This window comes from Microbacterium sp. NPDC090281 (genome assembly GCF_044769635.1).
Lineage (GTDB): Bacteria > Actinomycetota > Actinomycetes > Actinomycetales > Microbacteriaceae > Microbacterium.
In genome coordinates this window covers 110,622-225,964 of sequence record NZ_JBIVYH010000001.1, presented here as the reverse complement: position 1 = coordinate 225,964, position 115,343 = coordinate 110,622, and the positions used below count along the sequence as shown (strand labels likewise).

Genomic DNA, 115,343 nt, shown 5'->3' with positions numbered 1-115,343 from the left:
CGAACGCCAGGGCGAGGATCGTCACGAGGACCCAGATGGTCATGGCGATCGCGTTGAGTGCGATCCCCCATGCCGCCTGCGTGCGCGCACGCGGTTCGCCTCGCAGCGACACGATCCCGAGGATGAGTCCGACGGCGGGCGCGAAGAATGTCCAGCCGGCGAACAGGGAGCAGATCCCGAGAACGAGGCTGGCGGTGCCCTTCGCGGTCGATGTCGCAGGATCGGACGGCGCGGCTGTAGCTGATGCGGAGACGGTGGTTGACATGCCATCCACGCTATGACGGGGCCCCGTCGACCGGCATCCGTCTGGAGTACCGAGGTCGTACGTCCAGCGGATGATTGCGTACTCGAAGGGGAGCAGTTACCCGCAAGGGGTGCTGGTAACTTTCGGATACCTTTACCGGATGACCACCCTCAGTAGTTGCGCCGTCGGCACGCCTCACGATGTCTACGACGCACAGTGCCCGTGCCGTGGCATCCTCGATCTGCTCGCCGACAAGTGGAGCGCGCTGATCCTCGGAGCGCTCGAAGGCGGACCGATGCGATTCGGAGAACTCAAGAGGAAGCTCGAGGGCATCAGCCCGAAGGTGCTGACGTCGTGCCTGCGACGGCTCGAAGACCGCGACCTCGTCTCCCGCGAGATCTTCGCCGAGGTGCCGGCGCGCGTGGAGTACTCGCTGACCGGGCTCGGCGCCGATGCTGCGAAGCCCCTGCAGAGCCTTCGCGAGTGGGTCGAGTCGAACATCCAGCGCTTCCCCGGCATCTGACCTTCGCTCGCAGTCCTCACCGCAGGCGCCGACGGCCGACCCTGATAACGTCGAAGAGCAGCCGCGTTCCGGGCAGGTCGAGCACTTCCGCTCCCGCCGGGACAGAACTGTTCCTCGCTCGGATGCGGCCGCGCCGATACATGACTGAAGAGTATGAGGACAATACGTGACGAGTAGAGAACGAGTAGCGATCATCGGCGCCGGCCCCTCGGGCATGGCGCAACTGCGGGCTTTCGAGTCCGCGGCCCGCGCGGGGGCGGAGATCCCCGAACTGGTCTGCTTCGAGAAGCAGGCCGACTGGGGCGGACAGTGGAACTTCACCTGGCGCACGGGCCTCGACGAGTTCGGTGAACCGGTGCACTCCAGCATGTACCGCAACCTCTGGTCGAACGGTCCGAAGGAGGCGCTGGAGTTCGCCGACTACAGCTTCGACGAGCACTTCGGTCGCCCCATCTCGTCCTACCCGCCGCGCCCGGTGCTCTGGGACTACATCGCCGGCCGCCTGGAGAAGAGCGATGTGCGCGAGCTCATCCGTTTCCAGACCGTGGTGCGCTGGATCGAGTTCGACAGCGAGCGGGAGGTCTTCACGCTCACCAGCGAAGACCTGCCCACCGGCGAGTCGACGGTGGAGGAGTTCGACCGCGTGATCATCGCCAGTGGTCACTTCTCCTTCCCGAACGCGCCGGACTTCCCCGGTATCGAGACGTTCCCCGGTTACATCAGCCACGCCCACGACTTCCGAGGCGCTGAGGCCTTCGAAGACAAAGACGTGCTCGTGATCGGCGCGAGCTACTCGGCCGAAGACATCGGGAGCCAGGCGTTCAAGATGGGCGCCCGCTCGGTGACCGCGAGCTTCCGGTCGGCGCCGATGGGCTACGACTGGCCCGATGGCATCGAGGAGCGGGCGGTCGTCGAGCGCTTCGAAGGCAGCACCGCCTTCTTCGCCGATGGCACCTCGAAGCACGTCGACGCCGTGATCCTGTGCACCGGATACCTGCACAAGTACCCGTTCCTTCCCGACGATCTGGCCCTGTCATCGCCGAACAACGTGTACCCCGACGGTCTGTACCGGGGAGTGGTGTGGCAGGGGAATCCGCGTCTGACGTACCTCGGTGCGCAGGACCAGTGGTTCACCTTCAACATGTTCGACGCGCAGGCCTGGTACGTGCGCGATCTGATCCTCGGCCGCCTCGCGCTGCCCGACGAGCAGGAGCGCGCGGCATCCATCGCCCAGTGGCGCACGCGCTTCGGGCAGATCGACTCGGCTTCGGCGGAGATCCGCTTCCAGGCCGATTACATTCGCGACCTGCTCGAACTCACCGACTACCCGGAGTTCGACATCGACCGAGTCGTCGAGATCTTCCTCGCGTGGAAGCGCGACAAGAAGGACGACATCATGGGCTATCGCGACCGCATCTACGAGTCGGTCATGACGGGCACCATCGCGGTCGTGCACCACACGCCGTGGCTCGAAGAGCTCGACGACTCGCTCGAGCGCTACCTCGACGTGGATCCTGATGCCACCGAGGCGGCGCGGATCATCACCGAGCTCCCGCGCGACGACGACCGTGAGGCGCTCGCTACCGCTTGAGTAACGAGTGCATCGACGACGTCCCTCCGCCCGTCTCGGGTGCGAGGGGCGTCGTCGTCAGGCGGCGTGCGCGGCTTCGGTTCCGCGACGCCTGCCTACCCAGACGACGCCGGCAGCGACGGCGATGATCGCGATCGCGATGCCGATGATGTACCCGGAGACGCCGAGGTAGCCGCCCGGTACGGTGTGGGGATTCAGGAACGGATACGGGTACCAGTAGGGCTGCCCGGTCGCTGGCGCGATGATGAGATTCGCGCGGATCAGCGTGTAGACGGCCCAGACCAGCGGGAAGACTGCTGCGATGGCGATCGTGCTCCAGCCCAGCGCCCGGCGGCGCGGAGCGAGCAGCACGTCGAGGAGCAGGAACAGTGGGATCACGACGTGCAGCACCTCGTTCGACCACGGCACGGTCACGCCCTGGGGCAGCACCTCGCCGCGTAGCAGCGTGTTGTAGACGATGCCGGTGACGATCATGTAGGTGCTGACGCATACCAGCAACACGGCGAGCCAGCGCGGCTCAGGGGCGGTGGTGCTGCGGTGACGCAGCGCCCAGATCGCGGCGATGACGAGGGCGATCGCGGCGAAGAGATTCGACTCGATCGTGAAGAAACTGAGGAAGTTCGCAGCGACCGTGGGGATGTGACCGCCCCACTCCGTCGGCGAGTCGAGGGCGTTCTGAATCGAACGCGTCAGCTGGGCGGCGATGGCCGCGAACGCCAGCAGGGCTGCGGCGATGCGCAGATAGGGCCACCAGGTCGTCATTTCGCCTCCGGTCGCAACTGTAGTGGCAGGTTTCCATAGACCGCGGGACCGATATATCGATATCGTCGGACCGTTCACGCAGCACGCGCATGGCGGAGGGGCAGATGAGCGAGAGCGGAAACAGCGGTACGGCCGGCACGACCGGCGTGAAGAAGGCCCGGTTCCGACGAGCCGGCCTCAGCATCCAGTCCAAGCTGCTCATCATGCTGCTGGGGGTGAGCCTCGTATCGTCCGTGATCGTCGGAGCGATCGGCTTCGTCAACGGGCGGCAGTCGCTCCACGACTCGGCCGTCGACCAGCTGATCACCATCCGCTCGATGCGCGCGGCCGAGATCACGACGGCGATCGAGAGCGTGCGCCGCGACGCCTCGCTCAACAGCCGCAACCTCAGCGCACAGAGCATGTCGACGGCCGTCAACGCGGGTTTCGCCGACCTCGCCGATCTGGAGCTGGACGAGAATCAGCGCGCCGAGCTCGAGGGCTACTACCAAGACGTGTTCATCCCCGAGCTCGAAGGGCGCTCGGGTGAGGAGTACGGCGACACCGCGTTCATCCCCGAGTCCGCTGCCGGGCAGTACGTGCAGCTGCAGTACGTCCTCGGCAACAAGGACTTCGACGCCGACTACGACGCGCAGCTGGACTTGAACGACAGCGGCGACGGCACCGCCTACTCGACCGCGACCGAGCGCTACGGCGACTACTTCACCCGTCTGGTCAAAGAGGCGGGCTACGAAGACGCGCTGCTGCTCAACACCGACGGCGACGTCACGTTCTCGGCCTACAAGGGTGTGGAACTCGGGACGAACATCCTCACCGGGCCCTATCGCGACTCGGCTCTCTCGAAGGCCTACGCCGAGGCGATCGCGACGAACTCCGTCAACACCGTCGTGCTCACCGACTTCGACCGCTGGATCCCCTCCCTCAACGTGCCCGCGATGTGGGTCGTATCGCCGGTGGGGAACGACAACGGCATCACCGGCGCGATGGCTTTCCAGATCTCGATCGACACGATCAACGATGTGATGACCGGGAACGAGGGGTGGAAGGCGCAGGGCCTCGGCGATACCGGCGAGGTGTATCTGGTCGGCCGCGACGACCTCATGCGCAGCACCGCGCGTCGGCTCGTGGAAGACCCCGACGACTACGTGAAGCGCCTCATCAGCGGTGGCATGGCGCCGACGATCGTCGACCGCATCGCCGCGATCAAGGGCACCGTGCTGCTGCAGCCGGTCGACACCAAGGCCGTGCAGGAGGCGCAGGCGGGTCGGAGCGGCACAGTCGTCGGACGCGACTTCATCGGCGGCGACAGTGTCACGGCCTATGCGCCGTTGGAGATCGAAGGGCTCGACTGGGTCGTGATCGCGCGCATCGACACGGCCGAGGCGTTCGAGCCGGTCAACGTCTTCACCCGCAACGTGCTGCTGTCGCTGCTCGGCATCCTGCTCGGAGTCTCGTTGCTCTCGCTGTTGCTCGCGCAAGTGTTCACGCGTCCGATCCATCGTCTCGTCGGAGCCGTGCACCGCGTTGCGGAGGGGGATCTCGACGTGCAGGTGCCGCAGAGTTCGCGCGACGAGTTCGGCGACCTCGGTAGCGCCTTCAACGACATGGCCTCGAGTCTGCGGATCAAGCAAGACCTGATCGAAGAGCAGCAGAAGGAGAACGAGAAGCTGCTGCACACCCTCATGCCGGAGAGCGTGGCGACGAAGTACAAGCAGGGCGACGAGGCGATCACCGAGGCGCACGAGAACGTGTCGGTCGTGTTCGCGGAACTCGTCGGGTTCGACGACCTCGCCCGCGGTGTGAGCGCAGAAGAGGAGATCGGCCTGCTGAACACCCTGATGCGCGGGTTCGACGAGGCAGCTGAGAAGGCCGGAGTCGAAAAGGTGCGCACGCTCCGCGGCGGGTACCTGGCCTCGTCGGGCCTCATCGTGCCGCGGGTCGACAACATCCGGCGCACCGTGGAGTTCGCGCGGAGCCTGCTCGGAGTGCTCGAGCGCTTCAATGCGCAGAACGGCACCCAGATCGGGTTGCGTGCCGGCGTCGACACCGGCACGGTCACGAGCGGTCTCGTCGCGCGGACGAGCCTCGCCTACGACCTCTGGGGTGATGCCGTGAGCCTCGCCTACCGGGTGCGTTCGGTCACCGGCGAGCCGGGTATCTATGTGAGCCAGACCGTGCGCGATCGCACGCAGGAGATCGTCACCTACGTCGAGGCGGGGACGGTGGAGACGCAGGGCAGGACCGAGACCGTGTGGAAGGTGGTCTGATCATGGGCGACGTCTTCACGGGCGGCTGGGTCTGGTGGATCGTCGGCCTCGCGGTCGGCGTGCCCGTGGTTCTCGTCGTCCTCACCGAGCTCATCGGTGCGCTGACGCGGCGGGGCAACCCGGTCGCGAAGCCGCTGAGGATGCTGCGCAACTGGGTCATCCCGGTCGGCGCGCTGTTCGCATTGCTGGTGTTCGCGATCCAGTCGCCGGCGGATCAGGTGTGGACGCGGGTCGTGGCGACCGTGTTCGGGTTCCTCATCATCCTGCTCGTGCTGTCGGCGTTCAACGTGGCCCTCTTCGCCAACGCGAAGCCGGGGTCGTGGCGTGAGCGGATCCCGTCGATCTTCGTGGAGATCGGGCGGCTGGTCCTCGTGGGCGTCGGCCTCGCGCTGCTCTTCTCCTGGGTGTGGGACGCCGACGTGGGCGGACTGTTCACGGCGCTCGGGGTCGGATCGATCGTGATCGGCCTCGCCCTGCAGAACGCGGTGGGTGGGGTGATCTCGGGTCTGCTGCTGCTGTTCGAGCAGCCCTTCAAGATCGGAGACTGGCTCGATGCCGCGGGCGTGAAGGGCCGGGTCGTCGAGGTGAACTGGCGAGCCGTGCACATCGACACGGGCTCCGGCATCCAGATCGTGCCGAACTCGTCGCTCTCCGGAGCCTCGTTCACGAATCTGAGCGAGCCGGAGGGGCCGTACTACTCGGAGACGGCCGTGAAGTTCTCGACCGACGATCCTCCGCACGAGGTGATCGCACTCCTGATCGAAGTGGCCGACTCCCTGCCGATGCGATTGCAGCGTGAGCGGGCGACGGTCGAGTACTCGGGTGCGGGTGCCTACTCCGTGTCGATTCCGGTGGCAGGCCCGGCCGATGCCTCGCGCGCGCTGTCGATGTACCTCTCCTGGCTCTGGTACGCGGCGCGGCGGCGCAGTTTCGCACTCGACGGCGACTCCACCGACCCGCTCGCCGAGCCGCAGCGGCTGGTCGAGGCGATGCATGAGATCAGTCCGACGCTGCACCTGCGGGAGGAGGACTTCGACGAGGTGCTCGCCGCCGCAAGGCTCGAGCGCTACGGCGTCGGCGAGATCGTGATGCCCAGCGGGGTCGTGCCCGACGAGGTCCGCGTCGTGTTGTCGGGGCGGGCGGCACTCGCCCTCGAAGTCGACGGCGGCCGTGTCGAGTTCGCCGCTGCCGAGAAGGGCGACCTCATCGGGCAGACCGCTCTCACCCGTGAACGCACGCAGGCGGTGACGGTCGCGGGCGAGATCCTCACCGTCGTCGTACTGCCCCTCGCGACGATCGACGCGCTGATCCGCACACGGCCGCGTCTCGCCGTGGAGATCGGGGAGTCGCTTGAGCTCAAACGCACGCTCGCCGCCACGCGGTTGGCTGAGCTGGGCATCGCGCGCGGGGTGATCACCGGGCGCTGAGCGGTTGCACCTGGCTTTGCGGGTGAACAGGGGTGAGCCGCGGTCAGCGATCCCTGAAGTAGTCCAGGGCGCGACCCGAGCTGATGGAAGCCAGCGCCATCATCGCCCCAGTCCAGGCCGCCATGCCACCGCCGACAAGGAGCAACTCGGCGTACTGAATCGACGAGAAGCGCACGGAAAGGGCCATCTCAACGGCGAGGATCGAGGCCAACACCACAGCGGAGGCCATAGTCATCCAGGAGAGGGTTTCCATCGATAGATGAACTGCTTGATCTCGTGGACGGATGCCGACGAGTCGGGATGCAGCGAGCTCCAGTCTTCGTGTGCGGACAGCAGCGAAGCCCAGTGCGGCCGCGGCGCACAGAAGACCAAGCGGGAGGAAGGCGGTCGCGCGGTCCCGGTAGCGCTCCTCGCCGGAGAATGATGCCCCCAAGGTCGTGTTGAGTTGGCTGATGGTAGGGACACCCTCGTCTGTGGAGGCCTGATCGAGGACCGATGCGCTGATGATGGAGCGCGCTTGTTCCGATTCCGGCCAGATCGATACCCAGCATTCGTCGAAGGTGTCGGCTGCCGGGACGGTCTGGATGGTGGCGTACCCGAGGAGCGCTCGACGGCCGTCATCGGGGTAGTCGAACACACCGGTGACGAGGGCCCGGCCGTTCGCGGTCGGAAGATCATCCCCTGCGGTGATGCCCAACGCCGATGCGACCTGTTCAGACACGAAGACCCCGTTAGGGCTCGTGGCACGGTCGAGAACAACAGGCACGAAACCGGGAGTCGCGTCGAAAGTCGGCAGATCCACCCCTGGGGTCATCGCAGGTCGTAGCGGGTTGCTGGACTGGCGGATGGCACCAGCACTTTCCACGTTCGGAAGCGCCCCCATGCTTTCGCACCGCAGACCATCGATGTTTCCCGTGCTTTCGACGACCAGGACTGACGCGCCCGCCGATTGCCACCGCTCCGCGTCCTGAATGATGCCGTTCGTGACGGCCGAGTTCCACAGCAGCGCAGCCATCGCGAGCAGTACCCAGAGCACGCCGAAGAGGCCGCCACGCGTGGTCCCTGATCGAAGGTTCCGGGAGGCCTCGGAGCGCAGGGACGCGAGGGTGATGGTTCCGGTCTTCATGCTCGATAGTCGGTCAAGTCGATGAGGTGCGAGCATGAGTCACGTGTGTCCGGGTCGTGTGTGGCCACGACGACGATGCAGCCTCGTCCGCTGAGTCTTGAAAGGGACTCGTTCACTGCCGAGGACGTGCGCATGTCGAGCTGCGCTGTGGGCTCGTCGACGAGGAGCAGCGCCGGGTCCGCGGCGACGGCGCGCGCCAGCATCAGACGCTGTGCTTCGCCACCGGAGAGCTGACGGAATGCTTCACCTTCGATGCGAGCGAGTCCGAACTCTCCGAGGAGTTCTCGAGCCTGTGCTTCCGCTTCCGGCCGGCTGCATCCGCGCGCCAGCAAGGGCAACACGACATGATCGAGCGCAGTTCGCCGAGCGACCCCATGCGGGTTCTGGAAGACCCAGTTCACCGTGATGTTCGTCGAACGCACTATTCGCCCCATGCGCGGTGCCACATCCCCGGCAATGATCCCCAGGAGAGTGCTCTTGCCAGAACCGGAGGGGCCGACGATGGCATAGCTGTTACCGCGGGACAACGTCGTCGTGAGGCCGGTGAACAGCAAACGCTCTGCACTGTATCCGTGCCCCACGTTCTCGAGGGTCAGGGGCATTGCCGGCGATGATCCGGAAGGAGCGAGACGATCTCCGGTTCCGGGTCCGAGAAGTCGATGAGGGTGTATCCCCGTTCGCTGCTGACAATCGCGCCTCGGTATACCGTGGTCGCGTCGCTCACGCAGGCAGTGTCGTCTCCGACGCCGAACAGCGCTGAGGGCGGAACCTGGGCGACACGGATCGGTTCTGCCAGTTGCACGGACCCGGACAGAACAACTTTCTCCGGGTCTGTGAGGTAGTCGCGGAACGTCGGGGTCGCGGCGATCTTCGGCCACGCAGCAGCATCGACTGCGCCGTCTTCGTCCAGGTTCGCGACGATCCCATCGATGAGGAGCGTACGAGCTGCCGACGGAACCGCCGTCGGCAACGTTCCCACTCGGAGTGAGGCGATCGCTGGCGGGAGTTCGGCCAGCGTGGCTCCCGGCTCGACCGAGCTCCCGACGGAGATCGGGCATGTCACGATCTCGGCGGGCGAGGAGGGCATCCAGACGATCGAGGCAGGGTCGATGGCGTCCACACGCGGCGCGTCTGCGACCAGACCGCGACGAAGAGCGTTGAAGAACGCGATGGTGCGCGTTCCGACAACCCCGTCCACCGCTCCGGTGTATCCGAGTGCGGCGAAGGCCTGTTGGAGTTCGCTGACATCAGCGCCACGGTCATCCATCACGAGGGTCCGCGCAAGTGGCTGCGCGGTCGCAAGGTCGAGAAGAGGAACGCGGTCCAGGATGAAGGTCGCCCCGCCTGACATGATCGCACCTCCCGGGGTGCAGGTGCTTCCGGTCAACAGCCCTGCTCCACGCGCTACCAGACCGGGGGAATCCTGCAGTTTGACGGCGAGGTCCGCGGTGCGCGCGTCATCGAAATCCTGGTAGGCGACATCGACATTCTCGATTGCGCTCGGCGTTGCGAGCTCTGTCGGGAGTGTCGTCCGACCGAGCATCCAACCTGTTGCAGCGAGAGCCGTTGCGAGCAGCAGAGCGGCAACCGACAGAAGTACTGTTCGCTGCCGCCATTCTGAGAAGACCGATGCCGCCATCATTCACCGGACGGGGCTGATGCGTCTTCGAGGATGCCTAGCGGGTCCTGAGCGCAGGTGCGCACCGCGGTCGAGTTCCAGTCGAGTCCTGTGTACGCATCGAGGTCGCGCTTGTACTGGGGAGGCGTATAGCTCGCCCCCACCACATCATTCCGTTTCAGGCACTCCACCACGATGGTCGCTTCATCCTTCTGGTCAGGGTTCCGTCGAATCTGTTCATACAGAAGCGCGACGGAGCCGACAGTGCGCTGTTCGCACCTCGGCACGGCATCTTCGGAGATCTGCGTCTCGTTGGCGTTGCCGTTCTCGTCGACCGCGAAACCGCCGCTGGGGTAGATCTCGACGGTGAGCCCCAGGTCTTCCAAGCACTGCTTGAAGTCGCCTCGCAGCTGCGTGTACTCGGCGTCGGTGATGACGCCGTCAGCGAGGATCTCTCGCTGCACTTCTGTCGTGGTGGTCGAGGAGTACACGTTCGCGAACAGGTCTGACCAGGGGCCCTCGAACGCCGGGATGTCTCCGACCGTGTTCTCAGAGAGACGCGTCTGAGTCGTCGGCGGGCGGGGCGAATCGCTTGTCGCGGCGCAACCGACGACGATACTCGAGAGTGCGAGCACGGAAAGCGCCCACGGCACCCTCGTCGCCTTCATCGCTCACACCGGTCGGAAGACGTAGCTGTAGGCCTGAACACTCGCATAGTTCATGGCCTGCCACGACGTCTGGCCAGTGAGCACGTACGGAGCGAAGATGAGCTGATTGTTCACCTTTACGTAGCTGGCCAATTTCTTGGTACTGCACACTGACTTGCTGTTGACGGCCCGCGACTCGGAGTAGTACCCGCAGTAGCCGTCGGCTGCCTGTGCTGCGGGGGCGAGGGCGAGCGAGGCGCCGGTGAGCCCGGCCGCGACGGCCACTGCGGTCAGGCCGCGGCTGATCTTTGATTTCAAGGTGGTACTCCAGGGCGTCGGTAGCTGTCTGATAGTCCGAGCGGACGAAATCCAAACGGTATAGACGGCGACACGAGATGTATGTCGGCCGTTTGGGGGACAGCCCTTTCGCGTCGGAGCGCCTTACCGCCGAGTCATCAGGCGTGGCGCCGGAATGCTCGGTGAGAGCGGGGTTCCGGTCCTCCGTGATATGCCGGAATTGCCTGTCGCGGGCCCGCCGAGTCCCTCACGGCTACGCCCTCCGGGCGCTGGGCGGGGTCAGCTTCGTCGCCGCCACCGCAGACGCGTGATGAGCACGCCCAGCAGGCACAGCGCTCCGCCAAGGAACATCAGCGGCGTCGGCACTTCGCCGAGGATCGCCCAGGACATCAGGATCGCGATCGCCGGCACGACGTACGTGGTCGCTGAGGTCTGCCCCGCGGTGCTGCGCTGCAAGACGTAGGCCCAGGTCGTGAAGGCGATCGCCGTGGGGAAGATGCCGAGATAGACGACCCACAGCGTCGCATCCAGCGGTGCCGTCTGGAGTGAGCCGATGAGGTTGCCGATCCAGGGCAGCAGCGCGATGGTGCCGACACCCGCACCGAGCCAGGTGAGAGTGGTCGGGTCGACGCCCGAGGTGAGCAGCCGCTTCTGCACGAGCGTGCACCCTGCGTACATGACGGCAGCGAGGAGGGCGAGCAGGAGGCCCGTGATGTCGGGGCCGGCGCTGGTGGAGGAATTCATGCCGATCAGCACGACGCCGAGGAAGGCGATGGGCGCCCCGATGACGAGCGGCTTCGGGAACCCTTCGCGCAGGAACAGTCCGCTGAAGACGACGACCATGAGGGGCGCGAGGTTGACCACCATCGCGGCGGTTCCCGCATCGAGCGTGAGCTCTGCACTGTTGAGAGCGAGGTTGTAGACGCAGAACCAGCCGATGCCCCACACGGCGATGAGCAGCCAGTGGCGACGGGCCGGAATGCGGATGCCGTGCCGTACCGCGATGATGGTCAGCACGACGGTGCCGACGGCCATCCGCAGCAGCGCAAGAGCACCGGGGTCGTAGTGCGGGCCCGCGCCGCGGATGCCGATGAAGGCCGAGGCCCACAGCACCACGGTGACGAGGGCTGCGACGAGGACGAGCGCGCCCTGCTTCTTCGGCGCACCGGTATCGGTGCTGATCCCGGGGTCGCCGGACGCGGCTGTTGACATCCTCCGATCCTCGCAGGGGCGTCCGACATCGGGCGAGCCGTCGGAGTGCCATCCGCCGTTGCATTTCGGACGATCCGAGACGATGGCCCATGGGCGGTGGTTCACGAGATCTTCCCGACCGGTTCACGTTTCTCTTCCGAGTGGAGAAAAAGTTCCTTTCGATCCCATTCCTCATCCGTGGAGATGGTTGCTTCATATGAAGACTGAAACTCACACTTCACAGGGAAAGCCCAGCGTCAAGTAGGCCATTCGGGGGACAGACAAGACTCACAGCCGACGGATAGAGTCCCGAGCGAGTACCGCCGCAAGCCCACGGTCGAAGCGTGACGGTCCTGTTTCGAGGTCGTGGTTTGCGTGCATTCTGACGTGCGTGTGCGCGCACGCGCCATGACTCGTTCCGGGGCGCCGTCGTCGCAACGCCGGGATATCCACGCGGTTCGATCCCTGTCGTGTCCCCTGGAGAAGAGTCCTGCGATGAAGACCAGATCTCACCGTCGGCGCCTGCGTTTCGCGCCGGCTCGGCGACTCCCGTTCGCATTCGCGGCGATGTTGATGACGACCGTCGTCGCGGTCGGGCTCTTCCAGCCGCTCGAAGCGTCGGCAGCGACCGCTGCGGCGACCGCGCGCACGCAGGTGTCGGCACCGGCGGGGCTCTTCACCCCCTCGACGGACGCCGCAGGTGTGGTTACGCAGTTCACCGACGGGGGGCCGGCCGTCCAAGCGGCTGCGAGGCAGGCACTGCTCAAGGGCGGGCAGAGCGTCGAGAGCTTCATCACCACGGGGCAGCACGAGGCGATCGCGCAGGATTACCGCCTCATCGCGCTGCGCCTGAGCCTCGCGGGTGGACGCGCCGTCCGGCAGCAGGCGGAGGCCGTGCTCACGGCGAACAACCCTGACCAGCTTCGCGCGTTCGTCACCGAGGGATGGAAGGACGCCTGGGAGGTCGACGACCGCTCGGCGGCGTACGTGCTCGCAGACACCGGCACGCCGACGGTGCAGCGCGAGGCGAACAAGGCTCTGGACTCGGATGACTCGAGTGCGGTGTCGCAGTTCCTGCTGATCGGTCAGCACGACGCCAAGATCATCGATGACCGGGCGGCGGCCTATGTGCTCGCTTCTACGGGCTCGCCGAGTGTGATCGCGGCGGCGGAGGCAGCGCTCGACGCGACCCTTCCGGACGGTTCCGAAGACACGCAGGCCGTCGCCGACTTCCTGCGCTACGGGCAGTTCGTCGCCGGCGCGCGCGACGCCGAGGCAGCGACCATCGCTCAGCTGACGAACCAGGTGATCGCGGCGAACATGGTCGCCCAGGAGGAGCGTCGCAACGCCGACAACGCTTCCGCGCAGGCGGTCCTCGCAGCCAAGCTCGCGAAGGAAGCCACGCAGCGGGCCGCTCAGCAGGCTGCTGCCGCGCAGGGTAATGCCGAACAGGCCAGCGCCGCCGCGACCCGGGCGGCCGGGCTCGCCCGTCAGGCGGCCGACGCGGCCGATCTCGCCGTGCAGGCGGCAGCCGCAGCGCACCAGGCGATGAACGCCTCGATGAGTGCGGCCGGAACGGCTGCCTCCGCGGCAGCGCGAGCGAACCGTGCGGCTGCGAGTGCCGATGGTGCGGCGGCGAATGCTGCGGGCCAGGAAGGCATGGCGGCTGCGGCGCGGGCAGAGGCCGAGAAGGCGCGCGACGCCGCAGACAAGGCGGCGAAGGCCAAGCGTGCAGCGGCCGAGGCGGAGACGGCGACGAATGCGGCGAACCGCGCGGCACAGGCTGCGGGCGCCGCGGCCGGCTACTCGGGCGAGGCGGCCGGATATGCGATGGAAGCCTCTCAGGCGTCGGGAGTGTCATCGGCCGCTGCCGCGCAGGCGCGGGCTGCTGCGGCGAAGGCGAACGCGGCCAAGAACCGCGCGGCATCCGCCACGGCGCGGACGGATCGTCTTGCCGCCGAGACCTCGGCTGTCGCTCAACAGGCCCGTGATGCGGCCGGGCGTGCAGCCGACAACGCCAACGCCGCGGCGATCGAGGCAGACACGGCCGCGGCTCAGGCCGGTGTCGCGCAGGGGGCTGCTGCTCGAGCGACCGCTTCTTCGGGGAAGGCGGCTGCCGCCGCTGAGGCCGCCACGAAAGACGTCGAGCTCGCGAAAACCATCTTCACCCTGGCGCGGAAGGCCGATGCGGAGCGTTTGGCTGCAGAAGAGGAATTCGGGCTGGCGCAGGCGGAGATCGCCGCAGCAGAAGAAGCCGAGGAGAAGGAGCTCAAGGACGATGCCAAGAAGGAGGGCGCGGCCGCTGTCGCGGAGAGCAGCGCCTTCCTGAAGAAGATCACCGCTCCGGATGCGAACCTGCAGGAGCTGCTGCCGGAAGCGCGCTCGGCCATGCTCGCCCTGATCACGTCGGGAACCCCGTGGATCGCCGCGGCGGCGGAGCAGGCTGTCGTCGGGAATGACGAGGCGGTCGTCGAGTTCTTCAAGAACGGGTACGGCGTCGCTCTCGAGCAGGACCAGTGGGACGAGGCCAAGGCCCTGCTGTACGAGGGCGACAACACGATGCTGCAGAGCGAGGCGTATGACGTCCTCGAGAACGGCGAGGAATATGTCGCCGCGTTCCTCAAAGAGCGACTTCCTGAGATCCGTGATCTCGAGAACCGTCAGGTCGCATTCGTGCTGGCCGCGGAGGGTGGCCCCGCCATGCAGCGCGCGGCGAACCTCGCGCTCGACGCGGATGATCCTGCGGTTCTTGCGAAGTTCATAGCCGAGGGGCAGTACGACGCACTGGAGGTCGACCAGCGTGCGGCTGCGTTCGCGCTCAGCACGACCGGCGGCCCCGAGGTGCAGGCGGCTGCGAACATCGCCCTCGAAGGCTCCAAGGCCGCGCTGAAGAGATTCCTCGAGCAGGGGCAGTACGAGGCCGCCAAGCGTGACAACGACACCGCCGCCCACGTGGCGCAGATGCAGAGCATGCTGCATCTGGCCGACCAGCAGGCCTCGGCCGCACGGGAGGCTGCTGCGCTCGCGGAGAAGGCGGCGGCGACGGCTCGACAGGCCGCGGCTGAGGCGCAGGCGAGCGCCGACCTGGCACGGAAGTACGCGCAGGAGGCGCAGGCTTGGGCGGCGCAGGCTGCCACGTCGGCCAACCAGGCGACCGCTTCGGAGAACGAGGCGCGTCAGTCGTCGCAGCGGGCGCATCAGGCGCTGACGGCCGCGACCGCCGACGCGAAGAAGGCCAACGGGTTCGCGGCGCAGGCGACGTCGTCGGCGCAGTCGGCAAGCGCGGCGGCGTCGCGGGCCAACGATGCCGCGAGCCGTGCAGCCACCTCCGCGACGAATGCGGGGCTCGACGCGGAAGCTGCGGTGAAGGCCGCGACGGAGGCGCGCGATATCGCGGCGTCGAAGCAGCGCGCTGAAGACGGCGCGAAGAACTTCCCGCCGCCTGCGGGCAAGGAGGGCGAGCTCACTCAGGCGCAGATCGATGCCGCGTACGCGCTCGGTGGAGACGCAGAGGTGCAGCGGCTGAAGGACGCCCACGCGTTGACACAGCCTGATGCCCTGCTGAACTTCATCATCCAGGAGGGCGGCAAGGTTCTCCTCGACCTCATCGGTGTGACGGACATCATGGACTGCGTCACCAAGGGCGACATCGGTGCGTGCTTCATGACGCTTATCGGGTTCGCGCCATGGGGCAAGCTTGCCAAGCTCGTCGAGTCGATCCCGCTGATCATGAAGCTCGCCGACAAGGTTGTGGGCTTCGTCAACAAGGTCGGCGACGCGTTCAGCCTCCTCAAGAAGAACAAGACCAAGGTCGACGATGTCCTGAGCGGATGCACCGGGCCGGCGCCGAGAGACTGCGGGCCCTTCAAACCCACCGATTCCACCTACGACCCGAAGGACCCCGCTCATATCAAGGGGCAGAAGGGCGAGACAGCGGCGGGGATCCCGTTCTCGAGCCAAAGCCAGAAGACGACCTTCACCAGGTCGGACTTCCCGGATCTCGACCTCAAGAAGAATCGGATTCCCGATCACGTGACGGCGACTTCGATCATGGAGGTCAAGAACGTGAAGACCCAGTACTTGAGCAGCCAGATCCTCGATGACATCAAATTGGTCGAGGCGACGAACAGGTCGGAGTTCGTGCTGACTGTGAACTCTCAGACGCATCTGACGGCGCCACTGCTCAAAATGCTGTGCGACGGACACGACAAGATGTCCTTCGCCGTCAAATTCCTCCCGGATACCGTCGGAGGCAGTCTGTCCGATAACAAACTGCCGACCTTGTGCAAGTAAGGAGCATTCACTTGTCATACGACCTGGACGTGTTCGCGAGAGTGAGCCTCGCGCCGCGGGAGCTCGCAAAGATCGCATCGTCCCCTGGTGTGCGTGTGCAGCGTGACCGGGGTTGGGGAGCCAAGGGCATCAGCGCTCACGACGAACTCGACCGCCCTGTTTTCACGCTCGAGGGGCCAACAGGGGTCGACGCAGAGGACGTTCCCGCCAGCGCCGCCGAAGCAGTGAGCGTGGCTGTGGTCTACAACATCCACGTGCCGTACGACGTCAGCGAGTCTGCAGAGAGTTTCCGAGCGGAGCCCGACCCGCGCCACCTGGCGGCCGCGCGCATCTACGCTTCCAATCTTGCGCGCGAGAGCGATGGTGTCGTCGTGAATCCGCAGATAGATGACGTCTCCGCGCAGCAGTCTCCGGCGAAAGGTGGCTCTTCGGGACCGAAGCTGTACGTCCATCTCGAGTGGTTTCGGAGGATGGAGGATTCGCCGGGGTCCAAGGCGCTGGCAGACAACTACCTTCGGTCCGCACGAGCGAGCTTCCCGCCCGCCGTGCCGGTACGCTTCGGTCCCCGCGAGCCCTTGAAGGGCCGCCTACCCCGGGATGGCGATGATGCGTTCGGAGATCTCTATCGGGCGGAATGCCGTCTGAGCGCAATGATGATGACGGGCAAAGGACTATCCGGGAGCATCTCAGCGTGGTCCAGCATCACGCGCACCGGTTATCAGAGCGCATCGGCGGTTTTCGAACTCGACGGTCTCGAGAAGACCGGAGCTGTAGACAACGTTCACACATTCATCGAGGAGATGGCGCGTTCCTCGGAGAGCTTCTTCGCGTTCGCTGAGGTGAACAGCAGCAAATACGCGACGGCAAGGCCCCGTGGTTTCGACGGCGAATGGGGCGGTCTGCCCACCGATCCGCAGTGGATTACCTGGTATGACGCAGAGTACGCGCCACTCGTTCGTCGGTTCTTGACGGAGGGAAGAGTCGAGGAATTCGCAGGCGGTGTGCTCCACAGGTGGTCCGAAAAACCAGCGCAGGCGGAAGATATTCGGCGGAGCCTGAAGCGGGACGACTGGGTTCCATCGGAACTCAGAGGCGTACTTGAAAACACCCCGAACGGTGTCCGCGGTCGCGTACCGGCGAAGGTGATGCCAGCTTCCCTGCGCCCTCCTCAATAGGCGTCACGCTGACTAATTCATCGCGGGCATCGAGCATCACCGCAGACCCGAGGCGCCACCGACCCTTGAAAGGCATTGCATGTTCTCTTTGAAAGTTCCCCGTCGGGGTCGTGGTGTGGCCGTGGGGGTGTCGGCGGCGTTGGTGTCGGCGTTGCTGGTGTCGGTTCCGGTGTCGTCGGCGGTGGCCGATGATGCTCCAGGGTTCCTGGTGGAGTCGGGTGCATATCCGGACGGGACCGCGGTAGGTGCGGCGGCCGGCATCGTTCTGAAGGACGGCAATGGCGGCCTGCGTGTGGTGACGTGCGCGGCGGGAACCGGGCAGGTCGAGGTCGAGTTCGAGAAGTCGGGCAAGCGCGCGAAGGTGTGTTTCGAGGCGGTATTCCGTCCGGCGGTGCTGAACCTGGAGATCGCGGCGTCGTTCGGGGTCAAGGCTGGCGCGCAGCCGATGGATGTGACCTATTCGGTGGCGGGAGGTCCGGAGGAGGACATCCCGGTTCCGGCGGGTGGACGTCGCAGTGTTGATACGGGCCTGACGGGTCAGTCGACGATCGTCGTTCTCGAGGTGAAGGCCGACCCGGCCGTGGATGTCCCGGCGACCACCACCACCCACCCGCGGACCGCGATCACGAAGATCCGCACGGGGCTCGGGTCTTGCACGGGAACGCTCGTGGATCGCTCGTGGGTACTGACGGCAGCGAGCTGTTTCGCGGCCGACCCGGCGACGCTTGCCGCGGGGGCACCGGCAGCTCCAGCACGGGTGCTGTTCGGCCCGGACGTCGCGAACGACAAGACCGCGAGCGGGACCGGGGATCTGGGCGTGAAGGTTACGCATGTGGAGCCCGCTGGCAACGGTCAGGACGCCGTTCTGGCCAAGCTGGAGACCGCGGTCGATGACATCACCCCGATGCCGATCGCCACGACCGCTCCGGTCGCCGGTCAGGACCTGGCCTTCACCGGGTTCGGTCGCACGGACTCCGTTTGGGTGCCGCTGGCATCCCGCACGAACACCTACCCGATCACGGCCGTCAACACGGCCACAGTGACAGCTGCCGCATCCGGTGCTTCCCTCTGCCTCGGCGACGGCGGTGCCCCCGGCGTCCGCAATGTCGATGGAACCGACACGCTCGTGGCGGTCGCATCGCAGTCGACCCAGACCGGATGCTACGGCTCCGGCATCCCCGCAGGCACCGCTTCGACCATCGCGACCCGCGGCGACGTCATCGCCGGATGGGTGGCCGCCACGGTCCAGAAGGGGCTCGACACGACCCCGGTTGCCGCTGCGGATCAGACGCTTGCGCAGCAGATCGTGGCCACCGGGCGCGTGAGCGGAACCGAGGCGCTTGCGCAGATCCAGGCGTATGCCGACGGCTTCAAGCGCGGCCACCTGATCGGCGGACAGATTCGCGACTGCACGATCGACCCCGTCATCCTCGCCGCGCTGAAGAAGGTCGTCGTCGATCAGAACTTCTCGATCACGATCTCTTCTCTCAACGAGTACTGCACCACGGCGACCCCGTCGGCAACGAGCTACCACGCGAAGAACAGCGGCGGTCATGCTGTCGACATCAGCGTCGTGAACGGCGTCGCGGCGACCGGAAACACCGTTCAGGACCAGGCTCTGGCGACCGCGATGTTCACCGCGCTGCCGGCGCCGGCGGGAATCGGTCAGGTTGCATGCCGCCCGGCGCTCACGGTTCCGAACGGCTGGGCGCAGACCGAAGAGGACTGCACCCATAATCACTTCGAGTACCACGGTGTGCCGCTCACGCCGGTGAAGCCGTCGTTCGACCTGAACAGTGACGGCAACGCCGATGTGATCGGAATCACCTCGTCGAATGCGCTCTACATCTACCACGGCAATGGCAACGGCGGATGGACGACCCAGACCTCCGTCAGCGCGGGATGGGCGTCGGCCAAGACGCTCATCCACGGCGACTACAACGGTGATGGTAAGGGCGACATGATGGTCGTCAACACCGACGGCACGCTCTGGTACTACCAGGGTGATGGTGCGCTGGGCTTCCCGACGAAGGCGCTGGCTGCCCGCGGGTGGGACACGAAGGGCCTGATCACGGGTGGCATCGACTTCAACGGCGACAAGAAGGCCGACCTCGTCGCCCGCGAGTCTGATGGTCATCTCTACGCCTACCCCGGCAACGGGAACGGAACGTTCGGCGCCAAGCTGAAGATCGGCCACGACTGGGGTGGGATCTCCCGGGTTCTCGCCGGCGACTGGACCGGCGACGGCAAGGGCGACATCCTCGCCACGACGACGACCGGAGACCTTCGCATCTACCCGGGCAACAACGTGACGCTGACCGGCGGTCCGCAGGTCGGCAATGGCTGGAACAACATCTCGGCCATCACCGGAGGCATCGACTACGGTGCGGATGGCAAGGCCGATCTCTTCGGTCGGACGGGCGACGGCGGCCTGTACGTGTACCCCGGGCTCGGCATCTCCGGGTTCGGCGCGTCCACACGCGTTGGCAACGGGTGGACCTCGCTGCGCCTGTTCAGCTGAACCGGACTCTCACGGTCACCCATTCCTTGAAAGGTTCTGCATGTTCTCGTTGAAGGTTCCCCGTCGGGGTCGTGGTGCGGCTGTGGGGGTGGCGGTGGCATTGGTGTCGGCGTTGCTGGTCTCGGTTCCGGTGTCGCCTGCGGTGGCCGATGATGCTCCGGGTTTCCTGGTGGAGACGGGTGCGTATCCGGATGGAGCGTCGGTGGGTGCGGGGGCCGGCATCGTCTTGAAGGACGGCAACGGCGGCCTGCGGGTTGCGACGTGTGCGGTGGGGAGCGGGCAGGTCGAGGTCGAGTTCGAGAAGTCGGGCAAGACGGCGAAGGTGTGTTTCGAGGCCGTGTTCCGCCCGGCGGTGTTGAATCTGGAGATCGCAGCGTCGTTCGGTGTGAAGGCCGGCGCGCAGCCGATGGATGTGACGTATTCGATCGCGGGTGGTCCGGAGAAGGAGATTCCGGTGCCGGCGGGCGGGCGTCGCACGGTGGACGAGCTGCAGACGGGTCAGTCGACGATCGTGGTGATCGAGGTGAACGCGGTAGCGGCGGATGTCCCGGCGACGACGGCCACGCATCCGCGGACCGCTGTCACGAAGATCCGCACCGGTCTGGGTTCCTGCACGGGAACACTCGTGGACCGGTCGTGGGTGCTGACCGCGGCGAGCTGCTTCGTCGCCGACCCGGCAACCCTCGCTGCGGGTGCACCGGCAGCTCCGGCGCGTGCGCTGTTCGGGCCGGATGTCGCGAACGACAAGACCGCGAGCGGCACCGGCGATCTGGGCGTGAAGATCACTCACCTGGAGCCGGCCGGCAACGGTCGCGACGCGGTCCTGGCGAAGCTGGAGACCGCGGTCGACGACATCGCACCCATGCCGCTCGCCACGACGGCACCTGCCACGGGTGAAGCCGTTGCGTTCACCGGTTTCGGCCGCACCGCGTCCGTTTGGGTCCCGCTCACCTCTCGCACGAACACCTACCCGGTGTCGGCCGTCAACGCGGCGACCGTGACAGGTTCGGCATCCGGTGCTTCTCTCTGCCTCGGTGACGGCGGCGCCCCTGGCGTCCGCGAAATCAACGGCACCAAGACGCTCGTCGCTGTCGCATCGCAGGCATCGCAGGCCGGCTGCTACGGCTCCGGCATCCCCGCTGGAACCGGGTCGGTCACGGCAACCCGCGGCGACGCCCTCGCCGGGTGGGTCGCCACGACCATCCGCAACGGCCTCGACACGGTGGTCGTTCCGGCGACGACGCAAGCCCTGGCCCAGCAGCTCGTCGACAGCGGCCGCATCACCGCGGAGCCGAAGATCATGACGCAGCTTCAGGCGTACGCGGCGGGCAAGGTGCGGGGAAACATCGTCGACAACCAGGTGCGCGACTGCACGATCGATCCGGTCCTCCTCGGCGCGCTCAAGAAGGTCGTCGTCGATCAGAGCTTCTCGATCACGATCTCCTCACTGAACGAGTACTGCGTCACTCCGGGGGCTGCGAAAGCGGACTATCACTCGCGGAACGGTGGCGGATACGCCGTCGACATCAGCGTGGTGAATGGCGTGGCTTCGACAGGCAACACGGCACAGGATCAGGCGCTGCGAACCGCGATGCTCGCGGCATTGCCTGCACCCGCCGGGATCGGACAGCTCAGCTGCCGCCCGAGGATCGCGACGCCCGCGGGCTGGTCGCAGTTCGACGCCGCCTGCACGCACAACCACTTCGAGTACCGGGGGTCCGTGGCAGCTGCAGCCCCGGTGATCAAGCCTTCGTTCGACGTGAACGGGGATGGCAAGCCCGACGTCCTGTCCGTCTCCGCCTCGAACCACCAGCTCTATCTCTACCTGGGCGACGGAGCGGGCGGCTGGACTCAGCAGTCGACAGGGAGCTCCGGCTGGGAAGCGGTCACCGCCATCGTCCACGGCGACTACAACGCGGACGGCAACGGCGATATCGTCGCGACCTGGAATGACGGCAGCATCTGGTTCTACGAGGGCGATGGGGCGAACGGCTTCGTCGGCAGATCGCTCATCGGCTCGGGCTGGCCCGGAACGGCGTTGCTCACCGGAGGCGTCGACTTCAACGGCGACGGACGCGCCGACCTCATCGGCCGCGGCACCAACGGGAACATCTACCTGTATGCGGGGAACGGCGCAGGAAGCTTTGCAGCCGGGGTGCACTTCAACGCCGGCTGGGGGCATATGACTTCTCTGCTTGCCGGCGACTTCGACGGCGACGGCAATGGCGACCTCGTCGCTCGCGACTCCAACGGCCTGCTGTGGCGATTCCTCGGCGACGGCGTCAATCTCACGACGCCGACACAGGTCGGCAACGGCTGGAACATCATGACCGTGATCACCGGCGGGCTCGACTACACCGGTGACGGCATCGCCGACATCCTGGCCCGCCAGACCACGGGTGCGTTCTGGATCTACCCCGGCACAGCCACAGGATTCACGGGCCCGACCAACCTCAACAGCGGGTGGAACGCTCTCCGTCTGCTCAGTTGAACGGCTGCTGTTTTGCAGACAGACATCACTCACGCGTCCTGAACCCCAGGCTTCTTGAAAGGCATTGCATGTTTTCGTTGAGATCTCCCCGTCGGGGCCGCATCACGGCTGTGGGGGTGGCGGCGGCGTTGGTGTCGGCGTTGCTCGTCTCGGTCCCCGTGAGTTCTGCGGTGGCGGACGACGCTCCCGGGTATCTCGTGGAGTCCGGAGCGTATCCGGACGGGGGTTCGGTGGGTTCGGCCGCGGGCATCGTTCTGAAGGATGGCAACGGTGGTCTGCGTGTGGTCACGTGCGCGGCCGGGACCGGGCAGGTCGAGGTCGAGTATCAGAAGGCCGGCAAGAAGGCGAAGGTGTGTTTCGAGGCCGTGTTCCGCCCGGCGGTGTTGAATCTGGAGATCGCGGCGTCGTTCGGTGTGAAGGCCGGCGCGCAGCCGATGGATGTCACTTACTCGGTCGCGGGTGGTCCGGAGGAGGACATCGCGGTGCCAGCGGGTGGGCGTCGCACCGTCGACCAGTATCAGACGGGGCAGTCGACGGTCGTGGTGATCGAGGTGAACGCGGTAGCGGCGGATGTGCCGGCGACGACGACCACGCACCCGCGGACGGCGATCACCAAGATCCGCACGGGTCTGGGCTCGTGCACGGGCACGTTGGTGGACCGGTCGTGGGTGTTGACGGCGGCGAGTTGTTTCGCGGCTGACCCGGCGACGTTGGCCGCGGGTGCCCCTGCCGCTCCGGCGCGGGCGTTGTTCGGCCCGGATGTCGCGAACGACAAGACGATGAGCGGCACCGGCGATCTGGGTGTGAAGATCACTCACCTGGAGCCGGCGGGCAACGGTCAGGACGTGGTTCTGGCGAAGCTGGAGGCACCGGTCGACGACATCACCCCGATGCCGGTCGCCACGACCGCTCCGGTCGCAGGCCAAGACATCGCGTTCACGGGTTTCGGGCGCACGAACAACGTCTGGGTCCCTCTCGCGTCTCGCACGAACACCTACCCGGTCACGGCGGTCAACACGGCCACGGTGACCACGGCAGCATCCGGTGCTTCGCTCTGCCTCGGTGACGGCGGCGCCCCCGGCGTCCGCGACATCAACGGCACCAAGACACTCGTCGCTGTCGCATCGCAGGCATCGCAGGCCGGCTGCTACGGCTCCGGCATTGCCGCAGGCACCGCATCCGTCACCGCAATCCGCGGCGATGTCGTCGCACCCTGGGTCACCACGACCATCGATAACGGCCGGAAGCTCACCGGAATCAGCGCCGCTCAGGTGCTGGAGATCGAGAGCATCGCTCAGGCGGGTGCATGCGTGACCACGAAGGACCGGAACACCGGTGTGGGCAGCGTGATCGTCGGCGTGGGTTGCGCCGAGGTCTGGCAGCAGCGCCGTTGGGAGCTGGTGGAGGTCACCCCGACCGTCTTCGCCCTTCGCAACTATGTGAACCGCGACAAGTGCATCGCGGCCGACGCTGCGGGGACCGGGGTCGTGCAGGCTGTGTGCGCCACGACCGACAAGAAGCAGCAGTGGACCTTCCGAGAGCAGCGCGCCGGCGCCGTGAGCATCGTCAACGCCGCGTCGGGAAATGTCCTTTCCGCGCCGTCGGCGACGACACTCTCGCTGCGCGCCGACACGGGGGCGAACGCCGATCGGTGGAAGTACCGCAACGTCACCAAGATGCGCTACGACGTCGCGACGCTCGGAAGCTACGTCTCGCTGCGCACCGCTGTGGGTGGGAAGTCCCTGGTCGCTGGCGCTGCTTCGGCGCAGGCGACGGTGAACGATGTCGTCGCGACCTCGCCGCTGGCCACCCGCGCGGCATCGACTTTCCGGGTCGTTGCGGGGCTGGCAGATGCCCAGTGCTACAGCTTCGAGTCGATCACGGTTCCTGGTCAGTACATCTACATGAACATGGGTGGCCTCGTCACGTTGACGCCTCCTGCGGTTCCGTACCGAGCGACGTGGTGCGCGGAGGATGCCGCGTTCGGTCAGGGCATCACATTCTCGACGGCGACGGACTCGTGGCGCGTGATGCGCAGCCACTCGAACGGCCTCGTCTACGGCGGAGCGTCCTGGTACGCCGGGATCCCGATCGCCGACGACTCGCAGAACTTCGTCCCCGACACCGCATGGACGATCGGCGAGGCCTGGGCTCCGCCGACGCTGGCCGCTGCGCAGGTGCTGGAGCTCGAGAGCGTCGCGCAGGGCGGCAAGTGCTTGACGGCGAAGGAGCGCAGCGCTGTCGCTGGTGCCGTCATCGGTGCCGTCGGCTGCTCCGAGGTCTGGCAGGTGCGTCAGTGGGAGCTGATCGAGTCGGGTGCCGGAGCCTTCGCGCTGCGCAACACCGTCACGCGATCATTGTGCCTCGGCAGCGCTGACGCGGCCGGCAGCGCGGTCGTGCAGGCTTCGTGCGATCTGACTGATGCCAAGCAGCGGTGGTCGTTCACCACGCTTCCCTCCGGGGCGGTCTCCATCGTGAACGCCGGGTCCGGCAAGGCACTCGCCGCGCCGACAGCGAGCACGGTGGCGCTCGCTGCGCCCATGGCCGCGTCGCCGCAGCAGCAGTGGCGCTATCGCAATGCGACCAAGATGCGGTACGACATCGCCCCGGTGGGCAGCCTCATCTCGCTCCGCACCGCGGAGGCCGGGAAGTCGCTCTCTGCGACCGCGGGCGGCGCGCAGGCCACGATCCCGATGGTGACCGAGGCATCGACGTCGAATGCGCGGAAGGACGCGACGTTCCGGGTGGTCCAAGGCCTCGCGAACCCGCAGTGCTACAGCTTCGAGTCGCTCTCGGCACCGGGGCAGTACCTGTACATGAACATCGGGGGCAATGTCATCCTGAGCGCTCCCACCGTTCCGTACCGGGCGACGTGGTGCGCCGAGGACGCCGCGTTCGGGAAGGGACTCACCTTCAGCATCTCGGGCGACTCCTGGCGCGTGATGCGCAGCTACAAGAACGGCCTCGTCTACGGCGGAGCCTCGTGGTGGGCGGGCATTCCGAACGCGGATGACACGCAGAACTACATCCCCGATGTCGCCTGGACGGTCGGCGCCCCCTGGGTGACCGTGCCTTAGGGGGCTCCCAGGCGACACGGGGTCCACTCCCGTCGCCGTTTCTGTCCTCCCGCAGGAGCGCGGGCACCAGGAACGGCGACGGGAGTCGGTCCTCGTCGTGACACGTCACCCTGGTGACTTCCGCCAGTGGGGCGGCGAACTGAGCCCGGTGGGCCAATTCTGTGCCCACCGGGGGGATAGGCTCCTGTGCCATGACGGAGCGCAAGAACCAACGGCAGCAGCAGCCCGAACTCCACGGAGGGGTGCTGAGCGGCGGTGGCAGCCCGACACTGTGGGGTGCGCTGATCGGGCTCATCGTCTTCGTCTTCGTCGGCGTCCCGATCAGCGCGGCAGTGCGCTTCGCGACCCATCCGATGTCCCAGCAGCTGTTCGGTGGTCGGCTGTCGGAGGCCACCGTCGGCGGTTACACGGCGTTCTGGTGGATCGTCGCGATCATGCTCCTCGCGCTCCCCTTCCTCGTGGGATGGGGCGTCGCGAAGCTCTCGGCACGGACCCTCACGATCATCGGCGCGATCGCCGTCGCCTTCTTCATCGTCATCCTGATCCTCGGCCAGCTGTACGTGTTCTGACCGGCGCTGAGCGTCCCCCGAAAGGGCGCACCGGAACGCTTCGATAGGATGGGACCGCCCGAAGAGGGCCAGCTCATCGGCCGGTGCAAACCCGGCGAAAGCCAGGGGGTTACCCATGCCAGGAATCGTTATCGTCGGCGTGCAGTGGGGCGACGAAGGAAAGGGCAAGGCCACCGATCTTCTCGGTGAGCGCACCGACTGGGTGGTGAAGTTCAACGGCGGCAACAACGCCGGACACACCGTCGTCGTGGGTGATGAGAAGTACGCGCTGCACCTGCTGCCCTCCGGCATCCTCTCTCCCGGTGTGACGCCCGTGATCGGCAACGGTGTCGTGGTCGACCTCGAGGTCCTGTTCTTCGAGCTTGAGGCGCTCGCCGCCCGCGGCATCGATGTCTCGCGCCTCAAGGTCAGCGCCAACGCGCACATCATCACGCAGTACCACCGCACGCTCGACAAGGTCACCGAGCGCTTCCTCGGAAAGCGCATGATCGGCACGACCGGTCGCGGCATCGGCCCGGCATACGCCGACAAGATCAACCGCGTGGGCATCCGCGTGCAGGACCTGTTCGACGAGAACATCCTGCGCCAGAAGGTCGAGGGCGCCCTCGATCAGAAGAACCACCTGCTGGTGAAGATCTTCAACCGTCGCGCGATCACCGCCGACGAGGTCGTCGAAGACCTGCTGTCGTACGCGGAGCGGCTGCGGCCGATGGTCGCCGACACCGGCTACCTGATCGCGCAGGCCCTGGACCGCGGCGAGGTCGTCGTGTTCGAGGGCGGCCAGGCCACGATGCTCGACATCGACCACGGCACCTACCCGTTCGTGACCTCTTCTTCGGCCACGGCCGGCGGCGCTGCGACCGGTGCGGGAGTGGGCCCCGGCGCGCTCGACCGCATCGTGGGCATCGTCAAGGCGTACACGACCCGTGTCGGCTCCGGCCCGTTCCCGACCGAGCTCTTCGACGAGCAGGGCGAGTGGCTGCGCAAGCAGGGCTTCGAGTTCGGCACCACGACCGGCCGTCCGCGCCGCGTCGGCTGGTACGACGCGCCCATCACCCGCTACGCCACGCGCATCAACGGCATCACCGACCTGGTGCTCACCAAGCTCGACATCCTCACCGGCCTCGAGCAGATCCCGGTGTGCGTCGCCTACGACGTCGACGGAGAGCGCTTCGACGAGGTTCCGGTCAACCAGACCGACTTCCACCACGCGAAGCCGATCCTGGAGTACTTCCCCGGGTGGAACGAAGACATCTCGGTCGCACGCACCTTCGAGGACCTGCCGAAGAACGCGCAGGACTACGTGCTGGCGCTCGAGAAGATGAGCAACACGCGCATCTCGGTGATCGGCGTCGGGCCTGAGCGCGACCAGGTCATCGTCCGCCACGGGCTGCTCGACTGACCCGCGCATCGTGACGCGATTCTGGCTCGGCGGCTACGGCGCCGCGATGGACGGTTCGGCTGACGGCATCGGCCTGCTCGCGGGGGATGAGGGCCGCGAGGCCTCGACTCTCGCCTACCGTGGTGCGGTGGTCGAGACCCCGTCGCCGTCGTGGCTGGCGCAGCATCCGTCCCTCGATATCGTCTATGCGGCGCTCGAGGGTGACTCCGCGGTGCAGGCCTTCTCGCGTTCGGGAGAAGCCGCCCTCACTCCGCTGGGCTCACCCGCGGCCGTCGGTCAGTACGTGTGCCACGTCGCGGTCGCACCGAACGGCTCGGCCCTGATCGCCAGCTGCTACGGAGACGGCCGCGTGGTGCGGTTCGACTTGGATGCGGAAGGGCGCATCGTGCCCCCGAAGCCGGATGCCGCGGCGGCGCTCCGCGCGGCTCTGTTCGGTGAACCCGACCCGGATGCTCCGGCGGCGACTCCTCCCGGAGACGGCATCGCCGCGATCGACCCATACGCGGTGGGCGGCGAACGCGTCTCGCACGCGCACGCGGCGGTGTTCCTGCCCGACGGCCGCGTCGCGACGACAGACCTCGGCTTCGACCTCGTGCGCTTCTGGCGGCAGAGTGGCAGCGGACTCGTGCTCGACCACGAGGTCGTGCTCCCGCTCGGCACCGGACCGCGGCACATGGCCCTGCACCCCAGCGGGCACCTGCACGTGGTCACCGAGTACTCCTGCGAGGTGTTCACGCTCGCTCGCGCGGCTGACGGCACCTGGAGCGTCGTGTCGGTGACGCTGACGAGCCCGATCGCCGAGGTGGGCAAAGACTTCCCGGCCGAGCTCGCCCGTTCGCGCGATGGACAGTTCCTCTACACGGCTCTTCGCGGAAGCAACACGATCGCGGCGTTGCGGGTGCGCGGCGGGGGCGAGGCTCTGGAGTCCGTGGCCCTCGCCGATTCGGGTGTCGACTGGCCCCGGCACCACCTCATCCACGAGGGCAAGATGCTGGTTGCGGGGCAGCGCTCCGACACCATCACGCTGATCGACCTCGACGAGCGCACGGGCGCGCCCCTCGGCATCCGTCACGAGGCGCAGGTTCCGACACCGACGCACTTCCTGCCGGTGCGCTGAGGCACTGCGAAACTTCGCGCTTGACCTCAACCTCACTTGAGGTTCTAGCGTCGTCTCCATGACCACGGAGACCGAGCACGTGCCGACGCCGGGCGCGGCCGCACCGCGCATCATGAGCAGCGATTACCTCTGGATCACGATCGGCGCGTGCGCCCTCGTGTTCCTCGGGGCGTTCGAGTCCCTGGCGGTGACGACAGTGATGCCGACCGTGAGCGCCGATCTCGGCGGCGAGCGGCTGTATGCGCTCGCGTTCGCCGGCCCCCTGGCCACCGGGGTCATCGGCATGGTCATCGCGGGTAACTGGGCCGATCGCCGCGGACCGGTCGCCCCGCTGTATACGGCGGTCGCCATGTTCATCGTCGGCCTCCTGATCGCGGGCCTCGCGCCGAGCATGGAGATCCTGGTCGCCGGGCGGTTCGCCCAGGGCCTCGGCAGCGGAGGCCTGATGGTGGCGCTCTACGTCGTGGTCGCGCGCGTCTACCCGCAGGAGCTCCACCCCGCGATCTTCGCCGGATTCGCGGCCGCCTGGGTCATCCCGTCATTGATCGGACCGACAGTCGCGGGAGCCGTGACCGAGCTCTGGAGCTGGCACTGGGTCTTCCTCGGTGTGGTCATACTCGTGCTCGTGGCGCTGCTGATGGTGATCCCCGCCCTTCGCGGGCTCTCGAACGACGGCGACGCGACGACTCCCTGGGCGTTCGGGCGGCTCGGCTGGTCGGTGCTGGCGGCGGTCGCCGTGCTGGCGCTGAACCTGGTCGGTGACATCCCAGGAATCGGCCCGGTGCTGGCCCTTCTCGCCGTGATCGTCGCCCTCGTCGCGGTGCGGCCGCTGGTCCCGCGCGGCACGTTGCGCGCACGCAGAGGGCTGCCCGCGGTCATCCTCGTCCGCGGTGTGGCGGCGGCCGCCTTCTTCGGGGCGCAGGTCTACCTGCCCTATCTGCTGACCGATCGCTACGAGCTCTCGCCGACGCTCGCCGGACTCTCACTCACCGGAGGCGCGCTCGCCTGGTCGCTCGCGGCGACGGTCCAGGGGAGGATGGGCGCCCGGCTGTCGAGTGTGACGGCCGTGCAGGTGGGCACGATCCTGGTGCTGGTCGGCATCGCGCTGACCGTGGCGACCGCCGGCTTCGGGTGGGACGCTCTGATGGTGGCGGTCGCCTGGGCCATCGCCGGGATGGGGATGGGGCTGATGAGTCCGCGCACCAGCGCGCTCACGCTCGCGATGTCGACGCCGGAGAACCAGGGATTCAACAGTGGCGCGATGACGGTCGCCGATTCGTTCGGCAGCGCCATGGCCCTCGCCATCACGGGCACGCTGTTCACCGCGCTCGCTGCCGCGGATCCGTTCCTCGGAGTGTTCGTCCTGGCGGCGGTCGTCGCGTTCGCGGCAGCCGTGCTCGCACCGAGGATCCGCACCGACGTCACCGGTGCAGAGGCGGCGACTGCATGAGTACGGGGGCGGCGCCTGCCGAAGAGAAGGAGAGGGAGACCATGCGAGCGATCGTGCAGCGGGAGTTCGGAGAATCCGAGGTGCTGAGGATCGAGGAGACGCCGTTGCCCATCCCCGGGGAGGGGGAGGTGCGCGTGCGCGTCGCCGCGGCGGGTGTGCATGCCGTCGACCTCGACATCCGACGCGATGCCGCACCGCCGTCGATGCCGCGGCCGACACTGCCGATGACGCCGGGGCGCGAGATCGCCGGAGTCGTCGACGCCCTGGGCGAAGGCGTCGATGCGGCCCGCCTCGGCGAGCGAGTCGTCGCCCACGTCGGATTCCGCAGCGGCGGATACGCCGAGTTCGCGCTGGCATCGGCATCTGCCCTGCATCCGGTCGTCGACGGAGTGACGTTCTCGCAGGCGGTGGCGACCATCGGAACAGGCCGGACGGCCCAGCTCGTCTGGGACGCCGCGCCGATTCGCTCCACCGACATCGTCGTCATCCCCGGAGCATCTGGCGGTCTCGGCAGTCAACTCGTCCAACTCGCGTTGTCCGAAGGCGCCACGGTCGTCGCGCTCCATGGAGGCCCGGTCAAGCGCGACGTGGTCGAGCGCCTCGGTCTCGGGGGGAAGCGTGCGCGGGGCAGACTCGTGCCGCTCGATGCGAACGACGGCTTGTGGCCGGAGCGGATGACCGAGATCCTCGACGGAGAGCGGCCGTCGGTGCTGCTCGACGGGGTCGGCGGAGCAGTGGGCCGAGCGGGCCTCGAGAGTCTCGGACGCGGTGCACGCGTCGTGATCATCGGATGGTCGAGCGGAGAGGTCCTCCGCCTCGATTCGGACGACATCGTCCGGGGGTCTCTCACCGTCACCGTTCCTCTCGGGCGTGCGCTCTCCGATCTGCGCGCGCTCGAGGCGCGAGCGCTCGCCGCCTTGGCCGAGGGGCGCACCTCTCCGCCCGTCGACGAGTATCGCCTCGAGGATGCAGCGGCCGCACATGACGCCATCGGGCAGCGTCGCCAGCAGGGGAAGGTCGTGCTGGTTCCCGCCGCCGGGTGATTTGCGGTGTTCAGGAAGGATGTGCGATGACCGCCTCAACTCGTGACACCTTCCGGCACAAGCGTGTGCGGCTCAGCCGTCCGCGGTGAGCAGCAGCGCGGCGTTGTGACCGCCGAAACCGAACGAGGTCGACAGCACGTTGCGGACCGGATGCTGTCGCTCCTGGTCGCGCACGAAGTCCCACCCGTCCGCGCACGGGTCGGACAGGTTGATCGTCGGCGGCAGCATCTGGTCGCGCAGGGTCATCGCAGCGATCACTGCCTCGACGACCCCGGCTGCGCCGAGCAGATGCCCGGTGGTGGACTTCGTCGCCGTGAGCGGGACCAGCGGTGCCCTCGGTCCCAGCGCCCGCCCGAGTGCGACGAGTTCGGCCGTATCGCCGAGCACTGTTCCCGTGCCGTGGGTGTTCACGTGATCGACTGCGGATGCGGTCACGCGGGCATCGGCGAGGCAGGCGTTGATCGCCCTGGTCGCTCCCACGGCGGCAGGGTCCGGTGCAGTGGCGTGATGCGCATCGCTGGTCGCACCGAACCCGGCGACCGTCGCGAGGGGGCGAGCGCCGCGTTCGCTGGCGAGGTCTGCGGCCTCGAGCAGCACTGCGGCGGCGCCCTGGGCCATGACGAAGCCGCTCCGCGCGCTGTCGAAGGGGCGGGAGGCCGATGACGGGTCATCGCCGAATCCGGTGACGACCGAGCGCAGGTTCGCATGCGCCGCGAGATGCAGCGGACCGAGGCAGTCGTCCATCCCGACGACCAGCACCGCGTCGGCGTATCCGTGACGGATGCGCCGCAGGCCTTCGCCGATCGCCATGGCACCGCTCGCGCACGCCGCGGTGACGGCGTGGATCTGTCCGAGGAATCTGTATCGATGGCTGAGGACCCCGGCGATAGCATCCGCTGTTCCGTAGACGGCGAGGCTCGGCGGCACCCGGCGCCGACCGGCTTCTCGCAGCGCGTTCGCGGACCGCACCACCGCGTCCACCGGCCCTGATCCCGTGGCGACGATCACCTGTGTGGCATCCGCGTTCCGCGGCAGGTCGCCGGTGCCCGCAACGTCGATCGCCTCATCAGCGGCCGCGATCGCCCACTGCTGCATCGGCGTGAGGTGGCGCGCGAGCGATGTCGGCAGGTCGGCGGGTGCGGTGAACCCGGTGACGACTCCGCCGACCTGCACCGATCCGGAACCTGCGAGCTCAGATGGAAGCCGGGTGATGCCGCTTCGTCCGGCGCGCACGGATGCCCACATGCTCGGCGCCGTGAGCCCACTCGGAGTGATGGCACCGACCCCGGTGACGACGACAGACTTCTCGATGCTCACGATGGCCTCTGCCCGAGCGCCACGAGATCGGCGACCGCGGCGCGACGGATCTTGCCGCCGGAGGTTCGCGGGAACTCGGGCAGGCGGTGCCAGCGGCGTGGCACGGATGCCGGTGCGAGCCGGTCTCTCGCCCACTCGCGCAACTTCGCTGCCGGTGGCGCATCGCCTTCGATGACCAGGATGATCCGTGTGCCGAGGCGATCGTCACTCTCGGCGATCACGCAGATGTCGCCGAGGCCGGGCATCCCGTCGAATGCGCGCTCCACTTCGTCGAGGGCGACGGTGTGCCCGCCGGTGGTGACGACATCTCCGCTTCTGCCGGCGAACGAGAAGTCCCGGCCCCGCAGCCGCCCCTGATCGTGCACGCTCGCCCAGCCGTCGGCATCCGTCAACGTCGAGGAAGTGGTTCCAGGCAGGTAGCCGGTCGAGCACGAGGGGGAGCGCACCCAGAGCGTGCCGAGCTCGCCGGGTGCCAGGTCGTTGCCGTCGTCGTCGCGCACACGGGCTTGCACCTGCGGGTAGAGCCGGATGCCTCCGTCGCCGGCGCGGTCATCGCCGATGAAGCCGAGTTCGCCGGTGCCGAAATAGCTGAGCGTCCGGGTGCGGGGGAGTGCTTCGGCGACTCTGGCTCGAGTCGACTCCGAGAGAGCGGCACCGCCGGTGGCGATCAGGTCGATGCCGTCGTACCTTCCCGGGCTGCGCAGCGCGGCGTCGGCGAGGGCGGCAGCCGCCGCCGGAACAGTGACCACGCGCGTGATGCCTTCGTCGCGCGCGCGGGGGGTGAGCCACAGGTCGTCGAGACGGTCGGCGACGTGCAGCTCACCGCCCGTGGCGAGCACCTCGAACAGTGTGTAGAGAGTGAGGCTGTACGACATCGGGCCCGGCGCGAAGGTCACGACGCGGTCTCTTGCGCCCAGGTGCGTGCGGGAGACGTCGATGTTCGCCGTGTACTGCGCGCGCGTCTTGAGGAAGGACTTCGGTGGTCCTGTCGTGCCGGATGAGGTCAGCAGCAGGAACGGGGCATCGTCGGCTGGATCCTCGGGGTCGGCATGGGCGCGCGATCCGGAGTTCTCCAATTCAGCGAGCCCGAGGATCAGACCCGGCCAGCCGCTCGCGTCCAGCGCGGTTCGCAGCGCGGGCACATCAGTGATCACCGCCGTCGCTCCGGTCGATCCGATCAGCTGCGCCTGCAGAGACACCGGCCAGTGCGCATCGACGACGCTGAGGATGCGGTCGCCCGCTTCCATCGCGACGACGATGCGTGCGGTGTCGAACGCCCCGCTCAGGCAGATGGCGACGACGGGCGGCGGTGTCGACGGGCCGCGTGAATCCGTCCGCGCCGAGCGGGCTGTGAGCAGGAGTTCGAGCGCCGCCGAGAGCCGGCGCGACTCCGCGTGCAGCTCGCCATAGGTCACGCCGGCATCGTGGCCGACGATTGCCGGCCGAGCGGGGTCTTCGGCTGCGATGCGGCGCAGCATCGGGGAGAGGGACGTGATGGCTCCTGAGGCGGGTTTGCGTGGAGAGGATGGCGTCCCTATTGTAATGAACACCGTTCAGGTGAACGGTGTTCAGGAGGATTCATGACAACGTCGCGTGCCACAGACACCAGTGCATCGCTCGGACGCATCGCGGTCTTCGCCGCCCTGATCATCGTGCTCGGCACGGTGATCGTGCCCCTGCCCGCCGGCGTGCCGATCACCGCGCAGACGCTCGGAGTAATGCTCGCAGGGCTCGTGCTGGGTCCGCGCCTCGCGCCTCTCGCCGTGCTCCTCGTGCTCGCGCTCGCCGCAGTCGGGCTGCCCGTGTTGGCGGGTGGTCGCGGAGGCCTCGGAGTGTTCGTCGGTCCGAGTGCCGGGTACCTCATCGGCTGGATCGCCGGCGTCGTGGTGATCGGCCTGCTCATGCGCACGGGGCGCTTCACCTGGTGGCGTTCCGCGATCGCAGCACTGGTCGGCGGAGTGTTCGTCGTCTACGCGTTCGGCATCCCCGTGCAGGCTCTCGTGACCGGCGTGCCACTCGGACCGACGGCGCTGTCGAGCCTCGCGTTCCTGCCCGGCGATCTGATCAAGGTGACCGCGGCGACGCTGGTGGTCGTCGCGCTCCGTCGCGCCTACCCGCGTGCGTTTGCCGATGGCGGGCGGGTGCGGGAGCCTGCGAGCGTGGTGGCGTAGGCGCCGTCGCCGCATCGAGCACTGACTGCCGTCGACCCCGACGGCCTCGCGCTGACGACCTCGACGACCTTCGAGCAGCCCGGTGCTGCGGGGTGGCTCAGGCGTCTGACCCGCACGCTCCCGGCCGGTGGTGTGGCAGGTGCACCGGCGACGGCGAAGACCACGAGCACGTACTACGGCGATATCAACAGCGCCCCGGCGGTGTGCGGCCTTCCGGCGGGGACCAAACAGTTCGGTCTCCTCAAGTCCACGACGGGGCCGACCCCGGCAACGGGCACGCCGATCACGACGGAATACGCGTATGACGCGTGGGGTCGTACGGGGGGGACGAAGACCAGCGGCGACACAGCGTGGTCGTGCACCGGGTATGACGCCCGGGGCATGGTGATCTCGACGACGGTCGCCGGCCCTTCGGGCGTGGCGACGATCTCGAGCACGACAACGCAGTCGACACGCCTGGAGGACGGTGGATACACCACCGTCACGAGCGGGGTAGCGGTCGCAGGGTCGCCGAACGGCTCGACCATCACGACCGTCTCCGACCTGCTCGGTCGGGTCGTGAGCTACACGGATGTGTGGGGCGCGGTGACCACGCCCGCGTACGACCCCGCTTCCGGGCGAGTGACGCAGATCTCCACGACTCCGGCCGGTGGGGCGGCGTCGGTGACCGCGTACACGTATGACGCCGACGGCAAGGTGAAGACGCTCACGGTCGATGGGCAGCAGCTCGCGTCGGTGACGTATGACGCCCTGCAGCGGCTGAAGCAGATTGCGTATCCGGATGGTTCGGCGCTGAACAGCGTGGGCCGTGATGCGGCGGAGCAGGTGGTCGGTCAGGAGTGGCTGGTCGGCGGTCAGGTGGTATCGGATGCGGTGGTGCGGTCGCAGTCGGGCCGTGTGGTGAAGCAGCAGTCGTCGATGGGGTCGATGTCGTATTCGTCGACGTATGGGTATGACACGGCCGGACGGCTGACGTCGGCGACCATCCCCGGGCACAAGTTCACGTATGGGTTCGGGTCATCGGGCGGGTGCGGTCCGAATGCGGCGGCGGGGATGTCGGGGAACCGGACGGGTCTGACGGATGTGTGGACGGCTCCGGGCCAGGCTCCGGTGACCACGTCGACGTCGTATTGCTATGACTGGACGGATCGGTTGTTGTCGTCGTCGGTGACGGGGGCGATCCCGGGTGCGACGACGGTGGCGGATGGTCTGGCGGCGTCGGAGATCGTGTATGACGTGCGCGGGAACACGGTTCGCCTGGGCGATATGCAGTTCTCGTATGACGCCGCGAACAGGCACATCGGGACGACGTATGACGATGGCACGACGGTGCGGATCGTGCGGGATGCGTCGGGGCGGATCGCTTCACGGACCATCGACCCGGCGGGTGCGGACCCTGCGGTGACGACGAACTATCTGTATGCGGCGGGTGGTGATGCGGCGTGGGGGCAGAAGTCCGGTGCGGAGTTGTCCCGGAGTGTCGGGTTGCCGGGTGGGGTGTCGTGGACGAATCAGGCGGGGGTGGTGACGTGGTCGTTCCCCGGGTTGGGTGGACACGGCCTCGTGACCCGCACCGGGACCACGACCAGCGCGCTGATGTTGTGGGATCCGTTCGGTCAGCCCGTGGATCCGGTATCGTTCGCGATCGGGACGGTGGCTTCGGATGACACCGGTCAGGTGGCGGGGAACACGCTCTGGCATCAGGGGGCGTTGAAGCCCGCGGAGTCTGCTGGCTCGGCGCTGGTGGTGGAGATGGGGGTGCGGTTGTATGTCCCCGCCCTCGGACGCTTCCTGCAAGTCGACCCCATCGAGGGTGGCGGGGCGAACGACTACTCCTGGCCCACCGACCCCGTCAACGGCCACGACCTCAGTGGGAAGAAGTGGTCCGTCGCTCCACGAGAAGACGGGGGAAGGAAGTCGGCACCGAAAGTCGTCAAACGGCAACTGAGCTATTTTAAGAGAATCGAGCTAAGTGCTGAACGATCGCGGAAGGCCCTCTGGGACAACAATCAGGGTCGTGAGTGGGATACGCTCGTTAGCGATATCGCGAAGAACTCGAAATCTGGTTGGGCAGCTACCGGCTGCTTCGCAATTTGTGCCGAGATCGGTAACGACCACTGGGGGGTTGGTATTGGGCCGAAAGGGTCGTTTACTGGTTCCGTATCGTCGGGCGTATCATTCAACGGGCCCACAACCAGAACCACGTCGATTACAGGCAATTGCAGCGCCGCTTTTGGGGCGGGAGGATACGTGGAGGGCTCAGCTTATGGAACAGATCCCGACGGAGTGAATACTGACTTTTCTGGAGGATTCGGGGCCGTGGGGGGTCTCGGAGCAGGCTGCGCCATCATGTTTAACTTCTATTGGTAAGGATACTGATGGATTCCAGTTGCATTCCGTCCGGAATTTCGTATCTCGTGGCCTTTGGATTTGGAGTTGTTGCAGTCGTGCTCAGTTCCTGGCTGGTGCTGCTAATGCGCGCTGTGTACCGGGGCGATAAAGGCTTCCGGCGCGACCTCATGAACGCTGCGCCCCTTTGGATGGTAGGTTTCACCGGATTTATAGTCTTGTTCGCCAGTGGGAATTCACTGATCGAATGGGCGGATTCCTGTCTTCCCGCTGACGGTTGGAGCGGATTGGGCACGGCATTCATCGGGATCGGTCTTGTGGTGGCTGTGGCCGGGGTTGGCAGGCTGATCTACAACCGCGTCCGTGTGGGAACGGCCAGCGAACCGGTCGATAACGGCGACGAGACCGGTTCTCTGCCCTCGACATCAGGTGAGGCGCCCGTCGCAAAACGTCCGCGAAACTTGCCTGTGGAGCGTCGGCGAGTGATCGTCGAGTACGTCATTACGTACGGAGCCGCGGTCGTTGTCATCGTCATAGGCGCCGGGCTCGCATGGAACTGAGCAGGCCGCTATGAAGAATCGGGCTGGGTGCAGCCAAACGGATACCGGGAGATCGGTGAATGAAAGCGATCATCAAGAGCATCTACAGCTTCGATCTGGATGTCGAAACATACTTTCCCGTACACCCGTTCGATGACGGGCAGTGGATTCGATTACTCATCGGGCCGGACGGCGGTGTCGGCGAGGAGTCATTCGATGTCCTTGTTTGCACTACGCGCTGGCTCGCTCGCAAGATCGATCGCGATGGAACGCAGCTGGTTCGGCATGCCCTGGTGATGGAGAAGTTTGATCTGAGCCGAGCAATTGAAAAGCTCCACCATGAAGTCGGGCTTGCGTCTGGGACGACGTGGCAGCAGCTCTTGCTTAGCCTGGTGCAGATCGGCCGCTGGGAGTTCGATGGCTACCGTGATTGACGTTGGTGGTCTACCCCACGTCGAGTCACGGTGAAGAGCTCCCTGTTGTCCCGGCTGAAGTGATCGCTGCCCAACCTCATCGTCGGGGAGGAGTACCTCAACACCTTTCGTCGATGTGGTCCGAATGCGGCGGCGGGGATGTCGGGGAACCGGACGGGTCTGACGGATGTGTGGACGGCTCCGGGCCAGGCTCCGGTGACCACGTCGACGTCGTATTGCTATGACTGGACGGATCGGTTGTTGTCGTCGTCGGTGACGGGGGCGATCCCGGGTGCGACGACGGTGGCGGATGGTCTGGCGGCGTCGGAGATCGTGTATGACGTGCGCGGGAACACGGTTCGCCTGGGCGATATGCAGTTCTCGTATGACGCCGCGAACAGGCACATCGGGACGACGTATGACGATGGCACGACGGTGTGGATCGTGCGCGACGCGTCGGGGCGGATTGCTTCACGGACCATCGACCCGGCGGGTGCGGACCCTGCGGTGACGACGAACTATCTGTACGTTGCGGGTGGTGATGCGGCGTGGGGGCAGAAGACCGGCACGGAGCTGACGCGGAGTTTCGGGTTGCCGGGTGGGGTGTCGTGGACTGACCAGGCCGTGGAAGTGACGTGGTCGTTCCCCGGTTTGGGGGGACACGGCCTCGTGACCCGCACAGGGACGACGACAAGCGCGCTGTTGTTGTGGGATCCGTTCGGTCAGCCGGTGGACCCGGTCACGTTCGCGATCGGGATGACTACGTCGGATGAGATGGGGCAGGTAGCGGGGAACACGCTGTGGCACCAGGGGGCGTTGAAGCCGGCGGAGTCTGCGGGCTCGGCGTTGGTGGTGGAGATGGGGGTGCGATTGTATGTTCCCGCCCTCGGACGCTTCCTGCAGGTCGACCCGATCGAGGGCGGCGGCGCAAACGACTATTCCTGGCCCACCGACCCCATCAACGGACACGACCTCAGTGGGAAGAAGTGGTGGAACCCTTGGGTTGGCGGTTCACAGGGCGGCAACTATGTGACTTCGCGAGGGATGCCGTCGAACATGCGCGGGTACACCACCCAATGGGGATCTACACGTATAAGAGGGTGCCTCCGGTCGCCGTCGCCGCTCCCCGAGCTTCTGCGCAGGCGCCGACCGCTGCGCACGGGACGACGATGGCGACGAGGCCACTAGGCGTTCCCGCGAACTGGGCTATCAAACCAGCCAAGAAGGGATCAGGAACGACCTTCTATGACCCCCTTAACCCCGGAAACAACGTGAGAGTGATGGAAGGCAATCCGAACAGCCAGTATGCTCACCAACAGGTGCCGTATGTTCGATGGAACCGGCACGGTCATCTCTGGATGCAGCTGGAAACGTTGTCGACAAATTTACGCCAGCGGCGCACATTCCATATTCGAGTTTCGTCTTCTTGCCTGAGGTGTTTCAGTGAATCAAGTAAATATGGGCGACGTCATTGTCTCGCTGGCAGAAATGGCTAGCCCCCTCTTTCGCGAGCGGGTCTGGATTCGGCCGTCGACGGAATGGGAGTCGAGTTACGTCGAGTGCATTTCGCGTTTGTTTGATGATAGCGGCTTGCAGGACGCGCTTCTAAGTGGCAGCGTCTTCGGGGAGGAGGTCGACGGACTTCTGCGGAAGATTGATGAACTAACGGATATTATTGATTTCCGGCGCACCGAAGAACAAATCGTTGCCGACCAGCACTTTCGCTCATGTTCGCAAATCGCGGGAAACATACTTCCATTCATCATGCTGAGGGCCGGATACGGCGTGTGACGCAAATTGGTGTAGGTCGTCAGTCCGGGAATGGACTCACCCAGTAGCTCGCGAAGTCCAGATGGGAACTATGCGATCGAATCGAGGCGTCAATCAAGCGTTGGAAGATGAGGGCGTGGTGAGAGAGTCGTTCGCGTAGATCATGTCAGAGTTGTGGGGGAGATGTCTGCTGCTTGGTCTTGCTCTCGGCCTCGGCCCCGTGCTCGTCTACTTCTCCTAGATGGTGGTACTTCAGGGCTAGCCCACGACCGGCTTCGGGGGACCGAGCGGCCCCCTGAAGAACTACCTTGCAGAGAAGGGAATCGCGTGGGAGATCGTCCCGTGAATGCGTGGGAAACGTATACGTTGAACGAGGCCATGCCATGGTGGGTGCTACAGGATCTACCGCGCCGTGAGGCCCGCGCAGAGTTTGAACTGACGATGCAGCGGAAGAGCGGTCGGATCGAGATACTCAAGAAAGCTCTGGCTGAGTCTGGCCTCGTCTTCGACGGAAGAGACGCCTCAATCCAGTCGGTGAATGACTGGTTCGTCGAGGTCATGATGCCTCTTCCTGACGCTGGCAACAACGCCCCTGATTCGCGGTCGCGTTCGATTTGTGAAGATACTGCCCTGCTTCTCGGGGACCTGATGATCGAACGTCACCCCGAACTGCGTTGGGACTTCTTCATCTGGGGGAAGAGGAACGTTGCGTACCACTCACATGTAATCATGGGGTTCTCGACAGAAGATCCCAAATGGCATTCAAATCTCGACCTGTCACGAATCATCTATGGATACGGCGTCCAAGTCCTGAATGCCCGCCGAGGCTTGCCCGTCGATATTGAGGTGCCTCAAGGGCATCCCTTGGAGGGAGTGCGGATGCCCCCGCTTCCCGTGGACACCTCGGAGTTTCTTACTCTCCTCGGCAAGGTCGCCCGTCGATGCCAATCGCAGGAGCGTGCGTAACTTTCCGCTCCCCACCGTGACCCGATTGAAAACGGGAGTGCGCGCGGCGAAGACATAGTCGGATTTTGCGATCGCGGTCACACTGCGGGGTGATGATGTCGAGATTTGGGCCGAGCACGCGGAAAGCACGGCGACGGTGCCGGAGCAGCCGGCGGTGTCGACGTCTTACTGCTAGGACTGGGCGGATCGGTTGTTGTCGTCGTCGGTGACGGCGATGATCCCTGGAGTGACGACGGTTCGCGGGTTACCGCTGCTGTGAACGGTGGATCACGCCCTGTGTGATTCCACGGATGATGATGAAGGCCATCAAGGCGGCGGCGATGAGGAAGGCTTCGCCCAGAATGCTGGACCACATCGTGGCGCGGATCTGCTCCAGCGCTTCGGCGCGCGAGTCGATCTGGTTCGACCATTTGAACGAGATGAAGCTGGCGATCCAGAGAAGCCACCACACGATCAGCCAGCGCGGGGGAGTGCGGCCGATCGCCCGCCAGAGATCAGAGATGTCTTGGAAGGGGCGCCAGAGGGCGAGGACGGGGAGGAACCAGTCCCCGGCATGCCAGCCGGCGGCGCGACGGGTGAGCCCGGGGACTTGCAGGGCGACACGGTACTGCCAGGTGGCCCACAGCGCCGCGGCGGCGGTCAGCGAAAGTGTCGCCAGTGCGTTACCGACGATCCAGGTCCAGTCGTACAGCTGGAGAGTCTGGACGGCCGAGGTATTCCCATCGAGATAGCTGGTGATCGCCGTGATGCCCATGGCTTCGACGCCAACGAGCGCGAGCGCCAGAACGCCGCAGACGATGACCATGACCTGGGTCGCGGTGGCGAGCTTGGTGATTGTCCGCAACGTGGCCTGTTCGCTCCGTGGTCGTAGCCAGTTGGCACCGTTCCACCACCACGTGGCCTGGGTGTCATCCGGTGCCGGGTACCAACCAGGCGGCGGGGGAGTGATGGCGCTGCTCATCGTTGGGCGTCCTCGAAGATCGTGCGGCGAATAGCGCGCGGAGCGGATCTGCGTGCGGGCCTCCGCCGCCGATCGAAACAACGAACCACACTCTATGACCTGCCGCAGGCGTCCCCACGCCACGCCGGAGGGAACAACTCACCCGTGACTCGGCGTTGCTCATGAGCGAGACTGGGCCACGTAACCGGCTCACGGAGAGGTGCGACGCATGAATGCTGCGGAGAAGACCGACGAGTACGACCTGATCGTCTTGGGTGGAGGGCCGGTGGGCGAGAACGTCGCCGATCGAGCCGTGCAGGGCGGACTCACCGCGATCATCGTGGAGAGCGAGCTCGTAGGAGGCGAGTGCTCCTACTGGGCATGCATGCCGTCGAAGGCGCTGCTGCGTTCGGCGCAGGCTCTCCGTGCCGCGCAGCACGTGGGTGGTTCCTCCCAGGCGGTCACCGGAAAGCTCGATGTGCGCGCCGTGTTCGACCGTCGAGACTCGTTCACCAGCAACTGGTCCGACGACGGTCAGGTCAAGTGGCTCGACTCGGCCGGCATCGACCTGGCCCGCGGCCACGGCCGCATCACGGGCGAGCGCGAGGTGACTGTGACGGATGCCGACGGCGCTAATCGTGTGCTCACGGCCCGGCACGCGGTGGCCATCAGCACCGGATCGGATGCCGTCATCCCGCCCATCGACGGACTCCGCGAAGCCACTCCGTGGACCAGCCGCGAGGCGACCAGCGCCGAGGAGCTTCCCGATAGCCTGGCCGTGATCGGCGGGGGTGTGGTGGCCGTCGAGATGGCGACCGCCTACGCCGCACTCGGATCGAAGGTCACCGTGATCGCCCGCAGCGGTCTGCTCGGCGGGATGGAGCCCTTCGCGGGCGAACGCGTCGCGGCGGGCCTCGAAGAACTCGGCGTCGACGTGCGCACCGGCACGGGAACGACATCCGTGCACCGCGGCGCGAACGGCGTGACCATCACCCTCGACGGTGGCGACGAGATCACCGCGACCGAGGTGCTCGCCGCGACCGGTCGTTCGCCACGGAGCGGTGACATCGGCCTCGACGTCGTGGGCCTGGAACCCGGCCGCTGGATCACGACGGATGACACGCTCCGTGTCCCCGGATCGGACTGGCTGTACGCGGTCGGCGACGTCAACGGGCGCGTGCTCCTCACCCACCAGGGCAAGTACCAGGCGCGCGCTGCCGGCGATGTGATCGTCGCCCGCGCCAAGGGTGACGATGTCGACGATGCCCCGTGGGGCCGTCACGTCGCTACCGCCGACCAGGCTGCCGTCCCGCAGGTCACGTTCTCGATTCCCGAGGTCGGCTCCGTCGGTCTCACCGAGGCCCAGGCGGTCAAGGGCGGTATCGCGGTGAAGGCCGTCGACTACGACCTGGGCTGGGTCGCCGGGGCGAGCCTCTACGAAGACGGCTTCGAGGGCCAGGCGCGACTCGTGGTCGACACCGACCGCGACGTCGTGATCGGTGCGACGTTCGTCGGTCCCGAGGTGGCCGAGCTCGTGCACGCGGCCACCGTGGCCATCGTCGGAGAGGTGCCGATCGCCCGCCTCTGGCACGCAGTGCCGTCGTACCCCACGATCAGCGAGATCTGGCTGCGACTGCTGGAGGGCTACGGCCGCGACTCCGCGTGATCCGCATCAGGGTCTGATCCCGACATCGGGGCAATCCGTTCGCGTGATCGCGTCGAACAGAATCCGGATTGTTTCTCACATTGACGGCGGCGATGCAACCCTCGCCCCTTATGTCGCAGCCGTCTTATACGCTCTAACCCACATCCGAGGAGGCAGGACCATGAAGGCTGTACTCGCAGGAACCGTCATCGCCGAGGCCGACGAGAGCGATCTCGCCCGCATCGAGGGGAACTGGTACTTCCCACCCGCATCCATCGCACCCGGAGTGCTCGTCGAGAGCCCCACGCCCTACACCTGTCCGTGGAAGGGTGCCGCTCAGTACTACTCGGTGCAGACCGATGGTGAGCTCCACACCGACTACGCCTGGTCGTATCCGACCCCCTACCCCTCGGCGTTCGATCGCGTCGGCAAGGACTTCTCCGGATTCGTGGCGTTCGATCCCCGCGTCGAGGTCGGCCCGTAGACTCTTCCGCTCGCACATCGATCGACCGACTGGAGACCAGCCATGATCGAGTTCCGCAACGTCACCAAGCGGTTCCCCGGCGGCGCCCTCGCCGTCAACGACTTCAGCCTCGTGCTGCCCTCGCGCAAGACCACCGTATTCGTCGGCTCGTCCGGCTGCGGCAAGACCACCCTGCTCCGCATGATCAACCGCATGGTCGAGCCCACCTCGGGTGAGGTCGAGATCGACGGCGAGAGCGTGCTCCAGGGCGACCCGGTGGCTCTGCGCCGACGCATCGGCTACGTCATGCAGAACTCCGGGCTCATGCCGCACTTCACGGTCATCGACAACGTGGCCACGGTGCTGCGGCTCACCGGCGTGAAGAAGGGCCCGGCGCACCAGCGGGCACGAGAGCTGCTCGACACGGTCGGCCTCGACCAGGCGCTCGCCGACCGCTATCCGAGTCAGCTCTCGGGCGGCCAGCAGCAGCGCGTCGGCGTGGCCCGGGGGCTCGCCGCCGACCCGAACATCCTGCTCATGGACGAGCCTTTCGGCGCGGTCGACCCCATCGTGCGGGCCGACCTGCAGCAGGAGACCCTGCGACTGCAGCGCGAGCTCGACAAGACGGTCGTGTTCGTCACACACGACATCGACGAGGCGTTCCTGCTCGGCGACCAGGTCGTCATCCTCGACAAGGGCGCCCGCATCGTGCAGGTGGGCAGCCCGAGCGAGATCATCGAGAACCCGGCAGACGACTTCGTCTCGGCGTTCATCGGCGCCGAACGCGGACGCCGTGCTCTGCACCTCAAGCAGACGCCGCACGGCACCGTGGTGGTCGATGGCGAGGGCCGCACCCAGGGGTCGATCATCGATGTGCCGGATGCCGTGACCGACGCGCTTCTGAGCGAGGAGAGCGCGACGAAGGGCGCTCCGTGAACTGGATCGTCGACAATCTCGGCCTCATCCTCGAGCTGACCGCGATCCACCTGCAGCAGAGTGCGATCGCGATCGTGCTCGGCTTCGTGCTGTCGCTGCCGCTCGGATGGCTCGCCTGGCGCTACCAGCTGGTGAAGGGGCCGGTCATCGTCCTCACCGGGCTGCTCTACACGATCCCGTCGCTCGCGCTGCTGATCCTCCTTCCGTCCCTCGCCGGGTATCCCGCTCGCAGCCCGATCAACCTCATCATCGGCCTCACCATCTACGCGGTCGCGATCCTGGTGCGTGCGGTGTCCGACGGCCTCGACTCGGTCGACCCCGCCATCCGGCAGTCGGCCACCGCGATGGGCTACGGCGGCTTCCGCCGGTTCTGGACAGTCGACTTCCCCCTCGCCGGGCCCGTCGTGCTCGCGGGGCTCCGCGTGGCGGCCGTCAGCACGATCTCCCTCGCCACCGTCGGCATCCTCGTCGGCGTGAACAACCTCGGCTACCTCTTCACCAACGGCCTGCAGCGCCGCATCCTCGCCGAGGTGTTCGGCGGCGTGATCGCGGTCGTCGTGATCGCCCTCGTGATCGACCTGCTGCTCCTGCTCCTCGGCCGCGCGCTGATGCCGTGGACGCGCGCCACGAAGACGCCGTCGACCGCCGCGCGCCAGACCGCAGCCCTGAGGACCGCCGCATGAACGTGTTCACCGAGGCCCTCGCCTGGCTCTTCTCCCCCGACCGTTGGGAGGGGCCGTACTCGCTGCCCATCCTGTTCGGCCAGCACATGTACTACACGCTGATCTCGGTGCTCATCGCCGGCATCATCGCGATTCCGCTCGGGTGGCTCATCGGCCACACCGGCAAGGGTCGCGAGATCGCGGTCGCCGTATCCGGCGCCGCACGTGCCATCCCGTCGTTCGGCCTCATGGTGCTGCTCGTGCTGATCCTGGGCGTGCTCCGGGTTCCCGAAGCCGCGATCATCACGTTCGTGCTCCTGGCCATCCCCTCGCTCCTCGCGGGCGCGTACACCGGGCTGGAAGCCATCGACCGTCGGGTGCTCGACTCGGCGCGCTCGATGGGCATGACCGAGTGGCAGGTGTTCTGGAAGGTCGAGGTGCCCCTCGGGCTGCCCCTGCTCGTCGGCGGCATCCGCGCGGCTCTCCTGCAGGTGATCGCCACGGTCACCATCGCCGCCTACGTGAACCTCGGCGGACTCGGCTGGCCGATCATCCAGGGCATTCCGCTCCGCAAGTTCGACCAGGTGCTCGGCGGGGCGATCCTCGTCGCCGTGCTCGCCCTGATCGTCGACCTGATCTTCGCCCTCCTCCAGCACGCCGCCGTTCCCGCCGGGGTGCGCGCGCCCACCACGACACGTCGGTCGCGTGCGGCCGCCGCTGCCGCACCGGCGCCGGCCACCGCCTGATCCGTCCCACAGCCTGACACCGTCCCACAGCTCCATCCCTGTTGTCCCAGAGAAGAGGAAGTCCCCATGTTCACAGCACGTAAGTCACGACTCGCCCTTGCCGGTGGTGCCGCGCTCGCCGCGGTGCTCGTTCTCGGCGGCTGCGCGAACAGCAACCCACTCGACGCCCCGAGCGAAGACTCGAGCTCCGCCGGCGACACGATCGTCATCGGTTCGCAGGCCTACTACTCGAACGAGATCATCGCCGAGATCTACGCCCAGGCGCTCGAGGGTGCCGACATCAAGGTCGACCGTCAGTTCAACATCGGACAGCGCGACGCCTACATGCCCGACGTCGAGTCCGGCGCGATCGACCTGTTCCCGGAGTACACCGGCAACCTGCTCGAGTACCTCGACAAAGACGCGACGGCCACCAGCCCCGACGACGTCTACGCCGCTCTGAAAGAAGCACTGCCGGACGGCCTGACCGCTCTCGACTACGCCGAGGCCTCTGACCAGGACACCTATACGGTGCTGAAGAGCTTCGCCGAGGAGAACGGTCTCACCTCGATCGGCGACCTCTCGAAGGTCACGACCCCGGTCACGATCGGTGCCGCGCCGGAGTTCGAGCAGCGCCCGTACGGCCCGGCAGCGGCGAAGGAGGTCTACGGCGTCGACCTCGGCTTCTCGGCCACCGGCCCGACCACGCTGGAGTCGCTGCTCGCCGGCGAGATCCAGGTCGCCGACATCTACTCGGCCGACCCGGCGTTCCAGACCGAAGACATCGTCGCGCTCGAAGACCCGGAGAACATCATCCTGGCCTCGAACGTCGTGCCGATCGTCTCGAGCGACGTCGCCGACGAGATCTCCGACGTCATCAACGCGGTCAGCAAGAAGCTCACCGCCGAAGAGCTGGTCGGTCTGAACGTGCAGAGCACGGTCGACCAGAAGTCGGCGGAAGACATCGCCAAGAAGTGGCTGGCCGACAACGACCTCAGCTGAGTCGAATGACAGAAGCGCCCGGGCCCCTGAGGGTCCGGGCGCTTCGTCGTTTCAGGAAACGCTAGAGCCGGGCGTCCTGCTTCGGAACGAGTACCTGCTTGATGATGATGAGGATGGATGCTGTGACCGGCACGGCCACGAGCGCTCCGAGCAGACCGAGCAGCGTGCCGCCGGCGAGAGCGCCGATCACGACGAGCGAACCAGGGACCGAGACCGCGCGGTTCATGACGCGCGGCGTGATGATGTACGCCTCGATCTGCATGTAGACGAGGTAGATGGCCGCGAAGATCAGCGCGGCGATGGGGTTGGTGAACAGCGCTAGGCACGTGCCGAGGATCCAGAACAGCACCGAGCCCACCAGGGGGATCAGCGTGACGCAGAACGCGATCGCCGCCATCAGCGGAGGGAACGGCAGGCCGAGGAAGAAGTAGAGCAGGAACGCGAGCGTCGCGTTGCAGAACGCCAGCACCACCATCCCCATCACATAGCCGCCGACCGAGTCGGTGATCTGGTCGGTGATGTCTCCGGCGCGAGCACGGTCGCGGGCGGGGGCCAGACGCAGCAGGCCCTGCTTCATGGAGGGGAGCGACGCCAGGAAGTAGAGGGTGAGCACGAGCACGACGATGGCGCCGGAGATGCTGGTGGCGATCGAGGTGCCGACGGCCAGAGCACCGCCGCCGATCGTCGCGAGGTTGCCGAAGTCCGTCAGGAACGCCTGCACCTGGGCGACCAGGTCTTGGAATTGGTCGCCGAACTGGGCGTCGAGGGTCGCGTAGACATCGCTGTGCGTGAAGTCCTTGATCATGCCGGGCACGGACTGCACGAAGCTCACGATCTGATCGATCACCACCGGGACGATCATCCACAGCACGAGGGCGAACACCACGATGAGCGCGAGGATCGTGATGACGACCGACATCACGCGCGTGAGACCGCGGCGCTCGAGGAAACGCACGGCGGGGTCGAGGCCGAGTGCGCCGAACAGCGCGAGGGCGACGTAGATGAGCACGGTCGACAGGTTCGACAGGGCGAGGCCGATCACGATCGCTCCGAGTCCGCCCAGCGTCACCAGGAAGCCGAACACGAACGGCCGATCGATGCGGGTCCAGAACGAGCGACTCGGCGTCATCGGCTCGATCACGACGGGGCGCGGAGCATCTGCGGCGATCACGGGTGCCGGAGCGGACTTGTGGCGGGAGGTCGCGGGCGCGGAGGGAGCCGCGGCGGATGCGGCGTCATCGTGGGGCGCGGATTCCGGCGACTCTTCGTTGCTCATGTGCTCACGATAGCGGTGCCACGGATCGAAACCAGGATGTCACGCGGCTCTAGAGTAGGGGCATGACCGCCGCCGACGACCCGAAGGCCGAACTGCTCCGGCTTCGCGCCACCATCGACAACATCGACGCCGCACTGATCTTCATGCTGGCCGAGCGCTTCCGTGCGACCCAGCAGGTCGGGCAGCTGAAGGCGGAGTATGAGATGCCCGCGTCCGACCCGAATCGGGAGGAGCAGCAGGTCGCACGACTGCGCGCTCTCGCGGAGGACGCGCACCTCGACCCGGAGTTCGCGCAGAAGTGGTTCAACTTCGTGGTGGCCGAGGTCATCCGCCACCACACCGAAGCAGCCGAGGGCCGCTGAAGAAGAGGTGCCGGACGGGCGACGGTGTGTGCAGCACTCGCCCGTCCGGAGTTTTGAGAGGTCGATTGACCAACTAAGTTCAATGAATAAACTTAGGGAGAGACTACGGATCGCACCACGATCTGTCAACAGCTCGCGACCTGCGAGCTCCGGAACGGGAACACATGCTCAGCACGGATGAGGGCCTCGACACGCAGGCATCGGTTCGGCGTGCGAACCTGCGTCGTGCCCTGCAGCTGGTCTTCCGGAATCCGGGAACGCAGACGCGTGCGGGCATCGCAAGGTCGACCGGGCTGACGGCGGCGACCGCATCCTCCCTCGTCGCCGAGCTCATCGAGAGCCGGCTGATCGTCGAAGGCGAGCAGGCCGCGAGCACCGGCGGCAAAAGGGCGACCACCCTCAGCGTCGATGCGAGTCACCACCTGATCCTGGTGCTGGTGATCCAGCCGCTGCACGCCGACATCGCCCTCATGGCGCTCGACGGCACCGAGGTCGACATCCGACGGGTGAACTACTCGGCAGAGAACCGCGACACCATCCTCGATGAGGCGGTGTCAGCAGTGGCTGATGATTTCAGAGGACGCCTCCTCGCCGCGGGAGTGCAGCTGCCCGGCACCACCGACGGGCGCTCGGTGCTCGAGAGCGTGCAGCTCAAGTGGCAGAACGTGCGTCTCGCCGAGCGGTTCGAGCGGGTGCTCGATGCGCCGGTGCTGCTGGTCAACGACGTCGACGCCGAGGCCATCGCCGAAGCCGGCATGGAGGAGTCCCCGTCCGGGTATCGGCTCTTCATCCACCTCGGCGGTGGTGTGGGTGCAGCCGTCACGCTCGACGGTGAGCTGGCACCGGGCCCGCGCGACCGTGCCGGCGAGATCGGCCACGTGCAGGTCGTGTTCGGAGAGGCAGCGCGCGCCTGCCGGTGCGGGCAGCGCGGATGCCTGGAGTCGGCAGCCGCCCTGGGGGCGATGCTCGGCGACGAGTTCTCCGATGCCATGGATGCCACCGAGATCCGCACGCTTGCGACCCAGGCCGATGAGGAGCATCTCGACGAGGGCGCTCGCGCGCTCGCCAGGGCCGTCAAACTCATCAGCGCGCTGCTCGATCCGATCGAGGTCGTCATCGGCGGTCCGGCGACAGAGCTCGGCCCGCGCTTCCTCGACCGCGTCCGCCGCGAGACCGAGTACCCCGCCCGCGGCACGGCGCAGGTGCCGGTCCGCTATGCCGACCCTCGGGTGTCGCTTGCGGCCGGAGCAGCGCAGGCTGCCTTGACGTCGGCGCTCGGCGTGCGGTGGAATCCGGAGCAGCTGCGCGCGGCATCCACGTCGGCCCACTGAGGATCAGCGACGGCTCGCGCTGCCGGGTGCCTCGTTCGTCGCACTGTCTCGTATCAGGATCCACCCGATCGCGGAAACGCGTGAGGGGTGGACCCTGATCTGCCGTCGATGCGGCGACCCGGACAAACCCGGGATCGGGGCGTACGGCCCCCGACACCAAGTAAACGGTGAATCTAGACGTTTGTCTACGCCCGTATAGAAGAAGGTGCTCTGTCCCTACTTGACGCTGCCCGCGGTCAGTCCGCCGACCAGGCGCTTCTCGATGAGCATGAACAGGATGACCACCGGCAGGATCGCGACGATCGAGACGCCGAACACGTACTGCCAGCTGGTCTCGTACTGACCGACGAACTTGGTCAGTGCGACCGAGAGCGGCTGGTTCTTGTCGGTCGACAGGATCACGAGCGATGCCGCGAACTCGTTCCAGCAGGCGACGAACGTGAACACGATCGCGGTGACGATGCCCGGCCACACGAGCGGCAGGTTGATCTTGAACAGCACGGTGAAGCGCCCTGCGCCGTCGATCTGCGCGGCCTCGTCGACCTCCTTGGGGATGCCGGCGAAGAAGGAGTGCATGATCCACACCGCGAACGACAGGTTGAACGCCGCGTTGATGAAGATCATCGCCGTCCACGTGTCACCGAGCCCGAGCACCGTGAACTGACGGAACAGGCCGGAGGTCAGCACCGCCGGCTGCAGCATCTGCGTGATGATCACGAGGAACAGGAACACCATGCGGCCGGGGAACTTGAACCGGGCCGTGTAGTACGCCGCCGGCAGTGACACCAGCAGCACGAGCAGCGTCGCGAACACCGCGATCACGATCGTCGAGATCAGGTTGTACGGCAGTGGCGTCTCGGGGGTGGACCACATCGTGATGTAGTTCTCCCAGTGCCACTCCGTCGGCAGGTACGTCGGGTCGACGGAGCGGATCTGCGGCTTCGTCTTCACGGAGCCGAAGAAAATGATCAGGTACGGCAGCACGAAGATCGCGAGCACCAGGAAGCCGGCGACGGTGCGGAGGATCACGCGGGGCAGCGTGACCTGGTCTTCGGTGTAGCGGCGCTTGCGGCCGGGGATCGGCGGCGTACGGCGGCCGCGTCCTCCGGCGGTGGTCACGAGGGCGGTCTCGGTAACGGTCACGATCAGACCTCCTTCATGGGCTTGACGATCTTCACGTAGGCCGCGACGATCACGATGACGATGAGGAACGCGACGACCGAGAGGGCGCTCGCGACATCGACCTTCTTCTGCAGCTCGATGTACTTGAAGATGAGCGTCATGATCGTGTCGGCGTCGTAGCCGGGGATCGATCCGGTCATCACCTTCAGGATCGGCAGCGAGTTGAACACGTTGATGATGTTGATCAGGACCGCGACGGCCAGGGCGCTGCGCAGCTGCGGCAGGACGATCGACCAGTAGGTGCGGGCCGGGCTCGCGCCGTCCATCTTCGCCGCCTCGATCGCATCGGCCGGGACCGACTGGAGCCCGGCGAGGATCGTGTAGGTCGTGAAGGGGAGCGACACGAAGATCGCGATCACGATCGACCAGGTGAAGGCTGTCGCGGGGTTCTTCGTCCACCCGTATCCGACGGCATCGTCTGAGAGCCCGATGTCGTAGAGGAACTTGTTGAAGATGCCGAAGTACGGCTCGAGGCTGTAGTAGAACACCATCGTGGTCATGACGACCGAGGCGGCCCACGGCACGATGACGGCCATGCGCACGAGCTGACGGCCGGGGAAGGCCTTGTTCAGGATCTGCGCGAGGCCGAGCGAGATGACGACCGTGAAGACCACGACCGACACGACCCACAGGATCGTGCGGAAGAAGATCGGCCAGAACTCGGTGAACGTGAAGACCGTGACGAAGTTGTCGAAGCCGACCGATCCCTTGTCGAGGCCCGACAGCGAGATGTCTCGCGTCGAGTTGAAGAACATCACCCCGGCGGGGAAGAACACCACGCCGATGATGAGGAGCAGAGCGGGAGCGATCCAGGGCAGCGCCTGGAGGAGATCCTTTCCGCCCGGCCTGCCGCGAAGGGCATCCGGGGTCTTCCGGGTGCGGGGGCGGCCGGTGGCCGCCCCCGCGAGGTTCGAGGACTCTGTCTTCTGGCTCATTCGGGTACCCGAACCTCTCCGTTCAGCGGGCTCAGCCCGCGTCGACCTGCGCCTGGATCTCGGTCAGCACGTCCTGAGCGGGCTTCGACTGGATCTGACCGAACAGCGACTTGAACGCACCGTCTGCCGCGGACCACTTCGGGTTCGTCGACGGGTAGAACTGGGCGTCGGGCAGCACGTCGAGGAACGGCTTGAGAGCCTCCTCGCCGGAGAGCTGCTCGGCACCGGACTTGGTGACCGGAAGGAAGCCCTCGGCCTGCACCCACGGCACGTACACGTCTGCCGAGTAGTAGTAGTCGAAGAACTTGGTGATCGCTTCCTTCTTGTCGTCGTCGTTCTGGAACGCCATCAGCTGGTCCATGACGCCGAGCGTGAAGGGCGAGCCGTCCTTCGTCGGGATCGGGACGATGGAGTAGTCCAGGTCGGGGTTGCCTTCCTTGATCTGGCCGACCGTCGGCGGGAGTCCGACCTGCATGCCGATCTTGCCCTGGATGAAGATGTCCATCAGGGGCGAGCGCTGCGTCGAGCCCGGGTCGGCCTGGGTCGCACCGGCGTCGATCATCTTCTTGATCTGCTCGGCACCGGCGAGGTTCTCCGGGGTGTCGATCGTGATCTCGGATGCGTCACCGAACGATCCGCCGCCGCCCCACAGCCACACGGCCGCCTCAGCCTGGGCCTCTTCGGATCCGAGTGGCATGCCGTAGCCGGCGACACCGCCGCCGAGCGCCGACACCTTGGTCGCGGCATCCAGCAGCGAATCCCAGTCGGTGGGCGCCTCGACGCCGGCCTGGTCGAGCAGTGCGTTGTTGACGAACAGCGCACGGGCCGACGCGATCAGCGGCAGGGCGTATGCGGTGCCGTCGACCTCGGCGTTCTTGAGGAACGACTCCTGGAAGTCGGAGTAGGTGTCGTCGGAGACGACGTCCTTCGTCGGGTAGAGCAGCTCGTCGTCGACGAAGCCCGCGAAGGGACCGCCGTTGTAGATGTCCGGTGCCTCGCCGGCCTGGATCTTGGTGGAGACGACCTTCTCGAGGTTGTCCCAGGACTGCACCTCGAGCTTGACCTTGATGTCGGGGTTGGCCTTCTCGAATCCGGAGATCACCGTCTCCCAGTTGGCCTTGGTGCCGTCGGAGTAGCTGGGGACGAGAAGGTCGAGGGTGGTGGATCCATCCCCGCCTCCGCTGTCGCCGGAAGATCCGCCGAACCCGCACGAAGCGAGCGAGAGCGTGGCGACGGCCGCAATCGCGGCGGCGCCGAACCGCAGTGACTTCTTCATGTGTATTGCATTCCTCACTGTGATGTCCGAACCCTCGACGGCAGGGCCGCTTCGGGAGGGGGGTGTGGTGCACAGTCGCAAGCACAAATCACGCGACAGTGCGTGGGTGACCGCTTCGCCGGAGGGCAACCGCGATCGTTCAAGCCGGGGCTCGGGGATCTCGACATCGGCCGGGGTCGGGTCGAGAGTGGAACTGGTCTGATTATTTGTCAGGAGAACAAACAAATCAAGGTAAAGCTGCTGGTGCTTTGATTTGACGCCATACTATGATCGAATCAAGCTTGAAACAATCACAAGTCTGCAACTTATCGCCAGAAAGGCACCTCGATGACCGAATCGCTGCCCGGCGCACACATGCGCGAAGAGCTCAACTCCCAGCCCCGGATGTGGGCCACGGCCGCAGATCTGAAGGCCGAGCAGGCACTGCTCCCCGCTTCGGGCGCCCGGATCGCGGTCGTCGGCTGCGGCACCTCGTGGTTCATGGCCCAGTCTTACGCGGCCCTTCGCGAGTCGTCGGGGCAGGGTGAGACCGACGCGTACGCGGCCTCCGAAGCCTTCCTCGACCGTGGATACGACGCCGTCGTCGCCCTCACCCGTTCCGGGACCACCAGCGAGGTGCTCGAACTCGTCGAGCGCATCAAGGGGCGCATCCCTACCATCGGCGTGATCGGCGACCCCGAGTCGCCGCTCGTCTCGCTCGTCGACGAGGCCGTGCTGCTGCCGTTCGCCGACGAGCAGTCGGTCGTGCAGACACGATTCGCGACCACCGCGCTGGCACTCTTTCGCGCTTCGCTCGGTGAAGACCTCTCCGGCGCCATCGCCGATGCCGAGGCCGTGCTCGCCGAAGACGGCGACGACGAGCTCCGTGACGCAGAGCAGTACACGTTCCTCGGCCGTGGCTGGACGATCGGTCTCGCCCACGAGGCCGCGCTGAAGCTGCGCGAGTCGTCGCAGTCGTGGACCGAGGCGTACCCCTCGATGGACTACCGTCACGGCCCGATCGCCATCGCGGCACCCGGACGCGTCACCTGGCAGTTCGGTGAGGCTCCGGAGGGACTCGCCGGTCAGGTCGAGGCCACCGGCGCCCGGTTCGAGCAGCGGGCGATCGACCCGCTCGCCGACCTCGTGCGCCTGCACCGCACCGCCCTCGACCGCGCGGTCGCCCGAGGCCTCGACCCCGACCAGCCCCGCAACCTCACGCGATCCGTCATCCTGGATGCATGACGCCACCCGCCGCCGGAGCTGACCATGACCCGAGCTGACGGGACCGCCGCCGTTCCCGACGTCGAACGCGACGCCACCGGCGAGAAGCTCGCCGCCGTGCGGACCCTCGGCGTCGGAGCGCCCGTGCTGGCGTTCGACGTGGGCGGAACCGACATCAAGTCGGCGTTGTTCGACGCCGACGGAACCGCGCTCGGGCTCCGCCGCACGCCCACCCCGATCGCCGATGGTGACCGAACCCAGGTGCTCCTCGACCGTCTCGAGGTGCTGGCGGCGGAGCTCCGTGCCGCGCACCCCGAAGTGGTGCCGCAGGCGGTCGGGCTCGTCGTGCCGGGAATCGTCGACGCGGATGCCGGACTGGGGGTGTTCGCGAGCAACCTCGGCTGGCACGACTCCCCGCTGCGCGATCTCGCCTCAGCCCGCCTCGGGCTGCCCGTGGCGTTCGACCACGACGTGCGTGCGGCGAGCTGGGCGGAGCGTCGCCTCGGCGGTGCACGCGACTACGCCGACTCGGTCGTGCTCGTGATCGGCACCGGGATCGCCGGTGCCCTGCTGGTCGGGGGGGTCCCCTACACCGCCGGCGGATATGCGGGCGAGATCGGACACTCGCCGATCGCGGACGGGCCGATCTGCGCGTGCGGCGCACGAGGTTGCCTGGAGGCCGTCGCGTCGGCCGGTGCCATCGCCCGGCGCTACCGCGAGGCGACCGGTATCGATCCCGACGGCGCGAAGGACGTGATCGCCCGCGCCGCGGCCGGCGACGAGGTCGCCGCGGAGATCTGGAACTCGGCGCTCGACGCCCTCACCATGTCGCTCGCGCAGCTGACCGCCGTCGTGGCCCCGGAGGCCGTGGTCATCGGCGGCGGTCTCTCGCGAGCCGGCGGTGCCCTGTTCGACGAGCTGCGCACGCGCCTGGCCGCGCGACTCAGCTTCCACCGCATCCCCGCCCTCGTCCCCGCAGAGCTCTCCGGCAACGCGGGGCTGCTCGGTGCGGCCCTCCGTGCACGGGAGCTCACATGATCCTCACCGTCACCCCGAACCCCGCGCTCGATCTCACCTGGCGCGTCGACCGGCTCATCGAGGGCGGAACGCACCGGGCGGATGCCGGAGCCGCACGCGCGGGCGGCAAGGGGCTCAACGTCGCGCGCGTCGCGCATGCCCAGGGTGCTGACGCGCTCGCCGTGACCACGATCGGCGGTCGGGTAGGCGAGGAGTTCGCGGCTGAACTCCGGGCCAGCGGGGTGCCGCACGCCCTGGTGCCGGTCGCCGCCGAGACGCGTCGCAGCATCGCCGTGGTCGACGAGACGCTCGGTGACACCACGATCATCAACGAACGCGGGCTGAACCCGACCGACCCGGAATGGGCCGCGCTGCTCGCCGAGGTCGTCGAGCGTCTGCCCGGCGCGACCGTGCTGGTCATCTCCGGCAGCCAGCCGCCCGGAGCGCCCGATTCGCTGCTCCCCATGCTCATCGCGGTGGGGAAGGACGCCGGGGTGCCGGTCATCGTCGATACCTCGGGTCCTGCGCTCCTGCGGGCGGCCGATGCCGGAGCCGCCGTACTGAAGCCCAACGCCGCCGAACTCGCCGAGGCGACGGGCATCACAGACCCGGTCGAGGGCGCCCGCTCGCTGATCGCCCGCGGCGCGGAGCTCGTGCTGCTCTCGCTCGGGGCCGACGGAATGCTCGCAGTCACGGCATCCGATCTCGTGCATGCTCGGCTCGACGAACCTCTCGCCGGCAACCCCACGGGGGCCGGAGATGCGGGTGTCGCCGCCTGTGCTGCGCTGTACGCCGACGGGGTGCGTGACCCCGAGCAGATCCTCCGCCGGGCCACGGCCTGGTCGGCTGCCGCCGTGCTCACCCCGCTCGCCGGCGACATCTCCCCGCGCTGGACCGAGCTCGAACAGCAGCTGCGCGTCTCGCACCCTGACCCCGCATCGTTCCGGAAGGACCCTTCGTGACCCTCGTCTCCGCTCGCGACCTCGTCTCTGCAGCATCCGCCGCCGGCACCGGCATCGGCGCGTTCAACGTGATCCACCTCGAGACGGCCGAGGGGCTGGTGCGCGCGGCCGCCCTCGCGCAGCTGCCGGTCATCCTGCAGATCTCGCAGAACTGCGCCGACTACCACGGTGGGCTGGAGCCCATCGCGCTGGCCACGCTCGCGGTGGCTCGGCGCGCGCAGACGCCCGTGGCGGTGCACCTCGACCACGCTGAGCGGCCCGAGCTGGTCGACGAGGCCATCGCGCTGGGCTTCGGCTCGGCCATGTTCGACGGCGGAGCGCTGCCCTACGACGACAACGTGGCGCTCACGGCGGCGGTCGCGGCCCGTGCGCACGAGGCCGGAGTCTACGTCGAAGGCGAGCTCGGCGAAGTGGGCGGCAAGGACGGGGCACACGCTCCGGGTGTGCGCACCGACCCCGAAGAGGCGCGCGCATTCGTGGCAGCTACAGGCGTCGATGCCCTCGCGGTCGCAGTGGGCTCCTCGCACGCGATGACCGATCGCACGGCTTCTCTCGACCTCGACCTGATCGGGCGCCTGCACGAGGCACTCCCCGTTCCGCTGGTGCTGCACGGCTCATCGGGAGTCGCGGATGCCGTGATCGCCGACGCGGTGCGCGCGGGGATGACCAAGATCAACGTCTCCACGCACCTGAACGGGTTCTTCACGCGGGCGGTGCGCGAGAAGCTCGACGCCGATGAGCGCCTGGTCGACTCCCGCAAGTACCTCGCCCCCGCTCGCGACGCGCTCGCAAGTGAGGCCGCGCGCATGCTCCGACTGTTCGCCCTGCAGCCCACGGGACCGGTCTCCTGATGAAGCGGGCGGCGCGGCTGAACGCGATCCTCGACCTGCTGGCTGCCAACGGCGAAGTCACGGTCGAAGAGCTCGTCGAGCAGTTCGAGGCTTCGTCTGCGACCACACGCCGCGACCTCGACACCCTCGCCGAGCAGCGCCTGCTCACCCGCACGCACGGCGGCGCGGTGGCGCAGTCGGTCGCCTACGAGCTGCCCATCCGCTACAAGAGTCACCTGCGCACGCACGAGAAGGCCAGCATCGCGCAGACCGCCGCGGCGCTCGTCATGCCCGGCATGGTGGTCGGGCTGTCCGGCGGTACGACCACGACGGCGATCGCCGCAGCCCTCGCCGCCCGCGACGACCTTGCGGGGAACGGCGGCATCACCGTCGTCACCAACGCCGTGAACATCGCCGCCCAGCTCGCCACGCGGCCCGACATCAAGGTCGTCGTCACCGGTGGCGTCATCCACTCGCGCAGCTACGAGCTCGTCGGCCCTTTCGTCGAACAGCTGCTGCGCGGGGTGCGCCTCGACATCGCCTTCATCGGTGTGAACGGGATGGATGCGAGAGCCGGTGCGACCACGCAGGACGAGCGCGAAGCTGCCGTGAACCGGATGATGGCCGAGCGCGCTCGCCGTGCGGTCGTGGTGACCGACGGCAGCAAGCTCGGCGTCGAGGCCTTCTCGACCGTCGGCGGCGCGGAGCTCTTCCCCACCGTGATCACCGACTCCGGAGCGGATGCCGAGGTGCTCGCAGCCCTTCGAGCTGCCGGATACACGGTGCTGGTCGCCTGAGCCCGGCGTCTGGCTGATCGCGTTTCGTCCGACGCGAACGGGAGCCCGCTCCAGGTATCTTCGAGCAATGCGTGCGATTCCGTCATCCCTCGATCCGCTGGTGGTCTCCGAGATCGACCGGCGGCTCGTCGGCGTATCCGTGGAGCACAGCGTGCGCATCCCCTGGGCGATCGAGAGTGGAAGTCGTGCTTGGGGTTTTCCGTCGCCGGACAGCGACTACGACTGCCGGTTCATCTTCGTGCGCGAGCCCCGGGACTATCTCTCGCTCTGGCCCGCTCGCGATGTGATCGAGACGCCCCTCGACGAGACGTTCGACGTGAACGGCTGGGATCTGGCGAAGACGGTGAAGCTTCTCGTCAGAGGCAATGCGACGCCGATCGAGTGGCTGCGCTCGCCCATCATCTACACGGGGGAGAGCGCCTTTCGTGACGGCCTGCTGAAGCTGGCGTCCGAGGTCGTCGAGCGAAGTTCGATCGCACGCCACTACCTGCACGTCGCGCGCCAGCAGCAGAACGGAACGACGACCCTCAAGCGCTTCTTCTACACGCTTCGGCCGGCCGCGGCACTGCGGTGGCTCGCGGATCACCCGCAGGAGTCCGTTCCGCCGATGGACCTTCCCACGCTGCTGGCGGAGAGTTCCGTGCCGAAGGCCGTGACGGATGCCGCCGCGGAACTCATCGCGGCGAAGGCCGTGACCCGGGAACTCGGCACCGGCATCGCACCCGCCATCCTCACGCGGTTCGTGGCGGACGAGCTCGACAGAGCCGAACATTTCGAGACTGCGCAGCCTCAGCGCGATCCCGCGGCCGTTCGTGACATCGCCAATCACTACTTCCGCACTCAGCTCGGCTGAGAGCATCTCGGAATCTCTGAGCCCGGACACACCAAGGGCCCCGACGTCCCCAGATCGTCGAGGCCCTCTGAGGGTGTCGCGGCTGCATGCCGCGACGCCCCCGAGCAGATGGTGTCCGTGTCGTGTTCGCGCTCCCCAGTGCGCATGATCCCCAGATCCGACTGCGCCTCCCTCGCGCCTCAGCCTTCGAGGCCCTTCGCATGGCACCTTCCGAAGAACAGGAGCGCGCAGCATCCGTTCTGATACACCGAATGGAGGAAAAGTTCAGAATCCGTCGCCATGACACTGGAACGGCGCGCTCAAGCCGGTGTCGACCGCGGCCCTCGCGAGCGCGACGGCCGGTGCTGCACCCGCGGAGAGGCCGGTGTGCACGGCGCTGAGCAGTTCGCCGGCCACGTCGTCGGGAACGGCGACGGGGGCCGCGATGACGCAGTCGGCACCGGCGTGCAGCCACACCCGCGTCATGCCCAACGCCTCCTCGCCCCAGCGCACCGATGAGCGCCCGAGCTCGCAGGCCGAGAGGATCACCGTCCCCGGGACCCGCGGAATGAGGTCGACGTCGTAGCCGAAGAGGATGCCGTCGGCGAGCTCGAACCCGGAGAACAGCGGGTTGTCCACCGCGTGCCTGCCGTGCGCGGCGATGTGCAGCACATCGGTGGCTGCGGCGAGCTCGGTGACTGCGGCGACCGTCGCCTCGGCAGGGCCCAGGGTCCGCGGCGAGGAGCCCGCGCTACGCCAGGCCGCAGCGGCACGTTCGACCTCGTCGCCGGCGCGGGCGACACGGGGGCCGGCGGCGAAACCGATCGTGGCTGGTCGGGACGACCTGCGGGTCGGGCCGCCCAGCAGGCGTGACACGGAAGTCGCGAGCGTGAACGGAACACCGGACATGCCGGGGAGCATCGCCCACGGAACTCCGCCGAGCGCTCCGGGCACCGTGATCGCCAAGCGGTCCGCGGACGGCGCGGTGAGCAGCAGCGGGGCAAGGAGCTCGGCGTCGAGGATCGCCAGCCGTGAGGCGAGCGCGCGTTCGGTCACCGCGCCCATCAGCCCTCCACGGGTCATCGCGGCCATGTCGAGATCCGCGCGGAGGCCGTCGAGCGCCGATTGCACGCGCGGCCAGGACAGGTCGACGATCGTCGACCCCGATGTGGTGACCACGATGGCGTGCAGCGTCGACCCGGTGAACACGTAGGACAGGACGGCGAAGTCGGAGTCGAGCAGCGCGGTCGCCTCCGCGAGTCCGAGCCGCTCACGCGTGCCGCGGGACCCAGTGGCCGCCCACTGCCGTTCGCGCACGCGGTCGCGGAGAGTGCGGACTCTGGCGTCCGTCGTCCAGTCGGCGCCCGCCAGCTCGGCGCGCAGCATCCGCAGCTCCGCCAGATCCACCGCGAGGGATTCGTCGTGCGGGGGCCGCACCGGGGCTACCTGCTGACTGAGATGCCGCGCCCGTTCCGACCACTCGAACAAGACGGCCGGGTCGCGCAGTCGAGCGGCGGCGGAGAGCCCGGCGAACATCAGATCACTGCCGTGCATCGCGACGGATGCCTGCAGGTCGAGCGCGCCGAACGACTGCTGCCAGACGGTGAGCAGATCGAGGCCGTCGGCGGCCGCCCGCAGCGCATCGTGGTCACGGCCGGCAGTCGCGGCGCGGGCGGCACGCACCTCCTGGGCGCGCAGTCGCAGCGGTGTCGGTGCGGATTCGTCCACTCGGGGCAGCCGCCCGGAGCCGTCGCGTCGAGCGCTCAGCCGAAGCCCTGTCGCCTCGGTGCGGAAGCCTCCGCGGTCGAGGGCCTTCGCGGTGCGGGCGAACTCCGCGTCGTCGATGGGTCGGTGCGGCTTCGCCCGCTGCCGCGCCTCGAGCCGCACCGCTTCGGCGCGAGCCGCCCATCCGTGGTTCGAGAGCGCGGTGAAGCGTCGGGTGGCGGTGCGGGCTGCGCGCTCCGCAGCAGCGGGATCATGGCGCAGGAGCGAACGCGCCAAGTGGAATTCCGACTCGCCCCTGGCCTGTCGCATCCGCTGCGCCCCGAACTGGACGGCGACCCGTTCGAGCAGTGCTTCGGCCTCGGTGGTGAGGCCCGCGTCGCGCAGCACCTCTGCCCGGTCGAGGTCGCTGATCGCGGCGGCGAGGTCGCTGATCTCGGCGAGCTTCGGGCGGGAACGGGTCATCAGAGTGAGCGCGGTGACGAGGTCGCCCCCGAGCAGCGCCGCGTAGCCGAGGTTGTGCCTGGCCTCCGCGAGAGGCTCCTCGTCGTCGTTGGCCTCGTACACGGAGACCGCTCGCCGCAGATCTTCGATGCAGGTCTCGAGCTCGCGCTGCTGCATCCGCACGACCGACCGGTTCATCAGACAGTTCGCGAGCTCTGTCGTCTCCTCGCCGATCGCCGTGAGCGTGTCGATCGCGTGGGTGAGTTCGACCTCGGCCTCGGCCAGCCGACCGCCGTGCATGAGGAGCGTGCCGAGCTGTCCGCTGAGAACAGTGATCGTCTCGGCCCTCAGTCCGGTTCGGCTGAGCGCCTCGCGGCACAGCCGTTCGGCGGCTGCCGGCTCGCCCGTCTGGGCGAGGACGTAGGCGACCGTTCCGTCGATGCGCGCCCGCAGGTCGGTGTCGTCGGTGCGGGCGGATGCCGCGTCGAGGGCACGCCGCGCCTGCGCGAACCGCCGGGCGTTCGCCGCTTCGACGCCGCGCCGGTGCAGCTCGATCGCGGACAGGGGCATCCCTCCAGAATGCCGTGCGTCGGGGCTGCAGGGAAGAGCGTGGATCGAGCGGTTACCCAATGGAGCGGAACGTGGAGCAGCGGGACACCTGTCGGGCGAAGGAGCAGCTGTCGGGCGACACACCGCGTTCTGATCCGACAGTCGCGCATCCACCCGACAGGTGTTCCGGAAGAGGCACCCGGCGGGCGTTGCGGCAGGGGTCCCCGGTGCCAAGACGGGCCGCCCGCATCGGTACGGACGGCTCGTCCCGGGGGTGCTTCTCCGTGTCAGTCGGAGTCGACCGGGGTCGGCAGTGACTTGAGGACGGTGGCCACGGCTTTCGCCGCGGTGCCGGCGCTGACACCGCCGACCGGCACGGTGCCGAGCTGTGCGGCGATGCGCCCTGCGACGTACGGTGCCGAGAACGACGTGCCGCTCCATACCGCGAAGCCGCCACGATAATCGTCGGGGTCGATCGTCTCGCGGCGGAGCCCCTCGACGTCTGCCCGCGTCACCGCCTGGGTGCCGCCCACGAAAGCGGGCGAGGTGCTCACCACGGCGGCTCCCGGGGCGTAGGCCTGTACCCACGGACCGATGTTCGAGAAGAGGGCGACCGACTGCGCCGACGGATTCAGGGCTCCGACCGATACGAGTGGCGCGTCGCGGTCGCGGCGGATGCCGTTGTCGGCGCCGGGCCAGGGCCAGAGCGACGCCGGGAACGAGGGCCGATCGATCGCGTCGTTGCCCGCAGAGCACACGACCACGCAGCCGAGTTCGCGCGCCTTGGCGAGCAACTGGTACAGCGTGAGGCTGAACAGCCCGTCGGTCGGCGTCTCGTGGTAGTAGCTGAGCGACAGGTTCAGCACATCGATCGGGAAACCCGTCTTCGGATCCTCGCGGTGGCGGGCCAGCAGGGTCACGACCTGAGCGACGGTCTCGAGCAGGGTGCTCTCATCGACCACCCCGAGAGCTCCAGCCACGCGGATCGAGAGGATGTCGGCATCCGGAGCCGCCTGTCGGACGAGACCCGCGATGAAGGTGCCGTGCCCGGCGACCGCATCGATCTCACCGTCGAGCTGCCCATATAGGTCGGGGTAGCGTTCCGGATCGGCGTCGTCGGTCAGCCCGATCGGCACGCCGTCGAGGTCGATCTTGCGCGTCACGATGTCGGCGGGCAGCCAGGTGTGCTCACCGCAGCCGGTGTCGAGCACTGCGACGACGGGACGCCGTCCGCGTTTCGGAGCGGGTCCGCGCACAGGGGCCGGGCCCAACCAGGTCACGGGCTGTCGTGCCCCGCGTCCGGGCTCGAGGTAGTCGTCGCTGCCGCCAGCGCCGCCTCCGGCGCCGCGCACCGGGTTGGTGCGGGTGAACGGGTTGGTACGCGTGAAGGGGTTCGTCCTGGTGAACGGATTGAGCCCGACCGGATCGATCGACAGCACGTGGTCGAGGCTCGTGCGAGACATGGTCGAGCGCGACATGCGACGTGCGCGCTGGAGCACCCGCCAGGCGTCAGGCGCGACGGGCGATTCGCCGCGAACCGGTTCATCGGGAGTCCGAAGTCGGGCTCGCAGGAATCCCGGAACTCCCGGGACCAGCTCGCCGTTGGCCGCTGAGCGGGCGTCGTCTTCGACCTCGAGCTGCCAGCCGAAGGTGTCGGCCGCGTCGCGGAGCGTCCGCACCTCGCGGTCGTAGGCCTCCTCATCGCCGAGCGCTCGCGTGATCAGCAGCCGCTCCGGCAGATACGCCGTGGGAAACGCGCGGATGCCGTCCACGGGCTCCGTGCTCGGATCGAGCGCCGTTCCTCGGCGGATCGATCCCTCCGCGCGGTCCTGCCAGGTCCATCCCTTGGGCTGATCCATACGTCATCCTCTCCGTGCGGGTCACCCCGCGTCTTCATCGACGGGCGGCGCCCGCGGTCACAGCTCGAACTGCGGGGTCGAGAGCGTGCGCGTCTCGTCCCCGATCACGGTCGTCAGGCGCACGCGCGTGAGACCGGGCGGTACCTCGTCGAACACGAAGCGTCCGGTCGCCTCCGGTGAGGTCGACCTGGTCTTCTCGCCCTGGGTCAGGACGATCTCGGCGGCAGCCGTGTCGACCCAGCCGTCGACGCGACGGCGGCCGGAGGCGGTGGTCGTCACGTGCAGCAGGATGCTGGTGGAGCCGTCGCTGAACTGCAGGGTGAGCGCATCCGCCTCGCCTCGCACCGCACCGAGCTGTCCTTCGACCAGGGTGAGCAGCGCGTATTCGCGGTTCAGGCCATCCGCGGCGACCGCGGCGACCATGCGGTCGATCAGACCCGCAGGCATCGGGTCGACCTCGCCCCAGAGCGTGCGGAGCCGGGCGAACATCTGGGCATCCTCGTGCTCGGTCATGCGAATCCCCCTGCCTGCGCTGTCGGTGGTGCGTCCAGGAGTGCGCGCAGTTTGGCGAGGCACCGGTTCCGTGTCGGACCGATGCTCCCGATGGGCATCGCCAGATCGGCGGCGATGCGCGCATAGTCGGGGCGATCCTCGAAGGCGATCACCCGGAGGAGCCTCTGGCAGCGCTCGTTGAGGCGGCGCACGGCCGTCCACAGGCGCCGGTTCTCGTCGCCGATCGTGGCGTGCTCCTCAGCGGAGGCCTGTTCGGGGAGCAGCGTGTCGAGGTCGTCGGCCTCGGTCGTGTCGACCTTGCCGTGCGCCTTCGCGACCTTCCAGGCCTCGCGGCGGGCGGTCGTCGTGAGCCAGGCCGAGACGGCCTTCGGGTCGCTGATCGAGCCGTGACCGCGCACGAGCTGCAGCCAGGTGGTCTGCACCACGTCTTCGGCGAGGGTGCGTTCGAGTCCGTACGCGCGCACGACATGCCAGAGCACGGGTGTCATCAGTCGTACGAGCTCGTCCATCGCGCGGCTGTCGCTCTCGCGCCATGCATCGAACAGGTCCGCGGCACGCTCCCAGCGTGCACGGCCGTCGTCCGAGGCAGGATCGTGAGCGGTGCCGGGTGCACCGTCGATCATGAAGCCCATTGTGATCACACCTACCAGGAGCACGGCAAGAGCTTTCTGATACATGTCTGCATCCAAGAATTCCGTGCGCTCGTCGGCGGTCGGCGCCCATAGGCGACGCCGATAGCGTTGAGGGGTGATCCCCCTCGCTGTCGTGCTCTTCCTCAACGCCGCCTTCAACGCCCTGGTCTGGCCGCAGTTCTACAAGCGTGTCGCCAAGGATCCGCGAGCGCGCGACCAGAACGGCAAGGCCACGGCGTTCCTCAAGGTGCATGCCGTGCTGATCGCGACCGCGCTCGTGCTCGCCCTGGTCTCACTCCTCGCGGGTATCGCGGCGCTGACCGGCGCACTCTAGGGCTCTCGTCGGGGCTCGCTGCGGTGCGGCATCAGGCCGTCTCGTACTGCTTCGCGTGCGCGGCCCAGCCCGACTCGACGGGCAGTGCGCGCAGCGCCCTGTTGCTCACGGCGAGGACGACGGAGATCAGGCAGAGCCCGGCGCAGATCAGGATGGTCCACTCCCGCCCGATCCAGGCGAGGCCGAAGCCGGCGATGAGCGGTGCGAGAGGCATCGCGCCCATGCCGAGCACGCCGGCGGCGCTGTTGGCGCGGCCGAGCAGGTGGCTCGGGGTGGCGACCATGAAGTAGCCCATCATTCCGGCGTTGAGCGCGGGCACCAGCAGGACCGCGGCGCCGAGCGCCACCGCGATGGCCCACGGCTCGGTGACCATCGAGAGCACGATCGCCCCGGCTGAGACGACCGACAGTCCGGCGATCGTCAGGACGCCGGCCTTGATGCGCGGAACGAGCAGCGGAGCGCAGACCGCGCCCACGAGCATCACGGCCCCGATCGACGCGCTCAGCGTGCCGATCAGCAGCTCGGAGTATCCGTCCTGCTGGAGGGCGTAGATGACGGTCGTGATCGTCGCATTGAAGCCGAGATTGATGACCGTCGTGATGAGCAGCACTCCGCCGAGGTCGGGCCGGGAGAGCAGCCAGCCGAAGCCTTCGCGCATCTCCGCCCACGCGTTGGGCTTCGCCGTCGCGGGGGTGGGAGCGTCGACGTCGACGTCGACCGTGCCCGCGCGACGCGCCTGACGCCCCAGCATCCATGCGGTCAGTGCCGCGACGGCGTGGCAGAGCGTCATGACCACGCCGACGAGCCATCCGCCCACTCCCAGCAGCAGGCCGCCGAGCGGACCGCCGGCGAGTTGGAGCGCCGCATCCCTCCCCTGGTTGGCCGCCTGGGCGCGACCCATCGCATCGTCGGGCACGATCTCCTTGATCGCGCTCTCGCCCGCGACGTCGAAGAGTCCGCTGCGTGCGGCGAGGAGGATGTCGATCACGAGCAGCGACCCGAACGTCATCGCGTCGCCGAGTGCGAGCAGGGTGAAGCCGCCCGCGAGCACGATGCCGATGAGCGAGCCGAGCAGCATCAGTGCGATGCGGCGATGGCGGTCGGCCAGCACGCCGCCGGCGAGGGTCATGAGCAGTCGCGCGACCATCCCGGCACCGCCGATGATGCCGGCCTGGGCGGGATCGTTCGTCACGATCAGGGCGAGCAGTGGGATGGCGAAGCCGAACAGGGAGGCCGCGAGCCCCTTGCTCGTGTCGCTCACCAGCCAGGTGATGTACCGGGTGTTGTGCCACAGACGATGGGGCTCGGTGACGATGGTCATGCGTCGAGAGTAGATGCGCAAGAACTATTGCGCAAGTCTTATTGCGCAATTTCAGGTGCGGGTAGGATCGACGCATGACGGAGGACGGCGCGAAGCGCACGAGCGAGGATCCGGTATGGATGACCTCGGCCATGCTCAAGGCCTATTCGCATCCGCTGCGGCGCCAGATGATCCGGCTGTTCTCGCGGCGGGAGTTCCTTCGCGCAGCCGACATCGCGACCGAGCTCGGCGTCCCCGCCAACAGCGCCAGCTTCCACCTGCGCGCGCTCGCCGAAGCCGGACTCATCGAAGAGGCGCCCGACAAGGCCCGCGACCGGCGCGATCGCGTGTGGACCGGGCACAAGGGTGCCCTCAACGTCGGCGGCCCGGAGAGCCCGGTCGCCGATGAGGCCCTCGGCACCGCCGTGATCGCCGCGCTCGTCGAAGACCACCAGGATCTGATCCGCCGCGTGCTCGCCTGGACGCCGGAGTATGTCGCCGGTCGCACGGCCGAGGTGCACGCCGCCTTCACCCAGCGCACGATCAAGCTCACCGAGCCCGAGTTCGACGACGTGATGGTGAAGATCAACGACATCCTGAGCGCCGCCGACGATGCGCACGACAGCGCAGACCCCGCCGGTCGCTACTGGCAGCTCGACCTGATCGCCGCCGACGACACCATCTGACGCGGGTAGTGCTCGATCGGGCTAGTCCTCGGTCGGGCTAGTCCTCGGTCGGGGAGGACGCACCGCTCAGGATCAGGATGCGCCGCAGATGCATGGCGGTGAGCACGCCGGGGCCCATCGATCGACGGACATCGATGGTGCGGTCGTCGACGGCCTCGAGAAGCAGTCGGATCGCGCGGGCCGCCTCGCCGCGGGCGCGGTGATCCTCACTGGAGGAGGCATCGCCCCGCGCGATCACGTCGGCGACGGCGTGACAGGCGGCGGAAAGCGGCTCGGGGAGTGCGGGGTCGAGCGCGAGACCGGCCGGTCGGTCCCAGATGGTGTCTGCGATCGCGTCGGAGATGTCGCGGATGAGGTGGGCGATCCGGTCGAGGGCTGCGAGCTCGTCATGACTCTGCTGAATCCGTGAGCGATGCCCCTTGGCGCGGGGGTTGCCGCGTCGGCTCTCGTCCGCCTCGGCCAGGGCCGCTCGGAGCTCGGTCGCGGTTTCGGCCAGGGATGCCGCATCGTCTGCCCACTGCTCATGCTCGGGCGGCCACGACTCCGAGACCGCTGAGCCGATGTCGTGCAGGTGCGCGGCCAGCTGCTCGCGGAACTCCGCGACCCGACCTGCTGCCGCCACGGTGAGCGGAGCGGGGGCGATCACCAGGTTGACCAGGAGGCCGACGACCACGCCGACCGCCGTCTGCGTCAGATAGCCGAGTGAGTAGTCGTCGGCGTTCTGCCCGCCGATGATCAGCACGAACAGGGCGGCCATCGGGATGTACTCGCGCCCGGCACCGAACCACCCGGTGCCGGACACCAGCACACCGACGCCGACGACCAGGGGGATGCTCCACCAGGTCGGGCCGACCGTCAGCACGACGATCGTGGCGAGACCGATTCCCGTGGCGAGGCCGAGCAACGTCTGCAGGCTCGACTTCGCCGACCCCATCAGCGTCGGATACATGCTCAGCAGTGCACCGAGGGGTGCGTAGTACGGGTACTCGTCGGTGACGCCGGGCATGTGCGGGGCGATCATCCATGCCAGTCCTACCGCGAGCGTCGTCTTCGCGACGAGGAGGAGGCGTGCGGGTCGGACGGCATCGTGGAGCGCGCGTTCGACGCCGGCTCGTCGTACGCGCAGTCGCGTGCGGGTCTGCGTCACGGCATCCTCTCTGTCGGGCAGGTGGTTCCGCGAGCGTATGCGGTCGGTGCGCGGTGAGGGAGTGGGTTGCGCCCTCGCCGGGGTACCGGTAACGCGCACACGCGACGACGCCGGCCACCCAGGAGGGTGACCGGCGTCGGTGAGAAGGCACGTTCTACGGAATGGCCCTGCGGAACGCGAGGAACGAGATGCCCGTGAGCACCGCGGTGATGAGGAGCCCCCAGAGCGCCAGGCCGAGGGCGCCGAGGCCCATGATTCCCGTCCACACGTTTCCCCACAGCCCGAACTGCGTCGCGAGGAACGCGAGCCCGAGGAGCACCAGCGACAGGGCGACGCTCACGACCGTGAGCACGGTCGGTCCCCAGCTCTTGTAGATCGTGGCGCCGGTGAAGCCGACCACGAAGAAGAACAGCGCGAGACTGACGTAGACGACGAAGGCGCCGAGCGGGCCGGCCTCCCACAACCACGGGAGGTAGAACACGTAGCCGTTCACGCCGTAGCCGTTCGTGGCCAATTCGATGCCGCCGCCGATCAGGAACAGCACGCCCATGAACGTGCTACCGATGATCGCAGTGAGCAGCGTGCCGAGGAAGAACTCCCGGCGGGTGATGCTCATCGCCTGCGAGAACGGGAAGGTGAGTGTCATCGCCGACATGCCGATGGCGAAGAAGTACCAGAGCGGTGCCTGTCCGCCTCCGCCGTACTTGGGACCGTCGGTCGGGATCATCGCGTAGATCAGCACCGAGAGCAGGGTCGCTGAGCCCAGGATGATCAGCGGCACCCAGACGAAGGTCTGCCGATTGATGAGCTGCAGGCGGATGACGTTGAGTGTGCGTCCCATCAACGCACCTCCTCTTTCGTGGCCGCGTCTTTCACGGCGATCTGAGCTTCCGCCTTCTGGGTGAGTCGCACGATCAGCTGCTGCAGCGAGACCGGGGCGAGATCGAGACCGGATGCCGTGACCTCCGCGCGCTCGGCGGCGGACAGTGCGCCGAGCACAGTGACGGATGCCACACGGCCGAGCGACTCGCGGTGCAGCACCTCGCGGGCGCCGACCCAGGCGTCGACCTTGTCGGCGTCGCCCACCACGGTCACAGCGCGGTCGCGCATGGCATCCGTGTCTTCGTTGAGCAGGATCTGCCCGTTGTCGATCACGATGACCTTCTCGATGAGGTTCGAGACCTCGTCGATCAGGTGCGACGACAGGATGACGGTGCGCGGGTGCTCGGCGTAGTCCTCGACCAGACGGTCGTAGAAGATCTGCCTCGCGACCGCGTCGAGGCCGAGGTACGGTTCGTCGAAGAACGTGATCTCGGCGCGCGATGCGAGTCCGATGATCACACCGACTGCCGAGAGCTGGCCGCGCGAGAGCTTCTTGATGGTCTGCTTCATCGGCAGTTGGAACTCGGCGATGAGCTCTTCGGCGAGGGCCTGATCCCAGTGCGGGAAGAACAGGCTCGCGGCCTTGAAGGCGTGCTTGGGGTAGGCGTCGTCCGGGTACTTCTGACTCTCGCGGACGAAGCAGATCCGGCTGAGAACGTGCGCGTTCTCGTACGGGTGCTCGCCGAACACCTTCACGGTGCCGGACGACTCGAAGTTCTGGGCCGTGAGGATCGACATGAGCGTCGTCTTCCCGGCTCCGTTGCGGCCGAGGAGGCCGTAGATCGCGCCTCCTTCGATGGAGAGCGACACGTTGTCGAGCGCTCGCTTCTCCTTGTAGCGCTTGCTGAGGTTCTGCACCTCGATGACGGCGGTCATGCGGGGGTCTTCCCTTCTGCGTCGGTGGTCTGGGCGGAGCGCTGCCGGAGCAGGTCTGCGAGGTCTTCGGCGCCGAGCCCGAGAGTTCGGGCCTCGGTCAGGAGCGGGTCGATGTAGCGGTCGGCGAACGCGGCACGGCGCTCGACGAGGAGCACTTCCCTGGCGCCGTCGGCGACGAACATGCCGATGCCTCGGCGCTTGTAGAGCACTCCCTTGTCGGTGAGCATGGCGACTCCCTTCGCTGCGGTGGCGGGGTTGATCCGATAGAACGCGGCGAGCTCATTCGTGGAAGGCGCCTGAGACTCCTCGGCGAGTGAGCCGTCTACGATCGAGTCCTCGATCTGTTCGGCGATCTGGAGGAAGAGCGGCTTGCCTTCTTCGATCACGAGTCCTCCGCTTGGTTAGTGGGTTACTTACTCGACTAAGTAACCATAGAACGCAGGCTGGTGTCAAGAGGCTCCGGCCTACGTGCGGAGAGTCAGCTCTCGCGACGGTGCTCGCGCCAGTCGTCGACGATCTGCAGCATGCGCACGGAGAGGAACCGGAAGAACTCGGCGAGCTCGACGGCCCGGTCGTGGGCGCCCTGGTCGTCGTCGTGCTCGGCGGCGATGTCGTCGATGTACTCCGAGAGGCGGGAGTAGACGGGCATGTTCCCGACGATCGAGTTGTAGAACGGGTCGTGCACGAACTCGTAGCGGTCGCGCCGGTCGCCGGGACGCGAGCGGCGCTGGATGAAGTGCAGTTGCTGCAGGTAGCGCACCGCACCGGATACGGCGGCCGCCGAGACGCCCAGGCGATCTCCGAGCTGGGCGGCCGTGTATCCGCCCTCGGGAGCGGCGATCAGTGCCATCATCACGCGGGCGGGCATGCGTGGCATCCCGGCGGCAGCCATCATGGCCGCGGCCTGCTCGGCGGGTTCCATCCCGCGGTGGGGGTCGTCATTCTGAATCGACGCCGCGGGCTGAATCGATGCCGCGGGGTCGAGGTTCTCGGTGCTGTCGTCGCGCATCCTGCCTCCTAGGCTCCGGGGGCGAGCTCGCGGCGTCGCATCAGGGTCAGGGCTCCGGCGCCACCCGCGGCCAGGGCCAGCACGAGCCACCAGAGGCCGCGCACATCGATGCCGCTGCCGTCGACTGCGGGTGTCACCGCGAACGGTGAGAGGTTCGCACTCCATTCGGGCAGTCCGAACAGCGGACCGAACATCCCGAGCAGGGCTGCGAGCAGCACGAGGCTCCACGCCACGGCGGTCGTCGCGCGGGGGATCAGCACGAACACCAGCGCGGTGAGCACGGCGAAGATCGAGGCCGCGACCGCCTGCCCGAGTCCTGCCACCGCCACGATGCGATAGAGCGAATCGTCGCCGCCGTTCGACCAGACGCCGACCCATCCGGCGAGTAAGGCGGCGGCGACCACGATCACCACGCCGACCACGCCGACGATCACGTAGTCGGCGAGCCAGCGCACGCGCCCGACCGGGGTGGCGAGCACGGCCTCGGCGGTGCCGCGGGCCTCTTCCTGTCGTGCGCGCACGACGGTCTGCACGGCGCAGCACGCGGCGAGGATGCCGAGGAGCGTGAAGAACACCGTCACCACGACCTCGTCGAGTCCGCCGGTCGCCCCTCCGATCTTCTTCAGGATCTCGGTGACCGCCGGGTTCTCGCCCGCGATCTGATCGACCAGTCCGCTCAGAGTCGTGGCGAGGATGCCGGTGATCGCGCCGCCGACGGCCCAGCCGATGATCGAACCGGAGGTGAGGCGCCACACGAGCGCGTGCGGCGAGGCGAGTGCGGGCCGTGCCGATACGCGTCCTGGGTGCTCCCCAACGAAACTGGCGTCGATGTCGCGCACGGACTGCAGGGCGACGGATGCGACCGCGAGCACGAGTCCGAAGGCCAGCCCGAGCAGCATCGGCCAGACGAGGTCGGAGTCGTAGGGGCGCGTCTGCTCGGCCCAGCCGAAGGGCGAGAACCAGGCCGGCCACGCGCTCGTCATGCTGGTCAGGTCGTCACTCGGGGTTCCTGCCGCGTTGCCGATGCCGCGGATCAGGAACGTCGCGACGAGCACCCAGACCGTCAGGGAGTTCGCTCCGCGCGAGGTGCGCATCAGCTGAGCGGCGAGCAGCCCGATGCCGAGGAACGCGATGCCGCAGGTGCCGGCAGCAGCTCCGGTGAGGAGCGAGCCCGCTGTCGGGAGCCCGGTGGCGATCAGTGCCAGAGCGGTGAGTGCGGCCAGCACGACGTTCGCGAGGACGCCGTGCGCGATGGTCGCGATGGTCGGCAGGCGGCGTCCGGCCGGGGTCGCCCAGACGAGTTCGGCACGCCCCGCCTCCTCATCGCCGCGGGTGTGTCGCACCGCGAGGAAGGTGCTCATGAGCGCGGCCAGCAGCGCCAACCACGGCAGCACCTCGAAGGCCAGGAAGGCCCCCTCGGATGTGCCCGACGGCAGGCCGCGGAACATCAGGATCACCGGGTTCGCGAGAGCGGCGGCCAGGATGTTCTGCCGGTCGGCGAGCGTCGCGTACGACTGACTGACACCGGCGTATCCCGCGAACGCCATGAGCGCCGTGCCCACGATCCACAGTGTCAGCTGCAGCCAGTCGCGCCGCAGCCGCTGCCGGAGCAGCATGCCGAAGGCGGTCATCACGCACGACCCTTCTGTGCGCGGCGCTCGCGGCGGCTGCCGGGCGCAGCATCGTCCGTCCCGCCGTCTTCCGCAGCTTCGAGTGTCGCGAGATCGTCGCCGTAGTGGCGCAGGAACAGCTCTTCGAGAGAGGGCGGCGCGACGCGCAGATCGCTGATGCCGAGCGTGGCGAGAGCCGGCAGCACGGCGGCGGTGCGGTCGCTGTCGACGGCGAGACGGATGCGGTCGCCCTGCTGCACCGGGTCGTGCACATCGGGGATGCGCGCGACCTGATCGAGGGTCGCCCCGGAGGGAGTGAACGACACGTCGCTGCGAGTGAGGTGCCGCAGCTCCGTCAGCGTGCCGGTCTCGACCACGCGGCCGGCGCGGATGATCGACACCCGGTCGCACAGCTGCTCGACCTCGCTCATGATGTGGCTCGACAGCAGCACGGTCGCACCGTTCGCATGGGCGCGGGCGACCTCGCGCTGGAAGATGACCGCCATCAGGGGATCGAGTCCGCTGGTGGGCTCGTCGAGGATGTAGAGGTCGGCCGGCACCGCGAACGCCGCGATCAGTGCGACCTTCTGCCGGTTGCCCTTCGAGTACGCGCGGCCCTTCTTGCGCGGATCGAACTGGAACGCATCCATCAAGCGCTTCTTCTCGTGCTGGTAGGCGGCATCCTTCGTCTGTGCGCCACGCAGGCGGGCGAGCAGGTCGATGGCCTCACCACCGGACAGGTTCGGCCAGACGCTGACGTCGCCCGGCACGTACGCGATGCGTCGGTGCAGGTCGACGGCTCGGTTCCAGGGGTCTTCACCGAACACGGTCGCCTCGCCCCCGGTGCGTCGTGCGAGGCCGAGGAGGATGCGGATCGTGGTCGACTTGCCCGCGCCGTTCGGCCCGAGGAAGCCGTGCACCTGCCCCTGCTCGACGGTCAGGTCGAGGCCGTCGAGCGCGTGTACGTGGCCGTAATGCTTGGTGAGGTTCTGGGTGGCGATGACGGTGGTCATGCGCGGGAGCGTACGCCCGATTCACAAAGTTGTGAATCGGGCGAAAATAACGCATGCGAAATCCTTACGGCCCCCGCGTACAGTGGGCTGGTGCCGGAGTTCCCCTACAGCCGCCTGCGCCGCTGGCCCGATGTCGAGGCAGAGAATCTCCAGGCCCATGACGCGACCGATCTGCTGCTCGTCGAACGGGCGCTCGCACTCGAGGTTCCCGGCGCCGAGACGGTCGTGATCGGCGACGAATACGGCGCGATCACCCTGGCTCTGGCGGATGCCGGGCTCCGCGGCATCCGTGTTCATCAGGACCTCACGACCGGCCGCCGCGCCCTCCGCCGCAACGCCGAGGAGCTCGGGCTCACGGGCTTCACCGCGCACGAGCTCGACGCCGCGTTGCTCACCGGTGCGCGGCTCGTGCTGATGCAGCTGCCCAAGTCGCTCGCTGAGCTGGAAGAGATCGCGGATGCCGTCGCCAGATGGGCTGCCCCCGACGCGGTGCTCATCGCCGGGGGTCGTGTGAAGCACATGACCCTCACCCAGAACGAGGTGCTGGGGCGCAGCTTCGCGCACGTGCAAGCCCAGCGCGCCGAGCGGAAGTCTCGCCTGATCGTGGCATCCGAGCCGCTCGCCGTGCCCGAGAATCCGCCGTTCCCCGTGGCTGCGCAGCACGGCCGGCTGACTCTGGTCGCGCACGGCGGTGCCTTCGCGGGCGCCCGCCTCGACATCGGTACGCGGGCGTTGCTGGAGGCGCTCGACGCTCAGCCCACGGGTTCGGCAGTCGAGGTGCTCGACCTCGGGTGCGGCACCGGGGCGCTCGCGGTGTCGTTCGCGCTCGCCCACTCCGAGGCGCGGGTCACCGCGACCGATCGCTCGGCCGCAGCCGTGGCATCCGCACAGGCGGCGGCCGCGGCGAACGGGGTCGCCGACCGTGTCACGGTCACGCATGACGACGCGGCCTCCGAGCTCCCCGACGCGTCGTTCGACGTGGTGCTGTTGAACCCGCCGTTCCACCTCGGCGCGAGCGTGCACACGGGAGCTGCGACCCGCCTGTTCGAGGCCGCCGCGCGCGTGCTCCGACCGGGGGGAGAGCTCTTCACGGTGTACAACTCCTCGCTCGGATATCGTGCCGAACTGACCCGTCTGATCGGCGCGACCGAGCAGCTCCGGCGCACCCCGAAGTTCACTGTGACCCGCAGCGTCCGAGGCTCCTGAGACGGCGTTCCTCGCCGTTGCGGTCGTCCGTTATGGGATTGTTGAATACCCGTGCAATCCCCCGGTCAGCCAACGAAACTCGCGCCTCTCGCGAACCCGGGATTTGCCCCTGATCGGCCATTTCGTTACGTTGGAACGTGGGCCTGACGGCCCGAAGACCAGTCCGCGACCACGTCCTTCTTTCGATGAGCTGTGCTGCGAAGAGGCGTGGACGTACGGTCGATACTCTCTGCGGTGGATCCGAAATCCACCGCCTGCGCCGCCACAGCAGTCATGTCGAACGGCCTCGTGAGGATCACCCGGGCGTAACCGAAGCAGGCTCAGCCACCCGAAGGCGAGCCGCGGGGGAAACGTGTCCGAAATCGCTCTCGAAGCGCGCAATCTGTACAAGGTATTCGGTAAGAATCCGAACACCGCCGTCCGTCGATTGAAAGCCGGTGAGAGCCGCGCCGCCGTGACCGATGCCGGCACCGCAGCGGTCATCGACGCCAGCTTCACCGTCAACCGCGGTGAGATCTTCGTCATCATGGGGCTGTCCGGATCGGGCAAGTCCACCATCATCCGCATGCTCAACGGCCTGCATGACGTGACCGACGGCACCGTCACGGTGAACGGCGACCCGATCACCGGCATCCCATCATCGAAGCTCCGCGAGATCCGTCGCGACCGCATCTCGATGGTCTTCCAGCACTTCGCACTGCTGCCGCACCGCTCGGTCGCCGCGAACGTCGCCTACCCGCTCGAACTCAAGGGCATGCCCAAGGCCGAGCGCCTGGCCAAGGCCGAGGAGATCCTGTTGCTGGTCGGGCTCGAGGGTCAGGGCGAGAAGCTCCCCTCCGAACTCTCCGGCGGAATGCAGCAGCGCGTGGGCATCGCCCGTGCGCTCGCCGCTGACAGCGACATCCTGCTGATGGACGAGGCGTTCAGCGCGCTCGACCCCCTCATCCGCCGTGAGATGCAGGAGCAGCTGCTCGAACTGCAGCAGAAGCTCCAGAAGACGATCGTGTTCATCACGCACGACCTGAACGAGGCCATGTTCCTCGGCGACCGGATCGCCGTGATGCGCGACGGCCGCATCGTGCAGATCGGCACGCCGGAAGACATCCTGATGGACCCGGCGAACGACTACGTCGAGCAGTTCGTGCAGGACGTCGACCGTGCTCGCGTGCTCACCGCCGCGAACGTGATGGAGCGCCCGCGCCCCGTCGTGCCGCACACCGCCGGCCCCCGCACCGCGCTGCGTCAGATGCGCGACTCGTACATGTCGGCGACCTACGTCGTCGGGCGTGACCGGCAGCTCATGGGCGTCGTGACCGACCGCGATGCGGTCAAGCTCGTGCGCAACGGCGCGACCACCCTCGACTCGATCATCAAGCCCGTGCTGCAGAGCGTGCATGAGGACGAGGTTCTGATGAACCTGTTCGTCCCCGCCGTCGAGTCGCCGGTGCCGCTGGCCGTGACGGATGCCGAAGGGCGCCTCGTCGGTGTGATCCCGCGTGTGACGCTGCTCGCCGCCCTCGGCCCCGGCCCCGGCGCGACGGAGGAGATCACCCTGCCGTTGATGCCGATGCCGCAAGCCGAGATCGACGCCGTGCTCGACGACGGGTGGACCGCCGACCCGGCCGATGCCCCGACCACCGAGGAGGTGCGCTGATGGACGGTTTCCGCATTCCCATCGGAACCTGGATCGAATCAGTCGTCGACTGGATCAAGGACAACCTCGACGGCCTGCTCGATGTGATCTCGTTCGTCATGAGCTTCCTCGTCGACGGGCTCACGAGCATCCTGCTCGCCCCGAGCTTCGTGGTCATCATCGTGATCGCCGCGCTCATCGCGTGGGTGGTGCGCTCGTGGCAGCTCGCGATCGGCACCATCGTGTCGTTCGGGCTGATCGTCGGGATGGACCTCTGGGTTCCTGCGATGCAGACCCTCGCGCTCGTGCTCGTCGCTGCCATCATCGCGGTGCTGATCGCCGTGCCGCTGGGCATCTGGTCGGCACGGAACTCGACCGTGCGCGCGGTGCTCAAGCCCGTGCTCGACTTCATGCAGACCATGCCGGCGTTCGTCTACCTGATCCCGGCGATCGTGTTCTTCGGCATCGGCGTGGTGCCGGGCCTGGTCGCGACCGTGATCTTCGCGCTGCCTCCTGGTGTGCGACTGACCGAGCTCGGCATCCGTGGCGTCGACTCCGAGACGGTCGAGGCAGGACAGGCGTTCGGCGCCAAGCCCGGGCAGATCCTGCGCGGCATCCAGTTGCCCCTCGCGATGCCGACCATCATGGCCGGCGTCAACCAGGTCATCATGCTCGCCCTGTCGATGGCGGTCATCGCCGGAATGGCGGGCGCGGACGGCCTCGGGAAGATGGTCGTCGAGGCGATCTCGACGATCAACATCCCCAAGGGTGTCGAGGCCGGTCTCGGCGTCGTGCTGATCGCCGTCTTCCTCGACCGCGTCACGGCAGCTCTCGGCGCACCCGGCGAGAACCGCTCGTCGCTGCTCGGCATGATCGCGCGGCGCCGCAAACCGCACGCCGGTGGTGGCGGAGCAGCATCCGCCCCGGCCCCCGAGGTCATCGAGCAGCAGGATGCCGCGAACGAGGCAGAGCGCGTCAAGGCGTCGCCGCGTCGGGCACCCATCGGCGGCGGAGTGCACTGAGTTTCACCCCTACGGAACAACACACATACGGAACTGAGAGAGAGAAATCACATGAAGAAGAAGATCCTTGCAATCACAGCAGTGGGCATCGCCGCCTCGCTCACCCTCGCGGGATGCAGCGGCGACGGTGCCGGCGGCACGGGCGGCGGCGACGGCAACGCCGACGACAAGGGCACGATCACCCTGGGCTTCCTGCCCTCGTGGACCGACGGCCTGAGCACCGCGTACCTGCTGCAGGACCAGCTCGAGAAGATCGGCTACACGGTCGAGATGAAGACGCTCACCGAGGCCGGTCCCCTCTACACCGGGCTCGCGCAGGGCGATGTCGACATGTACCCGTCGGCCTGGCCCGAGCTCACCCACGCCGAGTACATGAAGAAGTACGGCGATGACATCGAGGACCTGGGCAAGTACTACGAGAACGCCAAGCTCACCCTCGCGGTGCCGGAGTACTCCGAGCTCAACTCGATCGAGGACCTCGTGGGCAAGGGTGCCGAGTTCGACGGCAAGATCTACGGCATCGAGCCGGGTGCAGGGCTCACCGCCCAGACCCAGAAGATGATGCCCGAGTACGGACTCGACAGCGAGTACGAGCTCGTCACCTCGTCGACCGCGGCCATGCTCACCGAGCTGAAGACCGCGACCGACAAGCAGGAGGACATCGTCGTCACGCTGTGGCGTCCGTTCTGGGCCAACGACGCCTTCCCCGTGAAGGACCTCGAAGACCCCAAGGGCGCGATGGGCGAGGCCGAGGGACTGCACTTCCTGGGGACCAAGGGCTTCGCCGAGGAGTTCCCCGAGGCCGCTGAGCTGATCGAGAAGATCAAGCTCGACGACGAGCAGTACGGTGCACTCGAAGACCTCGTGGTCAACGAGTACGGCGAGGGCAAGGAAGCGGAAGCCGTCGACGCGTGGCTGAAGGAGTACGGCGACCAGTTCGACTGGACCGTCACCAGCTGACCCGACGCACCGCAAACACCTCTCTGAGGTTCGCTCCGGTCGCACTTGCTGCCGCTCCTCGGTCCGCCGGGGCGGCAGGAAGTGCGACCGGAGCTTCTGCGTTCGGGGCTGGAGCTCTGGGGGTCAGAGCGGCAGGACGATCGCGGCGATCAGGCCGCCACCCTTGCGAGCCCGCAGCCGCACCTCGCCGCCGTGGGTCTTCGCGATGCTCTGCACGATCGCGAGCCCGAGACCCGTGCCGTCAGGGCCGGTGGATGTGCGACTCGCGTCACCGCGGTAGAACGGTTCGGTGAGCAGTTCCACGGTGGCCGGGGCGATCGTGGCCCCGGTGTTCTCGACCTCGATGATGGCGCGTCCGCGCTCACGTCGGCACCGTACCCAGAGCTCGCCGCCCGGTGCGTTGTGGCGGATGCCGTTCTCGAGCAGGTTGCGCACGGCCCTGGCCAGCAGCACCGTGTCGCCCTCGACCGTGAGCTCGCGGAGATTCGTGTGCACCGCGATCTCCTGGGCGTCGAGCTCTTCGACCTGATCCTCGATGAGCTCGCTGAGCTCGACCGGTTCGACCTCGTCCAACCCGGTGCGGGCGCGGGCGAGGGCGAGCAGCGCCGTGATGAGGCGCTCGCTCTGTTCGGTGGCCCGCAGCGCGCGCTGCATGTTGGCCTGCAGGTCCACGGGCACCGCACCCTGTTCGAGGGGGATCTCCAGGGCCGTGCGGGTGGTCGTCAGCGGGGTGCGCAGTTCGTGTGAGGCGTTCGCCACGAAGCGGTCCTGCGCGGTGAAAGCCGACTGCAGCCGGTCGAGCATCCCGTCGATCGTGTCGCCCAGCTCCTTGATCTCATCGTCGGGGCCGGGCAGGTCGAGACGGCGTCCGAGGTCGCGTTCCGAGATGTCGCGCGCCGCGGCCGTGACCTCTCCGATGCGGTCGAGGGATCGCCGGGCGAGCCAGAACGCGATCGCGGCGGCGACCCCGGTGAAGGCCACGAGCACCACGATCGACCACAGCAGCAGACCGCTGCCCACCTCGTCTGCGAGGAACGTCGACTGCTGCAGCACCGCTCCCTCGACGGCGTCGATCGCCACAGTCTGCATGGGCGTGGCCACCTGGAAGTCGGCCGCATCGGCGGTTTCGGCGAAGTACGCGCATCCCGTGCTGGTGGCACCGTAGAGCAGGCCGCTGCTGCCTTCGAGTGGAGAGATCCCGTCGGCACCGGTCCCGTTCGTGGCGGACGTCCCCTGCGAGAGCTGCGTCACCGACAGCGACGGCACGCAGGTCGCTGCGGTCGTGTTGATGGCCGAGGCGAACAGCGACTGCACCACCAGGTACTGCACCGTGAGCAGTGCTGCACCCGCGGCGATGAACACTCCGGCGATGATGATCACCAGCCGGGTGCGAAAACTCATGCGTCTCATGGCGCCCCCACTCGATAGCCGTGTCCTGCTGCGGACTGGATGACCGTGGGTGCCCCGAGTTTGCGGCGCAGTGTGTGCACCACGATCTTGACCACGCCGCGGGTGCGTTCGAGAGGCTCATCCCACACCTCGTCGAGCAGGTCGTCGGCGCTGACGTAGCCGCCCTCCGCGGCGAGCAGTGTCTCGAGCACGCCGAACTCCTTGAGCGTGAGCCGGATCGGCGTGCCGTCCCGTTCCACGATGCGCCGCACGATGTCGATGCGCACACCCGCGTGTTCCAGGACCGCATTCGCCCGGGTGGACTGCCCGCGGCGGCCGAGGGCGCGCAGGCGCGCGAGCAGCTCGACATATGCGAACGGCTTGGCGAGATAGTCGTCGGCGCCGAGATCGAGGCCCTCGACGCGATCGTTGAGGGTGCCGGCCGCCGTGAGCATCAGGATGCGTGCCGGATACTCCTGCGCGATCAGGGTGCGGCACACGGCGTCGCCGCTGAGCACGGGCAGGTCGCGATCGAGCACGATCACGTCGACATCGTTCGACGCGGCCGCGGTCAGAGCGCTCGCGCCGTCGCGGGCGACATCCACGAGGTATCCCTCGCGGCGCAGACCGTCGGCGAGCGTGTCGGCCAGGTCGGCCTCGTCTTCCACCAGCAGCAGTCGCATGGCACCTCCCGTCTCCGAGGGTGCGCGCTGCGCGGTTAGTTTCCGGTTAGGCGCCGTCATACCCACAGCAAACCACCGCATCCGTAGAACTGACTGCACGTCGTGGATGAGCTGCGACCGCGAGAAAGGGAAAGTCATGTTCGACTCGAAAGCACGCCGTTCACTGGTGGTGATGCCCGCTGTCTTCGCGCTCTTCGCGCTCTCCGCCTGCAGTGCACCCTCGGGCGACGACAAGGCCAAGGACGGCGCGAACGATGCGGCCGCTGCCCGGTTCGTGACCTGTCTGACCGGTGAGGGCCAGACGGCGAAGATCCTCGAAGGCGGCCAGGTCGGTCTGCTGATGCCCGAGGTGGCCAGTGGCGAAGGAGGGATGGGCACGCTGAGCGACAGCTCGGCCTCGCTCAGCGCCGGCGAAGGCGAGGAGATGCCGATGACGATGTTCTTCTCGGATGAGGACGGCTCGTGGCTCGCCTCGACCGCGGCATCCGGCTACCCGGAGGAAGGCGGCCAGCGCGCGGCCTGGGAGACGTGTGAGGAGAAGGTTCCTGAATTCACGCAGCCGGAGCCCGACATCTCGATGAAGGAGGGGGCGCAGACGCAGATGATCTCGCCCGAGGAGATCATCGAGTCGGGACTCGCGTTCGCCTCGTGCGCCAGGGACAACGGCTTCGCGGACTTCGCCGACCCCGACGCCGACGGCATGCTCACACTGCCCAAGGGCATCACCGAAGACGAGGCCCGCACGCTGTTCGAGGCCTGTGCCGACACCGCGGGCGACATGCCTCCGATGTTCTCGCCGGAGAGTGTCGAATCCGTCGACTTCGACTTCTTCGCCCTGGTCGGAGAGTTCTTCGAGGGCGCATTCAGCGCGGCCACCGTGATGCCGTCCGGAGGCGACGAATGAGCCGCCGACTGACCAAGGTGCTGCTGCCGGTCGGGGTTCTGCTCATCGCCGCGGCGGTGGCGCTGGCGGTGCTGCAGCCGTGGAGCTCGGTCGCCGAGTCTCCCGACGACAGCAAGAAGCCGGTGACGGCAAAGGCCGAGCTCACCACCCTGACCTCCGACCTGCGCCTGAACGGCAATCTGAGCTACGGGGCATCCATCGCTCTGCCCGGGCGTGGGGGAACGATCACGCGCCTGCCGACCGCAGGAGATGTGATCGGCGTGGGGCAGGTGCTCTACGAGGTCGACGGGAAGCCGGTGATCGCCATGCGCGGTGATCGGCCGTTCTGGCGCGACCTCGGGCTCGGCGTCGAGAACGGCCCCGACGTCCGACAGCTGGAACAGGCGCTCGCCGACCTCGGCTTCGGCAAGAACATGACCGTGGACGACGAGTTCACCGCGGTCACCGAGGCCAACGTCAAGGCCTGGCAGAAGTCGCTCGGGGTGACGAAGGACGGCGTCGTGAAGCTGGGCGACGTTGTCGCGATCACCGCGGCGTCGGTGCGGGTCGAGTCGGTCAAGGCGCAGCTGGGCGACCCGGCCGGCACGAGTCCGCTGACCTACACGAGCACCACCCTGCGCGTGGTCGCCAAGCTCACCGATGCGCAGGCGCGGGAGATCCTGCCCGCGACCCGGGTGACGGTCATCCTTCCCGACGGCACAGAGGTGCCGGCGACGGTGACCGCCGTCGACCCCGGCGGTCAGCCGACCGAGAAGGAGGGCGAGACCACTCCTGCGACCGCGAACGTCGAGTTCGACGATCCGGCTGTCGCGGAGGGTATCGGATTGCGTGCGGTCAAGGTCGTGTTCGCCACCTCGGAGGTGAAGGACGCGCTGGTCGTGCCGGTGACCGCCCTCGTGGCGACGACCGACGGCGGCTACGCGGTCGATGTGCTCCGCAAGGGCGGCAAGATCGAACGCGTGGCGGTGGAGGTCGGACTGATCGCCGACACCAAGGTGCAGGTCACGGGCGGCGACCTCGCTGCGGGCGATGCCGTGGTGGTGGCGCAATGACGCCGGACACCGTGGTCGAGCTCGTCGACGTCGTCAAGGAGTACCCGGGCAGCCCGCCGCTTCGTGTGCTGCACGGCATGAGCCTCGCGATCGAGAGCGGCGAACTGGTGGCCGTGGTCGGAGCATCCGGATCGGGCAAGAGCACGATGCTCTCGATCATGGGCACCCTCGACGACCCCACCAGCGGCACCGTGCTGATCGACGGGACGGATGCCGCAGCCCTCGCCGAACGCGAGCGGGCGGTTCTGCGCGCTCGCCGCATCGGGTTCGTGTTCCAGCAGTTCTTCCTGCTGCCGGCTCTCAGCGCGGTCGACAACGTCGCACTCGGGCTCCTCTATTCGGGGGTCTCGGCGGCGGAGCGCTCGGTGCGGGCGGCCGCGGCCCTGGAACGTGTCGGACTCGGCGCCCGCATGAAGCACCGCCCCGGTCAGCTCTCCGGCGGCGAGCAGCAGCGGGTGGCGATCGCCCGCGCGATCGTCGGGAATCCGTCGGTGCTGTTCGCCGATGAGCCGACCGGGGCACTCGACTCGACCACGGGCGAGCGCATCCTCGAACTGCTCACATCGATCGCCGACTCCGGCACCGCGGTCGTGATCATCACGCACGATCCGCACATCGCGGAGCGCACGCAGCGGCAGGTCAGCATCCACGACGGACGCATCGTGAGTGACACGGGCTCGTTGGAGAAGGAAGAGGTCGCGGCATGAGGCGCAGAGGCGAGCGGATGCCGCGGCTCAGTGTCGCGGACAGCATCCGCACGGCACTCATCGGCCCGCGCAGCCGCAAGATGCGCACGGCCCTGTCGGCGCTCGGTGTCGCGGTCGGCATCGCAGCGCTCACCGCGATCACCGGCATCGCCGCATCGAATCAGGCGGAGCTGTTGGCCAAGCTCGACGCGCTCGGGGCGAACATGATCGTCGTCGAGCCGGGTTACGGGCCGGACAACAAGCCGGTCGCGCTGCCCGAGACGGCTGCGGGCATGATCGAGCGGGTGAAGGGGGTCGAGCAGGTCGGGGTGCTGGAGAAGGTTCCGGACGAGACCGGGGTGTACCGCAACGACCTCATGCCAAAGAGCCAGGGCAACGGATTGACCGCCTACGCGGCGAGCCCGGACTTCCTGGCATCGGTCGAGGGGTCGGTCGCGAAGGGCTCATGGTTCGACGAGACCGACCGCTCGCTGCCGGTGACCGTGCTCGGGTCGGCGGCGGCCGCGCGGATGGGCATCACGGAACCGGGGGTGCGGGTCTGGATCGGCGAGCAGTGGTACACCGTGATCGGCATCCTCGATTCGGCGGGACTCGCCGAGTCCATCGACGCGAGTGCGTTCCTCGGCGACCACTGGGCGGCCGAGCATGTGTCGGCGAAGGGCGATGACACGATCGCCTCGATCTACGTGCGCATGACCGACGGTGGCACGGGCGAGAAGGTCCGTGATGCGATCGCCCGTGCGGCGAATCCGTCTTCCCCGTATGTGCAGGTGACCGGACTCGGCGACCTCGCCGGGGCGCGGGACACTGCGGATGACTCGCTGTCCGGCCTCGCGGTCGGACTCGCGGCGATCGCTCTGCTGGTCGGAGGGATCGGCATCGCGAACACCATGGTGGTGGCGGTGCTGGAGCGGCGCGGCGAGATCGGACTCCGAAGAGCGCTCGGTGCGCGTTCGGGTCAGATCGCGGGTCAGTTCGTGGCGGAGGCGATCGTGCTCGGCGGCCTGGGGGGCCTGGCCGGGCTGCTGCTCGGTGCGGCGGGGGTGTACGTCTATGCCGGCATCCAGGATCAGGCGGCGACGATACCCCTCGTGGTGCTCGTCGGGGGCCCGGTCGTGGCGCTCGTGGTCGGCGTGATCGCGGGGCTGTATCCGGCGATCAGCGCCGCGCGGCTGTCGCCTACGGCGGCGTTGCGCACGGTCTGAGCGCGCGGCGGGAGGAGATCTCGCGTTCGGGAGGAGATCTCGAGCTCGAGGCTCCTCCCGACGCGGAGAACTCCGCCCCACGCCTGGCCACCCGCGCGGCAGTCTCAGGTCTCGGCGGTCACCAGAGGGTCGGGCTGCTGGCGGGAGACGACCCCGGCCGACTCGACCTCGAACCCGTTGCGGACCCAGTATTCGTACCCGCCGAGCAGCTCGCGTACATCGAGGCCGGCGGCGAGCAGCACGCGCGCGGACGACGTCGCGCCGTTGCACCCCGGACCCCAGCCGTAGACGATGAGCGTGCGGTCGCGGGGGAGCGACTCGAGTCCGGATGCGACCTCGGTCTTGGGCAGATGCAGTGCACCGGCGATGTGGCCGTGCTGCCAGGACTCCAGGCGCCGCGTGTCGACCAGCACCGCCTCGCTCGCTGCCACGGCATCGTGCGCGGCGACCGCGTCGATCTCGTAGTCCAGGCGCGCGTCGACGTACGCGAGCCGCGCACCGAGACGGCTCATGGCCGAGGTGCGCCGAGAATCGCGGCGAGCTGCGGCAGCTGAGCGGGGTCCTCGAGTGCCGAGCCGACGGCGACCACGTGGGCGCCGGCGTCGAGGTATTCGCCCGCATTGGCCGCGTTCATGCCGCCCGTCGTCACGAATCGTGCCTGGGGGAAGGGACCGTTCATCGCCGTGAGCCACTGCGGACCGAGCACCGAGGCGGGGAAGGCCTTGAGCCAGGTGAGTCCTGCCGTCAGGGCGGACTGCACCTCGCTCGCCGTGGCGACGCCGGGGAGGCTGAGCAGCCCGGCCTCGTGCGAGGCGCGCACGACGTCGAGGTCGAGACCGGGGCTGACCGTGAACGAGGCGCCGGCGGAGACCGCCTGGGCGACATGCTCGACCGACACGACGGTGCCGGCGCCGACGACCTTGCCGCGCTCGCGTCCGGCGGCGGCGACCACGCGCAGCGCCTCGACGTCGGCCGCGGTCTGGATGGGGAGTTCGACGACGTCGATCCCGAGGTCCCACGCGGTGGTCGACACCGCGAGACTCCGCTCCGCCCCCATGCCGCGCAGGATCGCCATCAGGCGCGTGCCGCCGAAGAGCTCTTCGAAGCCGGAGTTGTCCATCGTGATCCCTGTTCCCGTCATCGTGTTCCCGTCATCGTGTTCCCGTCATCGTGTTCTGGCCTCGTCGAGGTACGAATATGCGGTCACCCGTGAGATGCCGAGCCGCTTCGCGATGGCCTCCACGGACTTGCGCATCTGCGTGGCTCCGCGCTGATCCAGCCGCTCCAGCACCGTGATCTTGTCGTCGCGCGACATGCTCGCGAGCGGCCGCCCGATCTCGCGGATGGCCTCGGTGATCATGGAATCCATCACCGACACGAGGTCTGCTCCGAAGTGCTCTTTCGGAGCATCCGCGGGCACGGGCGAGGGCAGGAGCGCGTCGAGTGTCTTGCGGGCGAGCAGCAGGGGGCTGAGGTCGACGTTCACGCACAGCGACGCGATGATGTCGCCCGCGCCATTGTGGAAGTAGACCGAGGAGCAGCGGAGTTCCCGCCCGTCGCTGGTGTACCCGGTGTATCCGAAGGCGTCGTGGTTCCCCCGCCGGTCCTTCAGCACGTCCAGGCCGAGCGAGGTCGACGGTCCGCCGACGGCTCGCCCTGTGACGTGCCCGTTCTCGATGGCCATGATCGTGTGACCGAGGTCGACGTCGGTGCCGTCGAGGTTGTGGAGCACGACCTCGACGGTGGGCCCCGCTGCCGTGGCGAGGGCGCGCAGCACCGGTCGATAGAGGCGGAGGACCTCTTCGGCACTCTCGTACGTCTCCCGCGCGAGGTCGTCGGCCAGGGCTGCGACCGCGTTCTCTGCTGTCGTCGATGTCGGCATTCTGTGACTCCAATCCGGAGCAACGATACAGGCGTACAAAAAATACGGGGGATAGACAGATTGTCTATTTCGCTGTTAGTTTATCCACGCCCAGACGATCCGTCGAGGCCGACCGCAACGGATGCGGGCGCGCATCAACCGAGCAAGGAGCCCCGGATGGCCACTGTCGCCTCATCTGGTCTGACCCCGAAGCAGCGCAAGACGATCGCCGGTGGTGCGATCGGAACGCTCATCGAGTACTACGACTACTACCTGTACGGTCTCGCCGCAGCTGTCGTGTTCCCCGCGGTGTTCTTCTCCTCGAACGACCCGCTGATCGCCGAGCTCAACTCGTTCGCCACCTTCGCCGTCGGGTTCTTCCTCCGCCCCGTCGGCGGGATCATCTGGGGCATCGTCGGTGACCGCAAGGGCCGCAAGGTCGTGCTGATGAGCACGGTCATCGGCATGGGACTCGCGACGACGGGCATCGGGCTCATCCCCTCCGACCAGGTGATCGGGATCGCCGCACCGCTGCTGCTCGTGCTGTGCCGGCTCTTCCAGGGCTTCTTCGTCGGCGGTGAGATGGGCGGCGCGGCCACGATGGTCGTCGAGGCGGCGCCGACCGGCAAGCGGGGACTCTACGGTGCCTTCCTCATCAGCGGTGCGGGCATCGCCAACGTGGTGTCGGGCGGTCTGATGGCAGGTCTCGGCCTCGCCCCCGAATCGTGGTTCCTGCAGTGGGGCTGGCGCATCCCGTTCGTCTTCTCGATCGTGCTCGCGATCGCCGCGGTGCTGCTGCGTCGCCAGCTCGAGGAGTCCGACGCCTTCACCGAGACCCAGACGCTGCTCCTGGCCACCACGGGCAAGAAGCCCAACCCGCTCGTCGAGGCGTTCCGGCACCCGAAGAACGCGATCATGGGCATCCTGATCGGCCTGCCGCAGTCGATCGCCGGCTATGTGGTGCTCACCTACGGTCTCGCCTACATGCTGGCCGACAAGGACATCCCGGTGTGGTTCGGTTTCGCCGGCACCATGCTCGTGGGGCTGCTGCAGATCGTCGTCGCCCCGTTGTGGGGAGCGATCTCCGACCGCATCGGCCGCCGCACCGTCTACATCATCGGCTGCCTCGGCTTCGCGGCCATGGTCTACCCGGCGTTCATGCTGTTCGACACCGGCAACATGTGGCTGATCTGGCTCGGGCAGATCCTCGGCTTCGTCGTCTTCGGCGTGGCCATGCAGGCGACGCTCTCGACGATGCTGGTCGAGATGTTCGACCCGGAGGCGCGCACGACCGGTGTCAACATCGGGTACCAGTTCTCCAACACCTTCGGCGGCGGCCTCGCTCCGCTCATCTGCACCGCGTTGGTCGCAGCCGCAGGAGGCGCGTTCTGGCCGGTCGTCATCTATGCGGCTGTGATCTCCGTGATCGGCGTGATCGCCACGCTGGTGGCATCGATCCAACCCGATGTCGAAGGCGCCGGGCGTCTGCATGAACTGCGCACGAATGCTCCGGTCGAGACGGGTGCCTCACGATGACGCAGATGGATGCCGAACTCCTCACCGCACGCGACAAGGGCCTGCCCATGCGCGCGGTGGGCCTGACCGCCGCGCAGTTCCTCGCCACGGAACCACGGCTCGACGAGTTCTGGACTCCGCTGATCGTGCTCGATGACGCGGCGATGACGGCGAACGTCGCCACGATGGCGCAGTGGTGCGCCGAGCGAGGTCTCGACCTCATGCCGCACGGCAAGACCACCATGGCGCCCGCGTTGTGGAAGCGGCAGACGGAGGCAGGAGCGCTCGGGATCACGTTCGCGACCATGGGGCAGGTCCGCACGGCTCGCGACCTGGGCGTCGACTCGGTGATGCTCGCGAACGCCGCCGTCGATCGGCCCGCGCTGGCGTGGCTGGCGCAGGAAATGGCGGATCCGGACTTCCGGTTCGTGTGCTGGGCCGACTCGGTCGCGACGGTCGAGGCGATGGAGGAAGCTCTGCTCTCCACCGGGACTCCGCGTCCGGTCGATGTCTGCGTCGAGCTCGGCGGCGCGGGCGGTCGCACCGGCGCGCGGTCGATCGAGGAGGCGGTGCGCGTGGCTGAGCGCATCGCCGCATCGTCGGTGCTGCGCCTCGCCGGGGTGGCCGGATACGAAGGAAGCCTCGCGCATGATCGCTCCGCCGCGGCTCTCGTGGCCGTCCGCGCGTACCTGGAGTCGCAGCTCGAACTGCACACCGCGATCGCACCGCTCTACGACGGGGGCGAACTCTTCGTGACCGCCGGGGGCAGCGCGTACTTCGACGTCGTCGCCGATGTCTGGGGAACGGCCGTGCGGGATGGCCGCACGCGTTTCGTCCTCCGCTCCGGCGCCTACATCGTGCACGACGACGGGTTCTACCGCGGCATCTCGCCTTTCGACGAGGGGGCCGCGCAGCCGGAGACCTCACCGCGTTTCGTGAACGCGATGCACGGGCTCGCTCGGGTCGTGTCGGCTCCGGAGCCCGGACTGGCGCTCGTCGATGCCGGGAAGAGGGATCTGCCCTACGACGAAGGCCTCCCGATCCCGCGCTCCTGGTCCACCGGAGTCGCCGGCCCCTGGCGGCCGCTGCACGGCGAGGTCTCGGCGATGAACGATCAGCACTCTTACGTGCGCTCGGAGCAGCCTCTCGCGATCGGCACGGTGGTGCGTCTCGGACTGTCGCATCCGTGCACCGCCTTCGACAAGTGGCGCGTGCTGCCGGTCGTCGAATCCGCCGACTCCGACGTGGTCATCGCCCTCGTCCGCACCTACTTCTGAGGAGTGCCGTGAAGAATCGGGTGGTCCTGCGCGGCGGCTCCGTCGTCGATGCGACGGGGCTCGTGCGCGCCGACGTCGCGATCGAGGACGGGCTCGTCACGGAGGTCGGCCGTGTCGACGCCCGTCCCGGCGATGACGTGCTCGACGCCTCCGACCGCCTGGTGCTTCCCGGTTTCATCGACGCGCACTCCCACACCGACGGCCTGCTGGGCGACCCGGATGTGGCGCTGACACTGCTGAGGCAGGGCGTCACCACCGTCATCGCCGGCCAGGACGGTGTGTCGTACGCGCCGGGCAACGGCGAGTACGCCTCCGAGTACTTCGCCGCCATCAACGGGACCCACCCCACCTATCGGGGCGGAGGTGTCGACGCGTATCTGGCATCCGTCGACGGAACCTCAGCCGTGAACGCGGGCTATCTCGTGCCGGCGGGCACCGTGCGCTTCGAGGTGTGCGGCCGGAAGGGCGGCCCGGCATCCGACGAGGAGTGCCGGCGCATGCAGGAGCTCGTCGCGCAGGGGATGACCGACGGCGCCCTCGGCCTCTCGACAGGCCTGGACTACACGCCCGGCATCTTCCAGGACGCCGCCGAGATCGCCGCCCTCTGCGAGCCGGTCGCTCGGGCCGGCGGCGTGTACGTCACGCACATGCGCGGAGGATACGAGGCGAACGCCGCTGCCGGCATGGCGGAGATCGCCGAGATCTCCCGCCTGGCCGCCGAGCACGCAGGGTCGAGTCTGCCCGTGCACGTCTCGCACTTCCATGCCGACGCCGACATCGTGCTGGATCAGCTCGATGCGCTCGATGCCGCAGGGGTGGATGCGACCTTCGACGCCTACCCCTACACCCGCGGCTGCACGCTGCTGGGCATGCCGCTGCTCCCACCCGAGGTATCGGCGCTGCCCGTGGCGGAGGCGGTCGCGGTGATCGCGGACCCGTCTCGCCGTGCCGAGCTGCGGGAGCTCTGCACCCTGCGGGCGGAACGCAGCGCCAGCCTCGGCCCGGAGTGGGCGGACATGATCACGCTCGCTCACCTCGCCGCGCCCGAGTCGGCCTGGGCGCACGGGCTCACGCTGCGCGAGGCGGCGGCCCGTGCCGGCGTCGCCCCGGTCGACTTCGCACTCGACGCGCTCGCCGCCTCCCGTCTGGAGTGCAGCGCGGTGATGGCTGTGCGCAGCCCGCGCTCGGGCGCGGAGCTCGCCCGAATCTTCCGTCACCCCGGGCACATGGGCGGCTCCGACGGCATCTTCATCGGCGCCCATCCGCATCCGCGTGCCGCCGGCTCGTTCTCGCTGTTCCTCCGCGAACACGTGCGCGAGCGGGCGACCTGGACCTGGTCGGATGCGGTGCACCACCTGTCGACACTGCCTGCCCGGCGCTTCGGCCTCGGACGCCGAGGCGCCGTCGAGGCGGGCGCGGTCGCCGACCTCGTGATCGTCGACCCGGCGACGGTCGCCGATACCGCCACCTACGAGAACCCGCGCGGGCGCGGTGTGGGCATCGACGACGTGTTCGTCGGCGGCATCCGCGTTCTCGCCGACGGCCGCCTGACCGGTGCCCTGCCGGGCCGCGGGCTCCGCCGCGCACCCCAGACCTGAATCGTCAACGAAAGGAAAGAAAGATGCCGAAGACCGGATTCTACGCAGACGGGGCGCCAACGCCCGCCGGCCCCTACAGCCACGGCGTGGTCGCGAACGGATTCCTGTACACGGCGGGTTTCGGCCCGCAGGACGCGGCGAACGACCATGCCGTTCCCGAGAGCGTCGGCGATCAGACCCGGCAGGTGCTCCGGAACATCCAGAAGGTGCTCGCCGTGCACGGGCTGACCACGGACGACGTCGTGAAGTCGACCGTGCACCTGCAGGATCTCGCCGACTTCGCCGAGTTCAACGAGGCCTATGAGGAGTTCTTCACCGCGCCGTACCCCGTGCGCACGACCGTGGGCTCTCAGCTGGCGAACATCCTGGTCGAGATCGACGTCGTCGCAGCTCTGCCCCAGGCCTGACGTCGCGCCTTCAGGCGGTCGGTCGGGCGGACTTCGCCCTGCTGGGAGGAGCATCCGCGCGAGAGTCTCCTCCTGATACGGAGTTCTCCGCCCGACACCCCGCCGAGCGCGGCGAAACGCCCCGGCCGGGTCGAATGACCCGGTCGGAGCGTCCCGTCTCGCTGGGCGAAGATCAGCTGACCTTCTTCCGGTAGGAGATGATCGCGAAGACGTAGGCGACCACGAGGATGCCGACGCACCAGGCGAGAGCGACCCAGATGTCGTTGCCGACGGGCTTCTCGGCGAACAGCGCCTGGATGGTGTTGACGATCGAGGTGACCGGCTGGTTGTCGGCGAACCACTGCACCGGAGCCGGCATGGTGTCGGTCGGCACGAACGCCGAGCTGATGAACGGCAGGAAGATCAGCGGGTACGAGAACGCGCTCGCGCCGTCGACCGTCTTGGCGTTCAGGCCCGCGATGATCGCCAGCCAGGTGAGCGCCAGGGTGAACAGCATCAGGATGCCGATGACTCCGAGCCAGGCCCAGAAGCTCGCCCCGGTGCGGAAGCCCATCAGGAATCCGACGCCGAAGATGATCGCCAGGGTGATGGCGTTCGCCGTCAGGGAGGTGAGCACGTGTGCCCACAGCACGCTCGATCGGGCGATCGGCATGGAGTGGAACCGCTCGAAGATGCCGCTCTGCATGTCGGTGAACAGCCGGAACGCCGTGTAGGCGATGCCGGATGCGATCGCGATGAGCAGGATGCCGGGGAGCAGGTAGTTCACGTAGTTGTCGGTGCCGGTGCTCTGCTGGAGTGCACCGCCGAAGACGTACACGAACAGGAGCATCAGCGCGATCGGGGTGACCGCCGTGGTGATGATCGTGTCGGGACTGCGGAAGATGTGCCGCATGGAGCGGCCGGTGAGTGTCGCCGTGTCGGCGGCGAAGTGCGTGGTCATGCTGCGTCCTCCTTCTTTTCCGAGGCCTTGGGGCCGATGAGGGTGAGGAAGATCTCCTCGAGGGTGGGCTGCTTCTCGACGTACTCGACCTTCGCGGCCGGAAGCAGGCGCTTGAGCCCTGCGAGCGTGTCGTTGGCGATGATGCGGCCCTCGTGCAGGATCGCGATGCGGTCGGCCAGCTGCTCCGCCTCGTCGAGGTATTGAGTGGTGAGGAGCACCGTGGTGCCGGTGTTCGCGAGTTCCTTGACCACGTCCCACACCTCGATGCGGGCTTCGGGGTCAAGGCCTGTGGTCGGCTCGTCCAGGTAGATGACCTCGGGGTGTCCGACCAGGCTCATCGCGATGTCGAGCCGGCGACGCATGCCGCCGGAGTACGTGCCGACCTTGCGGGCGCCGGCATCCGTCAGGCGGAACTTCGCCAGCAGGTCGTCGGCGACCTTTCCGGCGTCTGGCAGGTGCCGCAGCTTCGCGACCAGCACGAGGTTCTCGCGTCCGGTGAGGATCTCGTCGACCGCGGCGAACTGACCGGTGAGGCTGATCAGCTCGCGCACGCCGACCGGGTTCGCGGCGACATCCACACCCTGCACGGTCGCCGTGCCGGCGTCCGACTTCAGCAGGGTGGAGAGGATGCGCACCATGGTGGTCTTGCCGGCGCCGTTCGAGCCGAGGAGGGCGAAGATGCTGCCCCTCTCGACCTCGAAGTCGACGCCGCGCAGCACGTGCAGATCTTTGTAGGACTTCTCGATGCCGCGCACCGAGATGGCGGGGTTCGTCATGACTCGTTCTCCTTCTTCTTCGCGTCGTCGAACGCCTTGATGAGGCGCGTGCGCTCCTTGTCGATCCACTGCCGTCCGCCGTACGCGGCTGCGTAGTTCTCGGCGAACTCGACGGGGTCATCGCCGACGATCGCGCTGACGGGCGTGCCGTCGATGGCGGCGCGCTCCCACAGATCGGCGATGTCGAGGAACATCTGCACGATGGTGTCGCCGTCGGTGACGCCGCCGTAGTACATGTTGTAGCGCTGCTGGGCCTTCGCCACCTCGCGGTACGGCTCGGGCAGGGCGTTGATGCGGGCCTGAGCCTGCTTGTACTGCTTCTTCTCCTCGAGCGATCCGGTGATTGCTTCGATCCACTTTGCGGCCATGATCAGTTCTCCTTGTTCGGGGTGGTGCTGTTGTCGGTGTTGGTCTGCTTCAGCTGTGCGATGTGCTGCGCGAGGAAGTCCCAGGTCTTCCAGAACTCCTCGAGCTCCTGCTGGCCCTGCGCGTTCAGGGTGTACACCTTGCGGGGCGGCCCCTTCTCGCTCGGGACCTTCTCGACGTCGACGAGGTTCTTCTGCTCGATGCGCACGAGGAGTGCGTAGATCGTGCCCTCGGCGATGTCGGTGAACCCGTGGTCTCGGATGCGTGTGGTGATCTCGTACCCGTATGCCGGCTGCTCGGCGAGGAGGGCCAGAACGATGCCCTCCAGAGTGCCCTTGAGCATCTCGGTCATCTGCTTGCCCATCAGGTCCTCCTTTCGTTTCGGTTGGTACTCAGTGTTGCTGGGTACCGGTACAAAGTAACACTGAGTACCGGTACTTAGCAACACCGAATACCAAACTTTTCTCGGAGGGATTCGGTGGGGCCGATGGGCCTCAGGAGAGAGGCCGAGACGCCGTCAGCTGCGCAGGTACGCGAGGACGGCGAGTACGCGCCGGTGGCCGCTGTCACTGGAGGCGAGGCCGAGCTTGCCGAAGATGTTGCCGATGTGCTTGCTCACCGCGGTCTCGGTCACGAAGAGCCGCCCGGCGATGGTGCCGTTGTCGAGGCCCTCTGCCATGAGGCCGAGCACTTCGCGTTCGCGCGGTGTGAGCGTCTGCACCGGGTCGTCGGCGCGACGCCGGCTCATCAGCTGCGAGATCACCTCGGGGTCCATCACCGTGCCGCCGGCCGCCACTCGGTGCAGGGCATCGATGAAGGCCGCGACTTTGCCGACGCGCTCCTTGAGCAGATAGCCGAGTCCGTCGGCCCCGGCCGCCAGCAGCTCACCGGCGTAGCGGTCCTCCACATACGCCGACAGCACCAGCACGGGGAAGCCGGGGCGGCGAGCACGGGCTTCGGCCGCGGCCTTCAGCCCCTCGCTCGTGAAGGTCGGCGGCATCCGCACATCGACCACCGCGGCATCCGCCTCATCGAGTCGGGCGAGAAAGTCGACGGCGTTGTCGACGGCCGCCACCACCTCGAAACCCTCGCTGCGCAGCAGCAGGGCCAGACCTTCGCGGAGCAGTGTGTCGTCTTCGGCGATCACGATCCGCATGGCAGCTCCGCTCTCAGGGTGGTGGGTCCGCCGGCCGGACTCGTCAGATCGAGGGCGCCCTCGAAGGCTTCGATGCGGCGACGGATGCCGGCGATACCGCCGCCGGGGCGCTCGACGGCGCCACCCACCCCGTCGTCTTCTACCTCGATGATCAGAAGCTCACCTTCGCGAGCGGCCCGCACCGCGGCGTGCGTCGCCTGGCTGTACTTGCTGACGTTCGTGAGGGCTTCGGCCACGACGAAGTAGCTGGCCGACTCGACGGCAGCCGGCACCCGTCCGACCTCGTCCGTCTCGATCGTGCAGGGCACGACGCTGCGCCCGGCGAGGGATGCCAGAGCGCCCTCCAGTCCGAGCTCGTCGAGGATCGGCGGATAGATGTCGTGCACGGTGCGGCGGAGTCCTGCGAGCGCATCGGTCGCGGCATCCTGCGCTCGCCGCAGCGGTTCGAGCACGTCGCCTCCGGTCTCCTGCGCGCGCTCGGCGATCCCGAGCATCATCACCACGTTCACCAGTCGGTTCTGCGCACCGTCGTGCAGGTCGCGTTCGATGCGGCGCAGCTCGGCGGCATGGGCGTCGAGCGCGGCAGCGCGGCTGAGCGTCAGGGCATCGACGCGGGCGGCGAGACGTGACTTCTCGGGGGTGGCGAGCAGCTTCGCCGACACGAACGACACCAGGCGTGCGACGGCGGGGATGAGGAAGAGCGCGAGGATCGCATAGGCCACAGCGAGCAGCGGCATCGTGGCCGCGAGTTCCCAGGACGTGACGGGATACACCGACCCGACGGGGTCGTCAGCGGGAGCGAACTGCCAGTAGTAGGTGACGGCGAGGGTGTTGACCGCCGCGACGGGCAGCGAGATCGTCAGCAGTGAGACGAACAGCACGGGGAGTCCCTGAACCGCCAGCCACAGCACGTCGCGACCGGTGGCGCGCGAGAGTGCGAAGCGCAGCCGGGAGTCGATGGTCGAGTCCGGCGCGAGCACCCGGCCGATCGGTGTCAGCTCCGCACCCCGGTAGGCGCCGACCCTGCGACGGTTCACATCGGTCCACCAGTGCAGCCCCCGCACGGCTTCGGGCATGAGCAGCACGCCGCCGGTGATGACCATGAGCGGGAGCAGGGCGATCCCGAGGCCCAGGAACACCACCGAGACGATCGACACCCCAGCCTCGACGGCCAGATATCCCCACGCGCGCAGCCAGCGTCGCATCCGTCCGTCCTTCACTCTCACAGTCTGCCCGAGCGGTCAGGGCCGCACGGTATAGCCAGCACCACCATCGATGCGGCAGGAGGCGGGATGGGACGCCGAGACGGGCGTCCCTAGCGTCGAATCATGACCTTCACACCACATGCTCCCGCCGTCGATGCGCGGCCGACCGAAGCACTGCGCCTGCAATCCGTCGTCAAGACCTACGGCGCAGGCGCCACTCGCGTGACGGCGCTGCGGGGCGTCGACCTCGCCATCGCGAAGGGCTCGTTCACCGCGATCATGGGGCCATCGGGCTCGGGCAAGAGCACGCTCCTGCACAGTGCCGCGGGCCTCGACCGGCCGAGCAGCGGCACCGTGCACCTGGGTGGAACCGAGATCTCGGGGTTGAAGGCTCGCCAGCTCACGGCCTTCCGGCGCGACCACGTCGGCTTCGTGTTCCAGGCCTACAACCTGCTGCCGGCCCTGAACGTCGAGGACAACATCACCCTGCCGCTGCGCCTGGGCGCTCGGCGGCTCGAGGCGCAGTGGCTCGACTTCCTGCTCGATGCCGTCGGTCTGACGGAGTTCCGCCATCGACGCCCGTCCGAGCTCTCCGGCGGGCAGCAGCAGCGAGTGGCGATCGCCCGCGCCCTCATCACGCGGCCGCATGTCGTGTTCGGCGACGAACCGACCGGTGCGCTCGACTCGCGCTCCGGAAAGCAGGTGCTCGACCTGCTCGCGCACACGGCGAGAGAGCTGAACCAGACGGTCGTGGTCGTCACGCACGACCCGGTGGTGGCGTCGCACGCCGACCGGGTGATCTTCCTCGCGGACGGGGCCTTCGCCGGGCATCTCGACGGCGGCACCGCGCAGCAGATCACCGATCGCATGAGCGCGCTGGGGGAGTGGTGATGGCGGAGCAGCTGGGTCTCGGCCGACTCGTCCGCGCGGATCTTCGTCACCACCGCGGGAGCTTCGTCGGGGTGGCGGTCGCGGTGTTCGTCGCGAGCGCGCTGGTGACCGGCCTCGGAGTGCTCGTCGAATCCGGCATGCGCGGGGGTCTGGCGCCCGAGCGCTATGCCGCAGCAGACGTCGTGGTCGGCGCGTCGCAGCAGGTGGATGTACCGGAGGATCTCCCTGTTCCCCTGCGGGAACGCGTGCCGCTGCCCGCCGATGCGGTGCGCGACATCGCCGCCCTTCCGGGAGTCGACCGCGTCGTCGTCGACGTGACGATTCCGCTCGCACTGCAGGGTGCGGATGCGGGCGGCTCTGCCGCGGTCGAGGCGCACCCCTGGTCGGCCACCGCGTTGACCGGCTTCGAGTTGAACGAGGGTCAGGAGCCTGCCGCGGCCGACGAGGTGGTCGTCACGGCCGGTAGCGGTCATGCTGTGGGCGACACGGTCGTGCTGACCCATGGCGGCCTCCCCTCGGAATACCGCGTCGTCGGCGAGGTCACAGCGCCAGTGGCACCGGAGCGGGCGACGCATGTGTTCCTCAGTGAGCGGCGCATCCACCAGCTCGACCCGCATGGAGGGGCCGCGCAGGCACTCGGCGTGTTCGTCTCCGGGGCGGATCCGGAGCAGACGGCGACCGCGATCCGTGAGACCTTCCCCGGCCTGATCGCCCGCACGGGAGACGCCCGCGGCGACGTCGAGTTCCTCGACTCGGGTGCTGCACGCTCGACGCTCGTGGCCATCGGCAGCGCCTTCGTCGGCACCTGCATCCTCGTCGCGATGTTCATCGTGGCCGGCACGCTCTCGCTCTCGGTGCAGTCGCGTCGCCGTGACTACGCGCTGCTGCGGGCCGTCGGGGCGAGTCCCGCCCAAGTGCATGCGCTCGTGGCCCGTGAGGTGCTGTGGGTCGCGGCCGTCGCGGCGCTGCTCGGCATCGTCCCCGGGTATCTGCTGTCGACCGTGCTGCAATCGGCCTTCGTGGCCGGCGGTGTGATCCCCGGCGACTTCGCCCTGGCCACAGGTCCTCTCCCCGCGGTCGGTGCGGTGCTGCTCGTGCTCGCCTCCGCCTGGGGTGCGGCGCGTATCGCAGCGTCTCGGGTCGCGAAGCTCGACCCGGTCGAGGCGCTGCGCGAGTCGGCGACGGGCGCTCCGGCCATCGGCCTGCCGCGCATCATCACCGGAATCGTGCTCGCCGCCGCGGGGATCTCGGTCTCGACGGTGCCGCTCGTGGTGCGCGGGCAGATCGCCGCCGGAGCCGCAGCGGGCGCGGCCATGTTGCTGATCATCGCGCTCGCTGTGCTCGGACCGTGGCTGGTGTCGCTGAGCGTCCGACTGATCGGGACGGTGCTGCGCCGGCTGTCTTCTGCGGGCTTCCTCGCCTCGGCGAATGCTGCGGCGAACAGCAGGCGTCTCGCGTCGGCGATCCTGCCGATCGCTCTCGGCATCGGGTTGGGACTCGTGCAGATCGGGGCGCCGTCGATCATCGCCGCGGAGGCGGCCGCGCAGGCCACAGCAGGCGTCATCGCCGATCTGCGCGTGACGGCGCCGACGGGGCTCTCGCCTGAGGTCGTCGACGAGATCCGCTCCACCGCAGACGTGACCGAGGCCTCGGGAGTCGCTCTCAGCACGGCGGTGCTCGATTCACACGACCTCGAGGGCAAGCTGGAGCGCGCGGAGCATGTGCTGCAGGGCATCGATCCGGGGCACATCACGAGCAGCCTCGATCTGCGCGTGCGCGAGGGGTCACTCGCCCAGCTCGGCGGCACCTCGACGGTGGCGGTGAGCACGGATGCCGCTCAGAGCCTCGGCGTGGGCATCGGCGATTCGGTCGTCGGGCACCTCGGCGACGGTACCCCGCTCGAGGCCACGGTCGTCGCGGTGTACGAGCGGGGTCTCGGCTTCGGCGACCTCACCATGGCCGCCGATGCGGTCAGGGCCCACACCACGGCCGGCCTCGATGCCTTCGCGCTCGTGGCGGTCGACGAGGGCGCGACGGACGAGGTCCGGGCAGCGCTGAGTGCGCGTGGTCTGCTCGTGAGCGACGGATCGGGGCAGGAGGCAGCGGGTGCCGGAGCGCAGTCGCAGCAGGGGTGGGTGAATCTCATCGCGCTGCTCGTGATCCTCGGCTACATCGCGATCGCCGTGGTGAACACCCTCGTGATGGCGACGGGCGAGCGCTCTCGCGAACTGGCGCTGCTGCAGCTGATCGGCGCATCTCGAGGGCAGGTGCGCGCGATGATGCGGATCGAGGCGGTGCTCGTCGCGGTGATCGCCATGGTGTTCGGCGTCGTGGTCGCGATCCCGCCGCTCATCGGCGTGAGCATGGGCATCTCCGGGCAACCGCTGCCCGTGCTGCCGGTGGTCGGCTCGTTGGCGATCGTCGGTGCGATGGGTGCGCTGGCCCTGGTGGCGATGTGGGTCGGGACGACCGCGACGATGCGCACACGTCCGATCGACGAGATCGGTTCGCGCCAGTAAGCCGCGTCGGGAAGGGGCGCACCGGAGTCATCGGTGCGCCCTTTTTCGCATGGGGCCAGGAGACAGGGGTCGGTGGGGTCGTGAGTCAGGGGCCCATGGGGTCATAGGTCAGGGTCCACGGGGTGAAAAGTCGGGGTGATTTCTCCGGGATCGGCAGGATCACGCCTCGGGGTCCGGGCAGGCTGGCGATGGCCCGGACCGAGATCACCATGCCCGAATGGTGCTCGGCGGTCGCCTGAGGGGGCGGGGGCTTCCGTGCGCGAATGCGCGCCGGTGAAGCGATGAATGGGGAGACAGTCATGGCGTTTCGTGTTGCCCGCAAGGACCACACATCCGATGGCCTTCCGTCCGAGCGGCACAGCCGCTGGCGGAGCCGTGCGAGAAAGCTGATCGGAGGCGCCGTGAGCACGGCGCTCGTCGCCTCGTCGATGGTCTTCATCGGCGGGACGCTGACGGCCGCTCCGGCGGCAGCGGCTGATCCGTTCCTCTGCACACCGGGAGCGGTGTACGTGCAGAGCGCCACCGAGGTGCGCGAGTTCGTCGTGAACGAGCAGGGTGGCGCGCCGGGCGACGGTGGCACACTCGGCGGCACCACCCTCGGTGTCGACCACTCCAACAACGCCCTCGGAATCTCCTCCAGCGGCCAGTACGCCTACACCGTCACCAACGCCGCCGGCTCGAAGGTGCTCGCCAAGCACGACCGGGTCGCCGACGTCACGACCCGCACCTCGTTCACGCTGAACTCGTCGGTGCTGCGCGGCGCCGTGCACCCCGACTCGGGCGTCTACTACTTCGCCAGCGGCACGGTCAGCGGCGCCATCAACCTGTACGCGTGGAACGAGAGCGTCACGCCGCAGACGTACGTGCAGGTCGGAACGCTCCGCCCCACGGCCGGCAGCAGCGCCTTCGGTGCCAACGGAGACATGGCCTTCAGCGCCTCTGGTCAGCTCGTCCTGGTCGCGGACAACTTCATCTACTCCGCCGACCTCCCCAAGACCCTCGAGCCGAGCACCGCCACCATCGAAGCCAAGCAGGTGCACGACATGGGCGCGGGCGTGCAGGGCAACGGCATCGCGTTCGGAAACCTCGGTCACATCTTCGTCTCCGTGTCCGGGGGCGGAAACCGCATCATCGAGGTCGACCTCCCGCGGGGACAGACCGTCAACACCACCTCGCTCGGGAGCTTCGCGCCCACCGACATGTCGAGCTGCACGTTCCCGAACACGCTCACCCTGAAGAAGGACCTCCCCGGGGGTCGTCAGGCCGGCACGGACCAGTTCGCGCTGCGCATCCAGTCGCCCGCCGGCTACCAGGTCGCGCAGACCGACGCCACCACGCGCGGAGAGCGCACCGGGCTCCAGCCCGACTACGCGGGACCGGTGTTCACCAACCAGGGCGACACCTTCCAGCTGTCCGAGTCGGCATCCGGCACGACCGATCGCACCCGCTACGCCGAGTCGCTGGATTGCGTGCAGGTGAACCCCGACGGCTCCACCACCCCCGTGGCGGTGACCGCTTCCGGTGAGGTGAAGCAGCCCGCGGGCGCGCACGGCACCGACGTCACCTGCACGTTCACGAACGTCCGCCTCGTACCCGGCCTCGCTCTGCGCAAGACGTCCGATCCCGCCGATGGCCTCGCCGTGCATGCCGGCCAGCGCCTCACGTACACGGTCGAGGCCGAGAACACCGGAAACACGGTCCTCGACCCCGTCCGCGTGAACGACGACCTCTCCGGCGTGCTCGCTTTCGCCGAGTATCAGGGAGACATCGCGACGAAGATCGACGGTTCCCCCGTCGCCTCCGGCGCCGCGACCGTCACGGGCGACGACCTCGCCTGGACCGGTGCGCTCGAGCCCGGTCAGGTGCTCACCGTGACCTACTCGGTGATCGTCGACGCCGGTGTCGAGGGTGAGCGGATCGCCAACAGCGTCACCGCCTCGGGCACCCCGCCCGGCACTCTCGCTCCGCCCGTTCCCCCGACCGTGACCACAGAGCACCCCGTCGCGGGCTTCACCGTCGCCAAGACCTCCGCCCCCGCCGCGGGATCGGTCGTGGAGCCGGGCCAGACCATCGAGTACACGGTGACCGGGACCAACACGGGCGCCACCACGCTGAACCCCGCGTCGGTCGCCGACGACCTGTCCGGTGTGCTCGCGCACGCCGCCTACAACTCCGACATCTCGACCTCGGTCGCCGGCACGCCCCTCACCACGGGCGCTGCGACCATCACCGGCGACGACCTCGCCTGGACCGGCGCACTCGCACCAGGGCAGGCCGTGACGATCACGTACTCCGTGACCGTGGACGCGGACGCCTCGGGGGAGATCCTGAAGAACTCCGTCACCGGCACCGCGACCCCGACCACCCCGAAGCCCGGTGACCCCGAGGGGCCGGAGGTGCCCGGCGAGCCGATCTTGCCGCCGACGGTCACCACCGAGCACCCGGTCATCGGTTCGGGCTTCACGATCAGCAAGTCCGCCGACCCGGCATCGGGCACGGCCGTCTCTGCCGGCGACACCGTCACCTACACGATCACCGGCACCAACACCGGTGACACCGACCTCGACCCGGCCCGGATCGTCGACGACCTCTCAGGTGTGCTCGACAGCGCCGGCTACAACGACGACGTCACCGCCGACCGTGGTGCCGTCACCGTCACCGACAGCACGCTGACCTGGACGGGCGGCGTTCCCCGCGGTGAGTCCGTCACCATCCGCTACTCGGTGACGGTCGACGCCGGCGTCCAGAAGGCGCTGCTGCACAACGTCGCCACCGGCACGGCCACACCGCGGATCCCGGTCGACCCGGCCGACCCCGACAGCCCCACGACCCCCGGAACCCCGATCGTCCCGCCGGCGGTGGAGACGAACCATCCGGTCGTCGACAACGGCTTCGAGGTCTCGAAGTCCGCCGACCCCGCCTCCGGCACCGCCGTGCGTGCGGGTGACACGATCACCTACACGATCTCCGGCGTCAACACCGGCAACACGGTGCTCGATCCGGCGACCATCGTCGACGACCTGTCTGCCGTGCTCGCGCATGCGCAGTACGGCGGCGATGCGACGGCCTCGACCGGCGCGGTCGTTGTGAACGGCACCACGCTGACCTGGACCGGAACGCTCGCTCCCGGCGCGCGTGTCGCCATCACCTACACGGTGACGGTCGATGCGGATGCGACCGGCGTGCTGCTGCGTAACACCGCCACGGGCGAGGGGACCCCGCTCATCCCGACCGACCCGACGGATCCGGGCAGCCCCACCACTCCCGGCACTCCGGTGACGCCGCCGCCGTCGACGACCGAGCACCCGGTCGCCACCCCCGGCTTCACCATCATGAAGTCGGCCGACCCTGTGACGGGATCACGCGTCGACCCCGGCAGCGTGATCACCTACACGGTCACCGGTACCAACACGGGTGACACCGTGCTCGACCCGGCCTCGATCGCCGACGACCTGCGCGGTGCGCTGGCTCACGCGTCGTACAACGGCGACGTGGAGGCCACCCGCGGCGACGTCACCGTGGCACGCGGTGACCTGGAATGGAGCGGAGTGCTGCGCCCCGGGCAGGACGTCGTCATCACCTACTCGGTGACGGTCGATCCGACCGCCGGCGGCGAGACGATCGCCAACACCGCGACCGGCACGGCGACTCCGCTGATCCCGACCGATCCCAGCGACCCCGGCAGCCCCACCACGCCGGGTACGCCGATCACCCCGCCGCCGTCCACCACGGAGCACCCCGTCAACGAGCCCGGTTTCGCGTTCGCCAAGACGGTCGACCCCGCACCCGGCACGGCTGTGGATCCCGGCGACGTTCTCACGTACACGCTGACGGCCGTCAACACCGGTCAGACCGCCCTCGACCCGGTCGACATCACGGATGACCTGTCGAAGGTGCTGCCGTACGCGTCGTACAACGACGACGCGGCCGCGGTCATCGCCGGGCTGCCTGCCGGCGCGGTGGCGCTCGACGGCGCGAAGCTCAGCTGGTCGGGCGCCCTCGCGGTCGGTCAGACCGTCACCGTCACGTACTCCGTGACGGTGACAGCCGACGGCGTGGGATCCGTGCTCGAGAACAACGCGAGCGCGACCGCCACCCCGCCAGGTGGCTCGGTCATCACCCCGCCGCCCGGGATCACCACGAACGCCGTCAACGTGCCCGGATTCTCGGTGTCGAAGAGCGCCGATCCGGTAGCGGGCACGGCAGTCGACCCCGGCAGCGTCATCACCTACACCGTGACCGGCGTGAACACCGGTGAGACGGTCCTCGATCCGGTCGCGATCACGGACGACCTCTCCGGGGTCCTCGCGCACGCCGACTACAACGGCGACGCGACCGCCACGGTCGACGCGGCCGCGACGACCGCTCCTGTGGTCGCGGGCGACCGACTGGCCTGGGAAGGAGTTCTCCAGATCGGCGAGACCGTGACGATCACGTACTCGGTCACCGTGCACGCGGATGCGGGTGGCACGACCCTCGAGAACTCGGCTTCGGGCTCGGCGACACCTCCGGGCGGCGTGCCTCCGATCGAGACGCCTCCCGCGACGACCGTGCATCCTGTCAACGAGCCCGGCTTCGAGGTGCGCAAGTCGGCCGACCCCGCCTCCGGCACCCGGGTCGACCCCGGCAGCGTCATCACCTACACGGTGACCGGTGTGAACACCGGTGAGACGGCGCTTTCGCCGGTGAGCATCAGCGACGACCTGTCGGGTGTTCTCGCTCACGCCGCCTACAACGGCGACGCCACGGCGAGCGTGGTCGACGGATCCGCTCCGGCTCCTGTCGTCGACGGTGACGAGCTCACCTGGACAGGTGCGCTCGCCGTGGGGCAGCGCGTCACGATCACCTACTCGGTGACCGTGAACGGCGACGCGGGTGGTGCGACGATCGCGAACAAGGTCGCCGGCACCGCAACCCCGCCCGGTGGCGGGGAGATCACACCTCCGCCCGTGACGACCGAGAACCCGGTCGGCACCCCGGGATTCACCTTCGTCAAGACCGCCGATCCCGGTTCGGGCAAGGCCGTCGCCACGGGAAGCGTCGTCACCTACACGCTCGTCGGCACGAACACGGGCGAGACGGGACTGGACCAGGTCGTCATCACCGATGACCTCTCCGGAGTGCTGTCGCATGCCGATCTCCGCCCCGGTGCGACCGCGGTCGTCGGCGACGGCACGGCATCCGCACACACGGTGGCCGCACCCGTGGTGGACGGCACGCAATTGCGCTGGTCGGGCAGCCTCGCCGAGGGCGAGAGCGTCACGATCACGTACTCCGTGACCGTGCACGCCGGCGCGGCAGGGGCGACGCTGCGCAACGCGGCCGTCGGCACGGCTACGCCTCCGGGTGGTGAGACCATCACGCCGCCGACGAGCTCGACCGAGAACCCGGTGCTGACGCCGCTCGCCCTCACCGGTGGATTGCTCGCACCGTGGGTGCTGGCGCTCGCGATCGCTCTGCTGCTCGGCGGTGCCGTGCTGCTGATCGTGCGTCGACGCCGCTCGCAGGCCTAGCGGTCACAGGAAAGGCCTCGTCCGTCACATGCGACGGACGAGGCCTTCCGTGTCTCACTCGGGCAGCAGCCCGTGGCGAACGGCCTGCTCCATCGCCTCGGTGCGGTTGTGGGCGCCGAGTTTGCGATAGATGCTGCGGAGCTGCGTCTTGAGGGTGTTCGGCGAGACGCTCAGCTCGCCGGCGATAGCCGGCAACGGCGCGCCGGACGTCAGGGCGCGCAGCACGACCTGCTCACGGGACGACAGTCGGGGCCGGGTCGCGAACGACGGCAATGCCGATCGCAGGGGGAAGGGTGCACGACCGGTCGGGTCGAGGTCGGCCCGCACGGCACCGAAGTCCTCTGCGCTCAGGAGCACGAGCGGCGTGGTGAGACCCCGGTCGGTGAGCTGCACGCTCAACGCCTCGCTCGACGGCTGAGCGGCCGCAGGAGACACCCGGTGCAGGGCGGCGCTGTGCACGGCCGATGCTTCTGCGCGTTCTCGGGCGGTCGAGGGCCGCAGACGGGTCTGTCCCAGAAGTCGGAGCACATCGGCAGCCTTGCCGTCGATGAGGGCCAGGCGGGCGCGCTTGAGGACGGTGCCGAAACGATCGGGGACAGCATCCCGCTGCATGATGCTTCTGGCCGCACTCACATCGCCGAGCGCGAGGTGCAGGAGCATTCGCGGGCGCGACAGCGCGTGGCGCACGTGAGCTGCACCCGCCTCCTTTCCTCGGAGACGGGCGAACGATTCCAGGCGCTCCAGACCCGCGGCGGCTTCACCCTCGTGCAGGGCGATCCACGCCTCCACGGAGGCCATCGTCGTCCAATGCTCGCTCGTGGCCCGGTAGGGCTCGAAGGAGCGGATGTGCTGCTTGGCCGCGGTGAGGTCGCCGTCCTCCACCGCGAGCATCGCCTCGGCCACACGGTAGAACGTGCCCCGATAGCTGTCGACGAGCGCCGAGTCCCAGTCGCCGTCGCGGATGAGTGCGACGTAGTGTCTGGCATCCGGGAGATCCCCGTTCAGGGCGTGGACCCCGGCGAGGAGGCAGATCCCTTGGAAGGCGGTGCTGCTTCCGTGTGCCGCGGCGAGGGCCGCGGCCTGCTCCCAGAGCTGCACGGCGTCATCCTGCTGTCCGCCGTAGTAGAGCGAGATGCCCAGGTGCGTGCACAGGAGCGGCATGTCTCGCGCGTACTGCTCCCACTGCGACTCGGGGGTCTCGGTGAACAGGGCCAGTGCCCTCGCGGCCACCTGGGCTGCGCGTTCCGGCCGCCCGATCGCGCGCAGCGACGCGCTCTCAGCGGCCCAGATGAAGATCCGCTCCGTCGCCGAGAGTGTGGTCCGACGGGCGTTCGCCGCCGCCACCGCGATTCGCAGCAGCTGGAGTCCCCGCTGGCGCCGGAGCCGACTGGGTTTGAGGCACATCCCGAGCAGCATGGCCACGAGAGGCTCCTGCTTGAGGCGCGCAACGGGCACGTCGCCGAGCATCTCGATGACGGCCTGTCGATCACGGTGCAGCAGACGGTTCCACCCGGACATCGTGACGTGCGTCGCGAGGCGCAGGTCGTCGTCCTCCAGGGCGAGGCGCAGCCCCTCGAGCGGCAGATCGCGGCGCACGGCACCTTCCGCAGCGACGCGCCTCAGCTGAGCCATGTCTTCCGGAAAGGTCCGGCGGAGTTCGCGGCGCAGCATGCCTCGCGTGAGCGGTGTGAGGGCGAAGCTGCTGCGCCCATCGACCGCCCACCGGCCGAAGCCGAAAGTCTCGGCCTGGTCCAGAGCCTTGGCGACCTCGGCGTCGCCGGTGAGGGCCACCGCGAGCGGAAGGTCGACGGAGTCGGTGACACTGATCCGCAGCAGCCCCTCCAGAGTCTGCGGATCGAACGCGCATTCGGCGAGCCGGTCCTGCAGGTAGTCCTCGATGACGGTGGTGGCGGCGCGCAGCGAGGCAGCATCCACTCCCGCACCGCGCAGAGCCAGGGCGCGGATCAGGGCGGGGAACCCTCCTGTCGCCTCCCGGGTGACGATGGCCGTCTCCTCGTCGACGTCGAGCGCGCGCCGGATCTCCACGGTGTCGAACATGAGGTCTTCGGGAGCGATGAGCGTGGTGTCGATCACGAGATCCAGCCCTTCGCTGTCGAAGGGACTGGGGCGGTTGGTGGCGACGATCAGGCGGGTGAGCGGGGTGCTGGCGATGGCGCGGCACAACGCGAAGACGCCCTCACGGTCGATGGCGGCCGCATCATCGAGAACCACGACGAGCGGACCTTCCGTGCCGCGCAGGCGTGAGGTCACGGCGGCCCAGCCTTCGTCGCCGGCGGCGGTGTGTGCGGGACTCGCGCGAGGCAGGGCCCTCAAGAGGGCGAGGGCGAGGGCGTCGCTCGTCGATATCGCGGGCGTCACGGTCAACCACACGATGCGGGAAGCGGTCGCAGACGCCCATTCGACGAGAGCGGTCGTCTTGCCAGAACCGGATGCGGAGCGGATCAGCGTCAGGGGCGCCTCGGTCTCGAGCGCGGCGTTCAGTCGTGGGCGGCCGATGACGTGCGCCGACACCCGCGGTACTTGTCCGTCCCCCACCGCGACAAATGCCACACCGTACCTCCCCAGGTCCCCACCTCTACGATATTCCGAAATTCCGTAGTGGCAAGCTGCGCGCGTCTTCCCGGCAGCCTCAGAAGCAGGGTGGGGTCAGCGCGAACCCGCCCGCGGCGCGTGCTCGTCGTCCTGCGTCACCGGGACGGCGATCGTATGGGAGGTGCTGGCGGCAGCTGCGGCGATGTCCACCGCGGTCGGCTTGGCGATGCGGTGGCGCCCCATCAGAAGCGACAGTGCGATGCCGAGAGCGCACCATATGCCCATCGAGATCGCCGACCACGAGAGGGCGGCAGCCAGTGCATCGGCGTTCGGCACGCCGTCCGCCACGCGCTTCGCGTCGACCGAGGAATAGACCGAGGCGATGATCGCCGTCATCACTGCCGCGCCCACGTAGCGCGCCATGTTCGAGATCCCCGAGGCGGCGCCGATCTGGTTCGCCGGGACGCTCGAAGTCGAGATCGAGGACGCCGGCCCGTTCTGGAGGCTCATGCCCGCAGCGACGCCGACGAGCGGGAGCACGAAGAGCCCGTAGACCCACGAAGCGTTCACTGCCGCCAGCAGGGCGAAAGACGCGGTCATGATGATGAACCCGAGGGCGATGGTGACGCGGGCGCCGATGCGGGCCACGACCGGGGAGATGAGAGGGGCGAGCACGACCGCGGCCGCCGCGACCGGGAGCGTGGCGAGACCCGCCTGCAGGGGCGAGAGGCCGAGAGCCACCGGGTCTTGGAAGTAGAGGCTGACCACGTACATGATCGCGTTGATCGTGCCGGATCCGAGGAGGATGGCGATCGTCGCGCCGACGAGCACCGGGTTGCGGAGCAGCTTCAGATCGAGGAGCGGCGCCTTCACGCGCTGCTCCACGAGGATGAAGGCCACGACAGCGGCGGCCGACAGCACGAAGCATCCGATCGTCGCGAGGGATGCCCAGCCCCAGGCCGAGCCGTTCGTCAGCGCGAAGATCACGGGGGCCAGGATCACGGCGATGAGCACGGTTCCCGCGAGGTCGATGGAGCGGGTGCGCGCCGGGTCTCTCGACTCCTTGACCGAGGCGAGTGTGATGGGGATGCAGACGGCGGCGATCGCGGCATCGATCCAGAACAGACCCTGCCATCCGGTCGTCGAGGCCAGGATGCCACCGACGAGCGGGCCGACTGCCGCGCCGATCGCCGAGGCCGCACCCCACAGCGTGACCGCCCTCAACTGGGCTGTCTTCGTATGGGCGGCGGCGATCAGGCTCATCCCGCAGGCGAGGATCGTGGCCCCGGAGGCTCCCTGGATGCAGCGCCCGGCGATGACCATCAGGCCGTCCTGCGCGAGCGCGATCATGACGCACGAGGCGATGAACAGTGCGAGACCGATGAGGAACAGCCGGCGTCGACCGAACACGTCTCCCAGTGCGCCCGAGGTCACGATCGTCGCCGCACCGATCAACGAGTACCCCGTGACGGCCCATTGCAGGGTGTCGACCGACATCCCGGTGTCGGCGGAGATCGCCGGGAGCAGGATCGTGACGGCCGAGGTGTTCGCGTTGACGACGAGCGTCGAGATGCAGGTGACGAGCAGCACCCCGACGGCGAGGCGGGCGCTCGCCTCCTTCGCCGTCGGGGGGCTCATGCCGAGCCCAGGCGGTCCAGCAGGAGGGTCTGCACGGCGATCATCCGCTCGATCTCGCCCGGATCCACCGACTCGTCGGCCGCATGGATGTTGGCCTTCGCGGTGTCCTCTGCACCCCAGAGGATGATCGCGGCCGAGGGGGCGATCTTCTGGATCGAGGCGATCAGCGGGATCGACCCTCCGGAGCCGATCGCCTCGACGTCGGCGCCGTACACATCGGCGAGTGCCTGCTCGGCGGCGGTGATCGCGGGCGCGTTCATGTCGACGGCGAACGCATGCCCCGTCTTGACCTTCGCGACCTCCACGACGCTGTTCCACGGCGGGTCGGCGCGCAGGAAGTCCATCAGCGCGTCGAGCTGTGCATCCGCGTCGGAGCCGGGGACGACGCGCATCGAGAGCTTCGCGGTGACCTCGGGGAGCAGCACGTTCGACGCCTCAGCGGTGTTCGGGATGTCGAGGCCCAGCACCGTGACGGAGGGCTTGGCCCAGACGCGGTCGGAGAGCGAGCCGGTGCCGAGGTAGTCGACGCCCTCGAGGATCGACGATGCCGCGTGGTAGATGTCGGCATCCATCGCCGCTCCCGGCCACGTGCCGCTGTCGACGCCGGGGATGGTCGTGTCGCCGTTCTCGTCGTGCAGCCGGTCGAGGAGCCGGATCATCGCCGTCATCGCATCGGGCGCCGCACCGCCGAACAGGCCGGAGTGCACGGCGCTGCCGAGCGTGCGTACGGTGACAGTGCAGGCCACGTCACCGCGGAGGGCGGTCGTCAGCGTGGGGCGCCCGACCGCCTGCGGGCCCATGTCGGCGATGACAGCGACATCGCACGCGAACAGCTCGGGGTTGTCCTCGACGAATTCCTCCAGGTGCGAGATCGTCTCCTCCTCGCCCTCGATGAGGATCTTCACGCGGCACGGCAGATCGCCGGCGAGCAGCTTCAGGGTGCCGAAGTGGATCGCGAGGCCGGACTTGTCGTCGGCCGAGCCGCGACCGTAGATCCGTCCGTCGTCACCTGCGGTCGGCACGAACGGATCGGTCTTCCACCCCTGTTCCGGTGGCGCCGGCTGCACGTCGTAGTGCGCGTAGAGCAGGACCGTCGGGGTGCCCTCAGGGCCTGGCAGATCGGCGTATACGCACGGGTATCCGCCCGGCACATCGAGCAGGCGCACGTCGGTGGCTCCTGCTTCGGTGAACAGGTCGACGACGGCCTGACCCATCGCATGGACCGGCTCGGGATCGAAACCGGGGAACGCGATCGACGGGATGCGCACCAGCGCGGCATGACGCTCGAGCACGGTCGGCATGATCTCGGCCGTCGCGGCGACGACCTCCGCTGAATCTCTCATCGGATTCCTCTCTGCAGGTTCTTGATGCGCTCAGGTTCGTTGATGTGTTCAGTGCACGAGCAGCTGGATCACGAGGCCGGCGGCGACCGTCGACACCCAGGCGACGAGCATCGGGATCGTGAACGAATGCCAGATCGGAAGCTGCGACAGCTTGGTCGATCCGGTCAGGTCGGTCTCGACGACAGCGATCTGCGAGCCGTTCGCGGGGAACAGCCACACACCCACGAGCGAGGGCCACATGGCGGTGATGACGCCCGGTCCGAGGCCGGCGGCCAGGGCGATCGGGATGATCGTGTTCGTCGTGGCCGACTGGCTGGTGGTGAGGCCGGCCACCAGGAACAGCACCACCGCGAGGAACAGCGGAGCCACGTCGATGAAACCGCCGAGGGGCTCGATGATCGTCTTCTGGTTGGCCGAGATGAAGGTGTCGGCCATCCAGGCGATGCCGAACAGGGCGATGGCGGCGACGAAGCCCGACTTCAGCAGCGACTGCTCCACGATCGCGGCCGGCTTCACACGGCGGACGAGGATGATCACCAGTGCGGCGGTGAACATCAGCATCTCGATCACGGGCGACATGCCGATGGGCTGCATCGCTCCGTCTTCGCCGGTGGGGAACGAGGGGCGCAGCACCGGGAAGAGTCCCATCAGCACCACCATGAACGTCGCGCTGAGGAAGATCCATGCGGCGGTCGCTCCGCCCTTCGGGACGACGTGCTCGATGCCCGCGCCGCCGCCGGACGGTGAAGCGGAGCCTGAGGTGTCAGAGGCGACGGCCGTCGAGCTGCCCGAGCCCGCGGAGCCCGCGGAGCCCGCGGCGCGGACGGCGATCCCGCGTGAAGCCGCTTCGCCTGCGAGGGCGGCCGGGATCTCGACGCGACCCTCCTCGACACGCTTCAGGAACACCGGGTCATCCAGCAGCTCCTTGCCGATGCGCTGCTGCACGAACGAGGTCAGCAGGCACGCGACGATCGCGGAGGGGACGGTGATCGCGAGGATCTTCACGAGCGAGAAGCCGCTCGGTTCGAGCAGCACGAGGTACGCGGCCATCGCCGCAGAGACCGGGCTCGCGGTGATGCCGAGGGCCGAGGTGACGGTCGACGCCGCGAGTGCGCGCTCCGGGCGCTGGCCGTTGCGATACGCGGTCTCGTAGATCACCGGGATCAGGGCGAAGTAGATGTTGCCGGTACCGGCGAGGACCGTGAAGAGGAAGGAGACGAGAGGGGCGACATAGGTGAGTCGACGGGGATTGCGCTGGATGATCTTCGACGCGATCGCGACGAGATAGTCGATCCCCCCAGCGGCCTGCATCGCCGCTGAGGCCGTGATCACCGCGATGATGATGAAGAACGCATCCACCGGTGGGGAGCCGGGCGGCAGCCGGAACGCGAACACCAGCACGAGAGTGCCTGCAACACCCCAGAGACCGAGGCCGACGCCTCCCGTTCGCACGCCCAGGACGATCGCCCCGATGACCACACATGCTTGAGCAATGACGAAAAGCGCTTCCACCGCGACCTCCATTGGTGTCGCCCGCCGGTATTGGTGATGCCGAGCATAGTGAGCGGCGTCGTCGCGCGGCAGTCCCAAATGTCCAATTCCGCATACGGCATCTTCCGGGCCCGGCGGGGCGCGTGTGACAGTGCCAGCGCGGCGTCAAGTGCCTGACGAGCGACGCCACGGTGCGGTGAGCCGTGACCAGAACCTCGGGGCCGCTGAGGTCTCGTCGGGTGCGGGGAGAGCCACGGCGAACTGCACGATCTCCTCGGCTCCATGGTGCACGACGCGGTAGAGCGCGGTGCCGATCAGCACGCCGAGCGCGATCGACATGACCGATATCAGGGCGGTCGTGAAGTCGGAGAGCCCGCCGTCCGTGGCGACGGCCTCGGTGAGTCCGACCAGTCCGGCGGCGCCAGGGACCAGCAGCCAGAACGCCGGGAGGAATGTGAGCTGCGACGGCGCACCATGCCGGAGCGTCGCGATCCAGAGCACGACGGGGGTCATCGCGACGGCGCCGACGAAGCCGCCGACGGTCGCTCCGACGAACTCGGTGCCCGCCCACTGCCCGGCGTAGGCGACGACGAGGGCGAGAAGCACCCACCCGAACGTCGAGGGCGGAGCGGAGAAGTGCAGGTAGTTGCCGAGCGCGAACACGATGATCCCGATGAACGCCACCCACCACGGCAGCGGGGTGCCTGCGTCCAGAGCCTCGTAGGAGGAGGAGTCCACGCCGACCACGGTTCCCGCGGCAAGGATGCCGAACGCCAGCAGGGCCAGCTGCACGAAGCCGTAGACCAGGCGGGAGGCGCCGGAGATCATCTGTCCGGCGGCGAGTTCGACGGTTGCGCTCGTCAGCACACCGCCGGGGAGGAAGGTGACCAACGGTGCGATGAGCAGGCGGATCGGATCGCCGATCTCGATCACCTCGGCCAGGAGGAACACCGCGGTCGCGCACACGAACGCCGCGGCCACCGGCATGATCAGCTGCAGCGTCGGCGAGCGGACCAGCTTCAGCAGTCCGATCCCCGCTCCGAGCACGAAGGCGACGACGACACCCTGCCACGTCGGGGCGAGGAGGAGCGCGAGCCCGGTCGTCAGCACCGCGTGGCCGAGAGTCCGGGTGACCCAACCGAGTCTCGGACGCATCGCCCCGATCTCGTTGAGGCGCCTGATGCCGTCGAGCGGAGGGATCGAGCCGGTCTTGGCCTGGGCGATCAACTCGTACAGCGCGGCGATCTGATCGAAGCGGAACGAGGCGTTCGTCGCCGAGCGGATCGCGACACGGGACTCCTCCGACTCACCGCTCTCGATGAGGATGATCGTGGGCAGCACCACGAAGTCGGCGTCGTCGCCGCCGTAGGCCGCCGCCACCTCGGTCATGATGTCGCGGATGCGGTCGACCGATTCGGCCGAGGCGTTCATGCCCTGCGCCAGCCCCAGCAGGAACTGCCGGAGTGTCGCCCGGTCGACGCTGTCGGTCATGTCCTGGACGGCCGCTCAGATCAGGCGAACAGAAGAGACAGCGTCACGCCGACGATGATCGCGACGCCGATGTAGATGAGGTTCGGCAGCTGGAACGAGTGGTCGAAGACGAACTTGCCCATCTTCGTCGTCCCGGTCTGGTCGAACGCCACTGTGGCGACCTGACTGCCGTTGGCGGGCAGCGTGTAGATGCCCATGGTCGCGGGCCACAAGCCGACGAGGAGCGTCGCCGGGAGGCCGATCGTGATGCCGATCGGCACGATGGCGTTCGTCGCGCTCGACTGGCTGGTGGTGAGCATCGCGACCGCGAACAGCGCCAGGGCGAACAGAAGTGCGCCGAGGAACGCCGACGATCCGGAGACCACGGAGCCGAGCCCGTCGACGATGAGCTTCTGGTTCGCCGCGACGAACGTGTTGGCGAGCCAGGCGATGCCGAAGAGGGCGATGGCCCCGACGATGCCCGCGGGGAAGGTGGGCTGCTTGGGGACATCAGCCGCTTTCACCTTGCAGAAGACGAAGATCAGCGCGGCGATGATGCCCATCACGACCTCGATGATGACCGTGACGCTGAGGCGCACCGGGTCGCCGGCGTCGTCGGTGCCGATCACCGGACGCAGTCCCTCGAAGAGGCCGAAGAACACGATCACGCCGACACCGGCGAGGAACAGCGAAGCGGAGAGCACAGCGGTGGGAGCGAGCTTCTTCTCGTGCGCGTCGGTCTCCGGCGGCTTGATCTGGTGGTCGGCGAGGCGCTTCTGGAACTCGGGGTCGTCCTCGAGGTCCTTGCCGTGGCGCATCATGACGAGCGCGGCGACGAAGAGTCCGGCGATGGAGGCCGGCCACATGATGAGCAGCAGGCCGCCGAGGTCGACTCCCTGCGGAGCGAGCAGCACCACCATCGAGGCGGTCGCGGCGGAGACGGGGGAGCAGAGGATGCCGACCTGCGAGGCGACGGCCGAGACCGAGAGTGCCCGCTCCGGACGGATCTTCTGCTGGTACGAGACGTCGTAGATCACGGGCAGCAGTGGGTAGAAGATGTTGCCGGTGCCGGCGCCGACCGTGAAGAGGAACGACATCGCCGGGGCGAGGAACACCACGGACTTCGGCTTGCGTCTGATGACCTTCGCCGCGACCGACACCATCCAGTCGATGCCGCCAGCCGCCTGCATGGTCGAGGCTGCGGTGATCACCGTGATGACGATGAAGACCGCATCGACCGGCGCATTGCCGGGGGCCTCCCCGAAGACGAAGATGAGGACGGCCACGCCGACCAGCCCCCACACTCCCAGGCCGATCCCGCTCGTGCGGGTGCCCATGTAGATGGCGCCGATGACGACGATCAGTTGCGCGACGAGGATCCACACGTTGTCGTTCACGACGACGGTCCCGCAACGATCGGGGCGTTCCCGGTGAGCACCTTCGTGGGCAGCTCGGTCTCGACGATCTTGCCGTCGATGGCTTCGACCCGTAGTGCGAGTGCGTCCTCGACCGGACTGATCGCAGTGACGAACTCGGAGTTCTCGAAGTGCAGCGACTGCAGGTTGCCGACCGCGTACCCGGTGGAGAGCTCGCCGCTCAGGAGGGAGGCGTGAAAGAGCGGCCGGCGCTGGTCCTCGGCGTCGTAATGCGGGCAGAAGCTGCCGTGCAGGAAGCCGAGTCCTTCCGGCAGCACCTGGAGCGTTGGTCCGTAGCTGTCGGTCGTGCCGCCCTCGAACCAGCAGATCCCCCCGGCGCTGCCGCCGGTGAAGACCACGTTCGACGCCGGGTCCTCCCACATTTCGCGCATGATCTCGTCGAGGCCCTGGCGCTTCCAGACATCGAGCATGTTGGCCGTGTTGCCGCCGCCGACGTGGATCACGTCGAAGCTCTTCACGAAACCCGCGAGGTCGTCGACGGCGCGATGGAAGAGCGGCAGGTGATGCGGCGCGCACTTGTCGGAGTCGTAGGTGGAGTAGAAGCTCACGATGTACGCGGCATCGTCGCCGGTCGCCGTGCCGACGAAGAGGACCCGTGGTCGCTCCTTACCGGTGAGCTCGAGGATGTAGTCATGCGTCGGGTCGTTCCGACGCTCCATCATGGCCTTGCCGGCCCCGGTCGCCACCACGTGCGCCATGTCCCACCTCACTGTCGAGTGCGAATGCGCTCAACCTACTGGTGGGCCGCAGCTCCCGTCCAGGGGACCTTCGTCCAGCACGGGTGAGGGGTCTCGCGGCCGGTTCAGCCGTTCAGCCGGGCAGCCTCGACCACGCCGTCGAGCAGGGCGAAGGTGCGTGCGCGGGGGCCCTCGGGGCGGATGCCGAGGCCGGTCGCGAGTTCGAGTGCGAGGGCGGCGTGACCGGTCGCGTTCGGGTGGAACGGATCGTTCATCAGTCCCCACGGCACGCCGCCGGCGCCGAGTTCGGCGAAGCGGGCGTACTGGTCGATGAGGATGACGTCCTCGCTCGCAGCGACGTCGCGCACGGCCTCGGCGAACTCGCCGATCCTGGCGCGCTCCGGTGCGTTGGGGATGTCGATCGCCGGCGGGGTCTGCAGCACCGGGACGGCGCCGAGCTCGCGCACCCTGGCCACGAAGTCGCGCAATGAAGCGGCGTACTCCGCTGCCGAGATGGTTTCGCGTGGTCCGCCGTCTGAGGCGTCGTTGGTGCCGATCATGAGGGTCACGACGTCGGGGTTCCACGACGCGACCCGGCGGTCCCAGTCGTCGAGGAGGTCGACGACGCGGTTGCCGCTGATC

General features: G+C 67.9%; 99 protein-coding genes (2 of these 99 cut by a window edge). 52 read left to right on the top strand and 47 right to left on the bottom strand.

Annotation, left to right across the window (positions count from 1 at the left end; all coding sequences use genetic code 11):
* Nucleotides 1-265, bottom strand: the 5' portion of a protein-coding gene (locus tag ACIQTX_RS01045; protein WP_402967747.1) for a hypothetical protein. 38 nt of this gene lie to the left of the window's left edge; 265 of the gene's 303 nt are visible here — the first part of the coding sequence; it begins with the start codon at nt 263-265; the stop codon falls past the left edge of the window.
* 139 nt (nt 266-404) lie between these two features.
* Here ACIQTX_RS01045 and ACIQTX_RS01040 point away from each other — a divergent pair, with 139 nt between their 5' ends.
* Nucleotides 405-767 (top strand): winged helix-turn-helix transcriptional regulator, encoded by a 363-nt coding sequence (locus tag ACIQTX_RS01040; protein WP_402967744.1) that lies wholly within the window; start codon nt 405-407, stop codon nt 765-767.
* A gap of 166 nt (nt 768-933) precedes the next feature.
* Nucleotides 934-2,358, top strand: coding sequence for an NAD(P)-binding domain-containing protein (locus ACIQTX_RS01035; RefSeq protein WP_402967741.1), 1,425 nt, complete (start codon nt 934-936; stop codon nt 2,356-2,358).
* A gap of 57 nt (nt 2,359-2,415) precedes the next feature.
* On the opposite strand, the gene ACIQTX_RS01030 is transcribed toward ACIQTX_RS01035, so the two are convergent.
* Complete coding sequence (locus ACIQTX_RS01030) at nt 2,416-3,120, bottom strand: Pr6Pr family membrane protein (RefSeq protein WP_402967738.1); 705 nt, start codon at nt 3,118-3,120, stop codon at nt 2,416-2,418.
* 104 nt (nt 3,121-3,224) lie between these two features.
* On the opposite strand from ACIQTX_RS01030, the gene ACIQTX_RS01025 reads away from it, so the two are divergent.
* Together ACIQTX_RS01025 and ACIQTX_RS01020 are read left to right on the top strand one after the other, a co-directional pair.
* The gene (locus tag ACIQTX_RS01025) at nt 3,225-5,387 is read left to right on the top strand and encodes an adenylate/guanylate cyclase domain-containing protein (protein WP_402967735.1); all 2,163 of its coding nucleotides are present in this window, start codon (nt 3,225-3,227) and stop codon (nt 5,385-5,387) included.
* 2 nt (nt 5,388-5,389) lie between these two features.
* Nucleotides 5,390-6,814 (top strand): mechanosensitive ion channel domain-containing protein, encoded by a 1,425-nt coding sequence (locus ACIQTX_RS01020; RefSeq protein ID WP_402967732.1) that lies wholly within the window; start codon nt 5,390-5,392, stop codon nt 6,812-6,814.
* A gap of 43 nt (nt 6,815-6,857) precedes the next feature.
* Here ACIQTX_RS01020 and ACIQTX_RS01015 read toward each other — a convergent pair whose 3' ends face one another.
* From ACIQTX_RS01015 to ACIQTX_RS00990, 6 genes are all read right to left on the bottom strand, one after another.
* Nucleotides 6,858-7,940 carry a hypothetical protein gene (locus ACIQTX_RS01015; protein ID WP_402967729.1) on the bottom strand — a complete coding sequence of 361 codons (1,083 nt, stop codon included), beginning with the start codon at nt 7,938-7,940 and terminating at the stop codon, nt 6,858-6,860.
* Nucleotides 7,937-8,542, bottom strand: a complete 606-nt coding sequence (locus ACIQTX_RS01010) for an ATP-binding cassette domain-containing protein (protein WP_402967726.1) — start codon at nt 8,540-8,542, stop codon at nt 7,937-7,939. Before ACIQTX_RS01010 ends, ACIQTX_RS01015 begins: the two co-directional genes overlap by 4 nt.
* On the bottom strand, nt 8,533-9,483 hold the full coding sequence (locus ACIQTX_RS01005; protein ID WP_402967723.1) for a peptidoglycan-binding protein: 951 nt from the start codon (nt 9,481-9,483) through the stop codon (nt 8,533-8,535). The genes ACIQTX_RS01010 and ACIQTX_RS01005 overlap by 10 nt, the downstream gene beginning before the upstream one ends.
* Nucleotides 9,484-9,578: 95 nt before the next feature.
* On the bottom strand, nt 9,579-10,226 hold the full coding sequence (locus ACIQTX_RS01000) for a hypothetical protein (protein WP_402967720.1): 648 nt from the start codon (nt 10,224-10,226) through the stop codon (nt 9,579-9,581).
* Between the two features lie 3 nt (nt 10,227-10,229).
* A complete protein-coding gene (locus tag ACIQTX_RS00995; RefSeq protein WP_402967717.1) occupies nt 10,230-10,523 on the bottom strand; it encodes a hypothetical protein in 294 nt (97 codons plus the stop codon).
* 258 nt (nt 10,524-10,781) lie between these two features.
* On the bottom strand, nt 10,782-11,714 hold the full coding sequence (locus tag ACIQTX_RS00990; RefSeq protein ID WP_402967714.1) for a DMT family transporter: 933 nt from the start codon (nt 11,712-11,714) through the stop codon (nt 10,782-10,784).
* Between the two features lie 474 nt (nt 11,715-12,188).
* Here ACIQTX_RS00990 and ACIQTX_RS00985 point away from each other — a divergent pair, with 474 nt between their 5' ends.
* From ACIQTX_RS00985 to ACIQTX_RS00940, 10 genes are all read left to right on the top strand, one after another.
* On the top strand, nt 12,189-15,986 hold the full coding sequence (locus ACIQTX_RS00985; RefSeq protein ID WP_402967711.1) for a putative toxin: 3,798 nt from the start codon (nt 12,189-12,191) through the stop codon (nt 15,984-15,986).
* A gap of 11 nt (nt 15,987-15,997) precedes the next feature.
* Entirely contained in the window at nt 15,998-17,161 is a 1,164-nt protein-coding gene (locus tag ACIQTX_RS00980; RefSeq protein ID WP_402967708.1) for a hypothetical protein, read from the top strand.
* A gap of 79 nt (nt 17,162-17,240) precedes the next feature.
* Nucleotides 17,241-19,682 carry an FG-GAP-like repeat-containing protein gene (locus ACIQTX_RS00975; RefSeq protein WP_402967705.1) on the top strand — a complete coding sequence of 814 codons (2,442 nt, stop codon included), beginning with the start codon at nt 17,241-17,243 and terminating at the stop codon, nt 19,680-19,682.
* Nucleotides 19,683-19,722: 40 nt separating this feature from the next.
* The gene (locus ACIQTX_RS00970; protein WP_402967702.1) at nt 19,723-22,173 is read left to right on the top strand and encodes an FG-GAP-like repeat-containing protein; all 2,451 of its coding nucleotides are present in this window, start codon (nt 19,723-19,725) and stop codon (nt 22,171-22,173) included.
* A 77-nt stretch (nt 22,174-22,250) separates the two neighbouring features.
* Complete coding sequence (locus ACIQTX_RS00965) at nt 22,251-25,250, top strand: AbfB domain-containing protein (RefSeq protein WP_402967699.1); 3,000 nt, start codon at nt 22,251-22,253, stop codon at nt 25,248-25,250.
* Nucleotides 25,251-25,441: 191 nt separating this feature from the next.
* A complete protein-coding gene (locus tag ACIQTX_RS00960) occupies nt 25,442-25,819 on the top strand; it encodes a hypothetical protein (protein ID WP_036273571.1) in 378 nt (125 codons plus the stop codon).
* 115 nt (nt 25,820-25,934) lie between these two features.
* On the top strand, nt 25,935-27,221 hold the full coding sequence (locus tag ACIQTX_RS00955) for an adenylosuccinate synthase (protein WP_028501298.1): 1,287 nt from the start codon (nt 25,935-25,937) through the stop codon (nt 27,219-27,221).
* A gap of 10 nt (nt 27,222-27,231) precedes the next feature.
* Nucleotides 27,232-28,338 carry a lactonase family protein gene (locus ACIQTX_RS00950; protein ID WP_402967695.1) on the top strand — a complete coding sequence of 369 codons (1,107 nt, stop codon included), beginning with the start codon at nt 27,232-27,234 and terminating at the stop codon, nt 28,336-28,338.
* A gap of 58 nt (nt 28,339-28,396) precedes the next feature.
* A complete protein-coding gene (locus tag ACIQTX_RS00945) occupies nt 28,397-29,788 on the top strand; it encodes an MFS transporter (RefSeq protein WP_402967692.1) in 1,392 nt (463 codons plus the stop codon).
* On the top strand, nt 29,785-30,831 hold the full coding sequence (locus ACIQTX_RS00940; protein WP_402967689.1) for an alcohol dehydrogenase catalytic domain-containing protein: 1,047 nt from the start codon (nt 29,785-29,787) through the stop codon (nt 30,829-30,831). The genes ACIQTX_RS00945 and ACIQTX_RS00940 overlap by 4 nt, the downstream gene beginning before the upstream one ends.
* Before the next feature lie 72 nt (nt 30,832-30,903).
* Here ACIQTX_RS00940 and ACIQTX_RS00935 read toward each other — a convergent pair whose 3' ends face one another.
* Together ACIQTX_RS00935 and ACIQTX_RS00930 are read right to left on the bottom strand one after the other, a co-directional pair.
* On the bottom strand, nt 30,904-32,148 hold the full coding sequence (locus tag ACIQTX_RS00935; RefSeq protein ID WP_402967686.1) for a beta-ketoacyl-[acyl-carrier-protein] synthase family protein: 1,245 nt from the start codon (nt 32,146-32,148) through the stop codon (nt 30,904-30,906).
* Nucleotides 32,145-33,626, bottom strand: coding sequence for a class I adenylate-forming enzyme family protein (locus ACIQTX_RS00930; RefSeq protein WP_402967683.1), 1,482 nt, complete (start codon nt 33,624-33,626; stop codon nt 32,145-32,147). The genes ACIQTX_RS00935 and ACIQTX_RS00930 overlap by 4 nt, the downstream gene beginning before the upstream one ends.
* Before the next feature lie 102 nt (nt 33,627-33,728).
* On the opposite strand from ACIQTX_RS00930, the gene ACIQTX_RS00925 reads away from it, so the two are divergent.
* The 7 genes from ACIQTX_RS00925 to ACIQTX_RS00895 all read left to right on the top strand — a co-directional run bounded on the left by ACIQTX_RS00925 (nt 33,729) and on the right by ACIQTX_RS00895 (nt 40,356).
* Nucleotides 33,729-34,319, top strand: coding sequence for a biotin transporter BioY (locus ACIQTX_RS00925; RefSeq protein WP_402967680.1), 591 nt, complete (start codon nt 33,729-33,731; stop codon nt 34,317-34,319).
* Between the two features lie 417 nt (nt 34,320-34,736).
* Nucleotides 34,737-36,689 (top strand): RHS repeat-associated core domain-containing protein, encoded by a 1,953-nt coding sequence (locus ACIQTX_RS00920; protein ID WP_402967677.1) that lies wholly within the window; start codon nt 34,737-34,739, stop codon nt 36,687-36,689.
* 8 nt (nt 36,690-36,697) lie between these two features.
* Nucleotides 36,698-37,228: a hypothetical protein gene (locus tag ACIQTX_RS00915; protein ID WP_402967674.1), complete on the top strand. Its 531-nt coding sequence runs from the start codon at nt 36,698-36,700 to the stop codon at nt 37,226-37,228.
* Between the two features lie 59 nt (nt 37,229-37,287).
* Nucleotides 37,288-37,641 (top strand): Imm8 family immunity protein, encoded by a 354-nt coding sequence (locus ACIQTX_RS00910; protein ID WP_402967671.1) that lies wholly within the window; start codon nt 37,288-37,290, stop codon nt 37,639-37,641.
* 138 nt (nt 37,642-37,779) lie between these two features.
* On the top strand, nt 37,780-38,808 hold the full coding sequence (locus tag ACIQTX_RS00905; RefSeq protein ID WP_402967668.1) for an RHS repeat-associated core domain-containing protein: 1,029 nt from the start codon (nt 37,780-37,782) through the stop codon (nt 38,806-38,808).
* A 270-nt stretch (nt 38,809-39,078) separates the two neighbouring features.
* Nucleotides 39,079-39,411: a hypothetical protein gene (locus ACIQTX_RS00900; protein WP_402967665.1), complete on the top strand. Its 333-nt coding sequence runs from the start codon at nt 39,079-39,081 to the stop codon at nt 39,409-39,411.
* Nucleotides 39,412-39,717: 306 nt separating this feature from the next.
* The gene (locus ACIQTX_RS00895) at nt 39,718-40,356 is read left to right on the top strand and encodes a hypothetical protein (RefSeq protein ID WP_402967662.1); all 639 of its coding nucleotides are present in this window, start codon (nt 39,718-39,720) and stop codon (nt 40,354-40,356) included.
* Between the two features lie 244 nt (nt 40,357-40,600).
* On the opposite strand, the gene ACIQTX_RS00890 is transcribed toward ACIQTX_RS00895, so the two are convergent.
* Nucleotides 40,601-41,317: a DUF4328 domain-containing protein gene (locus ACIQTX_RS00890; protein WP_402967659.1), complete on the bottom strand. Its 717-nt coding sequence runs from the start codon at nt 41,315-41,317 to the stop codon at nt 40,601-40,603.
* Between the two features lie 208 nt (nt 41,318-41,525).
* On the opposite strand from ACIQTX_RS00890, the gene ACIQTX_RS00885 reads away from it, so the two are divergent.
* From ACIQTX_RS00885 to ACIQTX_RS00860, 6 genes are all read left to right on the top strand, one after another.
* Nucleotides 41,526-42,962, top strand: coding sequence for a dihydrolipoyl dehydrogenase family protein (locus ACIQTX_RS00885; protein ID WP_402967656.1), 1,437 nt, complete (start codon nt 41,526-41,528; stop codon nt 42,960-42,962).
* Between the two features lie 160 nt (nt 42,963-43,122).
* The gene (locus tag ACIQTX_RS00880; RefSeq protein WP_402967653.1) at nt 43,123-43,425 is read left to right on the top strand and encodes a DUF427 domain-containing protein; all 303 of its coding nucleotides are present in this window, start codon (nt 43,123-43,125) and stop codon (nt 43,423-43,425) included.
* A 42-nt stretch (nt 43,426-43,467) separates the two neighbouring features.
* A complete protein-coding gene (locus ACIQTX_RS00875; protein ID WP_105527107.1) occupies nt 43,468-44,340 on the top strand; it encodes an ABC transporter ATP-binding protein in 873 nt (290 codons plus the stop codon).
* Complete coding sequence (locus tag ACIQTX_RS00870; protein ID WP_105527106.1) at nt 44,337-45,023, top strand: ABC transporter permease; 687 nt, start codon at nt 44,337-44,339, stop codon at nt 45,021-45,023. The genes ACIQTX_RS00875 and ACIQTX_RS00870 overlap by 4 nt, the downstream gene beginning before the upstream one ends.
* A complete protein-coding gene (locus tag ACIQTX_RS00865; protein ID WP_028501314.1) occupies nt 45,020-45,748 on the top strand; it encodes an ABC transporter permease in 729 nt (242 codons plus the stop codon). The genes ACIQTX_RS00870 and ACIQTX_RS00865 overlap by 4 nt, the downstream gene beginning before the upstream one ends.
* 66 nt (nt 45,749-45,814) lie before the next feature.
* Nucleotides 45,815-46,729 carry an ABC transporter substrate-binding protein gene (locus ACIQTX_RS00860; protein WP_028501315.1) on the top strand — a complete coding sequence of 305 codons (915 nt, stop codon included), beginning with the start codon at nt 45,815-45,817 and terminating at the stop codon, nt 46,727-46,729.
* Nucleotides 46,730-46,790: 61 nt separating this feature from the next.
* Here the strand turns inward: ACIQTX_RS00860 and ACIQTX_RS00855 are convergent, their stop codons facing one another.
* Complete coding sequence (locus ACIQTX_RS00855) at nt 46,791-48,005, bottom strand: AI-2E family transporter (protein WP_402967648.1); 1,215 nt, start codon at nt 48,003-48,005, stop codon at nt 46,791-46,793.
* A gap of 62 nt (nt 48,006-48,067) precedes the next feature.
* Here ACIQTX_RS00855 and ACIQTX_RS00850 point away from each other — a divergent pair, with 62 nt between their 5' ends.
* Together ACIQTX_RS00850 and ACIQTX_RS00845 are read left to right on the top strand one after the other, a co-directional pair.
* Nucleotides 48,068-48,367, top strand: coding sequence for a chorismate mutase (locus ACIQTX_RS00850; protein ID WP_028501317.1), 300 nt, complete (start codon nt 48,068-48,070; stop codon nt 48,365-48,367).
* Between the two features lie 164 nt (nt 48,368-48,531).
* Entirely contained in the window at nt 48,532-49,698 is a 1,167-nt protein-coding gene (locus tag ACIQTX_RS00845; RefSeq protein ID WP_402967644.1) for an ROK family protein, read from the top strand.
* Between the two features lie 216 nt (nt 49,699-49,914).
* Here the strand turns inward: ACIQTX_RS00845 and ACIQTX_RS00840 are convergent, their stop codons facing one another.
* Genes ACIQTX_RS00840 through ACIQTX_RS00830 form a run of 3 tightly spaced genes read right to left on the bottom strand, consistent with a single transcriptional unit; the run spans nt 49,915 to nt 53,091 of the window.
* Nucleotides 49,915-50,841 (bottom strand): carbohydrate ABC transporter permease, encoded by a 927-nt coding sequence (locus ACIQTX_RS00840; RefSeq protein ID WP_402967641.1) that lies wholly within the window; start codon nt 50,839-50,841, stop codon nt 49,915-49,917.
* Nucleotides 50,842-50,843: 2 nt separating this feature from the next.
* Nucleotides 50,844-51,815 carry a carbohydrate ABC transporter permease gene (locus ACIQTX_RS00835; protein ID WP_105527098.1) on the bottom strand — a complete coding sequence of 324 codons (972 nt, stop codon included), beginning with the start codon at nt 51,813-51,815 and terminating at the stop codon, nt 50,844-50,846.
* Between the two features lie 31 nt (nt 51,816-51,846).
* Complete coding sequence (locus ACIQTX_RS00830; protein ID WP_028501321.1) at nt 51,847-53,091, bottom strand: extracellular solute-binding protein; 1,245 nt, start codon at nt 53,089-53,091, stop codon at nt 51,847-51,849.
* 327 nt (nt 53,092-53,418) lie between these two features.
* On the opposite strand from ACIQTX_RS00830, the gene ACIQTX_RS00825 reads away from it, so the two are divergent.
* From ACIQTX_RS00825 to ACIQTX_RS00800, 6 genes are all read left to right on the top strand, one after another.
* Entirely contained in the window at nt 53,419-54,315 is an 897-nt protein-coding gene (locus ACIQTX_RS00825; RefSeq protein WP_028501322.1) for an SIS domain-containing protein, read from the top strand.
* A gap of 24 nt (nt 54,316-54,339) precedes the next feature.
* Nucleotides 54,340-55,332: an ROK family protein gene (locus ACIQTX_RS00820; RefSeq protein ID WP_402967636.1), complete on the top strand. Its 993-nt coding sequence runs from the start codon at nt 54,340-54,342 to the stop codon at nt 55,330-55,332.
* Nucleotides 55,329-56,273 (top strand): 1-phosphofructokinase family hexose kinase, encoded by a 945-nt coding sequence (locus tag ACIQTX_RS00815; RefSeq protein WP_402967633.1) that lies wholly within the window; start codon nt 55,329-55,331, stop codon nt 56,271-56,273. Before ACIQTX_RS00820 ends, ACIQTX_RS00815 begins: the two co-directional genes overlap by 4 nt.
* Entirely contained in the window at nt 56,270-57,124 is an 855-nt protein-coding gene (locus ACIQTX_RS00810) for a ketose-bisphosphate aldolase (RefSeq protein ID WP_402967630.1), read from the top strand. Before ACIQTX_RS00815 ends, ACIQTX_RS00810 begins: the two co-directional genes overlap by 4 nt.
* The gene (locus tag ACIQTX_RS00805; protein ID WP_105527094.1) at nt 57,124-57,900 is read left to right on the top strand and encodes a DeoR/GlpR family DNA-binding transcription regulator; all 777 of its coding nucleotides are present in this window, start codon (nt 57,124-57,126) and stop codon (nt 57,898-57,900) included. Before ACIQTX_RS00810 ends, ACIQTX_RS00805 begins: the two co-directional genes overlap by 1 nt.
* 67 nt (nt 57,901-57,967) lie before the next feature.
* Nucleotides 57,968-58,753 carry a DNA polymerase beta superfamily protein gene (locus ACIQTX_RS00800; protein WP_105527093.1) on the top strand — a complete coding sequence of 262 codons (786 nt, stop codon included), beginning with the start codon at nt 57,968-57,970 and terminating at the stop codon, nt 58,751-58,753.
* 264 nt (nt 58,754-59,017) lie between these two features.
* Here the strand turns inward: ACIQTX_RS00800 and ACIQTX_RS00795 are convergent, their stop codons facing one another.
* The 4 genes from ACIQTX_RS00795 to ACIQTX_RS00780 all read right to left on the bottom strand — a co-directional run bounded on the left by ACIQTX_RS00795 (nt 59,018) and on the right by ACIQTX_RS00780 (nt 64,496).
* The gene (locus tag ACIQTX_RS00795; RefSeq protein ID WP_402967625.1) at nt 59,018-61,468 is read right to left on the bottom strand and encodes a CHAT domain-containing protein; all 2,451 of its coding nucleotides are present in this window, start codon (nt 61,466-61,468) and stop codon (nt 59,018-59,020) included.
* Between the two features lie 266 nt (nt 61,469-61,734).
* A complete protein-coding gene (locus tag ACIQTX_RS00790) occupies nt 61,735-63,306 on the bottom strand; it encodes a S8 family peptidase (RefSeq protein WP_402967622.1) in 1,572 nt (523 codons plus the stop codon).
* A gap of 57 nt (nt 63,307-63,363) precedes the next feature.
* Nucleotides 63,364-63,819: a hypothetical protein gene (locus ACIQTX_RS00785; RefSeq protein WP_105527090.1), complete on the bottom strand. Its 456-nt coding sequence runs from the start codon at nt 63,817-63,819 to the stop codon at nt 63,364-63,366.
* Nucleotides 63,816-64,496: an RNA polymerase sigma factor gene (locus ACIQTX_RS00780; protein ID WP_402967620.1), complete on the bottom strand. Its 681-nt coding sequence runs from the start codon at nt 64,494-64,496 to the stop codon at nt 63,816-63,818. Before ACIQTX_RS00780 ends, ACIQTX_RS00785 begins: the two co-directional genes overlap by 4 nt.
* A gap of 70 nt (nt 64,497-64,566) precedes the next feature.
* On the opposite strand from ACIQTX_RS00780, the gene ACIQTX_RS00775 reads away from it, so the two are divergent.
* Nucleotides 64,567-64,785 carry an SCO4848 family membrane protein gene (locus ACIQTX_RS00775; RefSeq protein ID WP_105527089.1) on the top strand — a complete coding sequence of 73 codons (219 nt, stop codon included), beginning with the start codon at nt 64,567-64,569 and terminating at the stop codon, nt 64,783-64,785.
* Between the two features lie 31 nt (nt 64,786-64,816).
* Here the strand turns inward: ACIQTX_RS00775 and ACIQTX_RS00770 are convergent, their stop codons facing one another.
* Complete coding sequence (locus tag ACIQTX_RS00770) at nt 64,817-66,106, bottom strand: MFS transporter (protein ID WP_402967617.1); 1,290 nt, start codon at nt 66,104-66,106, stop codon at nt 64,817-64,819.
* Between the two features lie 74 nt (nt 66,107-66,180).
* On the opposite strand from ACIQTX_RS00770, the gene ACIQTX_RS00765 reads away from it, so the two are divergent.
* A complete protein-coding gene (locus ACIQTX_RS00765; protein WP_402967614.1) occupies nt 66,181-66,771 on the top strand; it encodes a helix-turn-helix domain-containing protein in 591 nt (196 codons plus the stop codon).
* 37 nt (nt 66,772-66,808) lie between these two features.
* On the opposite strand, the gene ACIQTX_RS00760 is transcribed toward ACIQTX_RS00765, so the two are convergent.
* From ACIQTX_RS00760 to ACIQTX_RS00730, 7 genes are all read right to left on the bottom strand, one after another.
* A complete protein-coding gene (locus tag ACIQTX_RS00760) occupies nt 66,809-67,918 on the bottom strand; it encodes an aromatic acid exporter family protein (RefSeq protein ID WP_402967611.1) in 1,110 nt (369 codons plus the stop codon).
* A gap of 154 nt (nt 67,919-68,072) precedes the next feature.
* A complete protein-coding gene (locus ACIQTX_RS00755) occupies nt 68,073-68,759 on the bottom strand; it encodes a hypothetical protein (RefSeq protein WP_402967608.1) in 687 nt (228 codons plus the stop codon).
* Entirely contained in the window at nt 68,759-69,676 is a 918-nt protein-coding gene (locus tag ACIQTX_RS00750; RefSeq protein ID WP_402967605.1) for an ABC transporter ATP-binding protein, read from the bottom strand. Before ACIQTX_RS00750 ends, ACIQTX_RS00755 begins: the two co-directional genes overlap by 1 nt.
* On the bottom strand, nt 69,673-70,062 hold the full coding sequence (locus ACIQTX_RS00745) for a GntR family transcriptional regulator (RefSeq protein WP_105668665.1): 390 nt from the start codon (nt 70,060-70,062) through the stop codon (nt 69,673-69,675). The genes ACIQTX_RS00750 and ACIQTX_RS00745 overlap by 4 nt, the downstream gene beginning before the upstream one ends.
* Before the next feature lie 92 nt (nt 70,063-70,154).
* The gene (locus tag ACIQTX_RS00740) at nt 70,155-70,685 is read right to left on the bottom strand and encodes a GbsR/MarR family transcriptional regulator (RefSeq protein ID WP_402967602.1); all 531 of its coding nucleotides are present in this window, start codon (nt 70,683-70,685) and stop codon (nt 70,155-70,157) included.
* 8 nt (nt 70,686-70,693) lie between these two features.
* Nucleotides 70,694-72,316 carry an ABC transporter permease gene (locus ACIQTX_RS00735; protein ID WP_402967599.1) on the bottom strand — a complete coding sequence of 541 codons (1,623 nt, stop codon included), beginning with the start codon at nt 72,314-72,316 and terminating at the stop codon, nt 70,694-70,696.
* Nucleotides 72,316-73,308, bottom strand: coding sequence for an ATP-binding cassette domain-containing protein (locus ACIQTX_RS00730; RefSeq protein ID WP_402967596.1), 993 nt, complete (start codon nt 73,306-73,308; stop codon nt 72,316-72,318). Before ACIQTX_RS00730 ends, ACIQTX_RS00735 begins: the two co-directional genes overlap by 1 nt.
* Nucleotides 73,309-73,398: 90 nt before the next feature.
* Between ACIQTX_RS00730 and ACIQTX_RS00725 the strand changes: the two genes are divergently transcribed.
* From ACIQTX_RS00725 to ACIQTX_RS00710, 4 genes are all read left to right on the top strand, one after another.
* Complete coding sequence (locus ACIQTX_RS00725) at nt 73,399-74,514, top strand: class I SAM-dependent methyltransferase (protein ID WP_402967593.1); 1,116 nt, start codon at nt 73,399-73,401, stop codon at nt 74,512-74,514.
* Between the two features lie 352 nt (nt 74,515-74,866).
* Entirely contained in the window at nt 74,867-76,168 is a 1,302-nt protein-coding gene (locus ACIQTX_RS00720; protein WP_036273588.1) for a glycine betaine/L-proline ABC transporter ATP-binding protein, read from the top strand.
* Nucleotides 76,168-77,169, top strand: coding sequence for a proline/glycine betaine ABC transporter permease (locus ACIQTX_RS00715; protein ID WP_028501342.1), 1,002 nt, complete (start codon nt 76,168-76,170; stop codon nt 77,167-77,169). The genes ACIQTX_RS00720 and ACIQTX_RS00715 overlap by 1 nt, the downstream gene beginning before the upstream one ends.
* 51 nt (nt 77,170-77,220) lie before the next feature.
* Entirely contained in the window at nt 77,221-78,129 is a 909-nt protein-coding gene (locus ACIQTX_RS00710; RefSeq protein ID WP_402967588.1) for a glycine betaine ABC transporter substrate-binding protein, read from the top strand.
* A gap of 123 nt (nt 78,130-78,252) precedes the next feature.
* On the opposite strand, the gene ACIQTX_RS00705 is transcribed toward ACIQTX_RS00710, so the two are convergent.
* Together ACIQTX_RS00705 and ACIQTX_RS00700 are read right to left on the bottom strand one after the other, a co-directional pair.
* Complete coding sequence (locus tag ACIQTX_RS00705; protein ID WP_402967585.1) at nt 78,253-79,530, bottom strand: sensor histidine kinase; 1,278 nt, start codon at nt 79,528-79,530, stop codon at nt 78,253-78,255.
* Nucleotides 79,531-79,535: 5 nt separating this feature from the next.
* The gene (locus tag ACIQTX_RS00700) at nt 79,536-80,201 is read right to left on the bottom strand and encodes a response regulator transcription factor (protein WP_402967582.1); all 666 of its coding nucleotides are present in this window, start codon (nt 80,199-80,201) and stop codon (nt 79,536-79,538) included.
* 136 nt (nt 80,202-80,337) lie between these two features.
* Here ACIQTX_RS00700 and ACIQTX_RS00695 point away from each other — a divergent pair, with 136 nt between their 5' ends.
* Genes ACIQTX_RS00695 through ACIQTX_RS00680 form a run of 4 tightly spaced genes read left to right on the top strand, consistent with a single transcriptional unit; the run spans nt 80,338 to nt 84,069 of the window.
* Nucleotides 80,338-81,105, top strand: a complete 768-nt coding sequence (locus ACIQTX_RS00695; RefSeq protein ID WP_402967579.1) for a hypothetical protein — start codon at nt 80,338-80,340, stop codon at nt 81,103-81,105.
* Nucleotides 81,102-82,157, top strand: coding sequence for an efflux RND transporter periplasmic adaptor subunit (locus ACIQTX_RS00690; protein WP_105527073.1), 1,056 nt, complete (start codon nt 81,102-81,104; stop codon nt 82,155-82,157). Before ACIQTX_RS00695 ends, ACIQTX_RS00690 begins: the two co-directional genes overlap by 4 nt.
* Nucleotides 82,154-82,864 carry an ABC transporter ATP-binding protein gene (locus ACIQTX_RS00685; protein ID WP_105527072.1) on the top strand — a complete coding sequence of 237 codons (711 nt, stop codon included), beginning with the start codon at nt 82,154-82,156 and terminating at the stop codon, nt 82,862-82,864. Before ACIQTX_RS00690 ends, ACIQTX_RS00685 begins: the two co-directional genes overlap by 4 nt.
* Complete coding sequence (locus ACIQTX_RS00680; RefSeq protein ID WP_105527071.1) at nt 82,861-84,069, top strand: ABC transporter permease; 1,209 nt, start codon at nt 82,861-82,863, stop codon at nt 84,067-84,069. The genes ACIQTX_RS00685 and ACIQTX_RS00680 overlap by 4 nt, the downstream gene beginning before the upstream one ends.
* A gap of 104 nt (nt 84,070-84,173) precedes the next feature.
* Here ACIQTX_RS00680 and ACIQTX_RS00675 read toward each other — a convergent pair whose 3' ends face one another.
* From ACIQTX_RS00675 to ACIQTX_RS00665, 3 genes are read right to left on the bottom strand one after another with little or no spacing between them, the layout of a single operon-like run.
* Nucleotides 84,174-84,581: a rhodanese-like domain-containing protein gene (locus ACIQTX_RS00675; protein ID WP_402967574.1), complete on the bottom strand. Its 408-nt coding sequence runs from the start codon at nt 84,579-84,581 to the stop codon at nt 84,174-84,176.
* Complete coding sequence (locus tag ACIQTX_RS00670; protein WP_258131257.1) at nt 84,578-85,210, bottom strand: bifunctional 4-hydroxy-2-oxoglutarate aldolase/2-dehydro-3-deoxy-phosphogluconate aldolase; 633 nt, start codon at nt 85,208-85,210, stop codon at nt 84,578-84,580. The genes ACIQTX_RS00675 and ACIQTX_RS00670 overlap by 4 nt, the downstream gene beginning before the upstream one ends.
* A 24-nt stretch (nt 85,211-85,234) precedes the next feature.
* Entirely contained in the window at nt 85,235-85,951 is a 717-nt protein-coding gene (locus ACIQTX_RS00665; protein WP_105527069.1) for a transcriptional regulator, read from the bottom strand.
* Nucleotides 85,952-86,107: 156 nt separating this feature from the next.
* On the opposite strand from ACIQTX_RS00665, the gene ACIQTX_RS00660 reads away from it, so the two are divergent.
* From ACIQTX_RS00660 to ACIQTX_RS00645, 4 genes are read left to right on the top strand one after another with little or no spacing between them, the layout of a single operon-like run.
* Nucleotides 86,108-87,466, top strand: coding sequence for an MFS transporter (locus ACIQTX_RS00660; protein WP_105527068.1), 1,359 nt, complete (start codon nt 86,108-86,110; stop codon nt 87,464-87,466).
* A gap of 5 nt (nt 87,467-87,471) precedes the next feature.
* Nucleotides 87,472-88,722, top strand: coding sequence for an alanine racemase (locus ACIQTX_RS00655; protein WP_402967569.1), 1,251 nt, complete (start codon nt 87,472-87,474; stop codon nt 88,720-88,722).
* Between the two features lie 8 nt (nt 88,723-88,730).
* Entirely contained in the window at nt 88,731-90,320 is a 1,590-nt protein-coding gene (locus ACIQTX_RS00650) for an amidohydrolase family protein (protein ID WP_402967566.1), read from the top strand.
* 23 nt (nt 90,321-90,343) lie between these two features.
* On the top strand, nt 90,344-90,727 hold the full coding sequence (locus ACIQTX_RS00645; RefSeq protein WP_105527066.1) for a RidA family protein: 384 nt from the start codon (nt 90,344-90,346) through the stop codon (nt 90,725-90,727).
* Nucleotides 90,728-90,899: 172 nt separating this feature from the next.
* Here ACIQTX_RS00645 and ACIQTX_RS00640 read toward each other — a convergent pair whose 3' ends face one another.
* From ACIQTX_RS00640 to ACIQTX_RS00615, 6 genes are all read right to left on the bottom strand, one after another.
* A complete protein-coding gene (locus tag ACIQTX_RS00640) occupies nt 90,900-91,667 on the bottom strand; it encodes an ABC transporter permease (protein WP_028501359.1) in 768 nt (255 codons plus the stop codon).
* Entirely contained in the window at nt 91,664-92,443 is a 780-nt protein-coding gene (locus tag ACIQTX_RS00635) for an ABC transporter ATP-binding protein (protein WP_402967561.1), read from the bottom strand. The genes ACIQTX_RS00640 and ACIQTX_RS00635 overlap by 4 nt, the downstream gene beginning before the upstream one ends.
* Nucleotides 92,440-92,811 carry a DUF1048 domain-containing protein gene (locus ACIQTX_RS00630; RefSeq protein ID WP_028501361.1) on the bottom strand — a complete coding sequence of 124 codons (372 nt, stop codon included), beginning with the start codon at nt 92,809-92,811 and terminating at the stop codon, nt 92,440-92,442. The genes ACIQTX_RS00635 and ACIQTX_RS00630 overlap by 4 nt, the downstream gene beginning before the upstream one ends.
* A gap of 2 nt (nt 92,812-92,813) precedes the next feature.
* On the bottom strand, nt 92,814-93,173 hold the full coding sequence (locus ACIQTX_RS00625; RefSeq protein ID WP_402967557.1) for a PadR family transcriptional regulator: 360 nt from the start codon (nt 93,171-93,173) through the stop codon (nt 92,814-92,816).
* A gap of 153 nt (nt 93,174-93,326) precedes the next feature.
* Nucleotides 93,327-93,965 (bottom strand): response regulator transcription factor, encoded by a 639-nt coding sequence (locus ACIQTX_RS00620; RefSeq protein WP_105527063.1) that lies wholly within the window; start codon nt 93,963-93,965, stop codon nt 93,327-93,329.
* Nucleotides 93,953-95,185, bottom strand: coding sequence for a sensor histidine kinase (locus ACIQTX_RS00615; RefSeq protein ID WP_402967553.1), 1,233 nt, complete (start codon nt 95,183-95,185; stop codon nt 93,953-93,955). The genes ACIQTX_RS00620 and ACIQTX_RS00615 overlap by 13 nt, the downstream gene beginning before the upstream one ends.
* A gap of 108 nt (nt 95,186-95,293) precedes the next feature.
* Here ACIQTX_RS00615 and ACIQTX_RS00610 point away from each other — a divergent pair, with 108 nt between their 5' ends.
* Nucleotides 95,294-96,061 (top strand): ABC transporter ATP-binding protein, encoded by a 768-nt coding sequence (locus tag ACIQTX_RS00610; protein ID WP_402967550.1) that lies wholly within the window; start codon nt 95,294-95,296, stop codon nt 96,059-96,061.
* Nucleotides 96,061-98,580, top strand: a complete 2,520-nt coding sequence (locus tag ACIQTX_RS00605) for an FtsX-like permease family protein (protein WP_402967547.1) — start codon at nt 96,061-96,063, stop codon at nt 98,578-98,580. Before ACIQTX_RS00610 ends, ACIQTX_RS00605 begins: the two co-directional genes overlap by 1 nt.
* Nucleotides 98,581-98,665: 85 nt before the next feature.
* Here ACIQTX_RS00605 and ACIQTX_RS00600 read toward each other — a convergent pair whose 3' ends face one another.
* On the bottom strand, nt 98,666-99,019 hold the full coding sequence (locus ACIQTX_RS00600) for a hypothetical protein (RefSeq protein ID WP_402967544.1): 354 nt from the start codon (nt 99,017-99,019) through the stop codon (nt 98,666-98,668).
* Between ACIQTX_RS00600 and ACIQTX_RS00595 the strand changes: the two genes are divergently transcribed.
* Nucleotides 98,982-104,093 carry a beta strand repeat-containing protein gene (locus ACIQTX_RS00595; protein ID WP_402967541.1) on the top strand — a complete coding sequence of 1,704 codons (5,112 nt, stop codon included), beginning with the start codon at nt 98,982-98,984 and terminating at the stop codon, nt 104,091-104,093. The genes ACIQTX_RS00600 and ACIQTX_RS00595 overlap by 38 nt on opposite strands.
* 54 nt (nt 104,094-104,147) lie before the next feature.
* On the opposite strand, the gene ACIQTX_RS00590 is transcribed toward ACIQTX_RS00595, so the two are convergent.
* The 8 genes from ACIQTX_RS00590 to ACIQTX_RS00555 form a co-directional block, all read right to left on the bottom strand.
* Nucleotides 104,148-106,664: a LuxR C-terminal-related transcriptional regulator gene (locus ACIQTX_RS00590; protein WP_402967538.1), complete on the bottom strand. Its 2,517-nt coding sequence runs from the start codon at nt 106,662-106,664 to the stop codon at nt 104,148-104,150.
* 96 nt (nt 106,665-106,760) lie between these two features.
* Nucleotides 106,761-108,284: an MFS transporter gene (locus tag ACIQTX_RS00585; protein WP_402967535.1), complete on the bottom strand. Its 1,524-nt coding sequence runs from the start codon at nt 108,282-108,284 to the stop codon at nt 106,761-106,763.
* On the bottom strand, nt 108,281-109,627 hold the full coding sequence (locus ACIQTX_RS00580) for a M20/M25/M40 family metallo-hydrolase (RefSeq protein WP_402967532.1): 1,347 nt from the start codon (nt 109,625-109,627) through the stop codon (nt 108,281-108,283). The genes ACIQTX_RS00585 and ACIQTX_RS00580 overlap by 4 nt, the downstream gene beginning before the upstream one ends.
* Nucleotides 109,628-109,675: 48 nt before the next feature.
* Complete coding sequence (locus ACIQTX_RS00575; protein ID WP_402967529.1) at nt 109,676-111,151, bottom strand: anaerobic C4-dicarboxylate transporter family protein; 1,476 nt, start codon at nt 111,149-111,151, stop codon at nt 109,676-109,678.
* 132 nt (nt 111,152-111,283) lie between these two features.
* Entirely contained in the window at nt 111,284-112,609 is a 1,326-nt protein-coding gene (locus ACIQTX_RS00570) for a threonine/serine exporter ThrE family protein (protein ID WP_402967526.1), read from the bottom strand.
* Nucleotides 112,610-112,629: 20 nt separating this feature from the next.
* Nucleotides 112,630-113,985: an anaerobic C4-dicarboxylate transporter family protein gene (locus tag ACIQTX_RS00565; protein ID WP_105528127.1), complete on the bottom strand. Its 1,356-nt coding sequence runs from the start codon at nt 113,983-113,985 to the stop codon at nt 112,630-112,632.
* On the bottom strand, nt 113,982-114,722 hold the full coding sequence (locus tag ACIQTX_RS00560; protein WP_402967522.1) for a Type 1 glutamine amidotransferase-like domain-containing protein: 741 nt from the start codon (nt 114,720-114,722) through the stop codon (nt 113,982-113,984). The genes ACIQTX_RS00565 and ACIQTX_RS00560 overlap by 4 nt, the downstream gene beginning before the upstream one ends.
* A 104-nt stretch (nt 114,723-114,826) precedes the next feature.
* Nucleotides 114,827-115,343: the 3' portion of an SGNH/GDSL hydrolase family protein gene (locus ACIQTX_RS00555; RefSeq protein ID WP_402967519.1), read on the bottom strand. The gene runs 218 nt beyond the window's last position; 517 of the gene's 735 nt are visible here — the last part of the coding sequence; its start codon lies off the right edge, out of view; its stop codon occupies nt 114,827-114,829.

Bases quoted from the DNA above. Each gene is read 5' to 3' on its own strand.
- ACIQTX_RS01005 (WP_402967723.1), bottom strand. From the start codon at position 9,483: ATGCTCGGTCGGACGACACTCCCGACAGAGCTCGCAACGCCGAGCGCA.
- ACIQTX_RS00800 (WP_105527093.1), top strand. From the start codon at position 57,968: ATGCGTGCGATTCCGTCATCCCTCGATCCGCTGGTGGTCTCCGAGATC.
- ACIQTX_RS00750 (WP_402967605.1), bottom strand. From the start codon at position 69,676: ATGACCGCCGTCATCGAGGTGCAGAACCTCAGCAAGCGCTACAAGGAG.
- ACIQTX_RS00805 (WP_105527094.1), top strand. From the start codon at position 57,124: ATGAAGCGGGCGGCGCGGCTGAACGCGATCCTCGACCTGCTGGCTGCC.
- ACIQTX_RS00605 (WP_402967547.1), top strand. From the start codon at position 96,061: ATGGCGGAGCAGCTGGGTCTCGGCCGACTCGTCCGCGCGGATCTTCGT.
- ACIQTX_RS00865 (WP_028501314.1), top strand. From the start codon at position 45,020: ATGAACGTGTTCACCGAGGCCCTCGCCTGGCTCTTCTCCCCCGACCGT.
- ACIQTX_RS00945 (WP_402967692.1), top strand. From the start codon at position 28,397: ATGACCACGGAGACCGAGCACGTGCCGACGCCGGGCGCGGCCGCACCG.
- ACIQTX_RS00580 (WP_402967532.1), bottom strand. From the start codon at position 109,627: ATGAGAGATTCAGCGGAGGTCGTCGCCGCGACGGCCGAGATCATGCCG.
- ACIQTX_RS00970 (WP_402967702.1), top strand. From the start codon at position 19,723: ATGTTCTCGTTGAAGGTTCCCCGTCGGGGTCGTGGTGCGGCTGTGGGG.
- ACIQTX_RS00630 (WP_028501361.1), bottom strand. From the start codon at position 92,811: ATGGCCGCAAAGTGGATCGAAGCAATCACCGGATCGCTCGAGGAGAAG.
- ACIQTX_RS00700 (WP_402967582.1), bottom strand. From the start codon at position 80,201: ATGCGACTGCTGCTGGTGGAAGACGAGGCCGACCTGGCCGACACGCTC.
- ACIQTX_RS00790 (WP_402967622.1), bottom strand. From the start codon at position 63,306: ATGGATCAGCCCAAGGGATGGACCTGGCAGGACCGCGCGGAGGGATCG.
- ACIQTX_RS01000 (WP_402967720.1), bottom strand. From the start codon at position 10,226: ATGAAGGCGACGAGGGTGCCGTGGGCGCTTTCCGTGCTCGCACTCTCG.
- ACIQTX_RS00680 (WP_105527071.1), top strand. From the start codon at position 82,861: ATGAGGCGCAGAGGCGAGCGGATGCCGCGGCTCAGTGTCGCGGACAGC.
- ACIQTX_RS01040 (WP_402967744.1), top strand. From the start codon at position 405: ATGACCACCCTCAGTAGTTGCGCCGTCGGCACGCCTCACGATGTCTAC.
- ACIQTX_RS00685 (WP_105527072.1), top strand. From the start codon at position 82,154: ATGACGCCGGACACCGTGGTCGAGCTCGTCGACGTCGTCAAGGAGTAC.
- ACIQTX_RS01025 (WP_402967735.1), top strand. From the start codon at position 3,225: ATGAGCGAGAGCGGAAACAGCGGTACGGCCGGCACGACCGGCGTGAAG.
- ACIQTX_RS00875 (WP_105527107.1), top strand. From the start codon at position 43,468: ATGATCGAGTTCCGCAACGTCACCAAGCGGTTCCCCGGCGGCGCCCTC.
- ACIQTX_RS00850 (WP_028501317.1), top strand. From the start codon at position 48,068: ATGACCGCCGCCGACGACCCGAAGGCCGAACTGCTCCGGCTTCGCGCC.
- ACIQTX_RS00955 (WP_028501298.1), top strand. From the start codon at position 25,935: ATGCCAGGAATCGTTATCGTCGGCGTGCAGTGGGGCGACGAAGGAAAG.
- ACIQTX_RS00690 (WP_105527073.1), top strand. From the start codon at position 81,102: ATGAGCCGCCGACTGACCAAGGTGCTGCTGCCGGTCGGGGTTCTGCTC.
- ACIQTX_RS00715 (WP_028501342.1), top strand. From the start codon at position 76,168: ATGGACGGTTTCCGCATTCCCATCGGAACCTGGATCGAATCAGTCGTC.
- ACIQTX_RS00930 (WP_402967683.1), bottom strand. From the start codon at position 33,626: ATGCTGCGCCGCATCGCAGCCGAAGACCCCGCTCGGCCGGCAATCGTC.
- ACIQTX_RS00695 (WP_402967579.1), top strand. From the start codon at position 80,338: ATGTTCGACTCGAAAGCACGCCGTTCACTGGTGGTGATGCCCGCTGTC.
- ACIQTX_RS00780 (WP_402967620.1), bottom strand. From the start codon at position 64,496: ATGTATCAGAAAGCTCTTGCCGTGCTCCTGGTAGGTGTGATCACAATG.
- ACIQTX_RS00710 (WP_402967588.1), top strand. From the start codon at position 77,221: ATGAAGAAGAAGATCCTTGCAATCACAGCAGTGGGCATCGCCGCCTCG.
- ACIQTX_RS00825 (WP_028501322.1), top strand. From the start codon at position 53,419: ATGACCGAATCGCTGCCCGGCGCACACATGCGCGAAGAGCTCAACTCC.
- ACIQTX_RS00820 (WP_402967636.1), top strand. From the start codon at position 54,340: ATGACCCGAGCTGACGGGACCGCCGCCGTTCCCGACGTCGAACGCGAC.
- ACIQTX_RS00990 (WP_402967714.1), bottom strand. From the start codon at position 11,714: ATGTCAACAGCCGCGTCCGGCGACCCCGGGATCAGCACCGATACCGGT.
- ACIQTX_RS00575 (WP_402967529.1), bottom strand. From the start codon at position 111,151: ATGGAGGTCGCGGTGGAAGCGCTTTTCGTCATTGCTCAAGCATGTGTG.
- ACIQTX_RS00925 (WP_402967680.1), top strand. From the start codon at position 33,729: ATGACAACGTCGCGTGCCACAGACACCAGTGCATCGCTCGGACGCATC.
- ACIQTX_RS00795 (WP_402967625.1), bottom strand. From the start codon at position 61,468: ATGCCCCTGTCCGCGATCGAGCTGCACCGGCGCGGCGTCGAAGCGGCG.
- ACIQTX_RS00755 (WP_402967608.1), bottom strand. From the start codon at position 68,759: ATGGGACGCACACTCAACGTCATCCGCCTGCAGCTCATCAATCGGCAG.
- ACIQTX_RS00665 (WP_105527069.1), bottom strand. From the start codon at position 85,951: ATGCCGACATCGACGACAGCAGAGAACGCGGTCGCAGCCCTGGCCGAC.
- ACIQTX_RS01030 (WP_402967738.1), bottom strand. From the start codon at position 3,120: ATGACGACCTGGTGGCCCTATCTGCGCATCGCCGCAGCCCTGCTGGCG.
- ACIQTX_RS00560 (WP_402967522.1), bottom strand. From the start codon at position 114,722: ATGGCGCACGTGGTGGCGACCGGGGCCGGCAAGGCCATGATGGAGCGT.
- ACIQTX_RS00640 (WP_028501359.1), bottom strand. From the start codon at position 91,667: ATGACCACGCACTTCGCCGCCGACACGGCGACACTCACCGGCCGCTCC.
- ACIQTX_RS00905 (WP_402967668.1), top strand. From the start codon at position 37,780: ATGTCGGGGAACCGGACGGGTCTGACGGATGTGTGGACGGCTCCGGGC.
- ACIQTX_RS00670 (WP_258131257.1), bottom strand. From the start codon at position 85,210: ATGACGGGAACAGGGATCACGATGGACAACTCCGGCTTCGAAGAGCTC.
- ACIQTX_RS00600 (WP_402967544.1), bottom strand. From the start codon at position 99,019: ATGAAGACCATCGACGAGGCGACGAGCGCCGTGCTCACGGCGCCTCCG.
- ACIQTX_RS01015 (WP_402967729.1), bottom strand. From the start codon at position 7,940: ATGAAGACCGGAACCATCACCCTCGCGTCCCTGCGCTCCGAGGCCTCC.
- ACIQTX_RS00940 (WP_402967689.1), top strand. From the start codon at position 29,785: ATGAGTACGGGGGCGGCGCCTGCCGAAGAGAAGGAGAGGGAGACCATG.
- ACIQTX_RS00735 (WP_402967599.1), bottom strand. From the start codon at position 72,316: ATGACCGCCTTCGGCATGCTGCTCCGGCAGCGGCTGCGGCGCGACTGG.
- ACIQTX_RS00910 (WP_402967671.1), top strand. From the start codon at position 37,288: ATGAAAGCGATCATCAAGAGCATCTACAGCTTCGATCTGGATGTCGAA.
- ACIQTX_RS00740 (WP_402967602.1), bottom strand. From the start codon at position 70,685: ATGCGCGACGACAGCACCGAGAACCTCGACCCCGCGGCATCGATTCAG.
- ACIQTX_RS00770 (WP_402967617.1), bottom strand. From the start codon at position 66,106: ATGACCATCGTCACCGAGCCCCATCGTCTGTGGCACAACACCCGGTAC.
- ACIQTX_RS01020 (WP_402967732.1), top strand. From the start codon at position 5,390: ATGGGCGACGTCTTCACGGGCGGCTGGGTCTGGTGGATCGTCGGCCTC.
- ACIQTX_RS00675 (WP_402967574.1), bottom strand. From the start codon at position 84,581: ATGAGCCGTCTCGGTGCGCGGCTCGCGTACGTCGACGCGCGCCTGGAC.
- ACIQTX_RS00610 (WP_402967550.1), top strand. From the start codon at position 95,294: ATGACCTTCACACCACATGCTCCCGCCGTCGATGCGCGGCCGACCGAA.
- ACIQTX_RS00570 (WP_402967526.1), bottom strand. From the start codon at position 112,609: ATGACCGACAGCGTCGACCGGGCGACACTCCGGCAGTTCCTGCTGGGG.
- ACIQTX_RS00705 (WP_402967585.1), bottom strand. From the start codon at position 79,530: ATGAGTTTTCGCACCCGGCTGGTGATCATCATCGCCGGAGTGTTCATC.
- ACIQTX_RS00860 (WP_028501315.1), top strand. From the start codon at position 45,815: ATGTTCACAGCACGTAAGTCACGACTCGCCCTTGCCGGTGGTGCCGCG.
- ACIQTX_RS00660 (WP_105527068.1), top strand. From the start codon at position 86,108: ATGGCCACTGTCGCCTCATCTGGTCTGACCCCGAAGCAGCGCAAGACG.
- ACIQTX_RS00835 (WP_105527098.1), bottom strand. From the start codon at position 51,815: ATGAGCCAGAAGACAGAGTCCTCGAACCTCGCGGGGGCGGCCACCGGC.
- ACIQTX_RS00620 (WP_105527063.1), bottom strand. From the start codon at position 93,965: ATGCGGATCGTGATCGCCGAAGACGACACACTGCTCCGCGAAGGTCTG.
- ACIQTX_RS01010 (WP_402967726.1), bottom strand. From the start codon at position 8,542: ATGCCCCTGACCCTCGAGAACGTGGGGCACGGATACAGTGCAGAGCGT.
- ACIQTX_RS00585 (WP_402967535.1), bottom strand. From the start codon at position 108,284: ATGAGCCCCCCGACGGCGAAGGAGGCGAGCGCCCGCCTCGCCGTCGGG.
- ACIQTX_RS00960 (WP_036273571.1), top strand. From the start codon at position 25,442: ATGACGGAGCGCAAGAACCAACGGCAGCAGCAGCCCGAACTCCACGGA.
- ACIQTX_RS00815 (WP_402967633.1), top strand. From the start codon at position 55,329: ATGATCCTCACCGTCACCCCGAACCCCGCGCTCGATCTCACCTGGCGC.
- ACIQTX_RS00915 (WP_402967674.1), top strand. From the start codon at position 36,698: ATGGATTCCAGTTGCATTCCGTCCGGAATTTCGTATCTCGTGGCCTTT.
- ACIQTX_RS00985 (WP_402967711.1), top strand. From the start codon at position 12,189: ATGAAGACCAGATCTCACCGTCGGCGCCTGCGTTTCGCGCCGGCTCGG.
- ACIQTX_RS00890 (WP_402967659.1), bottom strand. From the start codon at position 41,317: ATGAGCAGCGCCATCACTCCCCCGCCGCCTGGTTGGTACCCGGCACCG.
- ACIQTX_RS00855 (WP_402967648.1), bottom strand. From the start codon at position 48,005: ATGAGCAACGAAGAGTCGCCGGAATCCGCGCCCCACGATGACGCCGCA.
- ACIQTX_RS00975 (WP_402967705.1), top strand. From the start codon at position 17,241: ATGTTCTCTTTGAAAGTTCCCCGTCGGGGTCGTGGTGTGGCCGTGGGG.
- ACIQTX_RS00730 (WP_402967596.1), bottom strand. From the start codon at position 73,308: ATGACCACCGTCATCGCCACCCAGAACCTCACCAAGCATTACGGCCAC.
- ACIQTX_RS00645 (WP_105527066.1), top strand. From the start codon at position 90,344: ATGCCGAAGACCGGATTCTACGCAGACGGGGCGCCAACGCCCGCCGGC.
- ACIQTX_RS00845 (WP_402967644.1), top strand. From the start codon at position 48,532: ATGCTCAGCACGGATGAGGGCCTCGACACGCAGGCATCGGTTCGGCGT.
- ACIQTX_RS00655 (WP_402967569.1), top strand. From the start codon at position 87,472: ATGGATGCCGAACTCCTCACCGCACGCGACAAGGGCCTGCCCATGCGC.
- ACIQTX_RS00830 (WP_028501321.1), bottom strand. From the start codon at position 53,091: ATGAAGAAGTCACTGCGGTTCGGCGCCGCCGCGATTGCGGCCGTCGCC.
- ACIQTX_RS00625 (WP_402967557.1), bottom strand. From the start codon at position 93,173: ATGGGCAAGCAGATGACCGAGATGCTCAAGGGCACTCTGGAGGGCATC.
- ACIQTX_RS00885 (WP_402967656.1), top strand. From the start codon at position 41,526: ATGAATGCTGCGGAGAAGACCGACGAGTACGACCTGATCGTCTTGGGT.
- ACIQTX_RS00900 (WP_402967665.1), top strand. From the start codon at position 39,079: ATGGGCGACGTCATTGTCTCGCTGGCAGAAATGGCTAGCCCCCTCTTT.
- ACIQTX_RS00785 (WP_105527090.1), bottom strand. From the start codon at position 63,819: ATGACCGAGCACGAGGATGCCCAGATGTTCGCCCGGCTCCGCACGCTC.
- ACIQTX_RS00765 (WP_402967614.1), top strand. From the start codon at position 66,181: ATGACGGAGGACGGCGCGAAGCGCACGAGCGAGGATCCGGTATGGATG.
- ACIQTX_RS00635 (WP_402967561.1), bottom strand. From the start codon at position 92,443: ATGACGAACCCCGCCATCTCGGTGCGCGGCATCGAGAAGTCCTACAAA.
- ACIQTX_RS00880 (WP_402967653.1), top strand. From the start codon at position 43,123: ATGAAGGCTGTACTCGCAGGAACCGTCATCGCCGAGGCCGACGAGAGC.